Below are 115,343 nucleotides of genomic sequence, written 5' to 3' on the forward strand. Positions count from 1 at the left end.
CCCGGCCTGTTCCGCGTTCAACCGAGCGGAAAAGTGCGCATGAGCACCAAGTCGGAGCCGCATATCGGCATGGGCGTGCAGCATTACGGCTGGTTCACTTCGCCGCTGCGCCGCGCTGCCGACTACATCAACCAAAAACAGTTGATCAGTCTGATTGATAACGGCGCGCAACCGCTGTACCGCAACAACGACACCGATTTATTCGCCGCCCTGCGCGATTTCGATACTGCTTACAATGCCTACGCCGATTTCCAACGCCAAATGGAAAGCTATTGGAGCTTGGTTTACCTGAAACAGCAAGGCATCAAAGAGCTGACGGCCACATTGCTGAAAGAAGATTTGGTGCGCATCGACGGCCTGCCGTTGGTTGCCCGCGCAACGGGTATTCCGTTCGACACCCTGCCGAAAGCGCAAATACGTTTGTCGGTGGCGGAAGTGGATGCGGATAAGCAGTTTGTCGCACTGAATTATCTGAAAGCCGTTGCGCCTGTCGAAGCGGCAAGTGAATGACTGCGGAAAATCAGAAAGGCCGTCTGAAATTTTCAGACGGCCTTTTTATATTGCGCGGTACGGCGTTTCGGATAAACCGTTAAACGCCCTGTTTCAGGCTGGCTTCGATAAAGCCGTCCAAATCGCCGTCCATCACGGCTTTGATGTTGCCGACTTCGTAAGAAGTGCGCAAATCTTTGATGCGTGATTGGTCGAACACATACGAGCGGATTTGGTGGCCCCAACCCACATCGGATTTGCTGTCTTCGAGCGATTGTTTTTCTTCGTTGCGTTTGCGCATTTCCAATTCAAACAGCTTCGCTTTCAGCATGTTCATCGCTTCGTCGCGGTTGCGGTGCTGCGAACGGTCGTTTTGGCATTGCACCACGATGCCGGTGGGGTTGTGGGTAATCCGCACGGCCGAATCGGTTTTGTTGATGTGCTGGCCGCCCGCACCGGAGGCGCGGTAGGTGTCGATACGCAGGTCGGCGGGGTTGATTTCCACTTCAAAGCTGTCGTCCACTTCGGGGTAAACGAATACCGAGCAGAACGAGGTGTGGCGTTTGTTGTTGGAATCGAACGGCGAATAGCGAACCAAACGGTGGATGCCGGTTTCGGTGCGTAACAGGCCGTAGGCGTATTCGCCTTCGAGCTTGATGGTGGCGCGGTTGATGCCGGCGATGTCGCCTTCGTCTTCTTCCAGCACTTCGACTTTGAAGCCTTTGCGCTCGGCGTAACGCAGATACATGCGGTAGAGCATGCCCGCCCAGTCTTCCGCTTCGGTACCGCCCGCGCCGGCGGTGATGTCGATAAAGCAGTTGTTCACGTCGGCCGGCTGGTTAAACATACGTTTAAACTCCAGCTCGCCCATTTGTTTTTCGAGGTTGGCGATGTCTGCCTGTACGGCGGCAAAGCCTTCTTCGTCGTTTTCTTCCACCACCATTTCCAGCAGCTCGCGGTTGTCGTCGATGCCGGCGGCGATGTTGTCGAGCGTGAGCACGATGCCTTCGAGCACTTTGCGCTCTTTGCCGATTTCTTGGGCTTTTTTAGGGTCGTTCCACAAATCTGGGTCTTCGGAAAGGCCGACGACTTCTTCCAAACGGTCTTTTTTGCCGTCGTAGTCTAGATACACGCGGATTTCGCGGCTGCGGCTTTCCAAATCGGTGAGGGTATTGTTTAACTGATTGATTACTTCGGCTTCCATAATCTTCTTTTCATTAAAAATTTAGGCGCGTATTGTACTGTATCCGCTGATTTTTTGCCATGTTGAAGGCCGTCTGAAAATTTTCAGACGGCCTTCAAAACCAAGGTTTTCATTGGCAGAACCAAATACGGCAACGGGGCGGTTTACTTTTCTATTCCAATGCTTTCAAACGGTAAAGCAGATCCAAGGCCTCGCGCGGCGAGAGTTCGTCGGGGTTGACGGCTTTGAGTGCTTCTAATGCGGGATTAGGCGCGGATGCCGGTTCGGTTTCGTTTTCCTCCCATGCCGTATCTTCGTTTTCAGACGGCATCATATTGAAAATATCCATCTGCGGGCGGTTGGCGGCGGCTTGGGCTTCGAGTTCGTTCAAATGCTTGTGGGCGGACTTCAACGCGCGGGCGGGCAGGCCGGCGAGTTTGGCAACGGCGATACCGTAGCTTTTGCTGGCGGGGCCGGGTTCGATGTGGTGCAGGAACACGATGTCCTGCCCTTCTTCGAGTGCCGACAAGTGCATATTGACGGCGGTGGCATGGGCTTCGGGCAGGCGGGTCAGCTCGAAATAATGGGTGGCAAACAGGCTGAACGATTTGTTTTTCTGAATCAGATGCTCGGCGATGGCTTGCGCGAGGGCGAGGCCGTCGAAGGTGGAGGTGCCGCGGCCGACTTCGTCCATCAACACCAGCGATTGTTCGGTGGCGTGGTGCAGAATGTAGGCGGTTTCGCTCATTTCCACCATGAAGGTCGAGCGGTTGCCGGCCAAATCGTCGGACGCGCCAATGCGGGTGAAAATCCGGTCGATAGGGCCGATTTTGGCTGCGTCGGCAGGCACGAACGCGCCGGTGTGCGCCAGCAGCACAATCAAGGCCACTTGGCGCATATAGGTGGACTTACCGCCCATATTGGGGCCGGTGAGCAGCATCAGGCGGTGTTTGTGGTCGAGGGCGGTGTGGTTGGCGGTGAAGTGGCGCACTTGCTGTTCGACGACGGGATGGCGGCCGTTGTCGATTTCGATTAAGGGGTAATCGGCAAACTCGGGGCAAACGTAACCGCGCTCTTCGCTGTGCTTGGCGAAGGTGGACAGCACGTCCAGCGAGGCGGCGGCTTTAGCGGCTTTTTGAAGCTGCGGTAAGGCCGTCTGAAGTTCTTTGAGCAGGGTTTCGTAAAGCTGTTTTTCCAACGCCAGCGCCTGCTCTTGCGCGGTTAATACTTTGTCTTCAAAGGTTTTGAGTTCGGGCGTGATGAAACGCTCGGCGTTTTTCAGCGTTTGGCGGCGTTGGTAATCGGCCGGTGCTTGTTCGGCCTGCACTTTGGAAAGCTCGATATAAAAACCGTGCACGCGGTTGAACTCTACTTTTAAGGTAGATAAGCCGGTGCGCTCGCGTTCGCGGGCTTCGAGGGCGAGCAAAAATTCGTCGCCGTGGTTTTGGATATGGCGCAGTTCGTCCAATCCGGCGTGGAAACCTTCGTTAATCACGCCGCCGTCGCGCAGCCAAACCGAGGGTTCGGGCAGAATCGCGGCTTGCAGTTTTTCGGCAATCGGCAGGGTTTCGGGGAACACGTTTTGCAGGGTTTGCAGCAAACTGCTGCCGCCGGCGGGCAGTTCGGTTTCGGCCAAAACAAACAGGCTGTCGCGCAATGCGGCCAAATCGCGCGGGCGGGCGTTACCCACGGCGATGCGGGCGGCGATGCGTTCGATGTCGGCAATGTTTTTCAGACGGCCTTGCAGGTCTGCATAATGGTTTTGCAATTCCAACACCGCCTGCTGCCGCGCCTGAATATGGGTGCGGTTGCGCAACGGATGGTGCAGCCACAAAGCCAGCAGGCGGCTGCCCATGTGGGTGGCGCAGTCGTCGAGCACGGAAAACAGCGTCGGCGATTTTTTGCCGGTAAGCGTTTGGGTGATTTCCAGATTGCGACGGGTGGCGGCATCCATGCCGATATATTGGTTTTCGGTTTCGAGAGAAAGGCCGTCGAGATGCTGCGGCAAATGGTTTTGGGTGAGGCGGATATAGTTGAGCAGCGCGCCGGCGGCACCGATGGCGGCGGCATGGTCATCCAAATTCAAGCCGAAACCGAGCAAATCTTGGCAGCCGAAATAATCGGTGAGCAGCTTGGCGGCGGTATCGGCGGCAAACTGCCAATGGTTCAGCCGCGTGATATTGGCCGCCTGAAGCGGCGGTGCGTTTTTGCCGTCGGGCAGCAGAATTTCGGCGGCCTGCAAGCGTGCAAGCTCGTCGGGCAGTTTGTCGGCGGTGGTGAGTTTGACCTTGAATTCACCGCTTTGCAGCGATGCCCACGCCAAACCGATGTGCTTTTTGTCGGCACACACCGCCACGATGCGGTTGGTTTCTTTGTCTTCGAGAAACGCGCTGTCGGTGAGCGTGCCGGGGGTAACGATGCGCACCACTTTGCGCTCCACCGGCCCTTTGCCCGCGCCCACTTCGCCGGTTTGCTCGCAAATCGCCACGCTTTTGCCCATTTTCACCAGCCGCGCCAAATACTGCTCGGCGGCATGAAACGGCACGCCCGCCATCTTGATCGGCTCGCCGTTCATCTGCCCGCGCGTGGTCAGCGTGATGTCGAGCAGCTTGGCCGCCTCCACCGCGTCGTCGAGAAACAGCTCGTAAAAGTCGCCCATGCGGTAAAACACCAGCTTGTCGGTGTGGTGCGCTTTGATGTCGAGATATTGCTGCATCATCGGGGAAACGGCAGGTTTGGTCATTTCAGACGGCCTTGTGGTGTGAATCTTGAAGAGGCGTATTGTATCGCAAATAGACTTAAATTTTTGCTGCGGCGTTGGTGCGGGCGTGTTTGGTGAAGACAGGCTGTGTCTGCCCGTATCGTCCGAGAATGCACCATGGCGTTTTGCAAGCGGTTTCGGCAACAGAAGCGTAAACCCATGCCGGTATCGCCAAACCCTGCCGCATCTTTCCGAACATCAGGAAAGGGCTTTTATAAAAAAGGCCGTCTGAAATTCAGACGGCCTTTGTTGTGCGGCAGTATTGATCAGGCAAAAGGCAGCAGTTGTTCGTTGATTTCGGCACGGGATAAATTGTTGGCGTAATTGCTCAAGGTGGCCAAAGCAACGCCGAGTACGACTTCCAAAGCCTGCTGCTCGCTGTATCCGGCATCGAAGAATGCCTGCAGTTCGGCGTCGTCGACATTGCCTTTTTTGGCGATAACGGCTTGGGTAAACAGAGCCAGACGGTTTAATTTGGGGTCGGACAATGTTCGGGTGTTGCGCAAGGCTTCGATGGTTGCAGGGTCGAGCAGTTTCTTTTTGGTGCTCAAGGCGGTATGGCCGGCTTTGCAGAAACCGCATTCGTTCAGTACGGCAGCGGTAATCTGTACGACTTCGCGCTCGCCTGCGCTCAGGCTGGTGCCGGCGTTGAGTGCGCCGACTTCCTGATACATGGCCAAGGCGGCGGGGGCGTTGGCCAATACGCCGATTAAGTTGGGCAGAAAGCCGTTGTTTTTCAATGCGGTTTCTACGCGCGCTTTGGCGGCTTCGGGTGCGGATTCGACGCTGTGTACGGTCAAACGGGCCATGATGTTCCTTTGCTTTTATCGGATTGAAAAATTTATCTTAACAAGGCCGTCTGAAAGATTGAAATAACCATAAGTAATAAGATATCGGAAAAATGTTATATTTATATCGGATAAAACCGAACCGGTTTGGGAATATGGATTTCTGTTTCACCCGACTATTAACGATAAGGAGTCTGCTATGAATAAACAGTATTTCACCGCTTTGTGTGCCGCCGCTTTGATGAGTGCCGCCGCTTTGGCTTCGCCGCACCATCACAGCAAACTGTATACCTTGGAAGAACTGACCGTCCCCGTTGCAGCCGAAGGGGTGTCGGTTGACGATGATGTGGCCGCGCCGGTGGTGGCGTTGATGCCGTTTATCATCAAGAAGGAGCAGGAATTGAAGCTGACGCCGCAACAGATTGACGCCCTAACCGAATACCGCAAAGCCAATGCGCCAATCCGAATGGCTTTATTGAAAAATATCAGGACGTTGCGCGGCAATCTGCGCCGGGCGGTTTTGGAAAATGCACCGCAAAGCGAGCGTGATGCGTTGATGGATAAAATCGCACAAGCCGAGCTGATGCATATGCAGTCGAGAAACCGCTGCGCCGACATGGTCCGCAAAACGCTGACGCCGGCCCGGTTTGCGCAGTTGAAAGCCATGTATTTGCAGGATTTGAAAGACTGATACTTGCTGTATGGCGTTGAAAAAAACCGAGCCGTTTTCAAGCGGTTCGGTTTTTGTTTTCAGACGGCCTGTTGCGGCATATCGGATAGGCCGTCTGAATATTTGCGCTTGGTTTTATAAGCCCAATTCCCAAGCGTCGTTGTGTTTGCCCGAATAGCCGTTGCCGCGGTGTTCGTAGTGGGCGAAGATGTGTTCGATGATTTCGTCTTCATCGTCGATCAGTCGGATTAAGTCCATGTCTTCCGGAGAAATCAACCGATTGCCTAATAATTGTTCTTTGATCCATTCGAGCAACCCCTGCCAAAATGCCGTGCCGACCAGAATAATCGGTCGTTTCGGCGTTTTACCGGTTTGCACCAGCGTCAGGCTTTCAAACAGTTCGTCCAGAGTACCGAAGCCGCCGGGCATGACCACATAAGCCACCGCGTGTTTGACAAACATCACTTTGCGCGGAAAAAAATGCTGGAATTTAACCGACAAATCCTGATAAGGATTGGCTTTTTGTTCGTGCGGCAACACGATATTCAGGCCGACGGCAGGGCTTTTGCCGGCAAACGCGCCCTTGTTGGCCGCTTCCATAATGCCGGGGCCGCCGCCGGAAATCACCGAAAAGCCGGCATCGGAAAGTTTGCGCGACAGGCTTTCGGTAAACAGATATTCCGGATGGTCGGTCGGCGTGCGCGCGCTGCCGTAAATACTCACGGCAGGTTGGATGGCGCGGAGGTCTTCTCCGGCTTCGACAAATTCGGAGATGATTTTCAGCACATGATAGGATTCTTTGGCTTGGATTTCCTGACGCTGTTTATCGGTGAGCGCGGGAGTGGGCAGCTTGGTGTTTAAGGTCATAAGTAGGAACGTGTTGAAAATGGAAAAAGGTATTCTAACCCATCTGAGGCCGTCTGAAATCCGCTTCGAAACGGCAGGCGGAACGGAAAATCCGGCATCGGCAGTTTTTCAGACGGCCTGTGTTTGTCGAGGCCGTCTGAAAAATATGCCTGTCTGAACCGAAATTCAGACAGGCATGGGTTTTCGCATGAATTAAATTTCAGCTTATCGTTTGCGGCCGAAAATCAGCGACAACACGGCCAAAATCAAGAAGCCGACAAACAGGATTTTCGCAATGCTGGCCGCGCTGCCGGCAATGCCGCCGAAGCCGAATACACCGGCAATAATCGCGATAACGAAAAAGATAATAGAGTAGCGTAACATAGTTTTCTTTCCTTTTTTTCTTAATAAAATATAGATGTGTTTATGATGGCGGCAATAACTATCAAATTGGAATTTATTTAATAAACAGCGCCATACCGCTTACGTTAACATACTGCCTCTTATGCACCAATTACATAAATTAATAAATACAGCGGTTGTGTATATATTTTTACGGAGAATCAAATATTTGGATATGTTTTTGTAAATATTGTTTAAATCGGATTTTTAATTTTAGGATGAAAAGCTGATTTTTTTGATAAGCGTTTGTTTTTTAGCTGCTACGCAATTATATTGCTATAAAAATAATTAACAAATTGCTGTTTTTAGTAAAGAATTTATCAATTTTATATTTTAACAAACTGATTTAAATCATATTTATTTATATTTTTTGTTAAATTTAAAAAGATTTCCTTGAAAAAATGCGTGGTTTCCTTATCTGTTTGTTACGCACAATGCGTTATTTAAAAATCATTATTTTAATCACAAGAGATTTAATCACAAGAGAGAGGAATCCAAATGAACTGGGATCAAATCGAAGGTAAATGGGAACAATTTGTCGGCAAAGCCAAAGAAAAATGGGGCGAATTGACCGACGACGATTGGAAAGTTGCCGAAGGCAAACGCGACCAATTGGCTGGTAAAATCCAAGAGCGCTACGGCTACACCAAAGAGCAAGCCGAAAAAGAATTGGACGATTGGTTGAACGACAACTAATCCCTGCCTGATATTCAGCAAACCCAACCCGCTTTATGCGGGTTTTTGCGTTTTTATTCAGACGGCCTGATTAATTTTCCGCTTCGGGTAATTTATTGCCCCATATCCCTTATAATTCCACCATCTATCTATATTTTCAGACAGGCATCATCATGACCCAGCACACCCTTCTTCTTGTTGACGGCTCTTCCTACCTCTACCGTGCTTTTCACGCTATGGCACCGCTTACCGCGCCCGACGGCACGCCCACCGGCGCACTTTACGGCGTACTCAACATGCTGCGCCGCCTGCGTGCCGATTATGTGCACGACTATTGCGCGGTGGTATTCGATGCCAAGGGCGAAAACTTCCGCCACAAAATGTATCCCGACTACAAAGCCACGCGCCCGCCGATGCCCGGCGAGCTGCGACCGCAAGCCGAAATGCTGCCCGAGCTGGTGCGGCTGATGGGTTGGCCGGTGCTGATTGTGCCGGATGTGGAAGCCGACGACGTAATCGGCACGTTGGCCAAGCAAGGCGAGGCAGCAGGCTGGAACGTGGTGATTTCCACCGGCGATAAGGACATGGCGCAGCTGGTGTCGGAGCACGTTACCCTTGTCAACACCATGAGCAACGAAAAGCTCGATATCGAAGGCGTGAAAAACAAATTCGGCGTTTGCCCCGACCAAATCATTGATTATCTCACCTTAATTGGCGACAAGGTGGACAACGTACCCGGCGTGGACAAATGCGGCCCCAAAACCGCCGTGAAATGGCTGGACCAATACGGTACGCTGCAAAACGTGATGGACAATGCGTCTGAAATCAAAGGCAAAGTCGGCGAAAACCTGCAAGCCGCGCTGCCGCAACTGCCCCTGTCTTACCAACTCGTTACCATCAAAACCGATGTGGATTTGCACGGCGATCTTTCAGACGGCCTCGAAAGCCTGCGCCGCACCACGCCGAAATGGTCGCAACTGGCGGTGGAATTCAAACGCCTCAACTTCCGCACTTGGCTGAAAGAAGCCGAAGAGCGCATGCACGAAGGCAACGGCGATTTGTTCGGCGCGGCGCATATCGGCGAACAGGCTGCGCTTGCTGCCGAGAGGCCGTCTGAAAAGGAAATCGGCATCGCCCAAGCCCCTGAAATGCTGGATTATCAAGCCGTTACCAACGAAGCCCAGCTTACCGCCCTGCTGAGCAAATTGTCGCAAGCCGACACCATCGGCATCGACACCGAAACCACCAGCCTCAACCCGATGGAAGCACAGCTCGTCGGCATCAGCATCGCTTTCAAAGCAGGCGAAGCCGTGTATATCCCGCTCGGCCACACGCCCACCGCCGCGCCCGAACAGCTTGATTTGCAAGACGTATTAGGCCGTCTGAAACCCCATTTGGAGAATGCCTGTCTGAAAAAAATCGGCCAAAACCTCAAATACGACCAACACATTTTCGCCAACTACGGCATTGCCCTGAACGGCATTGCCGGCGATGCCATGCTCGCTTCCTACATTATCGAAAGCCACTTGGGGCACGGCCTCGACGAACTTTCCCAACGCTGGCTCGGCCTGCCCACCATCACCTACGAATCCCTGTGCGGCAAAGGTGCCAAGCAGATTTCGTTTGCCGATGTCGGCCTCGAACAAGCCACCGAATACGCCGCCCAAGATGCCGATTTCGCCCTGCGTATCGAAGGCCATCTGAAAGCACAAATGGACGAAAAACAGCTGGAAATGTATCAAAACATGGAGCTGCCCGTGGCCCAAGTGCTGTTTGAAATGGAGCGCAACGGCGTACTCATCGACAAAAACGAACTCGCCCAACAAAGCCACGAACTCGGCACCCAACTGCTGGCGCTCGAACAGCAGGCTTACGAAGCCGCAGGCCAGCCCTTTAACCTCAACTCGCCCAAACAACTGCAAGAAATCCTGTTCGACAAAATGGGCATTCCCACCAAAGGGCTGAAAAAAACCGCGTCCGGCGGCATTTCCACCAACGAAGCCGTGCTCGAACAACTCGCGCCCGACTACCCGCTGCCCAAAATCATTTTACAAAACCGCGGCCTAGCCAAACTCAAGTCCACCTATACCGACAAACTGCCCGAAATGATCAACCCGCACACCGGCCGCGTGCACACCACCTACGCCCAAGCCGTCGCCATCACCGGGCGGCTGGCCAGCAACAACCCCAACCTGCAAAACATCCCCATCCGCACCGAAGAAGGCCGCCGCGTGCGCCGCGCCTTTACCGCCCCCGCAGGCAGCGTGATTGTGTCCGCCGACTATTCCCAAATCGAACTGCGCATCATGGCGCATTTGAGCGGCGACAAAACCCTGATCGAAGCCTTTAAAAACGGCGAAGACATCCACCGCCGCACCGCCGCCGAAGTGTTCGGCGTCGCCCAAGAGAGCGTGAGCAGCGAACAGCGCCGCTACGCCAAAACCATCAACTTCGGCCTCATCTACGGCATGGGCCAATACGGCCTCGCCAAATCGCTGGGCATCGACAACCTTTCCGCCAAAAACTTCATCGACCGCTACTTCGCCCGCTACCCCGGCGTGGCCGACTACATGCATCGCACCAAAGAACAAGCCGCCGCCCAAGGCTACGTAGAAACCCTGTTCGGCCGCCGCCTCTACCTGCCCGACATCCACAACAAAAACGCCAACGCCCGCGCCGGAGCCGAACGCGCCGCCATCAACGCCCCCATGCAAGGCACCGCCTCCGACCTCATCAAACGCGCCATGATCGCCGTCCGCAACTGGCTCGTTTCAGACGGCCTCCAAAGCAAACTCATTATGCAAGTGCACGACGAACTGGTGCTGGAAGTGCCCGAATCGGAACTGGAATTAGTGAAAGCAAAACTGCCCGAGATTATGGCAGGCGTAGCAAATGGTATGCTGGGCGTGCCGCTGGTGGCCGAAGTGGGCGTGGGTGAGAATTGGGAAGAAGCGCATTGATTTGCCGTAGATACAAGGTCGGATTCTTGTATCCGACTTTTTGAGGGAGGCTGAAATGGTTTGTCGGATTTAAGAATCCGACCTACTTTTGCAGAAGAGTGTTATCAGAAGAGAAATGAAATGGAAGAATCTAATAAACCGGAAAACAAATTGCTTGATAGGTGGGTAGCGAACTTAAAACAAAAAATTTCGCATTTATATAAGCATTTACGCACCAGTAAAGACAATAGAGGACGGTTGATTTTTGAAGTTGCTTTATTAGAAGTACTCATTGTTTACTGGATTGTCCAGAAAGTTGATTTCCCGCCTACCCAAGGCCCTTGGAAGGAACTTTTAGGTAGTAATGGAATTTGGACATTTATCGTTCTGCTGATTTCTGCACCCATTGCTTTTTTGGTTTGGAAATTCCGCGATGAAAATACCGTTTACCAACTGGAAAACCAAAGAAAAGATGTCAACCTGAAAGAATTTCAGAAAATTGCCGAATGGGTCAGCGGCTTGCATTTGGTAGAGGATAAAATTGTCGAAAAGACTAAAAAGATAGAAAAACCAGCAGAGAATAATCCATCAGGGCAATGGGGAAATCAAGAGGAAGCAACGGATACAACTCTTGAAACCGAAACCAGTCGTGAATACGGTCAAGCAGGTCAATCTCGGCATATTCCGAGCCATAGCCGCCAAGACGGTGCAGTTAGTTTACAGATAGCGGCAATCAATATGCTGAAGCCGTTTTATTGCGGCGAGCATGGAGACGGCTTCCGTAAACCCGCACTCAACCTGCTGACTTCTGCATGGTTGGCTTTGTTTAAACAGGTGGAAGACGGTAAGGGAAATAATCAGAAGCCAGATCCTGAAAAGCTGAAAAACAGCCCTTTAGCCATTGCACTGACCGAAGTGTTGTTAGCAGATGGCGGTATACATCTGCGCCGTTATCCCGAAGTATTTCCCAATCTCTATTTACCCTATTTGAATTTGCATTTGTCTGGATTGGATAAGGAAGTGTTGAAGTTGCTTTCGGAAGATTTGAATTGCAGCAGAATCAATTTGAAATACGCTTATTTAAAAATGGCCGAGTTGAATGGGGCTAAGTTGAGCGGAGCTAAGCTGAATGGAACTAAGTTGAACGGAGCTAAGTTTAACGAAGCTAAGTTGACTGGAGCTGACTTGACTGGAGCTGACTTGAACGGGGCTAAGTTGAATGGGGCTGATTTGATCTCGGCTAACTTGAACGGTGCTAACTTGAACAAAGCTAAGTTGAACAATGCTACGTTGAATAACGCTAAGTTGAACAACGCTACGTTGAATAAAGCTAAGTTGAACAATGCTAAGTTGAACAATGCTAAGTTGAAGGGGGCTGCGTTGAAAGGGGCTGATTTGACTGGAGCTGAGTTGAAAAACGAAGCTGACTTGAACGGTGCTGATTTGAAAGGGGCTAAGTTGGCCGGTGCTAAGTTGGACGCTACTAAGTTGAACGGTACTAAGTTGGACGGGGCTAATTTTTATTTAGCCCAATTATTCAACATAAGAACTAACCATCATACCTCTTGGCGAGGAGCTCTATTCGATACAGACAATATTCAAGAAATTTGTACGTATCTTGACGATGAAAGCCTGAAATGGATTATTCAAGTACCCAAATTAGCAGCAGTCCCCAAGGCTAGAAGGACACTCTTCAAATTTGAAAGAAATGGATATCAGTATGTACATCAAATACCTAGATCATTAACTGTTGAAAAATTACAAGAGCTTAATCCTCAATGGATTATTTCACTTAAAGAGTGAAACTCTGCTTTCATTAAGTAAAGCAAGCCGTAACCTACATGTAGCAACACAGTTGCTACTAATGTATTGATCAAGCCTCGAGAAGCAAAAAGGCCGTCTGAAAATAAACCGCCCTTTAAACTTTGGGCAATTCATTTTCAGACGGCCTTACCATATCTCAATGATTTAAAACGCTATGGCCGATATCCGTTACAAACAGGCGAGACCTTTGCAAAACCCTACGCCAACAAACAGCCGGAACATTCTTCATCATGTTCCGGCTGTTTTTGCGTAAAAAGTAGACAAGCTACCCTTAAAGTCCCCTTAAAGTGCCTCATTATGAGGCACTGCCTGCCTGTTCAGGCAGCAACAGACACACCTATCCTGTTGGCCGCCTTCAACAGGTTCACACACATCGCCTTCAGGTGGCTTTGCGCCCTCACTTTGCCCAACCCAAAATAGGCTGCCCGGCCATAGCGGAATTTGCGGTGCAACGTACCAAAGCTTTGTTCCACCACATAGCGCACTTTCGCCAGCCGGCCGTTGCGGATTTTCTGCTCTTGACTTAACGGGCAGCCACGGTGTGCTTTTTGCATGATGCCGTCCCGCAGCTGACGTTCTATCAGATGTTGTCGGTTTTCCTGGCTGTCGTAGCCTTTATCGGCATAAACCGTCGTGTCTTGGGCTAAGTCTTCCAACAAAGGCAGCAGGTGTTTGCACTCATGAGCATTGGCCGGGGTGATGTGCAGTTTCTCGATATAGCCGTCCGCATCGGTGCGGGTGTGTTGTTTGTAGCCCAGATGGAAGCGGCTGTCTTTTTTGATCCACCTGGCATCCGGGTCTTTGCTGGGGGTGGTTTCGCCACAGACAAAGCCTTCGTCATCCACTTCTATGGCCTGACGCTGTTTGCCGCCGGCCGTCTGAATAATGGTGGCGTCAACGATGGCGGCGGATGCTTTCTCTACTTTTAAGCCCTTGTCAGTCAGTTGGCGGTTAATCAGATCCAGTAGTTCGGCCAAGGTGTTGTCTTGCGCCAGCCAGTTGCGGAAACGGCAGAGGGTGCTGTGGTCGGGAATGCAAAAGTCGTCAAAGCGGCAGAAGAGTTGGAAATCGATGCGGGTGATGAGGCTGTATTCGAGTTCGGGGTCGGAAAGGCTGTGCCATTGGCCGAGTAAAACGGCTTTGAACATGGACAGCAGGGGATAAGCTGGACGGCCGCGGTGGTCTCGAAGGTAACGGGTTCTTTGATGGTTGAGGTAATGCTCGATCGGTTGCCAATCAATCACCTGCTCCAGCTTCAGTAGAGGAAAGCGGTCGATGTGTTTGGCAATCATGGCTTGTGCGGTTTGCTGAAAGAAGGTGCTCATGAAAAATCCCCTAAATGTCTTGGGAGGGAATTTAGGGGATTGTGGGGAATTTTGCAAAGGTCTCGGCCTTTTTTGTTATTGGATAAATCAAGAAAGCTTTATGCGGAAAAAACAAGCGGTGGGCTTGCTATGGATTGCATAAATAAATATGTAGGAAAAAAAAGATTGGTATTTGGGTTTCAGTTTCAATAGACGAAAAAAATACCGCTTGAAGCGGTAGATTTATCTTTGTGGTTGCGGGGGCAGGATTCGAACCTACGACCTTCGGGTTATGAGCCCGACGAGCTACCATGCTGCTCCACCCCGCGTCAGAAGATGTGACTATACAGGCCGTCTGAAATCGTGTCAAGCGGTTTTGCAAAAATAATCGTATATATTTTTCATAGGCAAGATAATTATTCGGTATTTTATATTTTAAAAGCGCATCGGAATCGGCCCAAAGCCGGCTTGTATGCCGGTGTACACATTTTTTCAGACGGCCTTCTGTTATAATTACCGCCTTTGTTTTATTTGAGTTTTTACACACGCCATGCAGCAGCCCGACTTTACCCAAACGCTCTCCCGCGACCGCCATTTCCTGCAAAACGCCTTCAAAAACCCCAAACGCTTCGGCGGCATCGAAGCCGTGCAGAAAAAATACCAAAAATCGCACGACACGTTTTTAAAACGCCAAGCCGCGCTGCCCAAGCCGCAGTATGACGGCACGCTGCCGGTGCACGAGCGTTTGGACGACATCAAAACCGCCATTAAAAACAACCAAGTAACCATTATTTGCGGCGAAACCGGTTCGGGCAAAACCACCCAGCTTCCGAAAATCTGCTTGGAGCTCGGGCGCGGTGCGGCGGGCTTGATCGGACACACGCAGCCGCGGCGGTTGGCGGCGCGTTCGGTGGCGGAACGGATTGCCGAAGAATTGGGTAGCAACATCGGCCAAACCGTCGGCTACAAAGTGCGTTTCAACGACAACACCTCGCGCGATGCCTATGTGAAGCTGATGACCGACGGCATTCTGCTCGCCGAAACGCAAACCGACCGCTTCCTCACCGTCTACGACACGATTATTATCGACGAAGCGCACGAACGCAGCCTCAACATCGACTTTCTGCTCGGCTACCTGAAACAGCTTCTGCCGCGCCGCCCCGATTTGAAAGTCATCATCACCTCGGCCACCATTGATGCCGAGCGCTTTTCCAAACATTTCAACAACGCGCCGGTGCTGGAAGTGAGCGGTCGCACCTTCCCCGTCGACATTCTCTACCGCCCGCTGCATTCGCAAGACGAAGACGAAGCGGAAATCGAGTTGACCGACGCGATTGTCGATGCCGCCGACGAACTGGCGCGGCTGGGCGACGGCGATATTCTCGTCTTCCTGCCCGGCGAGCGCGAAATCCGCGAGGCCGCCGAAGCCCTGCGCAAATCGCCGCTGCGCCGTGATGACGAAATCCTGCCGCTGTTTGCCCGTTTGTCGAACGCCGAACAGCACAAAATTTTCCACCCGAGCGGCAGCAAACGGCGCATCGTGCTGGCGACCAACGTGGCCGAAACCTCGCTCACCGTGCCGGGCATCAAATATGTGATCGATACCGGCTTGGCACGGGTTAAACGCTATTCAGCGCGCGCCAAAGTGGAGCAGCTTCATGTAGAAAAAATCTCCCAAGCCGCCGCGCGTCAACGCTCCGGCCGCTGCGGCCGCGTATCCGCCGGCATAGCCGTGCGCCTGTACAGCGAAGAAGATTTCAACGAGCGCCCCGCCTTTACCGACCCCGAAATCATCCGCAGCAATCTGGCCGCAGTCATCCTGCGCATGGCCGCGTTGAAACTGGGCGATGTGGCGGAGTTTCCTTTCCTCGAAGCACCCGACCAGCGTTATATTAATGACGGGTTTCAGGTGTTGTTGGAATTGGGGGCGGTGGAGGAAGTGCCATCGGAAAACAGATAAGCAGTTTGAAAAAGCCGTCTGAAAAAATGAATTTCAGACGGCATAATTTATGATTTAGAGTCTGTTCAGTAATCCAAAATCTTTCTGCTGTTGCTCATTCGTGTCGTTATCAGGAAACAAGGTTGAAGCAAGATATGATTCTACTAATTTCACGATATATTTGACTTCATCTATTTTGGTTGTCATAAATCCGATCGGCAAAGTAACAGGATAGCCATTTAATTTGGCGTGATAACACACCGCTGTAAATTCATCTTCTAAAAACAAAATTTCGGTATTGCCATTCAAAAAACCTTCGCAAAATCCATACAGATTTTTTTCTGAAAGACCTTTAAGCTGGCGTTCCCATTCTTGTTTTTCACGATTATTACGTCCAGCAGGCAATGGCAAATACAAGCGAAAATCTAATTTATTTTTGGATTCATCCACTAACTTTTGGATTTTATCGTGGATTTTTCGCTGTTTTCCCCAATAAATATCGCTTGGTGCAAGCCAATAGCATTTTTTAGATTGTTTTTTATCTAACTTATTCAAAATCTGATTGATTTGCTTAAACATTGGCTCTTGATGATAAATCTGCCCCAAAAAATATAAACCATTTTTTTGTTCGTATTTTTGGTAATTTTCTAAAAACTCGGCAAAATCTAAACGTCCGCCAAACAGCATTCTTAACGTATCGTCATCGTCAAGCTCATTCATGCTTTTTCGTAATTCTTGTAAATTATCGCCGCGTTGAAATTGCTCGATTTTTGCTGTAATCGCTTGTTGAATATTATCCTGATGAATAATGGTCGGTACATCATGCCGTTCTTTCGCTTTGCCAGTTTCAGGCAGCAATTCAAATTGTTGCGTGAAACGAAAATAGAATGGCTCACCTTTGGTTTCAATCGTATCTACTTTATAGAGAGCAATATCTTTGTCATTTAAACTAATAATTTCATCTTCCATTAATTGACGAAAACGGCTTTGAAACACTTTTTGAGCAATGTCTTTTTGTTCAGACAGCACTTGAGCATCGATTTCTAATTCAATCGCTTGTTGCCAAGTTGTGTCGCAATCGGCTTTTTTCAGAAAATTATTATCTAATAACTCCATGCGGTATTCGCTGCCAAACTCTTTTAGTGTGGGAATTTGCGGTGAATCACCACTAAATAAACGCACTCCTTCGGCAGATAAAGCAATCAAGCCATCATCTTGCCAAGTAATCCATTTATTTTGTTCCAAATCCGCCAATGCCACTTCGGTTTCATGCTGGCTGAAACCGAAATATTGGGCGATTTGTGCAGGTTTGCAGGGGGTTAATTTCAATAATCGCAGCAAATATTCACGAATAAACGCCACACCTTTGTTGCTCATATAGGAGAAAACAATTCGTAAACGCGGCGCTTTGATCACAAAATCAATTTGATTGTAAGGTATTGATTGTTCAGTCATTTCTTTATTCCTTTGTTGGCAAGTGATTTGAATTGGTATTGCCCTGATTTGGCGTTTTTCTTAATGTAATTTAATACTTTGCTTAATGGCGTTTTGGCGTTTTTCGGATGTTCCCACACAGCCGCCGCTCCAACAATAATCAATTTATCCATCGCACGCGATAAGGCAACATTAATACGATTTGGCAAATACAAAAAGCCTGTGCTGCATTCTTTATCATGGCGAGAAAGCGACAAAATAATCACGCGATTTTCTTTACCTTGATAGCTATCCACACTGTCAATTTTGACCAAATCACGGAAATTGCTGTCCCATGTTTTTTGATTAAACATACTGCGAATGAGTTTTTTCTGTTCAGCGTACATACAAATCACACCAATGGCTTGCTCGTTTTTCGCCAAACATTTTTGGACGATTTCGCTTTCCATAAAGGTTTCATCGTTGGCCATATCATTTAACAAACCAATAATAGTATCGGCTTCTGCACGATTGGAAAAACTACTTTTATTGGCTTGATGATAGGAGTTAGGCAATTTGCTTGTGTCTAACCACGTTACGTTATTTTGGAAATATTCAGGCAGCCTGAAATAAATATTCGGCACATTTTCATCGGTTTTGCCATTTTCTAGAACGCCATCATAAAAACAAGCTGACACCAAGCTACCGATTGCAGGTGCCATACGGTATTGCGTTTTCAACGTGGCGCAAGTTTGTTTGCCGTATTTGGATTGGAATACTCGTTCAAAATCGCTGCCTAATGCTTGGTCTAATTCTTCGCCACGCACAGAAATGCCCAAACGGCGTGCCAACGCATTTTTATGTTCAGTAGAGTACAAAGGTGGTAATTGTTTGTGGTCGCCCACTAGCAAAATTCGCTTGCCTGATTGCATGGCGATTGCCAACTCACTAGAAATAGAACGAGCCGCTTCATCTACAATCACCCAATCATACAAATTCTCCGCAATACCAATGTGTGGCTGGCCAATCCCCACACACGTCCCCACAACCAACTGACGCGAACGCGCTAAAAATTCATCGTAATTGGTACGGTCGTTGGATAAGGCTTCCAGCATATTTCGCGTTAAACCAATCAATTTGCCTGCCTGAATACTTTCGGCGGGCTGAACATTGTGCTTGACATCTAATTCCTGAACCAATTTCGGCAAAATATCTTGAATAGCCAACATATTATCCACAATATTCAATGCTTTTGCCTGTTCACGAATCGCGCGTTCAATATCTTTACGCATGGCTTTTTCATCTTCATCAGCCGTTTCATCTGATGATGAATTATTGACAATTTTTTCATATCGGCGAATTTGTTTACCAATGCCAAATTGAATTTCAGCACGTTCCAGTAAATAACTTTCAGGCAGCCCCATTGCTCGCCCCATTTGGCGAATATTGTTAATTTTATTCACTTCTAATTGTCGGCGTTTTTGTCCAACCAAGTTAAACGAAAACACATCTTCCAACGTTTCAGAATCCGCCACTTCGCGGTTACTGAATCGCACAATATCCAACGACGTACCTAAACGCTGACAGTGTTTGCGAATACGCTCGGCAGCCGTATTGACCGCTTCATGTGATTGACTAACTAACAGAATATTATTTACTTTTTGCTTTTCAAATAAATAATGCACAAATGCAGCGATAAATTCTGTTTTACCCGTCCCGGGCGGACCTTGCAGCAACGACAACGGACCATGCGAAATCAAACGTTGAAAGGCTTGGCGTTGTGCATCATTCAAACTAATGGTCTTATTGTTATCATCTTGGCGGTCGTATAAGGCAAAATCTTCATCGCTTACAATGATTTTGTAATCGTGTGCGGGCTGTTCACAATCTTCATCAAAATATTGCACCAAATTTTTAATCACACTTTCATTATCCAAAATGCGTTGTAAGGCATTTTTACGGCGTTTGAACGATGCTTTGTTTTGCACACTTTGCAGATAAATGGGCGTGCCTTCCGTGATACGATTAGCGGCATTGCCCAATTTTTTAGATTTCAAATGCAATTCTTTTAAGTTGCTTTTGGCAATATCTACCGTGCCGTATTTAAATTCTTTGTCGGTTTTATCATCACGTCCAATCGCTTCAACAGTTTCATCTTTTTTAAATTGTTCGGTTGGGTCAATTTCGCCTTCGTAGGGAATATAAATTTCGTCATTTTCCGTTTTTTGCAAATCATCACTAGCGGAAATAGACGGTAAGGATTCTGTTTCCGTATTTAAAATGGCTTGCCATAAATCATGGATTCTTGGACGTTCTGAAATAATTTTAGGCTCTGTTGCCGTTTCTGAAATGGTTTGGCCATCAATAACTTTTATTGGCAAAATTTCATTTTCAGGCTGCCTGAAAATATGTTTGGCAATAAACTGCCCAATCAAATGGTTAAAAGATTCATGGTTGGCTAAATACTGATTTAATTCATTTAAATTGCTGCTTCTTCCAGAAACAATTTTTAAGCTAATGGGTAAACTTAATTCACTATTTTCTTTATCATTTCGACTAACGTAATTACGAGATATAGGAGCGATGCCATGCGTTAATTTTTTCTCATTGATTGAATAAAATAATTTGGCAATACCGCCCAAACCAATCAATTTAATCAACACATCGTCTTTTTTGCTTTTCTCAAATTGCACAAACAATTCGCCATTTTCAGGATAAATCGCGACATCATCAAACGAATCACGTCCGCCAATGTCAATCTCAATCATCGGCACACTTGGTTTCGGCGTTAAGGCAGTCTGAAAACGTGCAAGCGAAATAAAACCCGATTTTTTATCGCTGTTTTCCAATTGCACCACTTCGGCAATATCGGCAAACTTTTCAGACGGCATATTCCACGCCACACCCAACAATTCACACGCCATTTTCATCACGGCAAAATTGTCGCGTTGTTTTTCCGTTGCATTATCAAAAACTGGGGAATACTCCGTATTAAATAAAGTTTCGCCATTAGCGACAAAATCTAAAATATCCAATAAATATAATTGGCTATTTTCTTCATGAATGGCAATAAAAACATTTTCAGGTTTTAAATCTCCATGCGTAAAACCCAAACTGTGTAGATGTTCAATTGCATGCAATAATTGATTGATTAAAAATAATTTATGATTTTCGGTTAAGTTGTCCAATCGGGCGATTTCAGACCATGTTTGCCCATCAATAAATTCACTTACGGCAAACAAACTGCTTGATTTTCTAGCAATACCGAAATTATGAATTTTAGGCAAATAATCAGGGGAGATTTGTGTCAGTTTTGCCATATTTTCCAGCCAAACCAAAGCCACACGCGCAGCGTTGCTGTCTTGTTTCGGATCAGTTCCCAGCCATGCCTTAACTAGCATACCATTAGAGCGATAAACTTCTTTTTCGCTAGTTTCTACAATAAAATTATCATCTTCTCGATAAGCACGAGAATGGCTAATCTCTTGATAAAACTGTTCTAATTTGCCAAAATCAAACGCAAAATCCAATGATTGTTCAGGTTTCGCCTGATTAAACGCATCTAAAAACGTACCTGCATTTTTAAAAGGCGTATTTGACAATGCCGTACGCAAAATAGCTGCATACCACGTTGTTTCATTTGGCAAAGTTTTTGCCATTTTTTCCAAGCTGGCAGGGGAAATACGTTCTGCATTCATCAAATGCCACGCCAAAACCGCCAAAGAACGCACATCGTATTGATATGGCGTAGGTTTAATGTCGTCCGAGAATGGAAAAATGATTTTCGCCAAATCGCCCGATACTTCCAAAAGTTGACGAATATCGCCCACTGTTTGCTCGGACGAAAAATAAGCAGTCGCAAAACCCGACAAACTGATTTTATCGTCAGCCGACAACCAAATACTATGTTCGCCCAAATCACGGTGTGCAATGCCGATTTTGTGCAATTTGGTGAATTTATCCAATAAAATCTGCACCAAACCCAAACGCCGTTCTTCATTCAAGTTTTGGATACTGTGTCCGCCGACAAACTGATTAAACCGTTTTTGCTGCGGATACAATTCAAATAAGTCGATATGTTCAGCCGTAATTTTGCCCTTTTGCGGCATATTTTTGTAATTCAGACAGGCATTATACAAATCTGGATTATACGATTTGATGTGCTGCAAAACATCGTATTCACGACTAACCAAGCGGTAACGCCCGTCAGGCGTTTGTGCTTGCGGATTATCAATTCGGGTAAAATCCCAACGGCGAAGCAAAGCAATGTCTTGCTGCTTTTTATTTTCTGATTTGGCGAAAAATTCGCGGTAAATTCCTTTCGGATGTTGGAAATCGGGTTGGTCAAAGATTGATTCGGCAGAGTATCCGCCGTAACTAATGGTTCTAGGCTTGACTTTGTCCGTGCCAAAAATTTTATTATCAAAAATAGCAAAATCTTGATTTAAAGTCCTACTATTTGGGTGCGGACGAAATCGTTTATTAAACTGATGTTCATCTTTTAATGCCAAAAAATCTTTTAAACTCAATACATGTAGTTTTTCACTTTCGGGTAATTGACTCAAATCCGCATTACCTGTCATCACCACTAAAAATTCAACGTGTGGACGGTAGCCTTTATTCGTAAATTGATGTTTAAATTTTTCTAATTTTTTCTCTAGCAAAAATTTCTTATCCCGGGTTACTGAAACAGGAGAACGCCCACGGTCTTGATTGCCTAAAAACCATTTATCGTTTTGCGATGTAATTACCCCATTATTCCAATCTTTCAATTCCACAATCAAAACATTGCAATGCGTAACAATAACTAAATCAAACTCGCCTTCCTTTGAACCATCAACAAAACGAAAGCCCGAATAGCCCTGCCAAGGGAACATGGATTGCAAGCTTTTCAAGGCTTCAAATCCTTTTCCCTTAACTTTATTGTTGCTTGAAGCGGCCTGAAAGGCCTGCTTCATCTTTGCAATCGCTTCAACTTCATGAGCGATTAAGCCGCCCCCCCAATCTTGTACTTTCATAAGTTACCTCATAGTAAATATCAGTATATTTTATCAAATTAGTGCTGTACCACACCCATACAACGGCACATTCACCAACCAATCCTGTTCCCGATAATCCGCCATAGAAAACCGCACCGCCCGCTCGGGCTGAAACCGTTCCACATACACTTTCAAACTTTTGGCTTTCAAATTTTCTTCCGCTTTCACTTCAATAGGAATGACCGACTGCCCGCGTTGCAGCACAAAATCCACCTCCGCCGTGCCGCGTTCGGCTGCCCAATAAAACACGGGGTTTTCCTGCGTGGCAACCAGTTGTTGCAAGACATATTGCTCGGTTAATGCGCCTTTAAATTCAGTGAAAATACGGCTGCCTTCCAGCAAAACGCCGGCATCCAAATGGCTTTGTGCGGCGAGCAGGCCGACGTCCAAGCCATACAGCTTAAAAGCGTTGTCTTGATATACCGAAAGCGGCAGATATGGTTTTTTGATGCGAGGCACGCAATGCACCAAACCGCTGTCTTTGAGCCATTGCAGGGCAATTTCATAATCTTTGCTTCGTGCGCCTTTTTGTAGTTGCGAGTAGATAAATTTTTTGTTTTCTTTAGCAAGCTGCTCGGGAACAGACGACCAAATCGACCGCACTTTTTGCACGGTTTGCCCGTCTTTGATGTGTTTGGAAAAATCCTGTTCATACGCCAACAGCAAATTGCGCTGCACTTGGCGAACTGCATCGAAATTTTGTGTATCGATAAACGTCTGCACCGCTTCAGGCATGCCTCCGACAAAATAATATTGGCGCAGCAGGTCGATGTAGGCCGTTTTCATAGCGGCAATCAACGCCCAATCCTGCGTTTCCAGCAGTTGCCTCAAATCCTGTTTACCCAGCGCGGTGAGAAATTCCTGAAAATCCATCGGATAAATCGGCAGAAAATCCACCTTGCCCACAGGAAACGAAACTTGATGATGCAGCGACACGCCCAGCAGCGAGCCTGCCGCCACAATATAAAACTGCGGCGCGTTTTCGTAAAAATATTTGAGTGATGACAAGGCTTGCGGTACTTCTTGAATTTCGTCAAAAATCAATAGGGTATTTTCTGCCTGAATATCTACGCCGCTTTCAATTTTTAAGCCGAGTATCAGGCGGTTGATGTCGTAATCGCCTGCAAACAGCGTCTTCATGCGCGGGTTGTTGTCAAAATTGATGTAGGCAGTTTTGGCGAAATGCTGCTCACCAAAGTGCTTCATCGCCCACGTTTTGCCCACCTGTCTTGCCCCTTGAATAATCAATGGTTTGCGCTTAGGTTGGTTTTTCCATTTTTCTAGAGATTGGATAATATTGCGTTGCATGGGAAAGATCTCACAAAAGTTTGCTTGTTATTTTAGTTGGATTTTACATTTTTTCAAACGAAAAAATGTAATTTATATTCATTTTTTCAAATGAAAGTGAGTTTTCCTGTTTCAGCCTGCTTTTGTATGCGATAAAATGCCCTTCTCAAAATATTAAAGAACGCTTTCAGGAAACCAACGCGGTTTGTGTAGCGTTCCTAAACAAATAAAAAGCCATCATGCAAAACATCAAAAACAATCAATTGGAAAATACAAATAGGCCGTCTGAAAACGAGTTTCTGCAAAGCAAAAACCTTTCAGACGGCCTGAAATCCCTTTCCCCAAGCAAACCGCGCTACCGCCTAACCAAACTCGGCGAACAAATGGCACGCCTTCCCATCGACCCTAAAGTCGCCCGCATTCTGCTGTCGGCACAAAAGCACGACTGTATGGCGGAAATACTCGTTATCGTGTCCGCCCTGTCGATTCAAGACCCGCGCGAACGGCCGCTTGAAGCCCGCGAGGCTGCTCAAAAAGCGCACGAACGTTTTACCGATAAGCAGTCCGATTTCCTCGCCTACCTCAATATTTGGGACAGCTTCCAGCGCGAGCGCGACAAAGGTTTGTCTAACAAACAACTGGTGCAATGGTGCCGCCAATATTTCCTTTCCCACTTGCGTATGCGCGAGTGGCGCGAACTGCACCACCAGCTCGCCGACATTGCCGTGGAAATGGGCTTTACCACCAAAGAGCAGGCTTTCAGACGGCCTCCTGCACAAGAGCAGCTGAGGCCGTCTGAAAACGCCGGCGACCAAGATTTATCTGCCAAACTCAAACAAAAACAATTAGATAAAAAACAGCATCGCGCCCATATCCGCGCCACCAAAGAAGCGGGCTACGAACAAATCCACCGCGCCTTGCTGACCGGCCTGATTGCCAATGTCGGCATGAAATCGCCCGACGGCCACGACTACACCGGTGCGCGCGGCGCGCACTTTCATTTGTTCCCTGCCTCCGCCCTGTTCAAATCCAAACCCAAGTGGGTAATGGCCGCCGAACTCACCGAAACCACTCGCCTTTATGCCCGCGATGTCGCCGCCATCCAGCCCGAATGGATCGAGCAGGAAGCCCCGCATCTCGTGCGCTACCACTATTTCGAGCCTCATTGGGAGCAGAAACGCGGCGAAGTTGTCGCCAGCGAACGCGTTACCCTCTATGGGCTTACCGTACTGCCGCGCCGCCCAGTCGCCTACGGCAAAGTCGCCCCCGAAGAAGCCCGCGAAATCTTTATCCGCAGCGCACTGGTGACGCAGGAATGCAATCTTCAGACGGCCTTTTTTATTCACAACAAAAAACTGATTAAAGAAATCAGCGAGTTGGAACACAAATCGCGCAAGCAGGATGTGTTGGTGGACGAAGAAGCCTTGTTTGAGTTTTACAACCAGCGTTTACCGCAGTTTTATGAGCCGTCTGAAAAGGTAGGTCGGGCATCTCTGCCCGACAATACAGGCCTGTCTGAAAGTGCAGAAGCAGAAAACGTAGGTCGGATTCTCGAATCCGACAAAACCAAAACCGTAAGTCCCCAGCCCGACAACACCGCCCCCGTTTCAGACGGCCTTTCAGGTAGCCCCAAGCACACAGGCCGTCTGAAAAAACCATTGCCCCTTGCCGACATCCGCACCTTCCAAAGCTGGCTTAAAACCGTCGAGCACGACAACCCGCACCTGCTGTTCCTCACCCGCGAAGACCTCATGCAGCACGCCGCCGCGCACATCACCGAAGAGCAGTTTCCGCCCCATTGGAAAAACGCCGACGGCAAATTCAAACTCAGCTACCGCTTCGAGCCGCACCACCCGCTAGACGGCGTAACCCTCACCCTGCCGCTCACCGTGCTCAACCGCCTCCACGCCCCCGCCCTCGAATGGCTCGTGCCCGGCATGTTGCGCGAAAAACTACAACTGCTTATCAAAGCCCTGCCCAAACAAATCCGCCGCATCTGCGTGCCCGTGCCCGACTTCATCACACAATTTTTAGAAAGCAACCCCAACCGCCAAGAGCCGATCATCCCCCAGCTTGCCCGCTTTATCGCCAAAACCGCCGGCGACATGCGCCTGCTCGAGCAAATCGACCAAGACGAATGGAGCGCATTCAAACTGCCCGAGCACTGCTATTTCAACCTCCGCATCATCGACGACGGCGGCCAAGAGCTTGCTACTGGCCGCGATTTAGCCAAACTCCAACAAGAGCTAGGCCAAGCCGCCGCCGTAACCTTCCGCGACAACACCCAAGAATTCGAGCGCGACAACCTCACCAACTGGGACATCGGCACCCTGCCTGAAAGCATCAAATTCGCCCGCGGCAAACAACAGCTCACCGGCTACCTCGGCCTGCAAAAAGAAAAAAACGGCAGCATCGCCCTGCGCCTGTTCGACACCCCCGAGGCCGCCGAACAAGCCCACCGCCAAGGCGTGATCGCCCTCATGCAGCTCCAGCTCAAAGAGCATATGAAAGACCTGAACAAAGGCATACAAGGCTTCACCCAAGCCGCCATGCTGCTCAAACACATCAGTGCCGACACCCTGCGCGACGACCTCACCGCCGCCATCTGCGACCGCGCCTTTATCGGCGACGACGAGTTGCCCCGCAGCGAAAAAGCCTTCAAAGAACAAATCAAACGCGCCCGCAGCCGCCTGCCCGCCGTTAAAGAAGCCATGAGCCGCTACCTGCAAGACACCGCCGCCGCTTACGCCGAACTCAACGGCAAACTCGGCAAACACCCGCTCACCTACCTGCTGCGCGAACGCACCCAAACCCTGCTGTCTGCCGGATTCGCCGGCCGCACCCCCTGGAGCCAATGGCCGCGCCTACCTGTCTACCTCAAAGCCATGACCCTGCGCATGGAAAAATACAGCGCCAACCCCGCCCGCGATGCCGCACGCGAAGCCGATATTCAAGAGTTGGAACAGATGTGGCAAGACAAAGTGCAATCACTTTTGAAACAAAATCAACCCGTTTCAGACGGCCTCAAGATGTTTAAGTGGCAAATAGAAGAACTGCGCGTGTCGCTGTTTGCGCAGGAGTTGAAAACGCCGAGTCCGGTGTCGGTGAAGCGGTTGTTGAAGGAGTGGGATAGTTATAGAAATTTATGATTTTCAATACGATAAGAAAATTAGTTTGAATTTTAGTACAATAGTCAATAATCTAAACAGAGTAGCAATCAAATGAAACCAACCTTCCAAACCAAACTAGGTAATATTTACCATGCTGATTCATTAGACTATATGCAAGAATTACCTAATGATACAGTTAATCTCATTGTGACATCGCCACCTTTTGGCTTAGTAAGAAAAAAAGATTATGGTAATGCCGATGCGCACGAATATTTAGATTGGTTCAAACCATTTGCAGAACAATTTCATAGAATTTTAGCTGAAAATGGTTCCTTAGTAATTGATATTGGGGGAGCTTGGCTAGCTGGACAGCCTACACGCTCCTTATATCATTATGAATTATTAATCATGTTATGCAAGGAATTTGGATTCCATTTGGCCCAAGATTTTTTTTGGTGGAATCCAGCAAAACTACCTACGCCTGCAGAATGGGTCAATATCCGGAGAATTCGTGTAAAGGATGCGATCAATTGCGTCTGGTGGTTATCTAAAACGCCCTGGCCTAAAGCCAGTAATCGCAGAGTTTTAGTTCCATATAGTGATGCAATGAAAGGTTTATTAAGAAATGGCTATGATGCAAAATTACGACCAAGTGGTCACGATATCAGCGATAAATTTTCTGCCAATAACGGGGCTGCTATTCCACCTAATTTAATTGCTATTGCTAACACCGAAAGTAATTCGCCATACTTGAAAAAATGTAAGGAAAAAGGAATCAAGCCACACCCAGCAAGATTTCCAATAGACTTGCCTGAAATGTTTATTCGAATGTTAACTGATGAAGGAGACATGGTACTTGATCCTTTTGGTGGTTCATGCGTTACAGGAGAAGCCGCAGAGCGACTGAACCGTCAATGGGTTTGTGTTGAACTAGAAGAAAATTACATAGAAGGTGCAAAACTACGTTTCCCTGTTCATCATATACCCAAAAAAACAAGTAATTATACTATTTCTCACCCAGCTTCATTATGGGGTAGCGATATAGACTTGTTTTCAAATAAAGAACAATTACCATTAGACGGTGGAAAAAGCAGACGGTCAGGAACTAAATAGGATATTTTAGGAAATAATCATGGCTGCAATACGTCAATCACAAATGATAAATATCTTACTAGATGCTATTCAAGCATCAGGCGGTAGCGCAATATTTTTAGGAGGAAATAGTAAACCTTACAAATTTATCATTCAATTTCAAAATAATCGTTTTGAACTGTGGGTTTACATCTGGACAGTTACCCACGGAGGGGGGCAACGTTCGTCTAGGGAATTCAGAATTCAAATGACATCTGTTGATTCTCCTTTGGCAACTAATCCAAATGGATATACTGTTTTAATGGGGTACTCTCCTGAACTAAGCGTGTTCGCCGGATTTAGCCTTGAAAAACATAAAACATTTACTGCTGGATCGCCATCTATCCAGATTAATCTGAATGCACTTGATACAGGCTTACAAAATGGCTTTGGATTCTCCACCAAGGATAATAGTGAAATTGCAATTGGTATTCGTCCTGACCTATTTATTCAATATTGTTTGAATGCTAAAGCATTACATGAGACTGGTAATATAGAAATTCTTCCTATATTAGTTAATTCCATCGAGAATAATACAAATGAAGAAATTTCTACCGAAATAGAAAAGGAAATAGAGGCATTACCTTTAGAAAGAAAATTGATTGTGCAAAAGGTTCAGAAACTTTCGCGAGAATCTAAGTTTAGAAAAATTGTTATTTCTGCTTATGATAATAGATGTGCAATTTCTCGTATGCAGTTAAAACTATTAGACGCAGCTCATATCCTTCCAGTTGCGAGTAATATTAGTACTGACCATGTTACAAATGGCTTGGCTTTAAATCCAACCTTACATAGGGCTTACGATAATTCATTAATTTATATAGATGAAAATTTTGAAATGCAGATAAATCCAAATAGAAGGCAAGAACTGTATTATATTAACCAACTAGATGGGATTGACTATTTAGAACAATTTGTTGGCAGAGTTATTTATTTACCGCAAGATAAAAATCAACGCCCTAATATTAATAACATTATCCAAGCCAATATATATAGAAATATTCCTAAAAAATAGCTAGCGTAGTCTATATGCAATGATGATCCATCAACACGTATGTGTTGTTTGAATTCAAACAACTTTCTATGTACCTTGATACTCTACTGGTGAAACTACATTAGTTAAGTTCATGAAAATGCTATAGCCGTCTGAAAATTCTTACGATAAGGTTTTCAGACGGCCTTTCTTACATGGGCACTCGTTAGCTGTGAATGTAACAAGCTTATTTATTCTCTTCCAACACAATGGGTTCGAAATCAAAGGTGTACTCCATAATTTCACCGGTTGCGACGTGCCTGTGGGCTTGCGGTTCGATTTTTAGATATTTGACCATGAACATTTTGTTTTCTGTGGGTTTGGGAACGGGAGTGAGAACACTTGTGATGAAACGAATGTCCGGCAGGCTGAACAATAATGCTTCTACTTTTACTGTGCTGTTTTCTCCTGATTCGTTTGTATAGCCGGTATATAAGTTGGTAACCGGTGGGAGCAGGCATAGCCTGCGTGAAACTTAACACTCTATTGATGAATGCCGGCGATACGATAGTAGGATGGTTAATACATAGAAACAGTGAGGCCGTCTGAAAATTTGAAGGCCGGCGGTTAATGTGATTGAGGAAGCTAAGGTATATTTGATTTGTGAACATTTAAAAAAGCAAAAAAGCCAAGTTTGGAAACTTGGCTTTTTAAATTTGGTGGGTCGTGAAGGATTCGAACCTTCGACCAACGGATTAAAAGTCCGCTGCTCTACCGGCTGAGCTAACGACCCGATAAGATGTGAATTATAGTTAAGGTTTTTTTTGCTGTCAACGCTTTTTTGTAAAATTTTTTACGGGAACGGAATATCGGCGTTTGTGTCAAAATGAATGATGTTATACTCGGCGCGTCTGCGGTTGGAATAACGGCGGATTTGTTTGAAAGTTATGGAGAATATTAATGATGAAAAAATTTCTTTTTGCAGCCGTTGCGGTTGCAGGTTTGGCTGCTTGTTCTAATGAAGTGAAACAGGAAGCGAAAGAGGCGGCTCAGGCTGTGGCTTCTGATGTTCGTGATGCTAAGGCTGAAGCGGCTTCGGCTGTGTCTGCTGCGGTAGATGCAACCAAAGAGGCGACGCAAAATGCTGCGGATACTGCCAAAGAGAAGGTGGAAGCAGTGAAAGAGAATGCCGGTGATGCGGCTAAGGAAGCGGTGGACAATACCAAACAGGCGGCTCAGGCTGTGGCTGATTCTGCCAAAGAGGCGGTAAACGAGGCTTCTGATAAGGCTAAAGATGCTGTGGCTGCGGCTAAGGAAGCGGCTGAAAAGGCGAAAGACGCTGCAACCAAATAAGGCTCTGCTTGCTGCAGTTTGCCGAAATAACGGCTAAACGTATCGGCTGATTGGCCGGTTGCATGACAAACCGCACACGTGATGTGCGGTTTGTTTTGGGTTGCCCGTTTTGATTTCAGACGGCCTCGGATACAATATTGTGTTTGAGGCCGTCTGAAAATTTATGGCGGCAGTATTTTTATCGGATAAGCAAGCTGATGATTCAAAAGATATTTGACTGGTTCGAATCCTGTATCGACCCCTATCCCGATACGTTGCCGAAAACGCCCGAAAAAGGTTTGTGGCGTTTTTTGTGGAGCAGCATGGAAGGCATGCGCGGATGGATTGCGGTGTTGGCGTTGATGACGGTCGGCATCGGCATTATGGAAGCCTTGCTGTTTCAGTTTATGGGCAAAGTGGTCGACTGGCTGGGCCAATATACGCCGCAAACCTTGTGGGCGGAAAAGGGCTGGGCTTTGTCGGGCATGGCGGCGTTGATGGCGTTTGCCGTGTTGTGGCATTTCATTGCATCAAACGTGCGCCTGCAAACGCTGCAAGGCGTGTTTCCGATGCGTTTGCGTTGGAATTTCCACCGTCTGATGCTGGGGCAGAGCCTCGGGTTTTATCAGGACGAATTTGCCGGGCGGGTTTCGGCCAAAGTGATGCAAACGGCGCTGGCGGTGCGCGATACGGTAATGACGCTGGCCGATATGGTGGTGTATGTGCTGGTGTATTTCATCAGCTCGGGCGTGATTCTGGCAGCGTTTGACGGCTGGCTGCTGCTGCCGTTCGTGTGCTGGATTATCGCATTCGGTGCCGTGATGCGTGTGCTGATTCCCAAGCTGGCGCAAACGGCGAAGCGGCAGGCGGATGCGCGTTCGCTGATGACCGGCCGCATCACCGATGCCTATTCCAACATTACGACGGTCAAGCTGTTTTCGCACGGTGCGCGCGAGGCGGGCTATGCCAAGCAATCCATGCAGGAATTTATGGTAACGGTGCATGCGCAAATGCGTTTGGCCACCACTTTATATACTTGTAATTTTATTGTGAATACGTCGCTCACCTTGTCCACCGCCGCATTGGGCATTTGGCTGTGGCATCACGGGCAGGTCGGCGTCGGCGCGATTGCCACCGCCACTGCTATGGCTTTGCGCGTGAACGGTTTGTCGCAATACATCATGTGGGAATCCGCCCGCCTGTTTGAAAACATCGGCACGGTGAGCGACGGCATGGGTACGCTTTCCAAACCGCATACGATTGTCGATAAGCCCAATGCCCTGCCGCTGAAAGTGGCGCACGGCGACATCCGTTTCGAGCATGTCGATTTTTCTTACGAAGCAGGCAAACCCTTACTCAACGGCTTTAACCTGCACATCAAACCCGGCGAAAAAGTCGGCTTGATCGGGCGTTCCGGTGCCGGCAAGTCCACGATCGTGAATTTGTTGCTCAGATTTTATGAAGCGCAAAGCGGCAGCATTACCATCGACGGCCAAAACGTTACCGACATCACCCAAGAAAGCCTGCGCGCCCAAATCGGCTTGGTGACACAAGACACCAGCCTGCTGCACCGCTCCGTGCGCGACAACATCGTTTACGGCCGCCCCGATGCCACCGAAGAAGAAATGATGCAGGCCGCCCGCCGTGCCGAAGCCGCCGATTTCATTCCCAACCTTTCCGATGCCAAAGGCCGCAAAGGATACGATGCCCATGTGGGCGAGCGTGGGGTCAAACTTTCAGGCGGCCAGCGTCAGCGTATCGCCATCGCCCGCGTGATGCTGAAAGATGCGCCGATTCTGCTGCTCGACGAAGCCACCAGCGCGCTGGATTCCGAAGTGGAAGCGGCGATTCAGGAAAGTTTGGATAAGATGATGGAAAACAAAACCGTGATCGCCATCGCCCACCGTTTATCCACCATTGCCGCCATGGACAGGCTGATTGTGCTCGACAAAGGCCGTATCGTCGAAGAGGGCAGCCATGCCGAACTGCTGGAGAAAAACGGTTTGTATGCCAAACTGTGGGCGCACCAGAGCGGCGGGTTTTTGGCAGGACACGCAGAATAAGGCCGAGGCCGTCTGAAATTTCAGACGGCCTTTTATCGATAACCTATCCGTTTTGCATACGGAATAAGTTTACAATCAGCCTGATCTGCCTGATAAACCGCCTGCCTTGACAGTTTATTGCACTTTAACAGGCAAACCATTACGTCTGATAATTTATAATAAGCACCCGCACGGCATACGGCTGAATCGGCTGTTTTGTCGGAAAAATTGTGAACGGCAGGCCGCATTATCGGTCTGCTGAATAGTGTCTCATTAATCAGTAAACCCGAGGCCGTCTGAAAATTTCAGACGGCCTCACGGCAAATCCGCCTGCTTTCGGCTGTAGATGATCGGTAGCCGGTTGTACAGAGTCGGGTCGGTTTGCCGTATCTATCGTGAATCGGATATTTATGTCTATCAAAACTGTTTACCGTATTTCCGTATTGGCTGCCGCCGCGGCGGTATTGGCCGCTTGCGGCACGAAAAAACGCACGGCGCCGGTTGCGGTGCCGCCGGCTGCTTCCGTTCCCTCCGTTACGCCGGGCCAGCCCTTGCCTGCCGGCGTGCCTTCGCCGCTTGGTTACAGCCTGTCGCCCGGCGGAGGGGCAACTTATACCGTTGTCGCCCACCGTGATTTGCCGCAATGGCCGCAACAGCCGTTTGCCGACAGCCTGCGCTCGTTCAGATTGGGTTGCGCCAAGCTGCAAAACCGCGCCGAGTGGAGTAATGTCTGCCGGCAGGCCGCCCAAACGGTTGCCAACCATGCGGCGGCACAGCAGTTTTTCGAACAATATTTCACCGCTTGGAAAGTGAGCGGCAACGGCAAGGAAGCCGGAACGATTACCGGCTATTACGAACCGGTGCTGCACGGCGATACCAAGCCGACCGGTAAGGCGCGTTTTCCGGTTTACGGTGTGCCGCAGGATTTTGTATCGGTGGACTTGCCCGCCCATTTGCGCAACAGTAAAGCAGTGGTGCGCGTTCAGCCTTCGGGCCAGAACAAAGGCGTGATTCAGGCGGCGGGGGCTTATGCGGCCGACTTGTCTCAATTTCCCATCAGCGAGCGTACGAAAGCCTTGAAAGGCCGTTTTGAAAACGGGCGGTTCGTGCCGTATTTCACCCGCAACCAGATTAACGGCGGCGCGTTAAACAGCCGTGCGCCGATTTTGGGCTATGCCGATGATCCGGTCGAGCTGTTTTTCCTGCATATTCAAGGTTCGGGCCGTCTGAAAACGCCCGACGGCCGTTATGTGCGCTTGGGCTTTGCCGATAAAAACGAATATCCGTATGTGTCCATCGGCCGCTACATGGCCAATAAAGGCTATCTGCCGTTGGCACAGACCACCATGCAGGGCATTAAAGCCTATATGCAGCAAAATCCGCAAAAACTCGCCGAAGTGTTGGGGCAAAACCCGAGCTATGTGTTTTTCCGCGAGCTGCCGGGCAATGACGACGGCCCTATCGGCGCATTGGGTACGCCGTTGATGGGCGGCTATGCCGGAGCGGTTGACCGGCACTACATTACTTTGGGCGCGCCTTTGTTTGTGGCGACCACCCATCCCGTTACCAACCGCGCATTAAACCGCCTGATTATGGCGCAGGACACCGGCAGCGCGATTAAAGGCGCAGTGCGTGTGGATTATTTTTGGGGTTACGGCGACGAAGCCGGTGCGGTGGCCGGCAAACAGAAGCATCCGGGTTATGTGTGGCAGCTGCTGCCCAACGGCGTGATGCCGGAATACCGCCCGTAGGCAGATTGGGATACGAAGCGTGCCTGCACCATCAAAAGGCCGTCTGAATTTTCAGACGGCCTTTCGATGTTTGTCCGGCATACGGGTTTGATCGGGAAGCTGCTGTTTGGTTATGGATATTTTATGGGTTCGGTTTGTCGGTTAAACGGTATTGCCATGTAATAAGGCCGTCTGAAAATTCAGACGGCCTTTGTTAAAAAACACAGCTTAAATTAGGAAATCCGTTCGATTTTCGCGCCCACTTTGCCGAGTTTGGTTTCGATATGCTCGTAACCGCGGTCGAGGTGGTAGATGCGCTCGACGATGGTTTCGCCGTCGGCTACCAAGCCCGCCATCACCAAGCTGGCGGAAGCGCGCAGGTCGGTGGCCATCACGGTGGCGCCGGACAATCTTTCCACGCCTTTCACAATCGCGGTATTGCCTTCGGCGGTGATGTTCGCGCCCATACGGTTCAACTCGGGCACGTGCATGAAGCGGTTTTCAAAAATGGTTTCCACCACCTTGCCGGTACCTTCGGCAATGGCGTTCATCACCATAAACTGCGCCTGCATGTCGGTAGGGAAACCCGGGTGCGGCATGGTGCGGATATCGACGGCTTTGGGGCGTTGCTGCATGTCGATGGAAATCCAGTCGTCGCCCGCTTCGATAACGGCACCGGCTTCCACCAGTTTATCCAGCACCACTTCCATGGTTTTCGGTGCGGCGTTGCGCAGCACCACTTTGCCGCCGGTCATGGCGACGGCGCACAGGAAAGTGCCTGCTTCAATGCGGTCAGGCACGACGCTGTGTTCGCAGCCGTGCAATTCTTTCACGCCTTCGACGGTCATGGTCGGCGTGCCGATACCGCTGATTTTCGCGCCCATTTTGACCAAGCATTCGGCCAAATCCACCACTTCGGGCTCGATGGCACAGTTTTCCAAAATGGTGGTGCCTTCGGCCAAAGTGGCGGCCATCAGCAGGTTTTCGGTGCCGCCCACGGTAACCACATCCATCACCACGCGCGCGCCTTTCAGACGGCCTTTGGCTTTCACATAGCCGTGTTCGATGGTGATTTCCGCGCCCATCGCTTCCAAGCCTTTCAAGTGTTGGTCGACGGGGCGCGAACCGATGGCGCAGCCGCCGGGCAAACTCACTTGGGCTTCGCCGAAGCGCGCCAGCGTGGGGCCGAGCACCAAAATCGAAGCGCGCATGGTTTTGACCAATTCATACGGAGCAACGGTGTTGTTGACCGTGCCGCCGTTGATTTCAAATTCGTGCACATTGTCGGTCAGCACGCGCGCGCCCATGCCTTGCAGCAGTTTTTGGGTGGTTTTCACGTCGCGCAGCATGGGTACGTTTTTCAGGCGCAAAGTGCCTGCGGTAAGCAAGCCTGCGCACATCAGTGGCAGGGCGGCGTTTTTGGCGCCGGATACGGTGATTTCGCCGTTTAACGGGCCGTTGGCGGAGATTTTGAGTTTATCCACAATTGTTCTTTCGGTAATTCGGCACGGTATGGACAGTCGTTGTTAATATGTTCGGCCGTGCTTTAAATAAGAATAACAGGCGGGAATTATAATGGATTTCCGATACGTTGCGGATTGTGCAGTCCGTAAAATTACAACAAATTTTATAAGCGGAGGCCGTCTGAAAAACAGACGCTCCGATTCGGCGGTTAAGACGGCTGCCCAAGCGTATCGAAACGGATAACGGCGTTTTCATCAATCCATACCGGCCGACTGTCGCCCGTTTGCAGTGGTTGCGCGGCCATTTGCTGCCAATCGGCAATCCATTCCAGTTCGCCGTATTCGGGATGTTGCAGCGTGATTTGGCAGCTTTCGGGTAAATAGAGTACATGGCTGATGCGGCTCGGGCTGCCTGCCGGATGGTCGAAATGTATGGCGTGTTGCGGAATGTGGTAGCCGGCGCGGATGTTGGCCGCTCCGATCAGGCGTGCCGCTTCGGCGTTGGCCGGCGCCTGCATAATCTTTTGGGGCGTATCGCATTGGATAACGAGCCCGTTTTGCAGTAAAGCGATGTGGTCGGCCAGTAGAAAAGCTTCTTCGGGGTCGTGCGTAACCATGACGGCAGGAATGTTTTGACGGCGGATGTGTGCCAAAGTCTGCAATCTGAGTTGTTGGCGCAAACCGGTATCCAAGCTGGAAAAGGCTTCGTCCAACAGTAAAACCTGCGGCCGGATGACCAATGCCCGCGCCAACGCCACCCGTTGCTGCTCGCCGCCGGAGAGGGCGTGAACCTTCCGTCCGCTTTCGGCGGCCAAACCGACTTCGGCCAACACGGCTTCCGCCTGCTGTTTGGCTTCGCTTTCGGCCATTCCCTGCATTTTCAGGCCGAAAGCGACATTCTGCCAAACGTTTAAATGCGGCAGCAGCGCATAATCTTGAAACATAAAGGCAATCCTGCGGCGTTCGGGCGGAATGCCGTTTTGGTTTACTTGGTTGATCCACACTTCGCCGCTGTCGGGTCGGAGCAGTCCGGCAATGATGTTGAGCAGGGTGGATTTGCCGCTGCCCGACGCGCCCAAGACGGCCAGCAGTTTGCCGTTTTCCACTTGCAGGTTCACGTTTGCCGCTACGGTTTTCTCGCCGAAACGCTTGTATATCTGTTTCAATTCCAGCATATCTTTTCCTTTTTTCAGACGGCCTTTCTGTCCGACTCGCCGGCATCCGAACACACAAACACAGCCAATGCCATCAACATCAAGATTAAAGTGACCACCATCGCGCGGTCGTGGTTGTCGGCGCCTGCCGTACCCAAATAACGGTAAACCAACGTGGTGAGCGTTTGCCATTCGGGGCGCGACAAAAACAAGGTAGCCGCAAATTCACCGATACAGGTTGCCGCCGCCAACACGCTGCCGCGCCGTAAAGCAGGCAGCAGCAGAGGAACGGTAACATATCTGGCCGTCTGAAAAGGCGTTGCCCCCAAGCTGCGTGCCGCCGTCTGATAACGGGCAGGCATTTCGTCCCATGCGGTTAGAATGTCTTTGGTAATAAACGGATAAGCCAGCAGCGCGTAGGTTGCCACCAGCAGCGGCAGCGAAGCCGTCCATTGCGGATAAAGCAGCAGTACGCCGAACGCCACGCATACCGGCGACACCATAAACGGCAAAAACGTCAAACCGCGTACCCAAGCCGCCCGACGTGCCAGCCAGGCATGCATCACGCCGAGCAATACCGCCAGCAGCATGGCGGAAAAAGTAAACCGCAGCGTATTCCAAGCGGCAGCCAGCGTTTCCGCTTCCGCCAGCACTTGCCATGAATTGCCCGCGCCGAAAGCCTGCAACGCCACCGCCGTCAAAGGCAGCAGACAGCAAAACACCAATATGCCGAGCGCACCGCCCAGCAGCAGGCGTTCTCCGGCGGTTTGCGGTTTACGCAAAGGCAGCGGAGCCGTTTGCCTGCCGCTGGCCGTGCGTCGGCTCAACCACGCATACAGTCCGCCGGCAACAGCGGTAATCGCCAACACCAGCCAAACCAATACCGAAGCCTGTGCCATATCCAATTCATAGGCAATCAGCTGGTAAATTTCCACTTCGATGGTGCTGTAACGGCTTCCCCCCAGCAGCAAAGCCAAACCGAAGCCCGAAAAACAATACAGAAACACCAAACACATCCCGCCCGCCAGCCACGGCAGCAACGCCGGCCATTCGATATGGCAGAAACGCTGCCAAGCATTTGCCCCCAACGTTTGCGCCGCTTTCAGACGGCTTGCCGGTACATTGGAAAACCCCTGATAGGCCGCCCGCACCAACACAGGCAGATTAAAAAACACATTGCCGTAGAGCAGCAGGTACGGCGTATCCTGCCAGCCTGCCCACAGCAAACCGTGCGTGCCGAACAGCGCCAACACCCCCATACCCGCCACCAGCGTCGGCATCACAAACGGCAGCATCAACAGCCGCAACACCAACCTGCGTCCGGGAAAATCCAGCCTTGCCAACGCCCATGCCGTGGGAATGCCCAGCAATGCCGTTACCAAACAGGTAACCGCCGCCTGAATCACCGTCCAACCGATACGCCATTGGATATATTCGTCATAAATAATGTCCCACAGCATCGTGCCTTCATCATAAGCGGCCAGCGCAACCAGCGGCGCCACCACCATCAGTATCAGGAAGCCGAGCGGAATCAGGGCAATCGACAAAGTGGCAAACAAACGGCGGATATTCATGATAGGACGGTATAAATATAAATTAAGTGGTGGAAAATACGTTATTTTTCAGACGGCCTGCCGACCGTATGCCGAGTATACCAATTTCAGACGGCCTGCCGTTGTGAAAATCGCGATTTGAGATTATGGATATTGAATGAAGTTTAATTAAAGATTACAGACGGAGGCCGTCTGAAAATCGGGATATCCGCAGACATCAGGCTTGATCGGCTTTATATTGCAATTTGTGCGGCCGACGGATACCACGCGTTTGCCTGATAAATCCCTTATAATGCGGTTTTTAGCAATCGATACGGGTAAAGGCCGTCTGAAAAATATGACTCAAAATGCAAATAATCTGTGTTGGCTCGACATGGAAATGACGGGTTTGGACCCTGAAAAAGAGCGCATTATCGAAGTGGCGATGATTATTACCGACTCGGATTTGAACGTATTGGCGCAATCCGAAGTGTATGCCATTCACCAGAGCGATGAAGTTTTAAACGCCATGGACGAATGGAACACGGCAACGCACGGTCGGACGGGGCTGACCCGGCGCGTGCGCGATTCGGTTTATACCGAAGCCGATGTGGAGCAGAAATTGCTGGCATTTATGGCGCAATGGATTCCCGAACGCGCCACGCCGATGTGCGGCAATACCATTCATCAGGACAGACGTTTTATGGTGCGCTATATGCCGAAACTGGAAGCCTATTTCCATTACCGCAATCTGGACGTATCCACCTTAAAAGAATTGGCCAGACGCTGGCATCCGGTAGTGGCCAAAGGCGTGGTCAAGCGCGGTTCGCATCAGGCTTTGGACGATATTCTGGAAAGCATTGAAGAAATGCGCTATTACCGAGACAACTTTATCCGTTTGCCCGAAGCGGCCGGTTGATTGAATGGCATAAATACTGTCGGGCAGCAGCCGTTGTTTGTCTGTGCCGTCCGGGTAACGGGCGGTGCGGGGGAATAACGGTATTTTGTTTGTGTAAAATCTAACCAATGTAATGATATTGTATTAAACTATACCGCCCGATGCTTCGCCGAAAGGACAAAGCACAGGTATTCCGCCGATTGGCCGGAAACTTTACGGGCATAAAAAGATTCTGTTTTTTCAGACGGCCTCGAAGTGCAGGCCGAATCTGTATTTCGGCATAAGCAAACCCGACGGTATAACGAAGAAGAGTTTGCAGTTGCCTTATTTGTGGAAAATGTTAAATGGAACTCACACAAACAACAATTTGGCAGACTTTGCAGCAGCATCGGCAAGCAACGGCATCCGTCCGTATGCGCGACCAGTTTGCCGCAGAGCCGGACCGTTTCGAACGGATGCATGAATCCTTACACGGTATGCTGTTCGATTACAGTAAAAACCGTGTGAACGAAGAAATTTTAGACGCTTTATGTGCATTGGCCGAACAGGCCGGTGTCCGCGCTTATGCCGAGTCCATGCGCCGCGGCGATAAAATCAATGCCAGCGAGCGGAGGGCGGTGCTGCATACGGCGTTGCGCTTGCCGGAAGACGCCGAACCGGTTTATGTGGACGGGGAAAATGTGGTTGCGAAAGTCCATCAGGAACTAACACGCGCATTGGCGTTTGCCGAAAAACTGTTGTCGGGCGAATACCGTGGAGCAACGGGCGAAACCATTACCGATTTCGTCCATATCGGTATCGGCGGTTCGGATTTCGGCCCCAGAATGGTCATGCAGGCTTTGCAGCCTTACCACCGCAATATACGGGTGCATTTTGCCGCCAATGCCGATGATGCCGATATTGCACAGGTTTTGGCGAGAGTCCGCCCGGAAACAACCGTGTTTTGTATTGCCAGCAAATCCTTTACCACGCCGGAAACCTTGCTCAACGGTGCGACCGCCCGAAGTTGGTTTTTAAATCAAGGCATGACCGAAGCCGACATATTGAAGCATTTTGTCGCCGTGTCGAGCAATGTCGAATCGGCACGCAAATTCGGGATTGTGCCTGAAAACGTATTTGCCATGTTTGATTGGGTGGGCGGCCGTTATTCGGTTTGGTCGGCCATCGGCCTGCCGGTGATGGTTGCCGTGGGTGCGGCGCGTTTCCGCGAGCTGTTGCGCGGTGCGCACGCTATGGACCGGCATTTCTTTACCACTCCGTTCCGCCGCAATATTCCCGTTTTGCAGGCTTTATTGGGCATTTGGTACAACAATTTTTACGGCTCGGAAAGCCAAACCGTGGTTCCGTACAGCCATAACCTGCGCCGGCTTTCCGGCTATCTGCAGCAGCTCGATATGGAAAGCAACGGCAAGCGGACGACGGTTGACGGCGGGGTTGTCGATTACCATACCGGCGCGGTCGTGTTCGGCGAAGAAGGCGTTAACAGCCAGCATGCCTATTTCCAACTGCTGCATCAGGGAACGCGCTTGATTCCGGTTGATTTTATCGTACCGATGCGTACGGCTTACGGCTACGAACAACACAACCGGTTTACCGTTGCCAATGCTTTTGCCCAAGCGGAATCGTTGATGAAGGGTAAAACCCTGGCTGAAGCAGAAGCCGAATTGTCCGCACTTCCCGACGAAGAGAGGCATAAATTGGCGGTACAAAAAGTGTTTCCCGGCAATAAGCCCAGCAACATGATTTTGTTGGACGAATTGTCGCCGTTTAATCTGGGCATGCTGTTGGCGATGTACGAACACAAAATCTTTGTTCAAGGTGTGGTTTGGGGCATTAACTCATTCGACCAATGGGGCGTGGAATACGGCAAGGTGCTGGCCAAGGCCATTGAGCCGGAATTGTTGCAGGAGGGCAGTTTGCAGCATGACAACTCAACCAACGGTTTGATAGAGTTTTACCGCCGTTGCCGCTCCGAACCCGGTTTGACGGAAAAATAAGCAAGGATAGCGGGCAAGAGGCCGTCTGAAATTTCAGACGGCCTTAAACATATCGGGCTTTCAATATCGGCCTATCCTTTCCGATTGGCAGATTTGTATAACAGCGCTGACAGTAAGATGAGATAACAAACAAAAAATGCCAATTCTCCCACGCTTGTGGGTGACCGTTGTATCTCGTACATAAACCAAGCGAAACATACCGGAATCGCGGCAATGGACAGCCTCCTTTTATATCCCTTGAGTTTCTCAGGTCTATTGTTATGCAGCCAAATCAAAAGAATCGGAACGGTTATGGTAAACATCAGTGTTGCAGTATGTAACATCGCGACTACGTGGGGTTGGCGTGACAGACAGTGTAAATAAAGACCTTGCGAACATTTATTTTGTTCAGTCGCCGTAGGTCGGATTCTCGAATCCGACATCAATCATGCCGGTTGATTGTCTGTATAAAGAAAGAGGCCGTCTGAAAATTTTCAGACGGCCTCTTATCATTTCAAATGCCTTAAATGCGTTTTGCCAGTTCTTCGGCTTTGCCCACATACAGCGCGGGTGTTAAAGCCAGCAGCTGCTGTTTGGCATCGGCGGGGATGTCCAGCGATTCGACAAACACTTTCAGCACTTCGGGTGTGATGCCGTCTTTGCCGCGGGTGAGGTCTTTCAGTTTTTCATACGGATTGGCCACGCCGTAGCGACGCATCACGGTTTGAATCGGTTCGGCCAAGAGTTCCCAAGTGGCGTCCAAGTCGGCGGCTAAGGCGGCGGGGTTGGCTTCCAGTTTGTTCAGGCCGCGCAGGTGGGCGACCAAGCCCAGCACGGTGTAGCCTGCACCTACGCCCATGTTGCGCAGCACGGTGCTGTCGGTGAGGTCGCGCTGCCAGCGGGAAACGGGCAGTTTTTCCGAAAGGAAGCCCAACACGGCGTTGGCCATGCCCAAGTTGCCTTCGGAGTTTTCAAAGTCGATGGGGTTGACTTTGTGCGGCATGGTGGAGCTGCCTACTTCGCCTGCTTTGACTTTTTGTTTGAAGTAGCCGAGGGAGATGTAGCCCCATACGTCGCGGTTGAAGTCGATTAAGATGGTGTTGATGCGGCTGAGGGTTTGGAAGAACTCGGCCATATAGTCGTGCGGCTCGATTTGGATGGTGTAGGGGTTGAAGGTGAGACCCAATGCTTGCTCGACGAATGTTTGGCAGTGCGCTTCCCAATCCACATCGGGGTAGGCGACCATATGGGCGTTGTAGTTGCCGACCGCGCCGTTGATTTTGCCTAAGAATTCTTGTGCGGCAAGCTGTTTGATTTGGCGTTGCAGGCGGTAAACGACGTTGGCGATTTCTTTGCCCAAAGTGGAAGGTGTGGCGGGTTGGCCGTGGGTGCGGCTCATCATCGGCACGGCGGCCAAGTCGTGCGCCATTTCGGTGAGTTTGGCGGTGATTTCGGCCAGCTTCGGCAGCAACACGGCTTCGCGTGCTTCTTGCAGCATCAGGGCGTGGGAAAGGTTGTTGATGTCTTCGCTGGTGCAGGCGAAGTGGATGAATTCGCTGGCGGCGGCAACTTCGGGCACGCCTGAAAAACGCTCTTTCAGCCAGTATTCGATGGCTTTTACGTCGTGGTTTGTGGTGGCTTCGATGGCTTTCACGGCGGCAGCATCGCTTAATGAAAATTCGGCAATGACTTTGTCGATTTCAGCCACGGTGAAGCCGCTGAATGCGGGTACTTCGGTAATTTTCGGCTCGGCGGCCAAGGCTTTGAGCCAGTTCAGCTCAACTTTTACACGGGCTTTCATCAGGCCGTATTCGGAGAAAATCGGGCGCAGGGCTTCTACGGATTTGGCGTAGCGGCCGTCAAGCGGGGAAAGTGCAGCAATAGAATCGATCATTTGTGTTTCCTGTCTGATGGGGCGGGAAAAAGAAGCGGCAATAAGGCCGAAATTGTCGGCAATTATACATCAAAACACGTTGCCGGTTTCAGCCTGTTTGCGTATTCAGACGGCCTGTATTCAGGCCGGTTTAGGGGCGCGGTGCGTTGCGCGAGGCTTTCCAGGCGGCATCCAAACGTGCGCCTGCCGCCTGCAGGGCGCTGTTGTGCCGGGATTGTTCGGCGGTTTCGTTTTGCAGCTCGGTTTCCAAGCGCGAAATGTCGGCTTGGGCGGATTGCAGGCGGATTTTGGCCTGTTCCAGCTCGGCTTGCAGTGAGGCGATGCGTCTGCTGTTGTGGGTTTGGGCTTTCAGCGTATCGCGGTAGGCGGCTTGGGCGCTGAGCAGTTCGTCTTCGGGTGCAGAGGCAAAAGCGGAGGCTGCGGCGGCACAGAGGCAGAGGGCGGACAGTGTTTTCAGGAAGTCGGGTGTATTCATGGCGGTTGCTTTCCGTTGGCTGGTGTTTGGGGTGAAACCGTTGCGTTTAAATTTTCAGACGGCCTTATAGGCCGTCTGAAAAAACAGTCTGTTTAGAGTTTGCGCTTGCAGACGGTTTCGTATTGTTTGGCGGTAATCGAACCTAAGGTGATACTCATCGGGCGCAGGTTGACTGCGGTATAGCGTTCGTCGGTGAGGGTTGAGCCGTTGCTGTCGAGCAGTTTCAATGCGGTCAGGCGGTAGGTTTTGTTTTGGCAGTTGATTTCCCATTCGCCGACGGCGGTTTTGTATTTCGGCAGGTTGGTATAGCGCTCTTCATTGGGTTTTAAAACGGTTTTTTTGTCGCGGAAGGTAACGACATGGCCGTTTTTCTTGATGCTGTCCATGTCGATGGAGGCTTTGATGTTGCCGTTGGAGGTGGTGCCGATGTCTTTCCAGTTGCCGCTGACGGTCGGGCCGTTGGCGGCACAGGCTGCCAGTAATAAGGCGGCGGTAACGGCGGCGGTGCGGCGGAGAATGCGCACGGTATTCATCATAAAAGGATTCCTTTTTTCAGACGGCCTGTCGGACGGATGACGGGCGCACTGCGGTTAAAAACGCTAAAATACGGTTTTTCTATAATATACGGATTTTGTTTGATGACCAACCCGTCTGCACGACAGATTTTGCAAGGTGTGTTCGGCTACCCCGAATTTCGGGGACGGCAGGAAGAAATTGTCGAAACGCTGGCAGCCGGCCGCAGCCTCATGGTACTGATGCCGACGGGCGGCGGTAAATCTTTGTGCTACCAGATTCCCGCCTTGATGCGTGAAGGTGTGGCGGTGGTGGTATCGCCGCTGATTGCGCTGATGAACGATCAGGTGGCCAACCTGCATGCGGCGGGGATTCATGCGGCTTGCGTGCATAGCGGTACGTCGGGCGAAGAAGCGCGCAGTATTGCGGAGAGTATGGAAACAGGCCGTCTGAAATTATTGTATGTGGCGCCGGAGCGTTTGGTAACCGAGCGGTTTCTCCGTTTTCTCGACCAGCATACCGTCAACCTGTTTGCCATTGACGAGGCGCATTGCGTCAGCCAGTGGGGGCACGATTTCCGCCCCGAATACCGCCAGCTCGGTATGTTGGCGCAGCGTTATCCCCATGTGCCGCGTGTGGCGTTGACGGCAACGGCCGATGCGGCCACGCGGGCCGACATGAAGCATTATCTCGGTTTGGAAAATGCGGCGGAATTTGTGGCCAGTTTCGACCGTCCGAATATTTATTATCAGGTTATCGAGAAAAACAACGGCAAAAAGCAGCTGCTCGATTTCATTAAAAAGCAGGCGGCAGGGCAAAGCGGGATTGTATATTGTCTGAGCCGTAAAAAAGTGGAAGATGTGGCGGCGTTTTTGTGTGAAAACGGTTTGGACGCCATTCCTTATCATGCCGGTTTGGAAATGGACGTGCGCGAAGCCAACCAAAAGCGTTTCACCCGTGAGGACGGCGTGATTGTGGTGGCGACGGTGGCTTTCGGTATGGGTATCGACAAGCCCGATGTGCGCTTTGTCGCCCATTTGGATATGCCGCAGAGCGTGGAGCATTTTTATCAGGAATCTGGGCGCGCCGGGCGGGACGGTTTGCCGGCGGTCAGTTGGCTGTGTTACGGCTTGAACGATTGGGTGATTCTGCGCGAGCGTATCGAAACGGGCAACAGCAGCGCCGAGCAGAAACAGGTGGAATTGCAGAAACTCGATGCCATGCTGTCGGTGTGCGAAACCGCCGATTGCCGCCGCGTGTTGCTGCTCAAGCATTTCGGTGAGGAGTCCGAGCCGTGCGGCCATTGCGACAACTGCCTGCATCCGCCGACCCGTTTTGACGGCACGGTGCCGGTGCAGAAACTGTTGAGCTGTGTGTATCGCGTCGGGCAGCAGTTTGCCGCCGGTTATGTCATCAATGTTTTGCGCGGCAAAACCGACGATTGGATTATCGGCAACTGCCATCACGAACTGTCTACCTTCGGTATCGGCGACGGTTTGAGCGATAAAGAATGGCGTGGTGTCGTGCGGCAATGTATCAGCTTGGGCTATCTGACCGTTAATCCTGCCCATTACCAAGCTTTGCAGCTGACTGCTGCGGCCAAAGACGTATTGAAAGGACGGGCGCAGGTTTGGCTCAGACCTTTGAAACGCGACAAATCGGCCACACGCACGCCGCAGGAAGCATGGCTCCGTACCGAAAGGGAAGAGCGGATTTGGCAGGCGTTGCGCAGCTGGCGCAAACAGCGCGCCCAAGACGGCAATGTGCCGGCTTATGTGGTGTTCGGCGACAGAACGCTGCGGGCTTTGGTGGACAAACTGCCGCAAACGCAAGAAGATTTGCGCGATATTTACGGTATGGGCGAAGCGAAAATCAGTGAATACGGCGAAGAAGTGCTGGAAATCTGTGCCAGATTCGCTCATGCTTGAAGCAGGCCGGGGCGGTCGAAAAACAGGTTTGTATAATCAAACCCAAACAATCAAAATAATTATTAAAGGAGCACACAATGAACAAAATCCTACCCTTATTGTTATCTTTGGGGCTGGTGTCCGGTTTGGCACATGCGGATGCATCCGACATCAAAGCCCGTCAGCAATATATGAAAGAATGGGGCGGTTTGAGTAAGAAAATGGGCGCGATGGTGAAAAACGGCAGTGCCGCCGATTTTCCGGCCAAAGAATTTGCACGTTTGGCGGCGCAAATGGGTGAAACTGCCAAAGAGCCGTGGCAGCATTATGATGCCGGCAGCCGCGGTGCCGGTTCGGAAGCGAAAGCCGCCGTATGGGAAAAACCGCAGGAATTTGAAGCCGCCATCCGCCGTTTCACACAAGCCGTGGATAAGTTGCAGACGGCATCCAGAGGCGGCCGCTATGACGATGTAAAAGCCGCATTCGGTCAGGTCGGCCAAAGCTGCAAGGCTTGCCACGATAAGTTTAAAGAAGATTAAGTGTGTCGGTTAACGCTGTTGCCGGAGGATAAATCATGCCGCTTCAAATTCTGAAGCGGCATGATTATTTGGGAATCGGGTTTTTTAATTTGGCAAGGCGATTAAAAAAATTCAGACGGCCTCAAGCGTGTTTATCTGCGCAGTTTCCAACCTGATTTCAATATGGCCAAGACCGCTGCCGCCAACACGATGCCGAATCCGCCGACCACCGATAAAGACAGCCAGGGCGAAGCGTCGCCCGTACCGAAAAAGCCGTAGCGGAAGCCGTCGATCATATAAAACACGGGATTGAAATGGCTGACGATGCGCCAAAATTCAGGCAGGCTGTTGATGGAGTAAAACACGCCGGACAAAAAGGTGAGCGGTACGATCAGGAAGTTTTGAAACATGGCGAGATGATCGAATTTTTCCGCCACAATGCCGGCCAGCAGGCCGAGTATTCCCATAATCGCACAGCCCAGCAGGGCGAAAACGGCAACCCAAAGCAGATTGTGCGGCAGCGGCAGGCCGAACGGTGCGGTTACCGCGATTACGCCCGCGCCCACCAATAATCCGCGTGTAACGGCCGCGCCGACATAGGCGGAAAACATCGCGGTAGCCGATAAGGGCGGCAGCAGGATAAACACCAAATTGCCGGTAATGCGCGACTGAATCAGGCTGCTGGAAGCGTTGGCAAATGCGTTTTGCGTCATGCTCATCATGGCCAGGCCGGGAATCAGGAAGGCATTGTAAGGAACATCGGGCAACGCCTGTACATGGCGGCCGATGGCGTGCGAAAAAATCAGTTGGTAGAGCAGCGCAGTCAGCATCGGAGCGGCCAGCGTTTGCAGGCCGACTTTCCAGAAGCGCAAGACTTCTTTTTTGAATAAGGTATAAAAGCCAATCATCGGCGCGGTTTTCCTTAAGGTTGTCTGATTGAGGCCGTCTGAAAATTCAGACGGCCTTTTTATTTCATCAATTTGACGAAAACGTCTTCCAAATCGGTTTCGGGCAGGGCAAGGTGCTGAACGCCGATACCGGCGTATTTCACGGTTTGTAACACGAAAGCCAGTTGGTCGTAGTCGTCGAGACGGAGCAGATAGCGGCGGTTTTGTTCGGAAAGCAGCCATTGGCGCAGGTTTTCCGGCAAGTTGCCGTCCAACTGCAGCTCGATGCGCAGGCCTTGTTCTTCCTGCAGCAGGTTTTCGGTTTTATCCAAAGCCACCAGCCGCCCCTGTTTCATCATGGCAATCCGGCTGCACATGCTTTGCGCTTCTTCAAGATAGTGTGTGGTCAGAATGATGGTGTGGCCTTGCTTGTTCAGCGTTTGGATAAATGCCCACAAACTCTGCCGCAATTCCACATCCACGCCAGCCGTCGGCTCGTCCAATACAATCACGGGCGGACGGTGTACCAAAGCTTGCGCCACCATCACGCGCCGTTTCATGCCGCCGGACAGATTGCGGGTGTTGGTGTCGGCCTTATCGGCAAGGCCGAGATTATCGATAATTTCGTCTATCCATGCTTCATTGTTTTTCAGGCCGAAATAGCCCGATTGGAAGCGCAGCGTTTCGCGGACGGTAAAAAACGGATCAAATACCAGCTCCTGCGGCACCACGCCCAAGCTCATCCGTGCCGCATAAGCATCGCGTACGACATCGTGGTTCATAATCCGTATCTTGCCCGAAGTCAGACGGCTCAAGCCCGCCATCGCGGAAATCAGCGTGGTTTTGCCGGCGCCGTTAGGTCCGAGCAGCGCAAAAAACTCTCCCTGCGCCACTTCGAAACTCACGCCGTTTAAAGCGGTAAAACCGTTCGGATACGTTTTCACCGCATGTTCAATACACAAAGCAGCTTGCATAACATCTCTTTATTATGGGTTGTCAACAGGCTGTCTGAAATTTCAGACGGCCTTTCGAGCCCGCCATTATACCCCTTTATGATTTTCAGATGGCCTCCCGCACACAAAAGCCGTCTGAAAAACGCTATAATCAGCGGCAATATTCACTACTTTTCCGACACAAATCATGAAACCACGCAAAATCCTCGTTACCTCCGCCCTGCCGTATGCCAACGGCAGCATCCACTTAGGCCACATGGTCGAGCACATCCAAACCGACATCTGGGTGCGCTTCCAAAAAATGCGCGGCCACGAATGCCATTACTGCTGCGCCGACGACACCCACGGTACGCCCGTGATGCTGGCCGCCCAAAAACAAGGCATCAAACCCGAAGACATGATTGCCAAAGTGCGCGAAGAGCATTTGGCCGACTTCACCGGCTTCCACATCGGCTACGACAACTATTACAGCACCCATTCGCCTGAAAACAAACAGCTTTCCGAGCAAATCTACCTTGCACTCAAAGCCAACGGCAAAATCGAAAGCCGCGTCATCGAGCAGCTGTTCGACCCCGAAAAAAACATGTTCCTGCCCGACCGCTTCGTGAAAGGCGAATGCCCCAAATGCCACGCCAAAGACCAATACGGCGACAACTGCGAATCGTGCGGCACCACCTACTCGCCCACCGAGCTGATCAACCCCTATTCCGCCGTATCCGGCGCCACCCCCGTGCTGAAAGAATCCGAACACTTCTTCTTCAAACTGGGCGAGTGCGCCGACTACCTGAAAGAATGGACTTCAGGCAGCACCACGCTTTCAGACGGCCGCATCCAGGCGCACCTGCAACCCGAAGCCCTCAACAAAATGAACGAATGGCTGGGCGGCGGAGAAAACGGCGAAACCACCCTTTCCGATTGGGACATCAGCCGCGACGCACCTTATTTCGGCTTCGAAATCCCCGGCGCACCCGGCAAATATTTCTACGTTTGGCTCGACGCACCCGTCGGCTACATGGCCTCGTTCAAAAACCTGTGCGACCGCACCGGCCTGAATTACGACGAATATTTCCAAGCAGGCAGCCAAACCGAGATGTACCACTTCATCGGCAAAGACATTCTCTACTTCCACGCTCTGTTTTGGCCCGCCATGCTCAAATTCAGCGGCCACCGCGCCCCCACCGGCGTGTTCGCCCACGGCTTTTTAACCGTCGACGGCCAAAAAATGTCCAAATCGCGCGGCACCTTCATCACCGCCAAATCCTACCTCGACGGCGGCCTCAACCCCGAATGGATGCGCTACTACATCGCCGCCAAACTCAACAGCAAAATCGAAGACATCGACTTAAACCTGAACGACTTCATCGCCCGCGTCAACAGCGATTTGGTCGGCAAATACGTCAACATCGCCGCCCGCGCCGCAGGCTTTATCGCCAAACGCTTTGAAGGCCGTCTGAAAGACGTTTCAGGCAGTGAATTGGTACAAAAACTCGCCGCCGAGCGCGACAACATCGCCGCCGATTTCGAGCACCGCGAATACGCTAAAGCCCTGCGCGAAATCATGGCGCTGGCCGATGCCGTGAACGAATACGTCGATGCCAACAAACCGTGGGAATTGGCCAAACAAGAAGGCCAAGACGCGCGCCTGCACGAAGTATGCAGCGAGCTGATCAACGCCTTCAAAATCCTCAGCATCTACCTCGCGCCCGTGCTGCCCAAAGTCGCCGAACGTGCCGCCGCCTTTCTCAATCTCGACGGCCTGCGTTGGGCCGATGCCGCAACCGTGCTGCCCGAAGGCCACACCATCAACCAATACGAACATTTAATGCAACGAGTGGAGCAAAAACAAGTGGACGATTTAATCGAAGCCAACAAACAAAGCATTCAGACGGCCTCAGCCGAAGCCGCCCCCGCCGAAACCAACCAATACGCGCCCGTCGCCGAACAAGCGAGCTTCGACGACTTCATGAAAATCGACATGCGCGTTGCCAAAGTGCTGAACTGCGAAGCCGTTGAAGGCAGCACCAAACTGCTCAAATTCGACCTCGACTTCGGCTTTGAACAACGCATCATCTTCTCAGGCATCGCCGCCAGCTACCCCAACCCCGCCGAACTCAACGGCCGCATGGTCATCGCCGTTGCCAACTTCGCCCCGCGCAAAATGGCCAAATTCGGCGTATCAGAAGGCATGATCCTTTCCGCCGCCACGGCAGACGGCAAACTGAAGCTGCTGGACGTGGATGCAGGCACTCAGCCGGGGGATAAGGTGGGTTGATTTCTCCGATTTAAGCAATATCAATAAAGAAAGGCCGTCTGAAATTTCAGACGGCCTTTTTTGTTTTGGCGGTCATGTTTTGCAGAAGATATATGGTTTATCTGCTGCACCCTCCGGTTTAATAGCGGTAGGCCGCCAGCTTGCGTTTGATTTCCGGCAAGGCTTTCAGGGCGGCTTGTTCGCCCAGTTTGATGGCTTGGTTTTTTTGGTCGAAACCGCCGACTGCGCCGAGATGCTGTACTTGCGGGGTAATTACGACGTTGGCTTTTTTCAATTCTTGCCGCAAGGCTGTTTGGCTCATGATGTTCAGGCTTTGGTCGAGATAGGAGAAGAATCCGGACTCGGTCAGCTTGGACGGACGGGCGGAAATGTCGACGGCGATAACGAAGTTGGCGCCTTGGTTGCGGGCGGCGGTAACGGGGACGGGGGCGGAGAGGCCGCCGTCAACGTATTTTTGGCCGCTGATTACGGCGGGTTGGAAGATGTTGGGAATGCTGACGGAGGCGCGAACCGCTTGTCCGACGTTGCCGCGGTTGAAGGCAATCGCATCGCCGGTGCCGAAACGGGTGGCAACGGCAGCGAATTTGCGCGGGAAGGATTGGATGGTTTTATTGTTGACTTTGCGGTTGATGAAGTCTTGCAGTTTTTGGCCTTTGATGAAGCCGCTGGTGGACAGGGTGAGGTCGACCAAGCTGCTTTTTTCTAAAATTTCGGCTTCCAATTCCAGGCGGTCGGGCGACATGCCGCTGGCGTACAGGCTGCCGACAATCGAGCCTGCGCTGGTGCCGGTAACGACTTTGACGGGGATGTTGTGTTGTTCCAAAACTTTAATCACGCCGATGTGGGCGAAGCCTTTGGAAGCGCCGCCGCCTAAGGCCAAGCCGATGGTGGCGTGCGGTTTGGGGGCGGGTTTGGGAATGGAGGTGTGTACGGGCGGGGTGGTGGTGTCACAGGCGGCAATGCCGATGACGGCAGCGAGAACAAGGGCTGCGCGTTTTAAATAGAGGAAATTCATATTTTCAGACGGCCTTTGTGTGAGTAAAAACATTTTACCGGCTGGTTGCGGTATAACAGATGGGAAACGGAAAAACAGTATTGTACAAAACTATCAGGCCGTCTGAAAACTGTATTTTTCAGACGGCCTGATAAAATCGGCTTGTTATTCAGGCAGATGGTCGGCGAGAAAAGCCAAAGCAAAGGCAACGGCCTGTTCGCGTATTTTGTCTCGGCCGCCTTCAAACAGGGCGGTGCGCGCCCAAATACGCTGTTTACTTGCCAATCCGAACCATACTGTGCCGACGGGCTTGTCGTCGCTGCCGCCGGTGGGGCCGGCAATGCCGGAAATGCTGAGCGAGTAGTCGGCTTTGGCGGCCAGCAGTGCGCCCAAAGCCATTTCGCGCACGGTTTCTTCGCTGACGGCGCCGTAGTGGTCGAGCGTTTGCGCCTGTACGCCGAGCAGCTGTTGTTTGGCTTCGTTGCTGTACGTAACAAAGCCTGTGTCAAACCAGGCGGAGCTGCCGGGCAGTTGGGTCAGCTTGGCAGCCAACATGCCGCCGGTGCAGGATTCGGCGCAGGTAACGGTTTGTTTGTGTGCGTGCAGACGGGAAGTGACGGCTTCCAAAATATCCATAGTCGGTCTTTCTGAAGAAACGGTCAAACCGATGGTTTAAGCCCGATATCGGTTTGGCCGGATGAGAAACAGGCCGTCTGAAATTTCAGACGGCCTTAGGCTTATTTTTTGGCTTTAAAGCCGAGCAGGTGTTGCTGCGTGGCCAGCCATGCTCCGGCGATGCCGAGTGCGGCCACCACCAGCAATACGGCGGCGATTTCCCAAATATGGAAGAAACGCCATTCGATATTCAGGCCGTAGGGCGTGAAGATTCTTTGTACCAGCGGTTGCGATACCCGAATCAGCCAGGCGCACAGACCGAGGCTGACAATCACCGACAATACGCTCTGCCATGCGGCTTGATACAGGAACGGGCGGCGGATAAACGAAGCCGGTGCGCCCAAGAGCTTGGTAATCTCGATTTCTTCTTTGCGGCTGAGGATTTGCAGGCGTATGGTGTTGTGCGCCACCAAAACGAAAGCCACGCTCAGGGTAACGGCCAGAAACCAGAAAATGCGGTGCAGAAAATCGTTCATTTGATACAGCGTCTGCATCCATTCGGTATCGAGTTTGGCCGATTCGACCATGGGCAATTCGCTCAAGTCTTTTTGCAGTGCCTGCATGGCTTCCGGCGGCGTTTCGGGCTGGGGGGTAACGATGAATACGTCGGGCAGCGGGTTTTCTTCGAGCATGGATACCAGATTTTGGCCGCCCATACTTTCCTGCAGCTCGGTCAGGCCTTGCTGCTTGCCGATAAATTCGCTTTTTTCGATGCGTTTGTCTTGTTGCAGCAGCGTTTTGACTGCTTCGCCGTCAACTTCGTCGGCGCCCGGTTCCATATAAACGGTAATTTGCGGCGATTCGTTGAGCTTGCCCAATACGGCTTGCCCGCTTTGTACGCCCAAATACAGGGTGAGCGGCAAGGTCATGGCGATGGCCAGCATCAGCAGAATCAGCAGCGTGCCGAAAGGCTGTTTCAACAATTGGCGCGCGGCGTTGCGTGCGGATTCCCAGTGCAGAGATAAATAGTGGTTCATGATGTAAACCTGCCTCCCTGCAAACGCAGAATACGGTGGCCGTAATCGGCCATCAGGGTTTCGTCGTGTGCGGCCACAATCACGGTGGTGCCGGCTTCGTGGAAGGTTTTGAACAACTCCATAATGTCCAAAGCATAGGCGCGGTCGAGATTGGCCGAAGGTTCGTCGGCAATCAGCAGGCTGGGCTGGTGGACAACGGCACGGGCGATGCACAGGCGTTGCTGTTCGCCGCCGGACAGGGTGACCGGATCGGCGGTTTCGCGTCCGCCCAAGCCGACTTTTTCAATGGCGATGCGGGCGCGTTTGTCGGCTTGTTTGGCGTCGTAGCCGATAATCCGCAGCGGCAGTAAAACATTTTCCAAGACGCTTCTGTCGTACAGGATTTTGTGGTCTTGGAACACGATGCCGATGTGTTGGCGCATAAAGCCGATCTGGTTGTCGTTGAGGCTGCCGATGTCTTGGTTGTTCATCCAAACTTTGCCTTCGGTCGGTTTGGTGATGCCTGCAATCAGTTTGAGAATGGTGGATTTGCCTGCGCCGGAATGTCCGGCCACAAAAATCATCTCGCCTTTGTTGATGGTGAAACTCACGTTTTTCAGCGCCTGAAAGCCGCCGGGATAGGTTTTGGAAACTTGTTCGAAACGAATCATAAAAACTTGCTCGCTGGTTATTTTCAGACGGCCTGTCTGTTTAAGCACAGAGGCCGTCTGAATAAGGATAACTTTGATTATACCGAATAATTCCTGTTTCTGTCGGCTGATAATCCTTTATAATGCGGTTGGTTTGCCGCTGCTGAAGCCGCTGCAAAAACAGATCAAACAGTTTTCAGACGGCCTGTTCGAGGTCGTCTGAAAAAATGAAAACGAAGGAACACGCCATGTTAAGCCCCGAACAAGTTAAAGCCATGATCGAAGCCGTTTTGCCCTGCCAATATTTGGAAGTGGAAGGCGACGGCCATCACTTTTTCGCCGTGATCGTATCCGAAGCCTTTGAAGGCAAAGCACGTTTGGCGCGCCACCGTTTGGTGAAAGACGGTTTGGCCGAGAAGCTGGCAAGCAATGAATTGCACGCTTTATCGATTTCCACCGCCGCCACGCCTGCGGAATGGGCAGCCAAGCAGCAGGGTTAATCTTTTGGCAGTTAAAATAGGGAAGTTGAAGTATCAAAGGCCGTCTGAAAATTCAGACGGCCTTGTTTATTGGGTTTGTTGAAATCAGCTGCCCTGACCGTCGTCGATCAGCGCATCCACAAACGCACGCGCGTCAAACGGGCGCAAGTCGTCGATGCTCTCGCCCACACCGATATAGCGTACCGGAATCGGGCGGCTGGAAGCGAGTGCAGCCAGAATGCCGCCTTTGGCCGTACCGTCGAGCTTGGTCACGATCAGGCCGGTCAGGCCGAGTGCGTCGTCAAACGCCACCACTTGGTTGACGGCGTTTTGGCCGATATTGGCATCCAGCACCACGATGATTTCATGCGGCGCGTCGGGCATGGATTTTTGCAGCACGCGCTTTACTTTTTTGATTTCTTCCATCAAATGCAGCTGGGTCGGCAGGCGGCCTGCGGTGTCGGCCAGCACGATGTCTATACCGCGCGCTTTGGCGGCTTCTACGGCATCGAAGCAGACGGCGGCGGAGTCGCCCGTGCTTTGCGAAATCACGGTAACGCCGTTGCGCGCGCCCCATTCCTGCAACTGCTCGCGTGCAGCGGCGCGGAAGGTATCGCCTGCGGCCAACAATACCGACTTGCCTTGCGATTGGAAATATTTGGCCAGTTTGCCGATGGAAGTGGTTTTGCCCGCGCCGTTGATGCCGGCCAGCATAATCACAAACGGCTGGCCGTTATCAGGAATCACCAGCGGCTGTTCAAGCGGTTTGATTAAATCGTAAATCGCATCTTTCAACGCGCCGCGCAGCTCGTTGCCGTCTTTCAAACCGCGCAGCGATACGCGTTTGCGTACGTCTTTCATCAGATAATCGGTGGCTTCCATGCCCATATCACTGGTAATCAGCACGGTTTCCAATTCTTCATACAGGTCTTCGTCGATTTGGCCGCCGCCGAATACGCCGGCCAGCGATTTGGCCATATGGTCGCGCGATTTGGTCAGACCTTGTTTCAAACGTGCAGCCCAGCCGAGTTTGGCCGGTTCGGGTTTGGGTTCTTCCTTCACGGCGGGAACGGCAGGTACGGAAGCGGTGTCGGAAGTATGATCTTCTTCAACGGCAGCTTCGGCTTGCGGTTCGTTTTCGGTTTCATTGGGCATGGCAGCCGTTGCAGCGGGGATTTCGGCAGCGGTTTCGGGAGTGGCGACGGGCTGTTGAACGGCCGGGGAAGCCGGTTCAGATATAGCGTCGGCAATGGGGTTTGGCTCGGACTTTTTTGGCGCGGCGCTTTCCGCCGGTTCGGTTTCCGGCTGCGGCTCTGCTGCGGTTTCTACGGCCGACGGTGCGGCTTCCGGTGTGATTTCTTCCGGCGTTTCTTGTTTTTTCTTGCGTTTAAAGAAGCTGAACATAAGGATTCCCTTGTGGTTAACCGAAAATGGCGGCGGTGCGGACAGAATTCCGCCGACTGGCGGGGGTTATGTTTTCCGCATGGTTTGTGGGCGGTTAATTGTAGCGTATTTTCAGCGTTTTCCCGATATTTTTGCGTAAGGTGCGGCAAAGTGTGTGCCGGAACGGCAGGAGGCCGTCTGAAAATTCTGCGTCTTGTTTATGAAATTGATAGAAGCTATCATTTGTTTGTGCTTAATTTTTGATTAAAGGCTTTTTATGTTATGCCGTTTGGTTTTACCTTTGTTGTTGGCCTGTGCTTTTCCTGTGTGCGCGGAAACGGTATCGCGCACGCTGCCCAATGGTTTGAAAGTGGTGGTGAAGGAAGACAGACGCGCGCCGGTGGCGGTTTCGCAGATTTGGTACAAGGTGGGCAGCGTGGACGAGCAGCCCGGAAAAACAGGCTTGAGCCATGCTTTGGAACACATGATGTTTAAGGGTACGGCGGCGGTGCCGTCGGGCGAGTTCAGCCGTCTGATTTCGGCTTGGGGCGGGCAGTTAAACGCTTATACCAACCGCAACGAAACGGTTTATTACGAAAACATTGCGGCGGCGAATCTGCCGAAAGTGCTGGAGCTGGAAGCCGACCGTATGCAGAACCTGAACTTCAGCGATGCGGAATTTTTAAATGAAATGAATGTGATCCGCGAAGAACGCCGCCAGCGTACCGACGACAGCGCAGGCGGAAAGTTGTGGGAACATGTGTTTATCAACACGTTTGAAAATCCGGCTTTGAGAGCACCGGTTATCGGTTATATGGCGGATTTGGACAAGCTGAAAGCCGATGATTTGCGCGAATGGTACCGGCAATGGTATGCGCCGAACAATGCGGTTTTGGTGGTGGTGGGCGATGTGGACGCGCAGGAAACCGTGAAAAAGGCGGAGGCTTTGTTCGGCCGGATTGCTGCGAAACCTTTACCGAACCGCAATAATCTGGCCGAACGGCAGCAGCGGCAGGCCGTCGTTGCGTCAACCGATTCGGCAGTAACGCGCCAGCCTTTGTCGGCTTTGTCGTTCCGCGTTCCCGGCTTGAATCCCGAGCGTTTGGACGAGCGTATGCCTTATGCGTTGAGCGTGTTGGCATCGGTGTTGGGCGGACATTCTTCCAGCCGTTTTGACGCGGGCTTGGTGCGCGGGCGCAAAGTGGCGTTGAGTGCGGGTGCGGTTTACGACATGATGAGCCGCGAGCTGCCTCTGTTTCATATTTTCGTGATGCCGTCTGAAGGAAAAACAGTCGAAGAAGTGCTGGCGTTGGTTCGTGCGGAGATTGCCGACATTGCGGCCAACGGGATTTCCCAAGCGGAATTGCAGCGTGTGCGCAACCGTATCACGGCTGAAAAAGTTTATGCCCAAGATTCGATGACCGAGCAGGCTTCGGTTATCGGGCGTTTGGAAACGCACGGTTTCCGTTATCAGGACGAAGACGAAATCCGGCGCAGGCTGTTGGCGGTAAGCGCGGAAGAAGTACGCGCGGCGGCGGCATTGCTGACGGCAGACCGTTCCAGCCAAGTTACGGTTTATCCTGCCAAGGCGGCAGCGAAATAAAGAGGGTTGAGGCCGTCTGAAAATTCAGACGGCCTCACGGCAACACAATAGAAAGTAGATTATGTTTGCAAAAAAACTATTATGGGCGGCTTTGCTGATGCCGGTGGCGGCGCAGGCTTCCATCGACATCCAGCGTTGGACGACGGCGGAAGGAACGCAGATTCTGCTGGTGGAGCGGCATGAAAATCCGATTGTGGACATGCGTATCAGCTTTAAAGGTGCGGGCAGCGTGTTTAATCCTGCCGGCAAAGGCGAATTGGCGGAGTTTGCCGCCGCGCTGCTGTTGTCGGGAACGGAAAAATTGGACGAAGAAGCGTTTCACGCGCGAAGTAACGATTTGGCCGTCGATATCGGCAGCAGCAGCGGCGAAGAAACGGCGGCGTTGACATTCCGCAGCTTGAGCCGCAGCGAAAACCTGTTGCCGACTTTGGATTTGGTCAATCAGGCGCTGGTGTCGCCCCGTTTCGATACGGCGGTGTTCGAGCGTAACCGCAGCCAAAGCATCACGGCGTTGCAGCAAAGCGAACGCAAGCCCGGATTTGTGGCCGACCGCGCGTTAACGCGTTTGATGTATCCCGATCACCCTTACGGCAACGGTGCCAATGTCAGCGTGGAAAGTTTGGGTAAGATGAGTCTGGACGATATCCGCGCGTTTTACCGCAGCCGTTACGGCAAACAAAATGCGGTTGTGGCCATTGTCGGCGATGTGGACAGGCAGCAGGCGGAAAAAATGGCGGCCAAAGCATTGGATAAACTGCCGCAAAAACCGCAGCACGGTCATGCCGTTGCGCCTGTGCCCGAACAAAAAGCACGGCATCAAGCCATACCGTTTCCGGGCGAACAGGCGCAGATTGTGATGGGTATGCCGCTGATCAAACGACATGATCCCGATTATTATGCTCTGGTTGCCGGTAATTATGTGTTGGGCGGCGGCGGTTTCGACAGCAGGCTGATGAAGGTCTTGCGCGACCGGCACGGCTATACTTACGGTGCGTACAGCCGTTTGTCGCCAATGACCGAGGCCGGCGGATTGGGTATCGCCTTTTCCACCAAAAAAGCCAACGCCGCGCCTGCATTGGCGGCTGCAAAAAAAGTATTGGCCGGATTTATTGCCGAAGGGCCGACCGAAGCTGAATTGAAGCAGGCAAAAGACAATATCATCGGCAGTTTTCCGCTGCGGTTCGACAGCAATGCCAAGCTGCTCAATTACTTGAGTCTGATCGGCGTACACAATTTGCCGTCCGATTATTTGGAGGCTTATCCGAAAGCCATCGAAGCATTGACGGCGGAGCAGGTAAAAGAGGTGTGGCAGCGCAGGGTCAATCCCAATAAGCTGCATACCGTGATTGTGGGCGGTAAAGCCAAAGGCAAGGCCGAATAAACCCTTGAGGCCGTCTGAAAAAATGTACGGTTTTTTCAGACGGCCTTTCCGATATTTCATCATTAAGGATTGCAATATGACAGCAGCAGAATTGCAGGATTTTCTCCACCGCAATATTCCGGCTTCCGCTTCTTTGAAGCTCGCAGTAACCGAAAGCAGCCCTCAGCGCGTGGCCCTGCTGGCACCGTTGGCAGCAAACTGCAACCACCACCATACTGTTTTCGGCGGCAGCATCGCGCTGCTGGCCACTCTGTGCGCTTGGTCGCTGGTTCATCTGAATTATCCCGAATACAACGGAAAAATCGTGATTCAAGACGGGCAGACCCGTTATCTCAAACCTGCCAAGGGCGATTTGACGGCGGTATCCGAAGCGCACAATCCGCAAGATTGGGAAGATTGCGGCCAAATGCTGGCCGAGCGGGGTAAAGGCAAAATCAATGTGGCCTGTACTTTATGGAGTGAAGGAATATTGGTTGCGGAGTTTACCGGTCGCTATGTTGTTTTATTGTAATGTCTGACAAATAGAATGCTTGGATAAGAAAATCAATAAATTGTATGTAAAATCCGATATTTTTCATTGAAATGCGCTGATGGGATTATAAATCTCATTAAGTTATTCAAGTTTTGGAGGCAAGCTGTATCGTTTTTTTCGATACGGCTTGTTCTTTTTCATATATTTAAAAGCTATAATTCCGCCCGAAAAAATCGGTTGGTAAAGGCGGGTAATGAAAAAAGATATTTTCTGGGTGGCAATCTATACGTTATTGTTGTTGGTAAGCGAAATGGCTTACCGTTTTGTTTTTAATGTGCCGGAATTGTCCCGGCCTTGGGAAGCGGCGGCAATTATTGCTGTTTTTTTGGTGCTGTTTTATTGTGCAAAATACCGGCTGACGCGTTTCTTTATCGCTTTATTTTTCGGCTTGAGTACGGTGGTCAATAATGTGCATTATGCCGTTTATGAGAGCTGGATAAACAGTACCAATTATCTGTTGGCGGTTACCGAGATAACTGAAGTTGCCGGTGCCGGAATGGCTATGTTGGATAAGGTTGTGCCGGTGGTTTTGTGGGGTGTGGCGGAGACGTTGCTGTTTATCTCCATCGGCAGGTTCAGAAGAAAAACAGGCATTTGGGCAGACGGCGTGTTTGCTGTTTTCTTTATCTATATGTTTATCCGTGCTTTTACCACCAGCAACGACATTGGTTTGACGCCTAGAACCAATTACAGCAGGCTGAAATCGAATGCGTTTGCGTTCAGTTCGTTTATCGGCAGAACGCTGCCTTATGAATTGTTGGAATTGAGCGACTTGTCGAACTATTCGCATCCTACGCCGCAAGTGGTGTCTGCACCTAAGTTTAAAAACATTATTTTTATCGTGGGCGAGAGTTTCAGCGCAAAGCATGTTCATCACTTCGGTTATCCGCGCGAATCAACGCCGTTTTTAGATTCGTTTGCCCAAAATTATCCCGATGCGGTTTTAAAACCCGCTTATGCGGCAGGATTGGGTACGGCGATTTCGCTTCCGGCGCTATTTAATGCCGTGCCTTATCCCAACGGGTTGACACATATTGTCAAAGGGGATACCAATTTATTCAAACTGGCGCAACAACAAGGCTTTAAAACGTCTTTCCATTCTTCCCAGCCGGAATGGGAAATGGAAATCTTGGGACTGATGGGCAAAAAATGGATTGATGAAGTGACTTTTCCCACCCAAGCGGGAATGTCGGTCAGAGAGGCCATGAACGACCATAAAGTGTTGCCGTATCTGTATCAAAGTCCGTTGCGGCAGGGGCAGAACTTTATCGTGCTGCATCAGCGCGGTTCGCATGTGCCTTACGGTAAGTATTTGGAATCGAAGCAGTTTGGCGGCAATACGCCGTTAGACAATTATGACAGTACGATTTGGGATACCGATTTATATATCCGCAAAGTGTTTGAATTTTTATCGAAACAGAAAACCGACGATTGGCTGCTGATTTATACGTCTGATCACGGTCAGAACGTAACCGACGAAGTTTACAATCAAGGTACGGCTGCCGAAGGTTCGTATTCCGTTCCCTTGATGATTTATACGCCGAATCGGACTTTGCAGCAGCAGATGAGCCGGCAGTTTGAACAATGTAAAACGATGTTTCACCAACAGCTCTCGACTCTGCTGATTTCGGTGATGGGATACGGTATGCCGGTGTCGGATTGCCGATCGGGCGTAGTTAATGCCAATCTTTTGACGGGCAATTCCGGCTATCTGCAAGTGGAAAACGGTGAAGTGAAATTCGTTTATCCAAACGGAAAACAGTAAATGGTTTTTGAATGAATAAAGGCCGTCTGAATTTTCAGACGGCCTTTTTGTTTTGGCGGGTAAGTAAGGCGCGGATTTGATTTTTATCCGGTGTTTTGCCGTCTGGCATTGCAGTTTGAATTTGTCGTGTGCTATTTCAAACTGTTTGATTTTCTATATATTTCTTATTAAATATAAATAAAAACAATTTGCATTAATATTAAAATGATTATATAAAGTGGAAAATATCTGAAGATTGATTTCATTATGTTTGTTGCGTTTCTGATTATGCTGCGCGAAGGTATCGAAGCGGCGTTGATTGTCGGCATTATTGCCGGCTTCCTCAGACAGTCGGGGCATAGCCAATTGATGCCGAAAGTGTGGACGGGTGTGGTTTTGGCGGCTTTGCTCTGCTTGGCCTTGGGTGTGGGATTGAATGCGGTAACCGGTGAAATTCCACAAAAGCAGCAAGAGTTGGTTGTCGGCGTGATCGGTTTGGTTGCTGCCGCCATGATTACTTTTATGGTGTTTTGGATGAAAACCGCAGCGGTATCGGTGAAGCGTCAGGTAAAGGCATCGGTTCAGACGGCCTTGAATAAAGGGCGCGGTCAGGGTTGGGCTCTGGTCGGTATGGCATTTTTGGCAGTAGCCAGAGAAGGTTTGGAAAGTGTGTTTTTCCTGTTGGCGGTATTCGGTCAAAGCCCGACGGCGGCCATGCCGGTCGGTGCGGTTTTGGGGTTGTTGTGTGCGGTGGTAATCGGTGTGTTGGTGTATCAGGGCGGTATGCGTTTGAACTTGGAAAAATTTTTCTGTTGGACGGGTGTGTTTTTAATTTTTGTTGCGGCGGGGCTGTTGGCGGGTTCGCTGCGCGCGCTGCATGAGGCAGGGGTGTGGAATTTGATGCAGGAAGTGGTGTTTGATACTTCGTCGGTGTTGCATGAGGACAGCCCGTTGGGCGTGCTGCTCGGTGGTTTCTTCGGTTATACCGACCATCCTACCCGGGGAGAAGTATGGGTATGGCTGCTTTATTGCATTCCTGCTTTGATTTGGTTTTTGAGAGGAAACCGGCTTGCTTCGGCGAGTTGAAATATTTAAGGAAGATGAGGGTAAAAATGAAAAAATTGAATGTTATGAGCGTGTCTGTATTGTTGGCTTTGGGTTTGAGCGCGTGCCAACCGCCTGAAGCCGAAAAAACCGCCGCTCCGGCTTCGGGGGCTGCTGTGCCTGCAAGTAATGCGGACGGTTCGGTGAACATTGCGGTAAACGATTCTGCCTGCGACCCGATGGAATTGACCGTGCCCAGCGGCCAAAATGTGTTCAATATCAAAAACAACAGCGGCCGCAAGCTGGAATGGGAAATTCTGAAAGGCGTGATGGTGGTGGACGAGCGCGAAAATATCGCACCGGGCTTGTCGGACAAAATGACGGTTACGCTGCTGCCGGGCGAGTATGAAATGACCTGCGGCCTGCTGACCAATCCGCGCGGTAAGTTGGTGGTAACCGACAGCGGTTTCAAAGTAACCGAAGACCAAGCCAATTTGGATAAATTGGCTCAGCCGCTGGCGGATTATAAAGTGTATGTTCAGGCCGAAGCCAAAGAGTTGGCAGCCAAGACAGAAGAATTTGTTGCGGCGGTGAAAGCGGCGGATATTGAAAAGGCGAAATCGCTGTTTGCTTCTACCCGTGTCCACTATGAAAGAATTGAGCCTATTGCCGAGCTGTTCAACGAATTGGACCCTGCCATCGACGCGCGTGAAGACGATTTTAAAGACGGCCCTAAAGATGCGGCATTTACCGGTTTCCACCGTATCGAATATGCGTTGTGGATTGAGAAAGACGTGTCCGGCGTTCAGGAAGTGGCCGATAAGCTGCTGGCAGATGTGAATGCGCTGCAGAAAGAAATCGATGTATTGTCGTTCCCGCCGAATAAAGTCGTGGGCGGTGCTGCGGTGTTGGTTGAAGAAGTGGCCGGCAGCAAAATCAGCGGAGAGGAAGACCGTTACAGCCGCACGGATTTGAGCGACTTCCAAGCCAATATCGACGGTGCGCAGAAGATTGTCGATCTGTTCCGTCCGATGATTGCCGAGCGCAATCAGGCTTTATTGGAAAAAATCGATTCCGACTTCAAAGATGTGAACACGATTTTGGAAAAATATAAAACTGCAGACGGCTTCCTGCCTTATGACAAGCTGACCGAGGAAGACCGTAAAATGCTGCAAGCGCCGATTAATGCTTTGGCTGAAGAATTGGCGCAGCTGCGCGGCACATTGGGCTTGAGCTAAGCCCGGATTTTCAGACGGCCTTTCGGAAACGGAGGCCGTCTGAAATTTATTGAAGCCGATAAAAAGGCCGGTTGATGCAGATTTATCCTGCACTGCGGCTGCAAACTGATTTGGACGGTATCCAATAATTTTGGAAGCCGGTAATTGTGGAAAACAGGGATTGCCTTTTCCGTATCGTGAAGTTGTAAGGCGACTCCGAATGGCACAGCCATCAAGCCGGCGATAAAGTCGTGATGGTGTCGGACGGGACGGTGTTTATTGATTTCGGGCAGCAGGCCTATGCCGTTACCTTAAATCGGGGCGGGTTTTAGTCGTGCACAAAGACGTTGTGCACAGACCGCGTTCGGAATATGAATGTGCCATTGTCTTAATTGAAACGGCCAACGAGGCCGTCTGAAAAAATCAACATGGAACAAAGGTTATGGAACAAGAAAAATTTCCCCAACAACCTGAAAAGCGGACACTATTGAAAACCATTGCAGCCGCCGGTGCCGCCGGCGTGGCTGCTGCTTCCGGCGGTTTTGCTTGGGGCAGAAAAGCCGGCAGAAGCGAAGAGGCTGCCGAACAATTGCAGCACTCGGCGCAAAGCTATGATTGCTACGGCAAACATCAGGCCGGCATTACCACGCCGCATCAGCAGTTCGGCATTATGGCCGCGTTTGACGTATCGGCCAAAAACATTAAAGAGTTGGAAAACCTGTTCCGCATTATTACCGACCGCATCGTGTTTCTAACCCAAGGCGGCGAACTTCAGGACGGTGATGCCAAATTGCCGCCTGCAGGCAGCGGTATTCTCGGCAAGGTCATCAGGCCGGACGGTTTGACCGTGACGGTCAGCGTCGGTGCCAGCCTGTTTGACCAACGTTTCGGCTTGGCCGCCAAAAAGCCCAAACATCTTCAAGAAATGCGCGATTTTCCGAACGATAAATTGCAGGCGGAATGGTGTGACGGCGACATCAGCATACAATTTTGCGCATTTACTCCGGAAACTTGTCAAAACGCGTTGCGCGACATCATCAAACATACTTCCAGATTGGCCGTGCCGCGCTGGTGTTTGGACGGCTTCCTGCCCAAAACCGAGCCGGGTGCGGCACCGCGCAACTTATTGGGATTTAGAGACGGTTCCGCCAATCCCGATGTGAGCAATCCCCAAACTGCCGATGCGGTATTGTGGACGGGTGTTGCGGAAAACAGTTTGGACGAACCGGCTTGGGCGACAAACGGCACATATCAGGCCGTGCGCATTATCAGGCACTTTGTCGAATTTTGGGACAGAACGCCGCTGCAGGAGCAGGAAGCGATTTTCGGGCGTGAGAAATACAGCGGTGCGCCTTTGGGCGGCAAAAGCGAACATGAAACGCCCGATTACGGCAAAGACCCGGAAGGAAAAGTGGTTCCGGCAGACAGCCATATCCGTATAGCCAATCCGCAAACGGCTGAATTTAAGAAAAAGCATTTGCTGTTCCGCCGGCCGTTTAATTATTCGCGCGGTTTGGCCAAATCCGGCCAGCTTGATGTCGGTTTGCTGTTTATCTGTTACCAAGCCAATCTTTCAGACGGCTTTATTTTCGTGCAAAACCTGCTCAATCTCGAGCCTTTGGAAGAATATATCAGCCCTTTCGGCGGCGGCTTTTTCTTTACTTTGCCGGGTGTTGAACAAGGCGGTTTTTTGGGACAAAGCCTGATTTTGGGGTAGGAAAACAACACAGGCCGTCTGAAAATCAAGCTGATAACGGCATGAATCAACGGAATGCCGAAAGGATAATGTAGAATGCAGCGGAGCTGTTTGGCTGAATAAACCGATTAATTAAAGGGATAAATAATGCATTACTCAAAATTATTATTGGCAGGTGCGGCGGTATTGATGGCAGCGGGTTGCGCCACCGAAACCTCGCGCAGTGTCGAAGTAGTCAAAGTGGCTTCTTATAACACCCAATATCACGGCGTACGCGCTCCGATTTCCGTAGGCAGTTTCGACAACCGTTCAAGCTTCCAAAAAGGCGTGTTCTCAGACGGCGAAGACCGTTTGGGCAGTCAAGCGAAAACCATTCTGGTTACCCATTTGCAGCAGACCAACCGCTTCAACGTGCTTAACCGCACGCAGTTGAGCGCATTGAAACAGGAGGCCGGTATCAGCGGTCGTGCACAAAACCTGAAAGGCGCGGAATATGTAATTACCGGTGACGTAACCGAATTCGGCCGCAAAGATGTGGGCGACCATCAGCTGTTCGGTCTTTTGGGGCGCGGCAAGTCGCAAATTGCTTACGCCAAGGTTGCCTTGAATGTCGTAAACGTGCGTACCTCCGAAATTGTGTATTCAGTGCAAGGCGCGGGCGAATACTCGCTGTCTAACCGCGAAATCATCGGCTTCGGCGGCACGGCAGGCTATGATGCCACGTTGAACGGTAAAGTATTGGACTTGGCGATTCGCGAAGCGGTAAACAATTTGGTCAACGGCATCGAGAGCGGTGCATGGACACCTGTCCGCTAATACAGAGGCCGTCTGAGAAATGAAGACCAAAGTTTTAAATATTGCATTAACCGCCACTTGTGCCATTGGTTTGAGTGCCTGCGGCTCCGGCCCGAAAAGCCTGTATTACTGGGGCGATTATACGGAAAACGTATATGAGCGCCTAAAAGACAACGGCAAGCCGGTCGGCGAGCAGATCGACAAAATGGAAAAATATTTCCAAAAAGCAAGCAACAACCAGCAAAGTGCCGCCCCGGGCGCACATGCCCATATGGGTTTGTTGCTGATTGATGCCGGTCAAAACCAACAGGCATTGGCGCAATTTGAAAAAGAGAAGCAGCTGTTTCCGGAATCCGGATCATTTATGGATTTTCTTTTGAAAAATGCAAAAGGAGAAAAGTAAATGGGAAACAAATGGTTGAAGATGATTCCGATTGCAGCGGCTCTGTTTTTGTCCGCTTGCGCCGTAACTCCGCCCAAACCGTATGATTACAGTGCCTTTAAAGAAAGCAATCCCAAGTCTATTTTGGTTTTGCCTCCTTTAAACGAGTCGCCGGAAGTCAAAGCAACGGCGGGTATGGCAGCTTCGTCCATCGCGCCGTTGGCGGAGTCGGGTTACTATGTGTATCCGCCTGCAGTGGTTGCCGAGACGTTTAAACAAAACGGTTTAACCCATCCTGCTGAAATCCATGAAGTCAAATTAGACAAACTTCATGAGATTTTCGGAGCGGATGCGGTGATGTATATCACCATTAAAAATTATGGTACGACTTACCAAGTAATTCAAAGTGATACCCGTGTGACGGCACAAGCCAAGCTGGTGGATGCCAAGACAGGAAAAGAAATCTGGTCTGGCTCCGCAACCGCTTCTTCCGTAGAAAACGAGGGTAATAACGGCTTGTTGGTTATGCTGGTGAAAGCCGTAGTTGATCAGGTCGTGGGTACGTTAAGCGACCGCGGTTTCGATATCGCACAAATTACCGGTGCACGTTTGCTGTCTGCCGGCGCGCGTGACGGTATTTTATATGGTCCGCGTTCGTCCCATTATCAAACCCAACCGGGTAAGTTTAAGTAAACAGCTTTAATGTGCAGGAGGCCATCTGAAATTTTCAGACGGCCTTTTTATATCAAAAATACGCAGTCTTGTTTGATAGCCGTTATCAACGTATGAAGGGCAGCTTTCGGAGAGCGGTTGGAGAAACTCTCGGAAGCAATGGCGGAAGAATTAAGAATAGTTAATTCTATTTAATTAAATTTAAATAAGCTAAAAAACACATTGTGATTTTCAAACGGCAAAAAATGCCCGATTCTTACATCGTCAAATTAATGTAATGATAATCGTTATCAAAAAATCTTTGAATTTATTAGGGTTTTTTCAGAAAAAATCACCGCCCCAACTTTCAAACAGCCTCGAAATTGGATACAATAAGAAAGCATTTACCAGCATTTTATGTTAACAATTTAGGTATAAACCCATGTTGGCTAATTACTTTCCCGTACTCGTTTTTATCCTCGTCGGCTTGATAGCCGGTGTGGTGTTCCTGACTCTGGGCAATATTTTAGGTCCGAAACGCCACTATGCGGAAAAAGACGCACCGTTTGAATGCGGTTTCGAAGCTTTCGAAAACGCACGCATGAAGTTTGATGTGCGTTATTACTTGGTTGCGATTTTATTTATCCTTTTCGATTTGGAAATCGCTTTTATGTTTCCATGGGCGGTTGTGTTCAAAGAATTGGGCGCATTCGGCTTTTGGTCGATGTTCGTGTTTATCGTGATTCTGACGATAGGCTTTATTTATGAATGGAAAAAAGGCGCTTTAGAATGGGAATAGAAGGCGTTTTAAGCAAAGGTTTCGTGACCACCAGCGCCGATACCGTGCTTAACTATATGCGTACCGGTTCGTTGTGGCCGGTTACTTTCGGTTTGGCATGCTGTGCAGTGGAGATGATGCATGCCGGTATGGCACGTTATGACCTGGACCGTTTCGGTATTATTTTCCGTCCGTCTCCCCGTCAATCCGACTTGATGATTGTAGCCGGAACCTTGTGTAACAAAATGGCTCCGGCTTTGCGTCGTGTTTATGACCAAATGGCTGAGCCGCGTTGGGTATTGTCTATGGGTTCGTGTGCCAATGGCGGCGGTTATTACCACTACTCTTATTCGGTAGTGCGCGGTTGTGACCGTATTGTGCCGGTAGACGTGTATGTTCCCGGTTGTCCGCCGACAGCCGAAGCACTGATTTACGGTTTGATTCAGTTGCAGCAGAAGATCAAACGTACTTCGACAATTGCACGGGACTAGGAGGGTGTGATGGCTGATGTGAAAACATTGCAGGAAATTGCCATTCGTGTATTAGGCGATAAGGCATCCCAAGTTTTGCTGGCTTTTGGCGAAGTAACGGTGGAGTGCGCAGCAAAAGATTATTTGGACGTCATGACTACATTGCGTGATCATGAAGAGCTGAATTTTGAGCTGCTGGTTGATTTGTGTGGTGTGGATTACAGTACTTATAAGAACCAGCCTTGGGAAGGTAAGCGGTTTGCGGTTGTGAGTCAGCTGTTGTCTGTGGCCAATAACCAGCGCGTCCGCGTGCGTGTATGGGTGGATGACGATGATTTTCCGCTGGTGGAATCAGTGGTTCACATTTATAACAGTGCGGATTGGTATGAACGGGAAGCGTTCGACCTGTTCGGTATTATGTTTAACAACCACCCCGATTTGCGCCGTATTTTAACGGATTACGGTTTTGTCGGACATCCGTTCCGTAAAGACTTCCCGATTTCCGGTTATGTGGAGATGCGCTACGACGAAGCCGAGAAGCGGGTGGTTTACCAACCTGTAACAATTGAACCGCGTGAGATTACGCCGCGTATCGTCCGCGAGGAGAACTACGGTGGCTAATAAATTAAGAAATTATACGATTAACTTCGGTCCGCAACACCCTGCTGCGCACGGTGTATTACGTATGGTGCTTGAGCTGGATGGTGAAACAATTGTCCGCGCCGATCCGCATATCGGTTTATTGCACCGCGGTACTGAAAAATTGGCTGAAACCCGCACCTATTTACAGGCATTGCCGTATATGGACCGTTTGGATTATGTATCCATGATGGTTAATGAACAGGCTTATTGTCTGGCAATCGAAAAGCTGTTGGGCATTGATATTCCAGTGCGAGCAAAATATATCCGCACTATGTTTGCGGAAGTAACACGTATTTTGAATCATTTGATGGGCGTGGGTGCGCATGCGTTGGATATCGGTGCGATGACTGCTATTTTGTATGCATTCCGTGACCGTGAAGAGCTGATGGATTTGTATGAAGCTGTTTCCGGTGCACGTATGCATGCTGCGTATTTCCGCCCGGGCGGCGTTTATCGCGATTTGCCTGATTTTATGCCTAAATATGAATCGAGCAAATTCCGTAACGCTAAAGTGTTGAAAGAGCTGAATCAAGGCCGAGAAGGCAGTATGCTTGATTTCATCGATCATTTCTGTGAGCGTTTCCCTAAACGCATCGATGAGTTGGAGACTCTATTGACCGATAACCGTATTTGGAAACAGCGTACGGTGGGTATCGGTGTTGTTTCTCCCGAGCGAGCCATGCAAAAAGGTTTTACCGGCGTTATGTTACGCGGTTCCGGTGTGGAGTGGGATATCCGCAAGAAACAGCCATATGAAATCTATGACAAATTGGATTTCGATATTCCGGTGGGTGTAAATGGCGACTGTTATGATCGCTATTTGTGCCGTGTTAATGAAATGCGTCAATCTGTTCGTATTATGAAGCAATGTGCAGACTGGTTGCGCGCAAACCCGGGTCCTGTAATTGTAGAAAACCATAAGGTTGCTCCGCCCAAGCGTACTGATATGAAAATCGGTATGGAAGATTTGATCCATCACTTCAAATTGTTTACTGAGGGTATGCACGTTCCGGAGGGTGAAACCTATACTGCCGTTGAACATCCGAAAGGCGAGTTTGGTATTTATATGATTTCAGACGGCGCCAATAAACCTTACCGTCTGAAAATCCGAGCTCCCGGTTTTGCACACCTGCAAGGTATAGATGAAATGTCGCGAGGCCATATGTTGGCTGACGTGGTGGCAATCATCGGTACACAAGACATCGTATTCGGGGAGGTAGACCGATAATGTTATCCGCTGAATCTTTAAAACAAATTGATGTTGAATTGGCGAAATATCCTGCTGATCAACGTCGTTCTGCCATCATGGGCGCATTGCGAATCGCACAGACCGAGTTGCGTTATTTGAAACCGGAAGTTATTGAGTTTGTTGCAGATTATATCGGTATTGCACCCGCTGCAGCTTACGAAGTGGCCACTTTCTACAACATGTATGATTTGCATCCTGTTGGTAAATATAAATTAACCGTGTGCACCAACCTGCCTTGTGCTTTAAGAGGTGGTGTCAATGCGGCCGAATATCTGAAGCAGAAGTTGGGTATCGGTTTTGGAGAGACAACTTCAGACGGCCTTTATACGCTTATGGAAGGCGAGTGTATGGGGGCTTGCGGAGATGCTCCGGTGATGTTGGTAAACAACCATAAAATGTGCAGCTTTATGACTGAAGATGCAATTGAGAAAAAACTGGCGGAGTTGAAATAATGGCAATTTATCAATCCGGCGTAATTTTTGATCAAGTAGATACTACTTCTCCAGATTGCTGGACTTTGGAGTCGTATAAGGCTCGCGGTGGTTATCAGGCTTTACGTAAAATTCTGACAGAAAATCTTTCCCAAGATGATGTGATTTCCGAAGTGAAAGCGTCAGGTTTGCGTGGTCGGGGCGGTGCCGGTTTCCCTACAGGCTTGAAGTGGAGCTTTATGCCGCGTTCTTTCCCCGGTGCCAAATATGTTGTTTGCAATACCGATGAAGGCGAGCCCGGTACGTTTAAAGACCGCGATATTATCAATTTCAATCCTCATGCTTTGATTGAGGGCATGATCATCGCAGGTTACGCAATGGGCGCTGAGGCAGGATATAACTATATCCATGGCGAAATCTTTGAAGGCTATCAACGTTTTGAGCAAGCATTGGCAGAAGCGCGTGAAGCGGGTTTCTTAGGTAAAAACATTATGGGCACAGACTTCTCTTTTGAGCTGTTTGCCCATCATGGTTACGGTGCTTATATCTGCGGTGAAGAAACTGCATTGTTGGAATCTCTGGAAGGCAAAAAAGGACAGCCACGTTTTAAACCGCCTTTCCCGGCTTCATTCGGGTTATATGGTAAGCCTACGACGATTAACAATACTGAAACCTTTGCTTCTGTTCCGTTTATTATTCGTGACGGCGGTAAGACTTTTGCCGACATCGGTATTGAAAATGCGGGAGGTACCAAACTGTTTTCTATTTCCGGTCATGTGGAGCGCCCTGGTAATTATGAAGTTCCTTTGGGGACGCCATTCGCCAAGTTGTTGGAAATGGCGGGCGGTATGCGTAACGGTAAAAAATTAAAAGCGGTTATTCCGGGAGGTTCATCTGCGCCTGTATTGCCGGGTGATGTGATGATGACTTTAAACATGGATTACGACTCTATTGCTAAAGCAGGGTCCATGTTGGGTTCAGGTGCAATTATCGTTATGGATGAAGATGTGTGCATGGTAAAAGCTTTGGAAAGACTGAGCTATTTCTACCATGAAGAATCTTGTGGTCAATGTACACCTTGCCGTGAAGGTACAGGTTGGCTGTATCGTGTCGTACACCGTATTGCTGAAGGTAAAGGCCGTCCTGAAGATTTGGAGTTGTTGGATTCCGTGGGTAACAACATGGCCGGTCGTACGATTTGCGCCTTGGCTGATGCTGCTGTTTTCCCTGTCCGCAGCTTTACCAAGCATTTTCGTGCCGAGTTTGAATACTATATCGAACACGGTAAGCCGATGAAAGAACACCGTTGGTGCTAAATGTACCTATGTGTCATTAGGATAGAACTATGTTACAAATTGAAATTGACGGTAAACAGGTTTCGGTAGAGCAGGGTGCGACTGTAATGGAAGCAGCGCATAAGCTCGGCACATATATTCCGCATTTCTGCTACCATAAAAAACTGTCCATTGCGGCCAACTGCCGTATGTGTTTGGTAGAAGTGGAAAAGGCACCGAAGCCGTTACCTGCATGTGCCACGCCGGTTACAGACGGTATGGTTGTCCATACACATTCTGCAAAAGCCAAACAGGCCCAAGAAGGTGTAATGGAATTTTTATTGATCAACCACCCGTTGGATTGCCCGATTTGCGACCAAGGTGGTGAGTGTCAATTGCAAGACTTGGCGGTCGGTTACGGTAAATCTTCCAGTCGCTATCAAGAAGAAAAACGCTCTGTAGTCGGTAAAGACATGGGTCCGTTGGTTTCGGCTGAAGAAATGAGCCGCTGTATCCACTGTACCCGTTGCGTACGCTTTACCGAAGAAATTGCCGGCTTGCAGGAAATCGCTATGGCAAACCGTGGCGAATTCTCCGAAATCATGCCGTTTATCGGTAAGGCGGTAGAAACCGAATTATCGGGTAACGTGATTGATTTATGTCCGGTAGGCGCATTAACCAGCAAGCCTTTCCGCTACGATGCCCGTTCTTGGGAATTGAGCCGCCGTAAAACCATTTCTGCACATGATGCTTTGGGCAGCAATTTGATCGTACAAACCAAAGACCATACTGTGCGTCGTGTATTGCCGTTGGAAAACGAAGCCATCAATGAGTGCTGGATTTCCGACCGTGACCGTTTTGCATATGAAGGTTTGTATGAAGGCCGTCTGAAAAATCCTAAGATTAAGCACGATGGCAAATGGCATGATGTCGATTGGCAAACAGCTCTAGAATATGTTCGCAAGACTTTGGACTGCATCGCCAAAGAAGACGGAAAAGACCAAATCGGCATTTGGGCTAATCCGATGAATACCGTTGAAGAGTTATATTTGACTAAAAAATTGGCTCAAGGCTTAGGTATCAAGCATGTTGATACACGTTTGATGCAACAAGACGATCGTCTTTCAGACGGCCTAAAAGGTGCTCAATGGTTAGGTCAAAGCATTGAAGAGCTGGGTGCTTGTGAAGCGGTTTTGGTTGTTGGTGCCAATTTACGTAAAGAACAACCTCTGTTGACCGCCCGTCTGCGTCGTGCGGCAAAAGGAGGTATGGCTTTAGGTATTATTGCCAGCAGTAAAGAAGAGCTGCATATGCCTTTGCTGTCACAACAAACAGTTCATCCCAATAGTTGGGCTGTCCGTTTAAATGAAATGGTTAATGAACAAGCAGACGAAAACAGTATTGCAGGCCGTCTGAAAAATGCAGAGAAGTCAGCCATTGTTTTGGGTGCGGAAGTTCAAAACCATCCAGAATACGCTGCTATTTACGCAGCTGCACAGGCTTTGGCGGACTCAACGGGAGCTGTGTTGGGTATATTGCCACAGGCTGCGAATAGTGTAGGTGCTTCAGTGTTGAAATTAAATATAGGCAATACTGTTCGTGAAATGGTTGAGCAGCCTAAAAAAGCAGTTTTACTGTTAAATGTAGAGCCTGAAATTGATGTGGCTGAAGGCGGTAAAGCAGTTGCTGCTTTGAAGCAAGCTCAAACGGTTATGGCGTTTACGCCTTATACCAGCGATACCTTGTTGGAAGTGTGTGATTTGCTGTTGCCAATTGCCCCGTTTACGGAAACTTCAGGCAGTTTTATCAACATGGAAGGCCGTTTGCAGTCATTCCACGGTGTAGTAAAAGGCTTGGCAGATTCGCGCCCGCTATGGAAAGTATTGCGTGTTTTGGGCAATGTGTTTGATTTGAACGGTTTTGAGTATGAAACCAGCGAGCAAGTGTTGAAAGAGGCTGTGAACCGAGACACGCTGGCGCCTGAATTGAATAACCGTGCCAGTTGGAGTGGTTCTGTTGTTCAGACGGCTTCAGAGTTAGTACGTGTAGGTGGTGTCGGTATCTATCACACTGATGCAATCGTACGCCGTTCTGCTCCGTTACAAGCAACCAGCCATGCTGCTGTACCTGTGGCGCGTGTCAATCCGTCTACTTTGGCATCATTGGGCTTGCAGTCCGGTGAAGCTGCCGTAGCAATGCAGAGCGGTACTCAAGTAAGTGTGAATGTAGAAGCAGATGTCAATTTGCCGGAAAACGTGGTGTATCTACCGCTGCATACTGAAAATGCCGCTTTAGGTGCGTTGATGAACACTATTAAATTGGCGAGAGGTTAATCATGCAAGAATGGTTCCAAGCCTTGTTGGGCGCTGAAATCGGATTGGTTGTATCGGTTTTGGTCAAAATCGTGATTATCTTGATCCCGCTGATTTTAACGGTAGCTTATTTAACGTATTTTGAACGTAAAGTCATCGGCTATATGCAATTGCGCGTAGGCCCGAATGTAACCGGTCCTTTTGGTTTGATTCAGCCGTTTGCCGACGTATTTAAATTATTGTTTAAAGAAGTTACCCGTCCGAGCGCTTCGAATAAGGCATTGTTCTATATCGGTCCGATGTTGTCGTTGGCGCCTGCATTTGCGGCATGGGCGGTGATTCCTTTCAGTGAAGATTGGTTGCTGACCAATGTTAATGCAGCCCTGTTGTATATTTTGTTGATTACTTCTCTGTCTGTTTATGGCGTAATCATTGCAGGTTGGGCATCTAACTCTAAGTATTCGTTTTTAGGTGCTATGCGTTCTTCTGCACAAACCATTTCTTATGAAATTGCTATGAGTGCCGCTTTAGTATGCGTGGTAATGGTGTCCGGAAGTTTGAATTTCGGTGACATCGTGGCGTCGCAAAGTAAAGGTATTGCAGGAGGATCGATTTTCTCATGGAACTGGTTTGCATTATTCCCGGTGTTCATTGTTTATTTGATTTCTGCAGTAGCGGAAACGAACCGTGCGCCGTTTGACGTGGCTGAAGGTGAATCCGAGATTGTTGCAGGTTTCCATGTGGAATATTCGGGCTTTGCTTTTGCCTTGTTCTTCTTGGCCGAATACATTTTCATGATCTTAATTGCTGCATTGACATCATTAATGTTCTTGGGTGGTTGGTTATCTCCTTTCCCTCAAAGTTGGGGGTTAGTTGGTACGCCAAGTGCTGTTTGGATGTTTATTAAGATGGCGATGGTTTTATATGGTTACTTATGGATTCGAGCTACTTTCCCGCGTTATCGTTATGACCAGATTATGCGCTTAGGTTGGAAAGTGTTGATTCCTATTGGCTTTATTGCCATCGTTGTAGTCGGATTGTGGATGATTTCGCCCTTATCGTTGTGGAAATAAGGGAGGAGAGTTGAATTATGGCTAATTTTGTAAAAATCTTTTTGTTGGGCGAACTGGTAAAAGGTATGGGGCTGACCCTGAAAAACTTCTTCGCCCGCAAAGAAACCATTTATTTCCCTGAAGAAAAAACGCCGCAGTCCGTACGTTTTCGTGGCTTACATGCCCAACGTCGTTATCCGAACGGTGAAGAGCGCTGCATCGCGTGTAAATTGTGCGAAGCAGTTTGTCCTGCAATGGCGATTAATATTGAGTCTGAAGAGCGGGAAGACGGCACTCGCCGAACTACCCGTTATGATATTGACTTAACTAAGTGTATTTTCTGCGGGTTCTGTGAGGAGGCTTGTCCGGTAGATGCGATTGTGGAAACCCACATCTTTGAATACCACGGAGAGAAACGTGGGGATTTACACTATACCAAGCCGATGTTGCTGGCTATTGGCGATCGTTACGAAGACGAAATTGCCAAACGCAAAGCAGCCGACGCACCTTATCGTTAAAGGAGCAGGATCATGACATTTTCTGTAATTCTGTTCTATATCTTGGCTGCGATCGTTTTGTATGGTGCATTGAGAACCGTAACAGCTAAAAATCCTGTTCATGCCGCGTTGCATCTGGTATTGACGTTTTCTATGAGCGCAATGATTTGGATGCTGATGCAGGCCGAATTCTTGGGCCTGACTTTGGTAATCGTGTATGTCGGTGCTGTGATGGTGCTGTTCTTGTTTGTCGTAATGATGTTGAATATTGACATTGAAGAAATGCGTGCCGGTTTTTGGCGTCATGCGCCAGTTGCAGGAGTTGTTGGTATTTTGATGGCTGTAGCCTTAATACTGATTTTGATTAATCCTCAAACAAATTTGGCTGCCTTTGGCGAAATGCAAACTGTTCCTGCAGATTATGACAATGTGCGTGATCTGGGGCGCCAAATTTATACTACTTATCTGTTACCGTTTGAATTGGCTGCTGTTTTGTTGGTATTGGGTATGGTTGCCGCCATTGCTTTGGTGCATCGAAAAACCAATAATCCGAAATACATTAATCCTGCAGACCAAGTTAAAGTTAACGCTAACGAAGGCCGTATCCGTATGGTGAAAATGGAAGCAGTAAGGCCGTCTGAAAATACAGATGAGGAAAGCAGTCAAGAAGAGGAGGGTAAAGCATGATTACCTTGACGCATTATTTGGTATTGGCTGCTCTTTTATTCGGCATTAGTGCAATGGGCATTTTTATGAACCGTAAAAATGTGTTGGTTCTGTTGATGTCTATCGAATTGATGTTGCTGGCAGTCAATTTCAATTTCATTGCTTTTTCGCAATATTTGGGTGATACCGCCGGTCAGATTTTCGTTTTCTTTGTTTTGACTGTAGCTGCGGCTGAATCTGCTATCGGCTTGGCTATTATGGTATTGGTGTTCCGCAACCGTAATACGATTAACGTTGCTGACTTGAACAAACTGAAAGGTTAATCGGAGAAATCATGAGTGATATGACTTTATATCTGGCGATTGCCTTGGTTCCCTTGTTGGGTTCGGTATTAGCCGGTTTGTTTGGCAATAAAATCGGTCGTGCCGGTGCGCACACGGTAACGATTTTAGGCGTTGCTGTTTCTGCAGTGCTGTCTGCTTATGTTCTGTATGGCTTTATTAATGGAACACGCACTAAATTTGACGAAAATGTATACACATGGTTAACCATGGGTGGTTTGGAGTTTTCTGTAGGATTTTTAGTAGATACCCTGACCGCTATGATGATGGTTGTTGTAACCAGCGTATCTTTGATGGTGCATATTTATACTATTGGCTATATGCATGATGAGAAGGTTGGTTACCAACGTTTCTTTAGCTACATCTCATTGTTTACCTTCTCTATGTTGATGCTGGTAATGAGTAATAACTTTGTCCAACTGTTTTTCGGCTGGGAAGCAGTAGGTTTAGTTTCATACTTATTGATCGGTTTCTACTTTAAGCGTGAAAGTGCTATTTTTGCTAACTTGAAAGCATTTTTAGTTAACCGCGTTGGTGACTTCGGATTCTTATTGGGCATTGGTTTGGTGCTGGCATACTTCGGTGGCAGCTTGCGCTATGCAGATGTATTCGCTTATTTACCGAATGTGCAAAATGCAACTATCCAATTATTTCCAGGTGTTGAATGGTCTTTGATGACGGTAACATGTTTGTTATTGTTTGTCGGCGCAATGGGTAAGTCTGCTCAATTCCCCTTGCATGTTTGGCTGCCGGATTCTATGGAGGGTCCGACTCCAATTTCAGCATTGATTCATGCTGCAACCATGGTGACTGCCGGTCTGTTTATGGTTTCACGTATGTCGCCGATGTATGAGCTTTCTACGACTGCGCTGAGTGTGATTATGGTCATTGGTGCCATTACAGCCTTGTTTATGGGTTTCTTAGGTACCATTCAAAATGATATTAAGCGTGTGGTTGCTTACTCTACCTTATCTCAATTGGGCTATATGACCGTTGCTTTGGGTGTTTCTGCTTACTCTATCGCAATGTTCCATGTGATGACCCATGCTTTCTTCAAAGCATTGTTGTTCTTGGCGGCAGGTAGTGCAATTATCGGTATGCATCATGATCAAGATATGCGTCATATGGGTAATCTGAAAAAATATATGCCCATTACTTGGATCACGATGTTGATTGGTAACTTGTCATTGATTGGCACGCCTTTCTTTGCTGGTTTCTATTCAAAAGACTCCATCATTGAAGCAGCTCATGCCAGCACTTTACCGGGTAGCGGTTTTGCCTACTTTGCTGTATTGGCCAGTGTGTTTGTGACTGCTTTCTACGCTTTCCGTCAATACTTTATGGTATTCCACGGTAAAGAAAAATGGCGTGACCTACCTGAACATCATGATGATCATCATGGTGACGAACATCATCATGGTTTAGGTAAAAATGACAATCCTCACGAAAGCCCATGGGTTGTGACTTTACCTTTGATTTTGTTGGCGATTCCGTCGGTAATTATCGGTTATATTGCTATTGAACCGATGTTGTATGGCGACTTCTTTAAAGATGTGATTTACGTCGATCATGAAGCACATCCGACTATGGCCATTTTGAAAGAAGCATTCCATGGTCCATTGGCAATGGTGTCGCATAGCTTGCATACACCGGTATTGTATTTGGCTATTGCTGGCGTGGTTGCTGCCTGGTTCCTATATGTGAAAGCCCCTCATTTGCCTGCTAAGATTGCAGCTGCGTTCAGCCCGATTTATAAACTGTTGGATAACAAATACTTCTTGGATGTGATTTATTTCAATGTATTTGCCAAAGGTAGCCGTGCATTGGGTACTTTCTTCTGGAAAGTTGGCGATACAGCGATTATTGATAATGGTATTGTTAACGGTTCTGCGAAATTAGTAGGAGCAATTGCTGCACAAGTCCGCAAAATGCAGACCGGCTTTATCTATACTTATGCGGCCGCAATGGTATTCGGCGTATTGGTATTAGTCGGAATGACGTTCTGGCGCTTGTTTGCCGGTTAATGTGGGAATTCAATCTTAAGAATGTCAGGTTATGAATATGTTAGATAACTTACTGAGTTTGGCTATTTGGGTGCCGATAGTAGCAGGTGTGCTGGTGTTGGCAACAGGTTCGGATAACCGTGCCGGACTTGCCCGAGTATTGGCCTTTATTGGTGCACTGGCCGGTTTTTTGGTAACGTTGCCATTATTTGCGCAATTTGACCGTTTGAACGGCGGTTACCAATTTACCGAGTTCCATAGTTGGATTCCTGCGCTGAATATTAATTATGCTTTAGGTGTGGACGGTATTTCCGTATTATTCGTCATCCTTAATGCTTTTATTACCTTGATGGTGGTGTTAGCAGGTTGGGAAGTCATCCAAAAGCGTCCGGCACAATATATGGCATCATTTTTGATGATGTCCGGTTTAATCAATGGTGCGTTTGCTGCTCAAGATGCCATCTTGTTTTATGTGTTTTTTGAGGGCATGTTGATTCCGCTGTATTTGATTATCGGTATGTGGGGCGGACCGCGTCGCGTCTATGCCTCTGTGAAGCTGTTTCTGTATACCTTGTTGGGCTCCCTATTGATGTTGGTTGCCATGGTATATCTGTCTTATCAGGCGGGCGGCAGTTTCTCGATTGTTGATTTCCAAAATCTGAAACAGATTCCGATGGGTATCCAGCAATTGCTTTTTATTGCATTCTTCTTATCGTTTGCCGTAAAAGTACCGATGTTCCCCGTGCATACGTGGTTGCCTGATGCGCACGTTGAGGCTCCGACAGGCGGTTCTATGGTATTGGCTGCCATTACCCTGAAGATTGGTGCGTATGGTTTCTTGCGTTTCATTTTGCCGATTTTGCCCGATGCGTCGCGTTATTTTGCGCCCGTCATTATTGTGTTGTCGCTGATTGCAGTTATTTACATCGGCATGGTGGCTTTGGTTCAAACCGATATGAAAAAACTGGTTGCTTATTCTTCAATCAGCCATATGGGTTTTGTCACTTTGGGTATGTTCCTGTTTGCAGGTAATTATCTGAATGATTGGGCTTTGAAAGGTGCGATTGTTCAAATGATTTCGCACGGTTTTGTGTCTGCTGCCATGTTTATGTGTATCGGTGTGATGTATGACCGTTTGCACAGCCGCAATATTGCTGATTATGGCGGTGTAGTAAATGTTATGCCGAAGTTTGCAGCATTTATGATGCTTTTCGGTATGGCTAATGCCGGTCTGCCGGCCACCTCCGGTTTCGTGGGTGAGTTTATGGTGATCATGGGCGCAGTAGAAGTGAATTTCTGGGTAGGTGCTTTAGCTGCGTTAACGTTGATTTATGGTGCTTCATATACTTTGTGGATGTATAAACGCGTTATTTTTGGCGACATTACCAATCCTGAAGTGAAAGAAATGAAAGACATCAATTGTCGTGAATTTGCTATCTTGGCTATCTTGGCTGTTGCGGTGTTGGGTATGGGTTTATATCCGCAGGCCTTTATTGAAGTTGTGCACCAAGCTGCCAATGATCTGATTGCCCAAGTTGCACAAAGCAAGATTTGAGGTGTGTGAATGAACTGGACTGATTTGAATTTAATCCCTGCCATGCCTGAAATCGTTTTGCTTTCGGCATTGTGTATCGTATTGTTGGTTGATTTGTGGTTAAGTGATGAAAACCGTTACATTACCCACTTTTTGAGTTTGCTTTCTTTAGCTGCGGTAGCGGTAACTCAGTGGGCAGTTTGGTCGCCTAATAGCGTTACTGCGTTTAACGGTATGTATATTGCAGACGGCATGTCTCAATTGGCCAAAATGGTCATGTATGTCTCCATGTTTGCAATGTTTGTGTACAGTAAACCTTACAATCAGGCTCGGAACATATTTAAAGGCGAGTTTTACACTTTATCCTTGTTTGCTTTAATCGGTATGAGTGTGATGGTAAGTGCCGGTCATTTCCTGACGGCTTATATCGGTTTGGAGCTGCTGTCTTTGTCTCTGTATGCCATGATTGCGCTGCGTCGTGATTCGGCAGAGGCTGCAGAAGCGGCATTGAAGTATTTCGTGTTGGGCGCATTGGCATCGGGTTTGCTGTTGTACGGTATCTCTATGGTTTATGGCGCTACCGGTTCGTTGGAGTTTGCCCAGGTATTGGCTTACGCTTTTGATGGACAGGCCAACAGCTGGTTGTTGAAACTGGGCTTGGTATTCATTGTGGTTGCTGTGGCCTTTAAATTGGGTGCTGTTCCTTTCCATATGTGGGTGCCTGACGTATACCAAGGTGCACCGACTTCGGTTGCTGCATTTGTGGGTAGTGCGCCGAAGATTGCAGCCGTTGTATTTACTTTCCGCATTTTGGTAACCGGTTTGGGTACTACTATGACCGATTGGAGTCAAATGCTGGCTATTTTGGCGGTGGTATCTCTGATTGTCGGTAACTTGGCTGCCATTATGCAGACCAACATCAAACGTATGTTGGCTTATTCGACTGTATCGCATATGGGCTTTATCCTGTTGGCGTTTATGGCCGGTGCCATCGGTTTCAGTGCAGGTCTGTATTATGCTATTGCCTATGTGGTTATGAGCATGGTGGGCTTCGGTGTATTGATGTTGTTGTCGGATGAAAATTCCGAATGTGAAGACATCAAAGATTTAGCAGGCTTGAACCAACGTAATGCCTGGTATGCGTTCCTGATGCTGTTGGCTATGTTCTCTATGGCCGGTATTCCGCCGTTGATGGGCTTCTATGCGAAGTTTGTTGTGATCAAAGCACTGTTGTCTCAAGGCTATATTTGGTTGTCGGTATTTGCCGTTGTGATGTCGTTAATCGGTGCTTTCTACTACCTGCGTGTTGTGAAAGTGATGTATTTCGATACGGCGGAACAAGAGCGCGCTATCGGCAGCAATGTTGGGGTCAAGGTATTTTTGTCTGTGAATGCCGCGCTGTTGCTGATTTGGGGTGTATTACCTCAAAGCGTGATGGACTGGTGTTTGAAAGCTTTGGAAAACACATTGTAAGTTTGGTGTAAGATGAAACGGCAGCCCACAAGGGTTGCCGTTTTTGTTAATATATCGCGGATAAATTTGATTGTTTTGTGCATATTGTTTTGAAGCGGCTGCTTGATTTATTTTCAGACGGCCTGATTCCGCTAGGCTTTACTTTGTATTTAGTTTTGGCCTTGTTCGGTAAACAAACAGTATGTTTAACCGTAACGGAAAGTGTGGGTATGACCGGGTCTATGTACAGTTTGCTGGTGTTGGCGTTGATTTTTGCCAATGCTCCATTTTTAACCCAGCGTTTGTTTGGCGTGGCCAAGTTGGCAAATAAGCATTTCGGGCATCATTTGCTGGAGTTGTTTGCAGGCTTCGGCATAATGGCATTGCTGGCTTATCTGCTTGAGTCTCGAGCAGGGGCGGTTCACAGCCAGGATTGGGAATTTTATGTAACCGTTGCTTGTCTGTATCTGATTTTTGCGTTTCCCGCTTTTGTTTGGCGGTACTTTTGGCATAGTAAGCATCAGCAGTGAGGCCGTCTGAACGGAATAAGTTATGCATATTGAAAATCTCTCGCAAGCGGATTTATTGGTGGTCAAAGTCGGTTCCAGTTTGGTGACAGCCGAAGGCAAAGGCATTGATCAGGCAGCGTTGAATAATTGGGCGGGACAGATTGCCCGTTTGAAGGCTGCCGGAACGCAGATTATCTTTGTTTCCAGCGGAGCGATTGCCGAAGGCATCAAGCGCTTGGGTTGGCCGAAACGGCCGACGGCTTTGAACGAGTTGCAGGCAGCGGCAGCGGTGGGGCAAATGGGTATTGCCCAGGCTTATGAAGCAGCATTCAGGCCACACAATATTCATACGGCGCAGATTTTGCTTACCCATGAAGATTTGAGCAACCGTACCCGGTATCTGAATGCGCGCAGTACGTTGCGCACCTTGCTGGATAAAGGCATTGTGCCGATTATCAATGAAAACGACACGGTAACCACCGATGAAATCAAGTTGGGTGACAATGATACTTTAGGTGCGTTGGTTACCAATTTGGTTGAGGCAGATGCGTTGGTTATCTTAACCGATCAAAAAGGACTGTATGATAGCGATCCGCGTAAAAATCCGCAGGCGCAGCTGATTTCCACTATTGCCGCCGAACATCCCGAGCTGGAAAAAATGGCGGGCGGAGCCGGCAGCAGTGTCGGGACGGGCGGTATGTATACCAAAGTATTGGCAGCCAAGCGGGCGGCGTTAAGCGGCGCGGCAACGGTGGTGGCCAGCGGTAGGGAGCCGGATGTTTTGGTGCGCTTGAAGCAGGGAGAGAGCATCGGTACGCTGTTTACCAGTGAGCACAGCCGTATCAATGCACGCAAACAGTGGCTGCTCGGTCATGTTCAGTTATGCGGCAGCTTGGTGGTGGATCAGGGGGCGGAGCAGGCTTTATTGGCCGGAAAGGCGAGCTTGTTGCCGGTCGGCTGTGTGTGCGTAGACGGCTTTTTCCATCGTGGCGAATTGGTCGCGGTCGTGAACGGAGAAGGCAAAGAAATTGCACGCGGTTTAAGTAATTACAGCAGTGCCGAAACTGCGAAAATCCTCCAAACTCCGTCTGAGCGGATTGCTGAAAAACTCGGTTATATGAATGAAGACGAACTGATTCACCGTGATAACATGGCATTGCATTGGTAGTCGGCAGTATACGCAAAGGCCGTCTGAAAATTTCAGACGGCCTTTGCAATGAATTTGATATAAAGATATCGGATTGCCGTCGGAGCGGAATTGCGGTTTTTATTCCGCAGATAAGCATGAAAAATCCATTTCCACCGTTATATCGGCTATAATCTGTACGCATACAGGTAGAACAGACAGTCGCCGCGTATTGCGTAAGGCATACGGGGAGGAAAGTCCGGGCTCCGCAGAGCAGAATGCCGGCTAACGGCCGGGCGCAGTAATGCGACGGAAAGTGGAACAGAAAGCAATACCGCCGATGGCTGCTTTAGCAGCACAGGTAAGGGTGAAAAGGTGCGGTAAGAGCGCACCGTGCACTTGGTAACAAGGCGCAGCAGGCTAAACCCCATTCGGAGCAAGACCAAACAGAACGCATTGACGCTGCTCGCCGAGCGTTCGGGTAGGTTGCTGGAGCGTATCAGCAATGGTACGCCTAGAAGAATGACTGTCCGACGACAGAACCCGGCTTACCGTTTTGCCTGTATGCACCGAATAGCTGTAAAGGCCGTCTGAAAATTTCAGACGGCCTTTGTTTATGGTGTGATGATGGTAACACTGTTGCCATAGGTCATGGTTGGCAATGGAGAGCAATGATCGAAATTTCAGACGGCCTCATGGCGAAACAGTCGGGAAAACCGTTAATACAAACAGGATTCTGTAAATGGTATGGGGGCGACAACGAAATGTTCAGACGGCCCGGCATATGCTTCCGATAGGTTTTATTTAATGAAGAGCATGTATTTTGCCGCTCCCCCAGTTGGTTCGGAATTTGCTAAAATCAGGCATCTTTTTTGCAAAGCCGATTTATGCTGACCTACACGCCGCCTCATGCACGAAACCTTCCGAAAACCCACGAACATCCGTGGCTGTTGCTGCTGTTGGTGTTTGCTTGGCTGTGGCCGGGCGTGTTTTCGCACGATTTGTGGAATCCTTCCGAGCCGCTGGTGTTTACGGCGGTGTCTTCTTTTTCGGAAGGCGGCAGCGTATGGTTGCCGACGGCCTTGGGACAGCCGGTTTTTGATGTTTCGCCGGTGTATGTGGCGGCGGCTTCGCTGTTTCGGTTTTTATTATCGCCTTGGGCGGCGGACGTGTATTCGGCGACACGCTTTGCCAGCGTATTTTTTACCGTCATCGGGCTGACTTGCTGCGGTATGGCCGGTTACCGTTTTTTGGGCAGACACCAAGGCCGCAGCGTGGTATTGATTTTAATCGGTTGTGCCGGTTTGCTGACGATGTCGCATTTTTTGAGCGGTATGTCGGTGGTGTTTGCCGCTTTGTCGATGTGTCTGTACGGCTTTGCGCTGGTGCAGACGCGTGTGATTATGGCTTCGCTGCTGTTGGGCGGCGGTTGGGCTTTGTTGTCGGTATCGGCCGGATTTGCTTTGCCCTTGGGGCTGATGTTGATGTCGCTGGCATTGGTGTTGAACCGGCAATGGCGGTTTAAACGCTACTACATCACTTTAGTCGGCGCGTCGGCTTTCGGTTTGCCGCTGATGGCGGTGTATCCGTTTGCGTTATGGAAAACAGATGCAGGCACATTCGGATTGTGGCTGTCTCATCATGCGCTGGGGGTATTTGGCGGTGTGTCGGATTTTCAGACGGCCTTTTCGTTGCCTTATTATCTGAAAAATCTGCTGTGGTTTGCCTTCCCGGCCTGGCCGTTGGCGGTTTGGACGGCAAGCCGTATCAAATTGCAGCATGAGCGTTGGGGTGTGCTGGCTTTGTTTTGGTTGGCGGCGGTATTGCTGTTGACTGCGTTGCTGCCGGTTAATTATCAGGAGCATTTGATTTGGCTGTTGCCGCCGCTGGCTTTGCTCGGTGCGGCGCAGCTGGACGGCTTGCGGCGCGGTGCCGCGGCGTTTCTCAATTGGTTCGGGATTATGGCGTTCGGTCTGCTGGCGCTGTTTTTGTGGCTGGGCTTTTTTGCGATGAACTACGGTTGGCCCGCCAAGTTGGCGGAGCGTTCGCAGTATTTCAGTCCGTTCTACGAGCCGGATATCAATATTATGCCGATGTTGGTGGCGGTGCTGTTTACGCCGGTGTGGCTGTGGGCGATTACGCGCAAACACATCAAAGGGCGGCAGGCTGTAACCAATTGGGCGGCCGGGGTGACGCTGGTGTGGGCGTTGTTGATGACGCTGTTTCTGCCGTGGCTGGATGCGGCCAAAAGCCATGCGCCGGTGGTGAAACAAATGGAACAAACGATGCCGTCTGAAATCCGTGATGCGGTGTCTGCAGGTTCGGCGTGTATCAGCGTCGATAAAAATGCGGCGGTGGCGCGTATGGTTTGGGCGCAATACGGCAGTTTGGCCTTGAAGGTCGGCGACGACAGCTGTGCTTACCGTTTGGTTCAGCAGCCGAAATCCGCGCCGGCGCCGCAAGGTTGGGAAGCAGTTTGGCAGGGCGCGCGCCCGAGAAATAAAATCGAAGGCTTTGCTTTATTGAAGAGGCCGTCTGAAAAATGACAACAGATAGGTGTGAATGATGAGTGAACAGAATAATCTGTATAATGTCGACAGCAGTGAAATCGATAAATTCAGCCAACTGGCGCATAAATGGTGGGATGAAACCGGCGAATTTAAGCCTTTGCACGAAATCAACCCGTTGCGTTTGGGCTATATCGACCAATGGGGTAAGTTGGCCGGAAAACAGGTGCTGGATGTCGGCTGCGGCGGCGGTATTCTTTCCGAAAGTATGGCGAAACTGGGTGCGGAACAGGTAACCGGTATCGATATGGCGGAAAAATCGTTGAAGATCGCCAAGCTGCATGCTCTGGATCAAGGTGTGGAAAACATTGCCTACCGTTGCATACGTGTGGAAGATTTGGCTGCGGAGCAGCCGGGCAGCTTTGATGTGGTTACCTGCATGGAAATGATGGAGCATGTGCCTGACCCTGCCGCTATTGTGGCGGCGTGTGCGAAGCTGGTGAAGCCCGACGGTATGGTGTTTTTTTCAACTATCAACCGCAATCCCAAGTCTTACCTGCATGCGATTATCGGGGCGGAATATTTGTTGAAACTGGTTCCCGCCGGTACGCACGACTGGCAGAAGTTCATCACGCCCGCCGAGTTGGCGCGGATGTGCCGCCAAGCAGGTTTGGATATTGTCGATACCAAAGGTTTGGATTACAACGTGCTGACCAAAACCTACAAGCTCGGCAACAATGTTGATGTGAATTATATGGTGGCATGCAGGCCGTCTGCCGTGTAAACGGTTCGGCCTGATTTGATGTTTGAGTAATCAATCGGATGTAAACACGGCTTATGCCGTATGAAAGGGATTTATGTCTTCTAAAAACCCAACGCTGCTCGGCGGTGCGATGATTATTGCCGGAACAGTGGTCGGTGCCGGTATGTTTGCCAACCCTACGGCGACTTCCGGGATTTGGTTTACCGGTTCTTTGCTGGTTTTGCTGTATACCTGGTTTTCCATGCTTTCCAGCGGCTTGATGTTGTTGGAAGTGAACACGCATTATCCGCACGGTGCGAGCTTCGATACGATGGTTAAAGACCTGCTCGGGCAGGGTTGGAACGTTGTAAACGGCGTGGCAGTGGCGTTTGTTTTGTACCTGCTGACTTATGCCTATATTTTTGTCGGCGGCGATTTGACTGCGCAAGGTTTGGGTAAATTGGCCGGTAGCGAAATCGGTTTGCCGGTTGGGCAGCTGGTGTTTTTTGCCGTATTGGCATTGTGCGTATGGGCGTCGACTTGGCTGGTGGACAGGCTGACAACCCTGTTGATCGGCGGCATGGTGATTGCCTTTTTCTGGGCAACGGGCGGCCTGATCGGCAGCGTGCAGTTGCCGGTTTTGTTTGATACCCAAGCGCCGGCAGGCACGCAATACGGGATCTACCTTGCCGCCGCTTTGCCGGTTTGTCTGGCTTCGTTCGGTTTTCACGGCAACGTATCCAGCCTGCTGAAGTATTTTCACGGCGATGCCAAGAAAGTGGCGCGTTCTTTGTGGTTCGGCACCTTGATTGCTTTGGTGATTTATGTGTTGTGGCAATTGGCGATTCAGGGCAATCTGCCGCGCAATGAATTTGCACCGGTGATTGAAGCGGGCGGACAGGTTTCCGTGTTGATTCAAACCCTGTCCCAATTTGTGCCGACCGGCAATATGGAGTGGATTTTGTCGTTTTTTGCCTATTTGGCGATTGCCACTTCGTTTTTGGGGGTAACGCTGGGTTTGTTCGACTATTTGGCAGACTTGTTCAAATGGGACGATTCGGCCGCCGGCCGCACCAAAACCGCCACTTTAACCTTCTTGCCGCCGCTGGTGTGCTGCTTGCTGTTCCCGACCGGTTTCGTTACCGTAATCGGTTATGTCGGCTTGGCTGCGACTGTGTGGACGGCATTGATTCCGGCGATGTTGCTGTATAAATCGCGCAGGAAATTTCCGCAAAATCAAAGTTACCGCGTGTATGCCGGCATGGGTTTGATTGTGTGGGTATTTGCATTCGGCGTGATCAATATTGCCGCACAAGTATTAAGCCAATTGGAAATTGTGCCGGTATTCAAAGGCTGATTAAAATTGAAAATAAAGAGGCCGTCTGAAATTTCAGACGGCCTCTTGCTGTTTGGAACCAATAAGCGGATGAAACAGATAAAGCCCGGTTAACCAATCCGCTTAAACGGCGGCAGGCAGGCGAGCATTTGGCGGCCGTAGTTTTGGGTTTTGACGCGGTTGTCGAGTATGGTTACACGGCCGTAGTCCTGCTCGGTGCGGATCAGCCGCCCGACGGCCTGCACGAGTTTGATGCTGGCTTCGGGCACGGTGATTTCGATAAACGGATTGCCGCCGCGCTGTTCGATCCAGCGGTTTTGGGTTTTTTCAATGGGGTTGTCGGGCATGGAAAACGGCAGTTTGGCGATGATGACCTGTACGCAGGCTTCACCGGGCAGGTCGAGACCTTCGGCGAAGCTGTCCAAACCGAAAATGATGCTGGCGCGGCCGTCTGAAATGGCTTGGTAGTGTTTTTGCAGCAGCACGGCTTTGGGCAATTCGCCTTGCACGAGCAAAAGCGGCAGGTAGTCTTCGGGCAGGCGCAGGGCGACATCCTGCATTTGTTTGCGCGAGGAAAACAGCACCAGCGTGCCGATGGCTTCGGCGGGCGAAATCAGCTTGGGCAGCCATTCGACGATGGCGGCGGTGTGCGCGGCGGGGTCTTTGGGGCTGGCGTGTACGGGCGGGATATACAATTCGCCCTGCGCGTTGAAATCAAACGGGCTTTGCAGGGCGAGCGTGGTGGTTTCGGGCAGCCATTGCAGGCCGGTTTGGCGCAGAATCAGGTTGAAGCTGCCGAGCGATTGCAGGGTGGCGGAAGTGAGCACGGCACCGGCGGCGCGCCGCCACAGGTTGTTGGCCAGATACGATGCGCTGCTGATGGGGCTGGCGTGGAAAAAGTAGTCGTTTTTGTCGTCGAGGCGGCGGGTTATCCATTTGGCCAGCGGTTCTTCGCCTTCGGCGGACACGGTGGAAAGCAAATCCCATGTGGCGGTGATTTGTTCGATGCGGGCGCGGAATACGCCGAATTCGGTGCTCAGGCGGTCGATTTGGGCGCTGTTTTGGTCTTTGTCGCGGCGGGCGGCAGACAGGGCATCGTTCAAGCTGTTGACATGTTTATACAGGCTGCGGGCGGCGATGGCGGTGTTGGACACGGCCAATTCGAGCGCTTCGGGGATTTTGCCGTCTTGCCACAGCCACACGGATTCGTTGTTTTCAGACGGCCTCAATTCAGGCTCTTCGGATAAGTGGAACTGCCATTCGTGCAGGCTTTCGAGCAGCGCGGCGGCGGCTTCGTCGGCAAGGTTCGCCAGCTCTGCTTTGTCGGTTAAGGTAGCGATTTTGGCGATAACGGCAGGCAGTTTTTCCAACGCCCACACCGCTTGGTTCCACGAATGCTCGGCGGCAAACTGGCTCAGGGCTTTTTTGGGCAGGTGGTGCGCTTCGTCGATGCAGTAGAAGCTGTTTTCGGGGGCGGGCAAAATCACGCCGCCGCCCATGCTGATGTCGACCATCAGCAAGTCGTGGTTGGCCACAACGACATCAACGGTTTCCAGCGTGTCGCGGGCGAGATAAAACGGGCATTCGGGGCGGTTGGGGCAGGCGGCTTTGAGGCAGCCGTAGTTGTCGTTGTTTACCTTCATCCAAACGGTGTCGTCGATTTTTTCCGGCCAAGTGTCGCGGTCGCCGTTGAAGCGGCGGGCGGCGAATTCGTCGGTGATGTCGCGCAGCAGCTTCAATTCTTCGGGCTTGGGTTTGCTGTCCCACAGCACGGCGGGGGCTTCGAAGCCGAGCAGGTTTTGCTGGGCGTTGCTTTGGGTGAGCTGGTAGAGTTTGTAGGGGCAGAGATAGCGTCCGCGCCCTTTGGCAAGCGCGAAGGTTAATTCCAAGCCGCTTTGTTCCACCAAAAACGGCAAATCGCGGTCAACCAACTGCTCTTGCAGGGCAACGGTGGCGCTGCTCACAATCAGCCGCTTGCCGCGCGTTTGCGCCATGATGCCGCCTGCCAGAAGGTAAGCCAAACTTTTGCCCACGCCGGTCGGCCCTTCGATCACAACTATGCTCTCGCCTTCGCGTTTGGGCGCTTCTTCGCCTTCGGCACGGGTTTGCGTGCGCGAAAAGGCGTTGGCAATGGCCGCAATCATCTCCCGCTGCGCGGCACGCGGGCGGAAGTTGGGCAGGTTTTTGCCGATGTTTTGGTAATGGTCGCGGATGGCGTTTTTTTCTAAATCGGTGAGCATTGAGGCCGTCTGAAAAGCGCTGGAAATGCACGTTATTTTAGCAGTTTTGTTGGAGGCCGTCTGAAAACTAAACAGGCCGTCTGAATTTCAGACGGCCTGTCGTTTTAATGATGATAAGGATTACAGTTGGCCTTCTTTGCGTTGGCGGCCGTAATCGGCGGCTGCGGTAAACAGCACGTCGGTAGAGGAGTTTAAAGCGGTTTCGGCGGAATCCTGAACCACGCCGATGATAAAGCCGACGGCCACTACCTGCATGGCGATATCGTTGGAAATGCCGAACAGGCTGCAAGCAAGGGGAATCAGCAGCAGAGAGCCGCCTGCCACGCCGGAAGCGCCGGCCGCGCTCAAGGTGGCGATCAGGCTCAGCAGAATGGCGGTGGCAAAATCAACCTGAATGCCTTGCGTATAGGCGGCTGCCATTGCCAGAATGGTGATGGTGATGGCTGCGCCGCCCATGTTGATGGTTGCGCCCAGCGGAATCGAGATGGAGTAGGTGTCTTCATGCAGGTTCAGTTTTTTCGCCAAAGCCATGTTCACAGGGATATTGGCGGCGGAGCTGCGGGTGAAGAATGCGGTAATGCCGCTTTCGCGCAGGCAGGTAAACACCAAAGGATAAGGATTGCGGCGGATTTTCCACCATACGATCAGCGGATTCACTACCAAAGCGATAAACAGCATACAGCCCACCAATACCAAAAGCAGTCTGCCGTAGCCGATTAATGCGCCGAAGCCGGTTTCGGCGATGGTTGACGCGACCAAACCGAAAATACCCAGCGGCGCGAAACGGATTACCCATTTCACTACTTGCGAAACGGCCGCGGCCAAATCGGCAACGATGGCTCGGGTATTGTCAGACGCTTGGCGCAGGGCGAAGCCCAGAATCAGACCCCAAGCCAAAATGCCGATGTAGTTGGCATTGGCAATTGCGTTCACCGGGTTGGCAACCAGATTCATCAGCAGGGTTTTCATCACTTGGGTAATGCCGGAAGGCGGCGTCGTGCCGACATCATCGGCATTCACCAACACGATTTCGGTCGGAAAAGCAAAGCTGAAAACCACAGCGGCCAGCGCGGCGGAGAATGTGCCGATTGCATAGAGCACGATAATCGGCTTGATGTGCGCCTCACTGCCTTTTTGGTGTTGTGCAACCGCCGACATCACCAAAATAAACACCAATACCGGTGCAACCGCCTTTAACGCGCCGACAAACAGCGTGCCGAGCAAACCGGCGGCCAAGCCTGCGGCCGGCGAGATCCATGCAATCAAAATACCTAAAATCAAACCGATAAAAATTTGTTTTACCAAGCTGACGCGGTTGACCGCATCAACGACAGGGTTTCCACTTGCCATCACAAGTCCTTTAAATAATGTTAAGAAACAGCAGTATTTTAAAATAAAAGCCTTAAAATGGTAAGCTTGCGTTGAAAACGGCATGAAAAATCATGATTTTGGATTTTGTTGAAGAAATATTTTTTATTTTCAATCAAATAGTAATATTTTTCATTTTATCGCCAATAATCCGCAAGATAATGCCCTTAGTAAAATGAAATGCCTACATTTTTACATTAAAGAGAACAATCTGCTGATATTGCAAACTGCATAAAGTCATACGGGAGGCCGTCTGAAATTTTGGGTTTCAGACGGCCTAATCCATTACAATACAGCCTGTTTCATTTTTTCAGACGGCCTCTTCTATGTTTCCCGAGCAATCCGCCCCTTCCTTGCTGCAAGGCTTAAACTCCGAACAACTTTCCGCCGTAACTTGGCCGCCGCAATCCGCCCTCGTGCTTGCCGGAGCGGGCAGCGGCAAAACCCGCGTACTCACCACCCGCATCGCATGGCTGCTGCAAAGCGGCCAAGCAAGCGTGCACAGCATTATGGCCGTTACCTTTACCAACAAAGCCGCCAAAGAAATGCAAACCCGCTTAAGCGCAATGCTGCCCGTTAACGTGCGCGCCATGTGGCTCGGCACCTTTCACGGCCTCTGCCACCGCTTCCTGCGCCTGCACCACAAAAACGCAGGGCTGCCTTCTGCCTTTCAGATTCTCGACAGCGCCGACCAGCTCGCCTTAATCAAACGCCTGCTCAAACAGCTCAACATCGCCGAAGAAATCATCGCCCCGCGCACCTTGCAAGGCTTTATCAACGCCCAAAAAGAAAGCGGCCTGCGCGCCTCATCCCTGCAAGCCCCCGATCCGCACACACAGCGCATGATCGAGTGTTATGCCGAATACGACAAAGCGTGCAACCGCGAAGGCGTGGTCGATTTTGCCGAACTGATGCTGCGAAGTTACGAAATCCTGCAAGCCAACGAAATCCTGCGCCGCCATTACCAAAACCGCTTCAACCACATTTTGGTAGACGAATTCCAAGACACCAACAAACTGCAATACGCATGGCTGAAGCTCATCGCCGGCGAACACGCCGCCGTATTTGCCGTGGGCGACGACGACCAATCCATCTACCGCTTCCGCGGCGCACACGTCGGCAACATGACCGCCCTCATGCACGAGTTTCACATCGACGCACCCATCAAACTCGAGCAGAACTACCGTTCAGACGGCAACATCCTCACCGCCGCCAACGCCGTGATAGAAAACAACGCCGAACGCCTCGGCAAAAACCTGCGCACCGATGCCGCCGCCGGCGACAAAATCCGCTTTTACTCCGCCCCCATCGATTCCGACGAAGCCCAATTCATCGTAGACGAAGCCAAATCCCTGCAACGCGAAGGCCGCACACTCGACCAAATGGCCGTGCTCTACCGCAGCAACGCCCAATCGCGCATCATCGAACAAGCCCTGTTCCGCGCCGGCATCCCCTACAAAATCTACGGCGGCCTGCGCTTCTACGAACGGCAGGAAATCAAACACGCACTCGCCTACCTGCGCCTCTCCGTCAACCCCGACGACGACAACGCCCTTTTGCGCGTTATCAACATGCCCCCGCGCGGCATCGGCACCCGCACCATCGAAAACATCCAAGCCGCAGCCGCCGAACAAGGCATCTCCCTATGGCAGGCCGCCTGCGGCATGGGCGCAAAAGCCACCAAAGTCGCCGCCTTCGTTCGCCTGATAGAAAACCTCCAAGCCCAAGCCCCCAACGTATCCCTGCAAGAAATGATGCTCGGCATCACCCGCGACAGCGGCCTCGTCGAATACTACCAAACCCAAAAAGGCGACCATCAAGACCGCCTCGACAACCTCGACGAACTCGTCAACGCCGCCGTCGCCTTCAGGCCGTCTGAAAGCAACTTCGAAATCCTCCCCGAAAACGCCGCCGAAAACCCGCTCTTCCCCATCCTCGCCTTCTTAAGCAACGCCGCCCTCGAATCCGGCGAAAACCAAGCCGGCGAAGGCGAAGAAGCCCTGCAAATGATGACCGTACACGCCGCCAAAGGGCTGGAGTTCGACACCGTATTCCTCACCGGCATGGAAGAAGGCCTCTTCCCCAGCGAATACAGCCTCGCCGAACGCGGCGGCCTCGAAGAAGAACGCCGCCTCATGTACGTTGCCATCACCCGCGCCAAAAAACGCCTCTACATCAGCATGTCCCAACAACGCCTGCTGCACGGCCAAACCCACTTCGGCATCGTCTCCCGCTTCGTCGAAGAAATCCCCGAAGAAGTGCTGCACCGCCTCTCGCCCCCGCCCAAACGCTTCAACAGCTTTACCGACGTGCCCAAAACCAAAAACCGCACAGCCGTCGAACACTACGACCTGCCGCAAGAATACGCAGGCTTCCGCATCGGCCAAAACGTGCGCCACGCCAAATTCGGCACCGGAGTCATCATCGATGCCGTCAACAAAGGCGAATCCGCACGGCTTACCGTGAATTTCGGGAAAGAAGGGATTAAAGAACTGGATACCAAGTTTGCCAAGCTCGAGGCCGTCTGAAAGAGATGTAGGCTGTTGGGAAGTTTGATGCGCTGTTTTCAGACGGCCTCAGATACGAATGATGTAGGTCGGATTCTTGAATCCGACATTGTGGGGCGTTGTGGCAAGTTTGGGCAGATTGTCGGATACGAGTATCCGACCTACAATCATTATTTTGATTTGGTAGTAAAGAGTAAGATAACAAACAACAAAAGGGAATTGAAATGGAAGAGAAATTAACACCGGAAGAAATACAGAAAATTCTTGAAGAACACAAGCGATGGCTTGATAGTGGAAGAAAAGAGGGAAAGCGTGCAAACCTTGAAGGAGCAATCCTTAAAGGAGCAATCCTTAAAGGAGCAATCCTTAAAGGAGCAATCCTTAAAGGAGCAATCCTTGAAGGAGCAATCCTTGAAGGAGCAATCCTTGAAGGAGCAATCCTTATAGGGGCAGACCTTAGAAGAGCAGACCTTAGAAGAGCAGTCCTTAGAGGAGTAGACCTTTGGGGAGCACTCCTTTGGGGAGCACTCCTTTGGGGAGCAGACCTTAGAGGAGCAGACCTTAGAGGAGCAGACCTTAGAGGAGCAGACCTTAGAGGAGCAGACCTTAGAGGAGCAGACCTTAGAGGAGCATTCCTTGAAGGAGCACTCCTTGAAGGAGCACTCCTTGAAGGATCAATAGGTATAAATAGAAATATCGATAAAGCTGTCGAGTTAAAACAAAATGTACAGGAGTATGAGCAACAAATTCAAAAGTTAAAAAATGAGTTGGAAATAGCAAAAGAATCGGTTGGTAATAATGAATCTGTTGGTAATAATGAAGAGCAAATAGAGGAATTAAATAACAAACTAAAAGCAGTGGAATCAAGCAAACAGCAAACCGAAGAGAAATTACAGAAGTTAAAAGAACAAAATGAACAATTAAAAACGGAATTGAGTGGCCGAATTAACGATGCCAAAAAATCGTTGGAGGGAGCATTAAAAAATACAGATGATAAAATTCGAAGTAACTTTTTTTGGGCTAGATGTCTTGGAATTATCGGGATCTTGATTTTCATTATTGTTGTTTCGGTTTTGATTGCGATTCCAATTTATATATGGTGCAAAAAAACGCTTCCTGTTCCTGCTCCTGAAAATAGTTGGCATATGATTTTCTATACTTTTCCTGTAGTTGCTATCATTCTGATTGCTACTACTTTATTGCGCCATCAAAAAGTCTTGCTTAGTGAGGTCCGCTCTTTTTCTATGATGAAGCACCAAATTGAACTATATAGCGGCTTACTTGAAGCCTCACAACACGCAGCTGCAAGTATGGGTGATACTCAAAAAGCCAATGAATATGTGCAGGAAACCTTTACCCAAATCCGCAACCGCTTGCTGTCGGAGCAGATACGGCAAGATCATCATCATCAGCCGTTAGATAGTAAGGAAGAAGACGTGGGTTCGGATAAGATCATCAATCTGTTGGATAAAATTACCAATTTGGCCAATAAAAAGCCGTCTTAAAAACTTAACTGGGTCGGGCATTTTTGCCCGATTTTTTATCGGCATAAACTTTCAATAGACGCTGCCGGCAAGCGTTTTCTTACATATCGGGGCGGTTGGATTGCGGGGTTGTTGATAAAGCACAAGGTTCGGGCATTTGGGCTTGATGCGGGGCAAGCCGGTTTGTACACTTGTTGCGGTAAACAATAAGGTCCGGCCGGGTTGCTCCGCCGGATGATGAAAAAAGATAAGGAAAACCGATTATGAAAATGTTTAATAAGCTGGTGTTGGCCGGTGCGGCTTCTGCGGCTTTGTCTTCTTGTGCGGCGATTAAGGATGCGATTGATTCGATTCCGGATACGCCGCAGCCGAACGGGGCTTACCGTTCGGTCGTGGTGCCGGATTTGGCCGGCGACGGTTTCGGCAATGTGGAATTGCGGATTTACGGTAAAAACCATGTGCGCGGCGAGTCGGTGGATATCGGTACGCTGATTCAGAATACGGTTACCAACGAGCCTTACCGGCTGCTGGCCGATAGGGAAGAGAAGGGTGTGAAAAGCCGTTTTAAAGAAGAGGGTGTGGCGCGGATTTATAAAAACCATTATTCGGCGGTGTTGGCTGCCCATGCGGAAAAGCAGACGCATAATCATGTTGTGAACCGTGTCGATCAAACCAAAGTTTTGGCGGTTCAGGGTTTGGCAACGCGTACGGAAGATATGGCTAAGTTTAAAGGTACTTACCTTTACGACGGCGTGGCGTTTACCGGCAAGGATAAAGAGGGCAGGTTGAGTTATTCTGTGGACTTTGATAACCGCACGGGTAACGGTGTGGTGCGTTGGACGGGCAGCAATGAGGAGTTGAAACTGCACGCCGGCAGCTTGACCCAATTCGCGCCTGACGATGCGTTTCAGGCGCAATGGGGGGTTCAAGGTGCGGCGGTTCAGGACGGCAATCCCGGTCTTTACCGGGTGGGGCTGTTCGGGCCTAAAGCCGATGAAATTGCAGGCAGTGCGCAGGTCGGTGTCGGCGGCAACATCCGGCATATCGGTTTGGGCGGCAGAAAGATTCCTTTTTTGAAGAAAGACAAATAAGGCCGTTTGGTTTATATATAAAGACAAGGTTGAGGCCGTCTGAATGTTCAGACGGCCTTTTTATATGGTTTGACGGAAAGGGGAAAATGTTTATCGAAGCGGCGGTATTTTCAGACGGCCTTATCCTTTATAATCGCTCTGCGGATTGGCATTGGAAACGGAATAGCTGAATTATGTGGGAAACGATCAACCATTATCTTTACAACGGCCCGGTTAAAGGGGAAATTATCGAGTCGGTTTTGATGATTGCCGGCGTGTTGCTGTTTCGCGGCATTTTGCTGCAAACGCAGTTCCGCAGCCATCCGGAAATGGAAATCGAAACCAAACGGCGTTGGGTGGTGGTGAGCCGCAATGTTACGCTGATTGTGGTTTTGTTCGGGTTGGCGGTGATTTGGGCGGCGCAGATTCAGACTTTGGCTTTGTCGATGTTTGCGGTGGCGGCGGCGATTGTGCTGGCGACCAAAGAGCTGATTATGTGTTTGTCGGGCAGCTTGCTGCGGGCCACGACCAAACAGTATTCGGTGGGCGACTATATCGAAGTCGGCGGCCTGCGCGGCCGGGTGGTGGACATCAATCTGCTCAATACTTTGATGATGCAGATCGGCCCGAATCCGCTGGTGGGGCAGTTGAGCGGTAAAACCGTATCGTTTCCCAACAGTCTGCTGCTGAGCTATTCGGTGCAGCGCGACAATATTTTGGGCGTTTATGTGATTCATACGTTTGATATTCCGGTGCCGATTCATTTGGATTCGGATGCGATTGTCGTGCCGTTGCAGGCTTTATTGGATAAATTGTGTACGCCTTATGTCGATGCGATTTCGCACGAGCTGGCGGAAATCCAAACGCAGAAACTGTTTATCACGCCGGCGGCGCAGCCGCGGGTGAGCCGCGTGCCGAAAGACGACAAGCTCTACAATATTATCGTGCGCTTTGCCGCGCCGGTATCGAAGCGTTTGGAAATCCAGCAGGCGGTGATGGACGAATTTTTGCGCGTGCAATACCGCTTGCTGAACGAAAAATAAATTATGGCAAAGGCCGTCTGAAAGAAAATCAATGTTCAGACGGCCTTTAATATCAAATAGTATGGCACTATATAAACAGTCGATAAAACACATCATTATTATTTTTCAGACGGCCTCACCCCATTCAGGCCGTCTGAAAACATCCAAAGGAAAACCATGAGCAACGTATTACTGAACCTCGCCGACGAACCCCGTTTCGACCGCATCCAAACCGCCGATATCCGCCCCGCGATGGAAACCGCCATGAGCGAAGCACGCGCCCAAATCGCCGCCGTCAAAGCCCAAAGCGACATCACCTGGAACAACACCGTCGAGCAGCTTACCGACATTACCGAACGCGTCGGCCGCATTTGGGGCGTGGTAGCGCACCTGAATTCGGTGGTCGACACGCCCGAACTGCGTGCCGTTTATAACGAATTGATGCCCGAAGTAACCGTATTCTTTACCGAAATCGGCCAAGACATCGAGCTGTACGAACGCTTCAAAGCAATTAAAAACTCGCCCGAATTCGCCAAACTCGATGCCGCCCAACAAACCAAACTCAACCACGACCTGCGCGACTTCGTATTAAGCGGTGCCGAATTGCCGCCCGAACAGCAGGCCGAATTTGCCGCACTGCAAACCGAAGGCGCACAGCTCGGCGCGCAGTTCTCGCAAAACGTGCTCGATGCCACCGATGCCTTCGCGCTTTATTTCGATAACGACAGCGAACTCTCCGGCCTGCCCGAAGACGCAATGGCCATGTTTGCCGCCGCAGCCCAAGCCGAAGGCAAAGAAGGCTACAAAATCGGCCTGCAAATGCCGCACTACATCGCCGTGATGCAGTATGCCGACAACCGCGAATTGCGCGAAAACATCTACCGCGCCTACGTTACCCGCGCCAGCGAATTGAGCGACGAAGGCAAGTTCGACAACACCGCCAACATCGGCCGCCGCTTGGAAATCGCCTTGCAGGAAGCCAAACTGCTGGGCTTCGCCAACTTCGCCGAACTTTCGCTCGCCACCAAAATGGCCGAAACCCCGCAGCAAGTGCTGGATTTCCTGCACGACTTGGCCCGCCGCGCCAAACCGTTCGCCGAAAAAGACTTGGCCGAAGTGCAGGCGTTCGCGCGCGAAACCTTGGGCATTGCCGACCCGCAATCGTGGGATCTGACCTACGCCAGCGAAAAACTGCGCCAAGCCAAATACGCTTTCAGCGAAACCGAAGTGAAAAAATACTTCCCCGTCAGCAAAGTGCTGGCCGGCCTGTTTGCCCAAGTCAACCGTTTGTACGGCGTGAACTTCATTGAAAAAACCGTACCCGTGTGGCACCCCGACGTGCGCTATTTCGAATTGGAAAAAGGCGGCTCGATCATCGGCGGCGTGTATCTCGACCTGTTTGCCCGCGAAGGCAAACGCGGCGGCGCTTGGATGAACGACTACCGCGGCCGCCGCCGTTTCATCTCCGGCAACCGCATCGGCCAAACCCAAACGCCGGTGGCTTACTTGGTGTGCAACTTCACCCCGCCCGTAAACGGCAAAGAATCGCGCCTCAGCCACGACGAAATCATCACCCTCTACCACGAAACCGGCCACGGCCTGCACCACCTGCTCACGCAAGTCGACGAATTGGGCGTATCCGGCATCAACGGCGTGGAGTGGGACGCAGTCGAACTGCCGAGCCAGTTTATGGAAAACTTTGCGTGGGAATACGACGTGCTGGCGGAAATGTCGTCGCACGAAGACAACGGTGCCGCCCTGCCGCGCGAATTATTCGACAAAATGGTGGCAGCGAAAAACTTCCAACGCGGCATGTTCCTCGTGCGCCAAATGGAATTCGCCCTGTTCGACATGTTGATTTACAGTGAAAGCGACGCAGGCCGTCTGAAAAACTGGGCGCAGGTGTTGGAAAACGTGCGTAAAGAAGTAGCCGTTATCCAGCCGCCTGCCTACAACCGCTTTGCCAACAGCTTCAGCCATATCTTTGCGGGCGGCTATTCGGCAGGCTATTACAGCTACGCATGGGCGGAAGTGCTGTCGGCCGATGCCTACGCCGCCTTTGAAGAAAGCGACGACATCAAAGCCACCGGCAAACGCTTTTGGATGGAAATCCTCGCCGTCGGCGGTTCGCGCAGCGCAATGGAATCGTTCAAAGCCTTCCGCGGCCGCGAACCGCAAATCGATGCCTTACTGCGCCACAGCGGGTTTGATGTGGAAGCTGCTTGATTCATCTGGCTTGTTTTAAAGTTTAAGGCCGTCTGAAAACACATTTTCAGACGGCCTTATTTGCCGAAATGGTTTAACATCAATCGGCCTTGTTTGAACAAACAAAGCGATTCCCTAACTAAATGATAAATAAAAAGGAGAACACGATGAAATTCGTTCCTTATCTCTATTTCGACGGAGATTGTGCGGAAGCGATTGAGTTTTATGCCAGGCTTTTTAATGCGGAAATCACCGACCGCTATACATACAACGATATGCCGCCTGAACCTGATATGCCGTCGTTATCCGAAGCGGACAAGCAGAAAATCATGCATGCCCAGCTGACAATCGGTTCGCAAACCCTGATGGCCTCCGACATAGTTTCCGCATTATGCAACTCGGGAGCCGGCTATCGGAAACCGCAAGGCATACAAATCAATATCAGCTTAGATACCCCTGCCGAAGGGCAACGTATTTTCAATGCCTTGGCGGAAGGCGGTACCGTCGAAATGCCGTTTGAAGCAACCTTCTTTTCCCAAGGCTTCGGTGTGGTTACCGACCGTTTCGGCATTCCTTGGGCGGTAGACAGCGGTGAACCCGGGCACAATCAGTAAATGATTGCCGTATGCTGTTTCAGACGAACCGCATACCAAGCGGAGACCTTGCAAAATGTTGCTGAGAGATCTCATGAATACGGGGTGTTTTGCCAAGGTCTTTGTTTGCAGCCGGAGTGTGGATTGCAGTGGATAAAGCCGTTTATGAGTGGGATTCGATTGTTCCCTTACGCGGTGCATTGCATTTTCAGACGGCCTGAATAAGTTTTGCAAAGGCCGTTATCTGTATTAATATCTTGAAATCTATCGCAGATTCATCAATCGGCAAGAATATTTCCCGCTGCCGCGTCTGTTTGTGTGAGCACCCGAAACCTTCGGAAACCCCTGCCGTTTCCCTCCGAAAGCCCAAAATACTGATGTCTTTTTTAAAACCGCTCCTGTTTACCGTCTTACTCGCCACCAGTTCGTTTGCCGCGGCCTGCCAGCCCGACAAACCCGTCAAACTCGGCGCGCTCGACTGGGAAAGCGGACAATTCACCACCGCCGTCTTAAACACCATCTTGCGCGACGGCTACGGCTGCGCCACCGAAAGCGTGCCCGGCACCACCACCGCGCTGGAAACCGCGCTGGCGCAAAACGACATTCAGATTATTGCCGAACAATGGGTCGGCCGTTCGCCGGTGATGCAGAAAGCCGTCGACGAAAAGAAAGCCGCCGTTATCGGCGATACGCTAAAAGGCGGGGCGCAGCAGGGCTGGTATGTGCCTGATTATGTGAAACAGGCACACCCCGATTTAAAGAGCATGGCCGACCTGCCCCGCTTCAAAGATTTGTTCCCCGATCCCGAATCGCCGCAAAAAGCGCGTTTCCTCAACTGCCCTACGGGTTGGACGTGTGAAACTTTCAACACCCGCCTGCTCGACACCACCGGCCTCAACGCGCATTTCAACAACGTCCGCCCCGGCACCGGCGCGGCTTTGGATGCGGCGGTTTCTTCCGCTTACGAGCAGAAAAAACCGATCTTGTTTTACTACTGGCAGCCCACCGGCCTGATGGCGAAATACCGCTTCGAGCCGCTGGACTTCCCCGCCCACGATGCCGCCTGCTGGGAAACCCTGCTGCAAGCCGACAGCAGCAATCAATGCGTATCGGGCTTTCCCGTGTCCAAACTCGCCGTCGCCGTATCCACTCCGTTTCAGACGGCCCACCCCGAACTGGCCGCCATGATCGAACGGCTGCAATTCGAGCCGGATATGCTCAACCGCGCCATTTTGGAAATGTCGGAAAACAAACGCAGCGGCGAAGCGCAGGCCAAGCTGTTTTTGCAGCAGCACCCCGAAGTGTGGCGGCAATGGGTTTCCGAAGAAGCGGCAGGCCGTCTGAAAACCAAACTCGATATTCGATCCGCAAGCAATAACGGCATTTTCCGCGTTTGGTCGGTTTCAGACGGCCTCAACCGTTCGCTCAAACAAACCGTGCAAAACCACGGCGACAAGCTGCGTAAAGCCAGCGATGTAACGCTCGGTTTGCTGCTGCCGCTGGAGCGCCTGCTGCAAGCCCTGCCCGCGTGGTTGGTGTTGCTGCTCACCGGTGTAGTGGGCTGGCATGCCACGCGCAAATGGTGGTTCGCCGCCTTGTGCATCGGCGGTTTCTACGTAATCGGTTCGTTCGGCCTGTGGGCGGCGCTGATGCAGACGCTCGCGCTGCTGGCCGCTTCGGTATTGCTCACCGTGATCATCGGCATTCCCGTCGGCATCTTCACCGCCTACCGCCCGCGCCTCTACAAGCTGCTCTCACCCGTGCTCGACGTGATGCAGACCATGCCGAGCTTTGTATATCTGATTCCCGTGCTGATGCTGTTCGGCATCGGCAAAGTGCCGGCGCTGTTCGCCACCGTAGTCTATGCCCTAGCCCCGCTTATCCGCCTTACCGCCCTCGGCATCCGCCAAGTCAGCCCGCAAATGATTGAAGCCGCCATCGCGTTCGGCAGCAACCGCTGGCAATTGCTGAAATGGGTGCTGCTGCCGCAAGCCAAACCCAGCATCATGGCAGGCGTGAACCAAGCCGTGATGATGTCGCTCGGCATGGTGGTGCTGGCCTCCATGATCGGCGCGCGCGGGCTGGGCGAATACGTATTGCAAGCGGTGCAGACGCTCAACATCGGTCAAGGCGTGGAAGCCGGTGCCGCCATCGTAATTCTGGCCATCATTATCGACCGCATCACGCAGGCTTACGGTTGCGGCGAAAAACACAATAAATCATAGCGGTAACGCTTTTCTCGCGGCTGGTTTGTGATGTGTTGCGATTGATTCCGCTGTTTTTGAGTTCAGCCTACACGATGAGGCCGTCTGAAAAATATGCTGTTTATCGATATATTTTCAGACGGCCTTTTGGAGATAACAAAGGCCGTCTGAAAATTTTTTGCATGTATAGAATTTCCTGTTAATTTTGTTTTGAAAATTCCGCCCCTGAACCGGCCCTGCTGATGTTCAGGGGCGTTTTGCTGCTTTTTAAACGCAAACAGGCCGGTGTCGGACAATTTTGCTTGCCTGTAAAAAAGAAAAATGCCAAACTGGATTAAAAATATTAAACATATGCTTAATATGTTTTAAATATTGGTATTTTTAATACATAAATAAAATAATAAAGGTATTTCGTTTTAAAAGGGTCTTGGATTTTCAGACGGCCTCAAGCGGAATACCGGTCGAAGCATTGGAGGAGCAGTATGGAACAACACGCCCACGGCTATTTGGCCAGAGAAGCCGACGAACACGGCTTTATCCATTATCCTGACGAAGAAAACCGGATTTGGCACGATTTGATTGTGCGCCAACAGGCCGCCTTGCCCGGCCGCGCCTGCCAAGAATATTTGGACGGCCTGAACAAACTGAATCTGCCGCAAGACCGTATTCCGCAATTGGGCGATATCGATGCGGTATTGCAGCAAACCACCGGCTGGCGCACCGCCGCCGTGCCCGCTTTGATTTCGTTCGGCCGTTTTTTCGGGCTGCTGGCGGATAAGGCGTTTCCCGTTGCCACCTTTATCCGCCGCCGCGAAGATTTCGACTATATCCAAGAACCGGACATTTTCCACGAAATTGCCGGACATTGTCCGCTGCTGACCCATCCTGCGTTTGCCGCATTCAATGAAACTTACGGCAAGCTGGGTTTGGGTGCCGATAAAACCGAACGCGTGTTTTTGGCGCGTTTATATTGGTTTACCATCGAATTCGGTTTGGTCGGCGCCCGGCCGCAAGAGCGCAGGATTTACGGCGGCGGCATTCTCAGTTCGCCTGCCGAAACCGAATATGCCTTAAGCGGCCGCCCCGAATACCGTGAGTTTAAAATCGGAGACGTATTGCGCACACCTTACCGTATCGACCGTATCCAGCCGATTTATTATGTGATCGACAGCGTGGATACCCTGTTTGACATCGCCCAAACCGACATCATGTCGGAAGTGCGCGACGCCATGCGGAAAGGCTTGTTCGAGCCGCATCCGAGCCTGGCCGACTGATTCCCGAATTGTTCAGACGGCCTGATGCCGTATCAAACAAAAGGCCGTCTGAAATATACGCAAACCACACGAAGGAGAGAAGAATGAACGATTTAGCCAAACAGCAATGCGAAGCCTGCCGTGCCGACGCGCCGAAAGTGAGCGATGAAGAACTGGCGGAATTGATCTGGATGATTCCCGAATGGCAGCCGGTGGTGATTGACGGCGTATTGCAGTTGAAACGCGAATACACATTCAAAAACTTCAAGCAGGCGATGGCATTCAGCAACCGCTTGGCGGATTTGGCCGAAGCCGAAGGCCATCATCCCGGCATTTTTACCGAATGGGGCAAAGTTACCGTAACTTGGTGGTCGCACAGCATTAAAGGTCTGCACCGCAATGATTTTATTATGGCGGCAAAAACCGACGAGTTGTCGGCTGCCGAATAAACCGGCCGTGAAGACAAACAGGCCGTCTGAAATTTTCAGACGGCCTGTTTGATTTTTTATCGATAAAGCGTTTGGTCGGCAGGAGCTTCGGTAATGGACAATCTTGCCCTTGACCTTTACCTTGCAGAAAAGGCCGTCTGAAAAAACATCTGCGTTTTCAGACGGCCTCAAAGCGCATCAACTGTAAATCTCGGCACCTTTCTTCATAAACTCAATCGCTTTTTCTTCCATGCCTTTTTGCGCGGCGGCGTAGTCGCGCACTTCCTGCGTGATTTTCATCGAGCAGAATTTGGGGCCGCACATCGAGCAGAAGTGGGCGATTTTCGCGCCTTCCGCCGGCAGGGTTTGGTCGTGGTAGCTTTCGGCGCGTTCGGGGTCGAGGCCGAGGCGGAACTGGTCGCGCCAGCGGAATTCAAAACGGGCTTTCGATAAGGCGTTATCGCGCAACTGTGCGCCCGGCCAGCCTTTGGCCAAGTCGGCGGCGTGGGCGGCCAGTTTGTAGGTGATAATGCCGGTGCGCACGTCTTCTTTGTCGGGCAGGCCCAAATGCTCTTTCGGAGTCACATAACACAGCATGGCTGTGCCGTACCAGCCGATATTGGCCGCGCCGATGCCCGAAGTGATGTGGTCGTAGCCGGGCGCAATATCGGTAACCAACGGGCCGAGCGTGTAGAACGGCGCTTCAAAGCAGTGTTGCAGCTCTTCGGTCATGTTTTGTTTCACACGTTGCAGCGGCACATGGCCGGGGCCTTCAATCATCACTTGCACGTCGTGCTTCCATGCTTTGGCGGTCAGCTCGCCCAGCGTGTGCAACTCGCCGAACTGCGCAGCATCGTTGGAATCGGCAATGCAGCCGGGGCGCAGGCCGTCGCCGAGGCTGAACGACACGTCGTAAGCCTTCATGATTTCGCAGATTTCGTCGAAATGGGTGTAGAGGAAGTTTTCCTGATGATGCGCCAAACACCATTTCGCCATAATCGAACCGCCGCGCGACACGATGCCGGTGATGCGGTCGGCAGTCAGCGGCACATAACGCAGCAGCACCCCCGCATGGATGGTGAAATAATCCACGCCTTGCTCGGCCTGCTCGATTAAGGTGTCGCGGAACAAATCCCACGTCAGGTCTTCGGCCACGCCGCCCACTTTTTCCAATGCCTGATAAATCGGCACGGTGCCGATGGGCACGGGCGCGTTGCGGATAATCCATTCGCGCGTTTCGTGAATATGCGCGCCGGTGGACAAATCCATAATCGTGTCGGCACCCCAGCGCAGCGACCACACCATTTTTTCCACTTCTTCGGTAAGCGAAGAAGTAACGGCGGAGTTGCCCAAGTTGCCGTTGATTTTCACGCGGAAATTGCGGCCGATAATCATCGGTTCCAACTCGGGGTGGTTGATGTTGGCAGGAATAATCGCGCGGCCTGCGGCCACTTCGCTGCGCACAAATTCGGGCGTGATTTGGTCGGGATGGGTGGGCAGGTTCGCACCGAACGATTCGCCCGCGTGCTGCTTGATGATTTTGGCGTAACGCGGGTCGCGCCAGATTTCTTCCATTTTCATGCGCTCGCGCAGGGCGACAAACTCCATCTCCGGCGTGATGATGCCTTGCCGCGCATAGTGCATTTGGGTCACGTTTTTGCCCGCTTTGGCACGGCGCGGTTGAGTGATTTGGTTGAAACGCAGATGGGCGGTTTTCGGATCGTGGGCACGTTCAAGGCCGTATTCGCTCGACAAACCGGCCAAGCGTTCGGTATCGCCGCGCTCTTCTATCCACGCGCTGCGGATATGCGGCAGCCCTTGTTTGAGGTCGATATGAGCGGAAGGATCGCCATACACGCCGCTGGTATCGTACACCGGAATCGGCGGGTTCGGTTCGCGGCCTTTGTCGGTAACGGTGTCGTCTTGGGCGATTTCGCGCAGCGGCACGCGGATGTCGGCACGGCTGCCTTGCAGATAAACTTTGGTGGAATTCGGGTATTTGAAGCGGATGCCGATGTCTTGGCTCAACTCGTCAAGCTGGGCGGCCTCTCGGCCGGTGGTTTTCAATACCATAAAAAACGCTCCTGTTTTCTCGTTCGCAAAAAGAGAAACAGGAGCGCGGTATCTGCTTTTCAGACGGCCTGCCGATAAAGTTTGAGGCCGTCTGAAAAAAATCGGTTACGCTGAAAACTCCCCACGCAAGTATTATCTTGTTCGGGTATAAAGGGTAACTCTCAGCCGCGCCTTGATCTATTGCCTATCAGTTGCAGCACCCCTGTTTCTTTGGGGCGATTAAAGCACAGTTGATTGAATATGTAAACGGGAAATCGGGATATGGCCGGCAGGATAAGCGGCGGTATATCTGTTTTGTTTATTATGAATAAAATCAGGCCGTCTGAAATTTTCAGACGGCCTGATTCTGAATTGCTGAAAGTTAGCGCGATTCGGTGCGGCGCAGCGGTTGGTAAGCGCCGTTATCCGTTTGCTTTTCGGTATTCGGATAAATAAATTTAACGCGGCTGTCTTCTTTAACGGTGGGTTTTACGCCTGAATATTGCACTTCTTGAAGGCCGATAATCGTGCCTGAATCGTTGTTGTGATCCCACTTCGGCATGGGCGAACCGCTTTCGGCGGCAGCAAAAGCAGAGGCTAATACCAACAGCGGGCTGAAAGAAAATACGGTTTTATTCATGATTGTTATCCTTTGATTATTGAGTTTGTGAAACGTACCCGGCCTTGAAAGGCTGTTTGGATAGGCAGTAGTTTATTTATTTTATTTTGGTTGATAAATATTAATTTTATTGATTTATTGTTTCTTAATTAGAAATATTGAAAAGATTTTGCCCGGATAAAAAGGCCGTCTGAAAATGCTGAAAGAAGCGTGGCGAGAGAGATAAGCTCAAAAAATTAGGAAGGTGAAAAAAGTATTTTTGAGCAGCGGCAGCTTTATTCATTTTTGAATATTCTGTGGTTACTTTGATGATATTTTCATTGTTTTTAGGGTTTTATTTGATGTTTTTGTGAAATCGAAATTTTATTGTTTTTTGAAAATAAATATAAAAACTTTTTCAAAGCATTGTGCATTGTTGACAAAAATTAAATATTCCTTTAATTTTTTCGCTATATCCGAGCTTAATAAATGAATAAATAAGGAGGGGTTTATGCTGAACAAAAAGTATACATTGATGGCAGCGGCTTTTGCTGCGGCGTTTTCATTGAGCGCGTGCGGTAAAAACGAGCGGGAAGCCGGCGCAGCAACCAAGCCTGAATGTATTGCGCCTGCCAAACCGGGCGGCGGTTTTGATTTGACGTGCAAATTGGCGCAAAGCGGTTTGAAAGAAACCGGCCAGATTGACAAGCCTATCCGCGTAACCTATATGCCGGGCGGTGTGGGTGCGGTGGCGTACAATAAAATCGTGGCCAACGATCCGGCGAATTACGATGCGATCGTTGCGTTTTCTACCGGCTCGCTGCTGAATTTGGCGCAAGGCAAGTTCGGCCAATATACCGAGAAAGATGTACGCTGGTTGGCGGCGGTAGGTACGGATTACGGCATGGTGGCGGTGAACGCCGATTCGCCGATGAAGACTTTGCAGGATTTGGTGGAAGCGTTGCGTAAAGACCCGAAAGCAGTCAGCTTCGGTGCGGGCGGCAGCGTGGGCGGTCAGGACTGGTTGCAAACGGCGATGGTGGCCAAAGCGGCCGGTATCGATCCTAAAAATATGACGTATGTGGCTTTGGAAGGCGGCGGTGAGGCGGTAACGGCGGTATTGGGCAACCATATCAGCGTAGTCAGCGCAGGTATCGCCGAAATGGGGCCGCATATCGAGTCGGGTAAGGTGCGTGTATTGGCGGTATTTGCGCCTGAGCGTCTGCAAGGTAAGCTGAAAGACATTCCGACTGCCAAAGAGCAGGGTTATAACGTGGAATGGCCGGTTATCCGTGGCTATTATATGGGCCCGCAGGTTGCCGACGAGTCTTACCAATGGTGGAAAGCGCGCTTTGATGCGATGCTGAAAGATCCGAAGTTTGACGAGTTGCGCGCCCAACGTGATTTGCTGCCGTTTGCTTTGACCGGCGACGAATTGACCGAATACATCAATAAAACCACGGAAGAGATGCGTATTTTGTCCAAAGAGTTTGATTTGGTTAAATAAGGCCGTCTGAATTTCAGACGGCATCTGCCAGGCCGGCAAGTGATTGCCGGCTTTGTTTCGCATGAAGGTTTGTTATTCGAATGATAATTGCCTCTGTATGCGATAGATAGGCAACCGCTTGGAGAAAATAATGAAACTTGAACGATGGTTTTCGGCAGTGCTGCTGTTGGCGGCGTTGTTTCTTCTTTATTTGGCGTGGGGCTATACCGCGCCGATCAGTTACGACCCTTTGGGGCCGCGCCCTTATCCTTTGCTGATTTTGTCTTTATTGGCCTTGTGTTGCCTGTTTTTGGCGGTTCGCCCGAAACAGGAATGGATTGATCTCGGTTATACGCCGCCTTTGTTGAAAAAGTTGGGTTTGTGTCTGCTGGTGTTGTTGGCTTATGCGGTGTTGTTTGAGCTGCTGGGCTTTCCGCTGGCTACGGCGTTGATGGCGTTTGCCGTCGGCCGCTTTTTCGGAGGCAGTACCAAAGCCTGCCTGATTTCGGGCGTGGCTTTGGGTGCCGGTTTGTATATTCTGTTTGACCGTTTGCTGGACGTACCGCTGCCGGTCGGTTTTTTCGGATAAGGGGCGTTTAGATGGAAACATTGAATTATCTGTTTGCCGGTTTTGAGGTGGCATTGCTGCCGAAAAACCTGCTGTTGGCCTTAATCGGGGCATTTTTGGGTACGATTGTCGGCATGCTGCCGGGCTTGGGGCCGATTAACGGCGTGGCCATTCTGCTGCCGTTTGCTTATGCGCTGGGTTTGCCGCCCGAGTCGGCGTTGATTCTTTTGGCTGCCGTGTATTTGGGTTGTGAATACGGCGGCCGGATTTCGGCGATTCTGATTAATGTGCCGGGTGATGCGGCGGCGATTATGTCTACGTTGGACGGTTATCCGCTGGCGAAACAGGGCAAGGCCGGTATTGCTTTGTCTTTGTCGGCAGCCAGCTCGTTTACGGGCAGTATGATTGCTACTATCGGCGTGGTGCTGTTTGCGCCTTTGTTGGCAAACTGGGCGATTGCGTTCGGCCCAGCGGAATATTTCGTGTTGATGGTGTTTGCGATTACCTGCCTGAGCGGGCTGGTCGGCGATCAGCCTGTGAAGACGGCGGTTGCGGCTTTAATCGGTTTGGCTTTGGCTACGGTGGGTGTGGACGCGGTAACGGGTGTGTACCGTTTTACTTTTGATTCGGTCAATCTTTCAGACGGCATTCAATTTACCACGATTGTGATCGGTTTCTTCAGTATCAGCGAAATTCTGATTATGTTGGAACATACCGAAAAAGGCCAAAAGGCTTTGGAGCAGGGTAAACGGGCGTTGTTTAACGCCAAAGAGTTTCTGTTCAGTTTCGGTGCGATGGTGCGCAGCGGTATCGTCGGCTTTTTTGTCGGCATTCTGCCGGGCGCGGGTGCGACGATTGCCAGTGCGATGACTTATACCAATGAGAAAAAGCTGGCCGGTAAAAACGGCAAGTTCGGCGAAGGCGATTTGCGCGGTATTGCGGCACCTGAAGCGGCAAACAATGCTTCTGCCTGCGGTTCGTTTATTCCGATGCTGACTTTGGGCGTGCCGGGTTCGGGTACGACGGCGGTGATGATGGGCGCGTTGACTCTGTACAATATTACGCCCGGCCCGCAATTGTTCAGCGAACAGCCGGATATTGTGTGGGGCTTGATTGCTTCACTGTTTATCGGTAATGTGATTTTGCTGATATTGAATATTCCGCTGGTCGGCTTTTTTGCCAAATTGCTGAATGTGCCGAATTATATTTTGATTCCTGCGATTGCCGCGGTGAGTTTTGTCGGCGTGTATGCGATTCACAGTACGACATTCGATTTGGTGCTGATGGTGGCTTTGGGTATTCTGGGTTATCTGCTGCGTAAGCTGCATTTCCCGTTGTCGGCATTGATTTTGGGCTATGTGTTGGGCGAGTTGATGGAATCCAGCCTGCGCCGCGCCTTGTCGATTTCGCAAGGAGATGTGGGTATTCTGTTTCAAGGTTCGATTACCAAAGCCTTGTGGGTGTTGGCAGGATTGATGGTATTGCTGCCGTTGTTCCGTTGGATCCGCAAGCGTAAACAGCCGGTATAAAGAATACAGCCACTTGATTCAAGTGGCTGTTTTTTCAGACGGCCTCTTAAGTTTGCATCAGCCGTATGCCGGATAAAAAGGTGGAAAACATGAAAATTCGATGGGCAGACTATATGCTCGGGCTGGCTGCCGTATCGGTCGGTGCTTTGGGCGCAGAATGGCTGGGCTGGCCGATACCGTGGCTGCTCGGACCTTTGCTGGTGAGCGCCGGATTAAGCGTCTGCGGTGTCGGAATACGGGCTTTACCCTTCGGCAGGCAGGCCGGGCTGACGGTCATCGGGATGTCGCTGGGGCTGTATTTTACTCCGCCGATGATTGCGTTGTTGTGGGATCACGCTTTGTGGATGCTCGGCGGCATGGTGTTTGCTGTTTTACTCGGTGTGATCGGCACATATAGCGTTTACCGCTTTGCCCGCGTGGATTTGAAAACGGCTTGGTTTGCTTCCGCAGTGGGCGGCGCAAGCGAGATGGCTTATCTGGCCGGGCAATACGGTGCACGGGTTGATAAAGTGGTGGCCGCCCATTCTTTGCGCGTGTTGATGATTGTAACGATTGTGCCGTTTTTTTATCAATTTATGGGCTATCACGGTTTGGACGACAGCGTGCTGCAAATCAACCGCACGGTAAATTGGGGCGGCCTGTTGTTGCTGATTCTTTGCTGCATTGCCGTCGGATGGCTGTTTTTATGGCAGAACTGGTCTAATCCGTGGACATTCGGCCCGTTGACTGCGGCCATGTTGCTCACGGCGGCAGAAATACATTTATCCGCCGTTCCCGAAGTGCTGTCCCATGCCGGGCAACTGTTGATCGGTTGGGCGCTCGGTACCAAATTCGGCCCCGACTTTTTCCGCAGCGCCCCCAGATTGTTGGCCGTAACGGCGGTGGTTGTGATTATCGGTTTGGGCTTGACGGCTTTGTTCAGCTACGGTTTGAGCTTGGTAACGGACATCCCTTTTCCGACTTTGGGTTTGGGTTTGGCACCGGGCGGCGTGGCGGAAATGACGGTAACGGCAAAAGTATTGCATTTGGGTGTTCCCGTCGTTACCGCTTTTCATGTTTGCCGTATGATTGCCGTTGTCGGTACGGCAGGTTGGTTTAGCCGTTTAATCGAACGCAAATGGCCTGAACAGCGTTAAAGGCATCGGGATTTTTCATGTCGATTGGCTTGAGACAGGCGGAAATTTCTAAGGTGTTTAATATCTGCAAATTTGAATTTACCGCTGTTTGAAAAAATAAGGCCGTCTGAAAAATTAAGGCCGTCTGAAAATTAAAAGCCGTCTGAAATTTCAGACGGCTTTTGAGGTTCCAATACGGTCATTATTCAGGATCGTTTTTGCTGCGGCGGGAGAATTGAATGCCCAGCTGTTTCAGTTTGCGGTAAAGGTGGGTTCGTTCCAGCCCCACTTTTTGCGCCACGCGACTCATGTTTTGGCCTTCTTGGGCAATATGGTATTCAAAATAGCGGCGTTCCAGCTCTTCACGCAATTCGCGCAGAGGCATATTGAAATTGAAGCCGCCGACCATTTCCGAAGACGGGCCGGGATTGAGTTGGCCTAAGGCGATGTTGACCGCGTGATCGGACACTTCGTCGTTTTCGGCGGTTAAGGTCAGGTTTTTGATAACGCTGTGCAGCTGATCCAGATTGCCCGGCCAATCGTATTGGCGAAGAATATTCAGAGCGGCAGTGCTGAATTTTACCATCGGTATTTTTTGCGTTTCCGCCAGCTCTGTCAGAATTTGGTTAACCAAAAATACGATATCGTCAGGCTGGCTGCGCAACGGCGGAATATTGACGGTTAGGCCGGAAATGATGTCCAAGAGTTTGCTGTCTTGGGCCGGATTTTCGGCAAGTTCGGCGGTTGTGCGGCTGCTGGCGCAGATAATGCGTGTGTTGTAGCGGTCGGCCTTGCTCAGCAGAAAAGAGATGCCTTGTTGGATGTTTTTGCTGTATTGGGAAATGTCGTCCAGATAAAGCACGCCGCCGCTGGCTTTTTGCAGCAGTTCGAGCGGGGTGTCGACAATGTATTCGGTTTTGCCCGGTTCGACCCAAGGTGTGCCGTTTTTTTGGAAGTAGCGGGCAACCAGCTTGAACGGCGAGCCGGTTTCGCCTACCAGTAAAACGGGTTTGTTTTGCTTGGCGGCGGCTTCTAATGTGCGGTTGAGTTCTTGAATGACGGGGCTGTTGCCCAGTTTGTCCAGCGATAAGCCTGAAGCGGCCTGCATTTCGCTGTATTTTAAGGCGCGCTCGACCGTGCTCAACAGTTTTTGCAGGGCAATGGGTTTTTCTAAGAAGTCTAAAGCACCGATTTTGGTGGCTTCCACTGCGGTGTCGATACTGGCGTGACCGCTCATCATGACAACGGGCATATTGAGTTGTCCGTTTTTCGCCCATTCTTTCAATAGGGTAATGCCGTCGCAATCGGGCATCCAGATGTCCAGCAAAACCATGGAGGGACGGGTTTGATGGCGCAGCTGCCGGGCTTCTTCGGCGTTTTCGGCCAGCGTTACCGTATAACCTTCGTCTTGAAGGATTTCCGATAATAAATCGCGTATGCCGATTTCATCATCTACAATTAAAATATCACTGCTTCGCATAAGTTTCTACCAATCCGGGCAAGACGATTTTCACGCATGCGCCACCTTCCGGGAGGTTGCTCAGGCTGATGCGGCCGCCATGCTCTTCAATAATTTTTTTCACTACGGGCAAACCCAAGCCGGTTCCTGTCGGCTTGTCGGTTACATAAGGCTCGAATGCGTTATGAAGCATTTCTTTGCTGAAGCTTTTTCCGTTATTGCTTACGGTTAGTGTAATTTGTTGTTCATTATTTTGTTGAGTACGGACTTGAACGTGTGGTGATACTGTATCAGCGGCAGCTTCGGCTGCATTTTTAAAAATATTGTGTAATACCTGACGCATGGACACGGTATCTGCTGCCACAAATATAGGTATATTACTCAAATCGGCTGTAAATGTACACTTGCCGCCTTCATATAAGAGCAAAACTTCTTCTACCAATTGGTTTAGGTCTTGCCTTTCCAGCCGCAGTGAGGGCGAGCGTGCATAGTTTCGGAACGCTTCGACCATTTCTTTTAATGCGGCCACCTGTTTGACGATGGTGTCTGTTGAGCGGATAAGGATTTGAGCGTCTTGTCCGTCCAATTTTCCATGCAATTTCCATGCCAGTCTCTCTGCGGACAATTGAATCGGCGTCAGCGGATTGCGGATTTCGTGAGCAAGCCGCTTGGCCACTTCGCCCCAAGCGGCTTCTTTTTGCGCGCGTACCAGGGCGGTAATGTCGTCAAATACGATGACGATGCCGTTGCCGCTGTCTTCGGGAAGAGGCGTGGCTTTGGCAAGCAGGATTTTGGATTCGTCCGGTGCAGTGTAGGGAATCTGTATGGGCGTATTGCTGTCGGCGGTATCGATGATGGCAGCCAGAGTTTCGGATAATACGGCTTGTTGGGGCGATTGTTTGGACCAGTCGTGCCAGCTGCTGCCGAGCATGTGTGTTAAAGAAGTTCCGAGGATGTTTTCCGCGCTTTGGTTGTAGGTTTTCAGACGGCATTCTTCGTCTATGGTGATAACGCCGGTGGTTAAGCTTTCCAATACGCATTCCAGATAATGACGGGCGGCTTCTTGTTGGAGCCGGTTGCGTTCGCTGGCGGTTTTGGCAATGGCAAGCTGTTCGGTCATGTGGTTAAAGAGTTGGGTGAGACGGCCGAATTCGTCGTTGCGGAAAATCGGGCGGCGTTGGCTGAAGTCGCCTTGGGCCACCGCGCGTGCGCCTTCTGCTAGCGAGAGTACGGGTTCGACAAAGCGTCGGGCGAAATACAGGGCAGTCGTTAATGCCAGCATAATAGCCAGTAATGTGGCAATTAATAATGTGACTAAGAAGAAAGTTTGCAGGCCTTGTTTGGTGTAGGCCAGTTCGGCGTATTTGGCGCGCGCGGCTTCAATCAGCAATGCGTCTTGCGCCACATTTTCGGGAATAGGCTGGCGGAAAAACAGGGCGTGGTTTTTGTGTGTGCCGGTATTTAAAACCAGCCAGCCTTGTGCATACAGCGTATTGTTGATGTTGGTAATTTCTCTGGCTGAACCGGATTCTGCCAAGAGCTCCAGTGTTTCTGGATCGGGTCTGGGATCGCTGAGCCGGTTTGGATTGTATGCCGTATAAATGGTTTGATTGTTGAGATTGTAAATGGCGGCTTGGCTGAATTCGCGTGCCGTTTGCGATTGCGCCAACGCTTGGTTGATGCTGCTGCCTTGTCGGGCGGCTTGGATTAAGGCTGTCTGAATCGGTTCGGCCTTGCGCATGCTGTTATCCAAAGCGAGATTCAGGGCGGATTTGCTTAAATTCAGGCTGCGTTCCAAAGCTTCGCTGGTGTCGTTGCCGAACCATGAGTTGATGCTGTTTGAAATAAATTGTGCGGAAACGCCGAAAAGAAACAGGCCGGGCAGAATGGCTACGACGGTAAACATGCCGGCCAGCCGTCGGGCGATTTGCGATCCGAACAGTCCGTGTTTTTTATCGCGCATCAGCAGCCAGACGTATCGCAGTAAAACGGCAGACAAAATGCCGATAAATACGGCGCTGACGGCGATAATCCACCAGAAGTAATCTCCCAGATTACTGTTTTTCATGGTGGCTTCGGTAAGCGAATATAGGGAAATGACGGCAAGTAGGGCGGCGAGGGGCAGGAAGTAGCGCATGGGTTACTCCCGGATAACCGTCAAAGGTTTCCAACCTGAATCCAATTGCCAGTTTTTTGAAGTCAGGGCGTTGATTTGAAAGGGTTTGGGTAGTTGCGCCGTGCTGAGTGTCAAGCGTATTTCCGCTTTGGTTTCCGCAGCAGACACTTTATTTAAGGTGCCGGTGTTTAATACGTGCCAGTTGGCAATGGAGCCGACGGCTTTAAGTGCGGATTCCAAGCTGTTGTATTCGGTTGAGAAAGTGCCTACGCTGACGCGGTAGCGGCTGGTCAACGGATGGTAAGAAAGTTTGTAGGCCACGGCATGGCTGTTGCCGATCACTTGTCCGATTTTGAATTTGTAGGCGGCTAAGGTTGGTGACGAAAGTTGGAAGCTCAGTGAAAAATGCAGGGGAACGCCTTGAATCAAAACGTGTTTGAGCTGGTCTGGCAGTTCCGTTTGAAAGCGGCTGCTGATGGCAAGCTGGCCTTTGGGGGTGATTTGGGCTTTTGCGCGGGTTATGTTGATGCCTTCTGCGGCCGCCTGAAAAGAGACGGCCAGCAGAATGGGCAGCAACAGCAGTTTAATGCTTTTGTATAAGCGCGTAATAAAAGCCATCTTGGT

At 50.5% G+C, this 115,343-nt stretch carries 92 protein-coding genes, 2 tRNA genes, 1 other RNA gene and 1 riboswitch (2 of these 96 only partly in view); of the genes, 63 read left to right on the top strand and 32 right to left on the bottom strand.

The features are described from left to right. Positions 1-510: the 3' end of a ribonuclease catalytic domain-containing protein gene (locus EL309_RS05925; RefSeq protein ID WP_004284532.1), read on the top strand. Its footprint begins 1,362 nt before the window's first position; the window shows 510 of its 1,872 coding nt (coding positions 1,363-1,872); its start codon lies off the left edge, out of view; it ends in the stop codon at positions 508-510. A gap of 79 nt (positions 511-589) precedes the next feature. Here the strand turns inward: EL309_RS05925 and prfB are convergent, their stop codons facing one another. From prfB to EL309_RS05940, 3 genes are all read right to left on the bottom strand, one after another. Next, complete coding sequence (prfB, locus tag EL309_RS05930) at positions 590-1,693, bottom strand: peptide chain release factor 2 (RefSeq protein ID WP_004284533.1); 1,104 nt, start codon at positions 1,691-1,693, stop codon at positions 590-592. Between the two features lie 151 nt (positions 1,694-1,844). After that, entirely contained in the window at positions 1,845-4,415 is a 2,571-nt protein-coding gene (mutS, locus tag EL309_RS05935; RefSeq protein ID WP_004284534.1) for a DNA mismatch repair protein MutS, read from the bottom strand. A 284-nt stretch (positions 4,416-4,699) separates the two neighbouring features. Continuing rightward, positions 4,700-5,242: a carboxymuconolactone decarboxylase family protein gene (locus EL309_RS05940; protein WP_004284536.1), complete on the bottom strand. Its 543-nt coding sequence runs from the start codon at positions 5,240-5,242 to the stop codon at positions 4,700-4,702. A gap of 178 nt (positions 5,243-5,420) precedes the next feature. On the opposite strand from EL309_RS05940, the gene EL309_RS05945 reads away from it, so the two are divergent. Continuing rightward, complete coding sequence (locus EL309_RS05945; protein ID WP_004284537.1) at positions 5,421-5,912, top strand: hypothetical protein; 492 nt, start codon at positions 5,421-5,423, stop codon at positions 5,910-5,912. Positions 5,913-6,026: 114 nt separating this feature from the next. Here EL309_RS05945 and EL309_RS05950 read toward each other — a convergent pair whose 3' ends face one another. Next, entirely contained in the window at positions 6,027-6,758 is a 732-nt protein-coding gene (locus EL309_RS05950) for an LOG family protein (RefSeq protein ID WP_004284539.1), read from the bottom strand. A gap of 19 nt (positions 6,759-6,777) precedes the next feature. Between EL309_RS05950 and EL309_RS10690 the strand changes: the two genes are divergently transcribed. Beyond that, complete coding sequence (locus EL309_RS10690; protein WP_164717520.1) at positions 6,778-6,915, top strand: hypothetical protein; 138 nt, start codon at positions 6,778-6,780, stop codon at positions 6,913-6,915. 47 nt (positions 6,916-6,962) lie between these two features. Here EL309_RS10690 and EL309_RS05955 read toward each other — a convergent pair whose 3' ends face one another. After that, positions 6,963-7,121 carry a DUF1328 domain-containing protein gene (locus EL309_RS05955; RefSeq protein ID WP_004284541.1) on the bottom strand — a complete coding sequence of 53 codons (159 nt, stop codon included), beginning with the start codon at positions 7,119-7,121 and terminating at the stop codon, positions 6,963-6,965. 516 nt (positions 7,122-7,637) lie between these two features. On the opposite strand from EL309_RS05955, the gene EL309_RS05960 reads away from it, so the two are divergent. From EL309_RS05960 to EL309_RS05970, 3 genes are all read left to right on the top strand, one after another. Then, the gene (locus tag EL309_RS05960) at positions 7,638-7,835 is read left to right on the top strand and encodes a CsbD family protein (protein WP_004284542.1); all 198 of its coding nucleotides are present in this window, start codon (positions 7,638-7,640) and stop codon (positions 7,833-7,835) included. A 152-nt stretch (positions 7,836-7,987) separates the two neighbouring features. Continuing rightward, positions 7,988-10,774, top strand: coding sequence for a DNA polymerase I (gene polA, locus EL309_RS05965; RefSeq protein ID WP_081463203.1), 2,787 nt, complete (start codon positions 7,988-7,990; stop codon positions 10,772-10,774). 120 nt (positions 10,775-10,894) lie between these two features. Further along, positions 10,895-12,556 carry a pentapeptide repeat-containing protein gene (locus EL309_RS05970; RefSeq protein WP_050793680.1) on the top strand — a complete coding sequence of 554 codons (1,662 nt, stop codon included), beginning with the start codon at positions 10,895-10,897 and terminating at the stop codon, positions 12,554-12,556. Positions 12,557-12,894: 338 nt separating this feature from the next. Here EL309_RS05970 and EL309_RS05975 read toward each other — a convergent pair whose 3' ends face one another. Next, on the bottom strand, positions 12,895-13,902 hold the full coding sequence (locus tag EL309_RS05975; protein ID WP_126382090.1) for an IS5 family transposase: 1,008 nt from the start codon (positions 13,900-13,902) through the stop codon (positions 12,895-12,897). Here EL309_RS05975 and EL309_RS10695 point away from each other — a divergent pair. Beyond that, a complete protein-coding gene (locus EL309_RS10695; protein ID WP_164717529.1) occupies positions 13,901-14,044 on the top strand; it encodes a hypothetical protein in 144 nt (47 codons plus the stop codon). The genes EL309_RS05975 and EL309_RS10695 overlap by 2 nt on opposite strands. An 89-nt stretch (positions 14,045-14,133) precedes the next feature. Here the strand turns inward: EL309_RS10695 and EL309_RS05985 are convergent. Next, positions 14,134-14,210 (bottom strand) — tRNA-Met (locus tag EL309_RS05985). Positions 14,211-14,431: 221 nt separating this feature from the next. Between EL309_RS05985 and hrpA the strand changes: the two genes are divergently transcribed. Next, on the top strand, positions 14,432-15,841 hold the full coding sequence (gene hrpA / locus EL309_RS05990) for an ATP-dependent RNA helicase HrpA (RefSeq protein ID WP_004285210.1): 1,410 nt from the start codon (positions 14,432-14,434) through the stop codon (positions 15,839-15,841). A gap of 54 nt (positions 15,842-15,895) precedes the next feature. On the opposite strand, the gene EL309_RS05995 is transcribed toward hrpA, so the two are convergent. Genes EL309_RS05995 through EL309_RS06005 form a run of 3 tightly spaced genes read right to left on the bottom strand, consistent with a single transcriptional unit; the run spans position 15,896 to position 23,580 of the window. Then, positions 15,896-17,275, bottom strand: coding sequence for a hypothetical protein (locus tag EL309_RS05995; RefSeq protein WP_004285209.1), 1,380 nt, complete (start codon positions 17,273-17,275; stop codon positions 15,896-15,898). Continuing rightward, the gene (locus EL309_RS06000) at positions 17,272-22,251 is read right to left on the bottom strand and encodes an AAA domain-containing protein (protein ID WP_004285208.1); all 4,980 of its coding nucleotides are present in this window, start codon (positions 22,249-22,251) and stop codon (positions 17,272-17,274) included. Before EL309_RS06000 ends, EL309_RS05995 begins: the two co-directional genes overlap by 4 nt. Positions 22,252-22,284: 33 nt before the next feature. Continuing rightward, positions 22,285-23,580 (bottom strand): ATP-binding protein, encoded by a 1,296-nt coding sequence (locus tag EL309_RS06005; RefSeq protein ID WP_004285207.1) that lies wholly within the window; start codon positions 23,578-23,580, stop codon positions 22,285-22,287. 218 nt (positions 23,581-23,798) lie between these two features. Here EL309_RS06005 and EL309_RS06010 point away from each other — a divergent pair, with 218 nt between their 5' ends. The 3 genes from EL309_RS06010 (at position 23,799) to EL309_RS06020 (ending at position 28,815) form a co-directional block, all read left to right on the top strand. Further along, the gene (locus tag EL309_RS06010) at positions 23,799-26,708 is read left to right on the top strand and encodes a DUF3418 domain-containing protein (protein WP_004285206.1); all 2,910 of its coding nucleotides are present in this window, start codon (positions 23,799-23,801) and stop codon (positions 26,706-26,708) included. A gap of 72 nt (positions 26,709-26,780) precedes the next feature. After that, positions 26,781-27,782: a DNA-methyltransferase gene (locus EL309_RS06015; RefSeq protein ID WP_004285205.1), complete on the top strand. Its 1,002-nt coding sequence runs from the start codon at positions 26,781-26,783 to the stop codon at positions 27,780-27,782. Between the two features lie 19 nt (positions 27,783-27,801). Continuing rightward, positions 27,802-28,815: an HNH endonuclease gene (locus tag EL309_RS06020; protein WP_004285204.1), complete on the top strand. Its 1,014-nt coding sequence runs from the start codon at positions 27,802-27,804 to the stop codon at positions 28,813-28,815. Positions 28,816-29,490: 675 nt separating this feature from the next. Here EL309_RS06020 and EL309_RS06025 read toward each other — a convergent pair. Then, positions 29,491-29,566: transfer RNA gene (locus tag EL309_RS06025), tRNA-Lys, on the bottom strand. A 167-nt stretch (positions 29,567-29,733) separates the two neighbouring features. Between EL309_RS06025 and EL309_RS06030 the strand changes: the two genes are divergently transcribed. The 3 genes from EL309_RS06030 to mltA all read left to right on the top strand — a co-directional run bounded on the left by EL309_RS06030 (position 29,734) and on the right by mltA (position 33,898). After that, the gene (locus tag EL309_RS06030) at positions 29,734-30,126 is read left to right on the top strand and encodes an Ag473 family lipoprotein (RefSeq protein WP_004285201.1); all 393 of its coding nucleotides are present in this window, start codon (positions 29,734-29,736) and stop codon (positions 30,124-30,126) included. 197 nt (positions 30,127-30,323) lie between these two features. Beyond that, positions 30,324-32,168 carry an ABC transporter ATP-binding protein gene (locus EL309_RS06035; RefSeq protein ID WP_004285200.1) on the top strand — a complete coding sequence of 615 codons (1,845 nt, stop codon included), beginning with the start codon at positions 30,324-30,326 and terminating at the stop codon, positions 32,166-32,168. 389 nt (positions 32,169-32,557) lie between these two features. Beyond that, on the top strand, positions 32,558-33,898 hold the full coding sequence (mltA, locus tag EL309_RS06040; RefSeq protein ID WP_004285199.1) for a murein transglycosylase A: 1,341 nt from the start codon (positions 32,558-32,560) through the stop codon (positions 33,896-33,898). A 212-nt stretch (positions 33,899-34,110) separates the two neighbouring features. Here the strand turns inward: mltA and murA are convergent, their stop codons facing one another. The 3 genes from murA to EL309_RS06055 all read right to left on the bottom strand — a co-directional run bounded on the left by murA (position 34,111) and on the right by EL309_RS06055 (position 38,068). Continuing rightward, the gene (gene murA / locus EL309_RS06045) at positions 34,111-35,361 is read right to left on the bottom strand and encodes a UDP-N-acetylglucosamine 1-carboxyvinyltransferase (RefSeq protein WP_004285198.1); all 1,251 of its coding nucleotides are present in this window, start codon (positions 35,359-35,361) and stop codon (positions 34,111-34,113) included. 188 nt (positions 35,362-35,549) lie between these two features. Continuing rightward, positions 35,550-36,515 carry an ABC transporter ATP-binding protein gene (locus EL309_RS06050; protein ID WP_172795952.1) on the bottom strand — a complete coding sequence of 322 codons (966 nt, stop codon included), beginning with the start codon at positions 36,513-36,515 and terminating at the stop codon, positions 35,550-35,552. Positions 36,516-36,529: 14 nt separating this feature from the next. Beyond that, positions 36,530-38,068, bottom strand: coding sequence for an ABC transporter permease (locus EL309_RS06055; RefSeq protein WP_004285196.1), 1,539 nt, complete (start codon positions 38,066-38,068; stop codon positions 36,530-36,532). A 316-nt stretch (positions 38,069-38,384) separates the two neighbouring features. Between EL309_RS06055 and orn the strand changes: the two genes are divergently transcribed. Continuing rightward, complete coding sequence (gene orn / locus EL309_RS06060) at positions 38,385-38,945, top strand: oligoribonuclease (protein ID WP_036494578.1); 561 nt, start codon at positions 38,385-38,387, stop codon at positions 38,943-38,945. A 323-nt stretch (positions 38,946-39,268) separates the two neighbouring features. Next, positions 39,269-40,921: a glucose-6-phosphate isomerase gene (gene pgi, locus EL309_RS06065; protein WP_004285193.1), complete on the top strand. Its 1,653-nt coding sequence runs from the start codon at positions 39,269-39,271 to the stop codon at positions 40,919-40,921. A gap of 502 nt (positions 40,922-41,423) precedes the next feature. Here pgi and purB read toward each other — a convergent pair. The 3 genes from purB to EL309_RS06080 form a co-directional block, all read right to left on the bottom strand. Beyond that, the gene (gene purB, locus EL309_RS06070) at positions 41,424-42,794 is read right to left on the bottom strand and encodes an adenylosuccinate lyase (RefSeq protein WP_004285192.1); all 1,371 of its coding nucleotides are present in this window, start codon (positions 42,792-42,794) and stop codon (positions 41,424-41,426) included. Positions 42,795-42,924: 130 nt separating this feature from the next. Continuing rightward, entirely contained in the window at positions 42,925-43,269 is a 345-nt protein-coding gene (locus EL309_RS06075) for a hypothetical protein (protein ID WP_004285191.1), read from the bottom strand. 92 nt (positions 43,270-43,361) lie between these two features. After that, positions 43,362-43,805 carry a surface-adhesin E family protein gene (locus tag EL309_RS06080; RefSeq protein ID WP_004285190.1) on the bottom strand — a complete coding sequence of 148 codons (444 nt, stop codon included), beginning with the start codon at positions 43,803-43,805 and terminating at the stop codon, positions 43,362-43,364. Positions 43,806-43,907: 102 nt separating this feature from the next. Between EL309_RS06080 and recQ the strand changes: the two genes are divergently transcribed. Both recQ and EL309_RS06090 read left to right on the top strand, forming a co-directional pair. Further along, the gene (gene recQ, locus EL309_RS06085) at positions 43,908-45,710 is read left to right on the top strand and encodes a DNA helicase RecQ (protein WP_004285189.1); all 1,803 of its coding nucleotides are present in this window, start codon (positions 43,908-43,910) and stop codon (positions 45,708-45,710) included. A 77-nt stretch (positions 45,711-45,787) separates the two neighbouring features. Next, complete coding sequence (locus EL309_RS06090; RefSeq protein WP_004285188.1) at positions 45,788-46,228, top strand: c-type cytochrome; 441 nt, start codon at positions 45,788-45,790, stop codon at positions 46,226-46,228. A 131-nt stretch (positions 46,229-46,359) separates the two neighbouring features. On the opposite strand, the gene EL309_RS06095 is transcribed toward EL309_RS06090, so the two are convergent. Then, complete coding sequence (locus EL309_RS06095; protein WP_004285187.1) at positions 46,360-47,115, bottom strand: ABC transporter permease; 756 nt, start codon at positions 47,113-47,115, stop codon at positions 46,360-46,362. Between the two features lie 59 nt (positions 47,116-47,174). Beyond that, entirely contained in the window at positions 47,175-48,068 is an 894-nt protein-coding gene (locus EL309_RS06100) for an ABC transporter ATP-binding protein (RefSeq protein ID WP_004285186.1), read from the bottom strand. Positions 48,069-48,234: 166 nt separating this feature from the next. Here EL309_RS06100 and metG point away from each other — a divergent pair, with 166 nt between their 5' ends. After that, positions 48,235-50,319, top strand: a complete 2,085-nt coding sequence (metG, locus tag EL309_RS06105) for a methionine--tRNA ligase (RefSeq protein ID WP_004285752.1) — start codon at positions 48,235-48,237, stop codon at positions 50,317-50,319. A gap of 118 nt (positions 50,320-50,437) precedes the next feature. On the opposite strand, the gene EL309_RS06110 is transcribed toward metG, so the two are convergent. The 4 genes from EL309_RS06110 to ftsE all read right to left on the bottom strand — a co-directional run bounded on the left by EL309_RS06110 (position 50,438) and on the right by ftsE (position 53,615). Then, a complete protein-coding gene (locus tag EL309_RS06110; RefSeq protein ID WP_004285183.1) occupies positions 50,438-51,334 on the bottom strand; it encodes a patatin-like phospholipase family protein in 897 nt (298 codons plus the stop codon). Positions 51,335-51,478: 144 nt separating this feature from the next. Continuing rightward, positions 51,479-51,949: a nicotinamide-nucleotide amidase gene (pncC, locus tag EL309_RS06115; RefSeq protein ID WP_004285182.1), complete on the bottom strand. Its 471-nt coding sequence runs from the start codon at positions 51,947-51,949 to the stop codon at positions 51,479-51,481. Between the two features lie 101 nt (positions 51,950-52,050). Next, positions 52,051-52,965 carry a permease-like cell division protein FtsX gene (gene ftsX, locus EL309_RS06120; RefSeq protein WP_004285181.1) on the bottom strand — a complete coding sequence of 305 codons (915 nt, stop codon included), beginning with the start codon at positions 52,963-52,965 and terminating at the stop codon, positions 52,051-52,053. Continuing rightward, positions 52,962-53,615: a cell division ATP-binding protein FtsE gene (ftsE, locus tag EL309_RS06125; RefSeq protein ID WP_036494579.1), complete on the bottom strand. Its 654-nt coding sequence runs from the start codon at positions 53,613-53,615 to the stop codon at positions 52,962-52,964. The genes ftsX and ftsE overlap by 4 nt, the downstream gene beginning before the upstream one ends. A 227-nt stretch (positions 53,616-53,842) precedes the next feature. Between ftsE and EL309_RS06130 the strand changes: the two genes are divergently transcribed. Further along, positions 53,843-54,094: a BolA family protein gene (locus EL309_RS06130; protein WP_004285757.1), complete on the top strand. Its 252-nt coding sequence runs from the start codon at positions 53,843-53,845 to the stop codon at positions 54,092-54,094. Between the two features lie 84 nt (positions 54,095-54,178). On the opposite strand, the gene ftsY is transcribed toward EL309_RS06130, so the two are convergent. Next, complete coding sequence (gene ftsY, locus EL309_RS06135) at positions 54,179-55,477, bottom strand: signal recognition particle-docking protein FtsY (RefSeq protein ID WP_004285177.1); 1,299 nt, start codon at positions 55,475-55,477, stop codon at positions 54,179-54,181. Between the two features lie 256 nt (positions 55,478-55,733). Here ftsY and EL309_RS06140 point away from each other — a divergent pair, with 256 nt between their 5' ends. The 30 genes from EL309_RS06140 to EL309_RS06285 all read left to right on the top strand — a co-directional run bounded on the left by EL309_RS06140 (position 55,734) and on the right by EL309_RS06285 (position 87,443). Beyond that, positions 55,734-57,059, top strand: a complete 1,326-nt coding sequence (locus tag EL309_RS06140) for a M16 family metallopeptidase (protein WP_004285175.1) — start codon at positions 55,734-55,736, stop codon at positions 57,057-57,059. 61 nt (positions 57,060-57,120) lie between these two features. Further along, positions 57,121-58,440 (top strand): M16 family metallopeptidase, encoded by a 1,320-nt coding sequence (locus EL309_RS06145; RefSeq protein WP_004285174.1) that lies wholly within the window; start codon positions 57,121-57,123, stop codon positions 58,438-58,440. Between the two features lie 76 nt (positions 58,441-58,516). Beyond that, positions 58,517-58,951 (top strand): YiiD C-terminal domain-containing protein, encoded by a 435-nt coding sequence (locus EL309_RS06150; RefSeq protein ID WP_004285173.1) that lies wholly within the window; start codon positions 58,517-58,519, stop codon positions 58,949-58,951. Positions 58,952-59,165: 214 nt separating this feature from the next. Next, positions 59,166-60,737, top strand: coding sequence for a phosphoethanolamine transferase (locus EL309_RS06155; RefSeq protein WP_004285172.1), 1,572 nt, complete (start codon positions 59,166-59,168; stop codon positions 60,735-60,737). A gap of 246 nt (positions 60,738-60,983) precedes the next feature. After that, on the top strand, positions 60,984-61,802 hold the full coding sequence (efeU, locus tag EL309_RS06160) for an iron uptake transporter permease EfeU (protein ID WP_004285171.1): 819 nt from the start codon (positions 60,984-60,986) through the stop codon (positions 61,800-61,802). Positions 61,803-61,828: 26 nt separating this feature from the next. Further along, on the top strand, positions 61,829-62,998 hold the full coding sequence (gene efeO, locus EL309_RS06165; protein ID WP_004285170.1) for an iron uptake system protein EfeO: 1,170 nt from the start codon (positions 61,829-61,831) through the stop codon (positions 62,996-62,998). 421 nt (positions 62,999-63,419) lie between these two features. Then, a complete protein-coding gene (gene efeB / locus EL309_RS06170; protein WP_004285169.1) occupies positions 63,420-64,694 on the top strand; it encodes an iron uptake transporter deferrochelatase/peroxidase subunit in 1,275 nt (424 codons plus the stop codon). A 126-nt stretch (positions 64,695-64,820) separates the two neighbouring features. Next, a complete protein-coding gene (locus EL309_RS06175; protein WP_004285168.1) occupies positions 64,821-65,489 on the top strand; it encodes a CsgG/HfaB family protein in 669 nt (222 codons plus the stop codon). A gap of 19 nt (positions 65,490-65,508) precedes the next feature. Then, positions 65,509-65,871: a DUF4810 domain-containing protein gene (locus EL309_RS06180; RefSeq protein ID WP_004285167.1), complete on the top strand. Its 363-nt coding sequence runs from the start codon at positions 65,509-65,511 to the stop codon at positions 65,869-65,871. Next, complete coding sequence (locus tag EL309_RS06185) at positions 65,872-66,543, top strand: DUF799 domain-containing protein (RefSeq protein ID WP_004285166.1); 672 nt, start codon at positions 65,872-65,874, stop codon at positions 66,541-66,543. It begins immediately after the preceding gene. A gap of 400 nt (positions 66,544-66,943) precedes the next feature. Continuing rightward, positions 66,944-67,300 (top strand): NADH-quinone oxidoreductase subunit A, encoded by a 357-nt coding sequence (locus EL309_RS06190; protein WP_004285165.1) that lies wholly within the window; start codon positions 66,944-66,946, stop codon positions 67,298-67,300. Then, positions 67,291-67,770: a NuoB/complex I 20 kDa subunit family protein gene (locus tag EL309_RS06195; protein ID WP_004285164.1), complete on the top strand. Its 480-nt coding sequence runs from the start codon at positions 67,291-67,293 to the stop codon at positions 67,768-67,770. Before EL309_RS06190 ends, EL309_RS06195 begins: the two co-directional genes overlap by 10 nt. A gap of 9 nt (positions 67,771-67,779) precedes the next feature. Beyond that, the gene (locus EL309_RS06200; protein WP_004285163.1) at positions 67,780-68,370 is read left to right on the top strand and encodes an NADH-quinone oxidoreductase subunit C; all 591 of its coding nucleotides are present in this window, start codon (positions 67,780-67,782) and stop codon (positions 68,368-68,370) included. After that, on the top strand, positions 68,363-69,619 hold the full coding sequence (nuoD, locus tag EL309_RS06205) for an NADH dehydrogenase (quinone) subunit D (protein WP_004285162.1): 1,257 nt from the start codon (positions 68,363-68,365) through the stop codon (positions 69,617-69,619). The genes EL309_RS06200 and nuoD overlap by 8 nt, the downstream gene beginning before the upstream one ends. Next, on the top strand, positions 69,619-70,092 hold the full coding sequence (gene nuoE, locus EL309_RS06210; protein WP_004285161.1) for an NADH-quinone oxidoreductase subunit NuoE: 474 nt from the start codon (positions 69,619-69,621) through the stop codon (positions 70,090-70,092). Before nuoD ends, nuoE begins: the two co-directional genes overlap by 1 nt. Continuing rightward, the gene (nuoF, locus tag EL309_RS06215) at positions 70,092-71,387 is read left to right on the top strand and encodes an NADH-quinone oxidoreductase subunit NuoF (protein WP_004285160.1); all 1,296 of its coding nucleotides are present in this window, start codon (positions 70,092-70,094) and stop codon (positions 71,385-71,387) included. The genes nuoE and nuoF overlap by 1 nt, the downstream gene beginning before the upstream one ends. 29 nt (positions 71,388-71,416) lie before the next feature. After that, positions 71,417-73,678 carry an NADH-quinone oxidoreductase subunit NuoG gene (gene nuoG, locus EL309_RS06220; RefSeq protein WP_004285159.1) on the top strand — a complete coding sequence of 754 codons (2,262 nt, stop codon included), beginning with the start codon at positions 71,417-71,419 and terminating at the stop codon, positions 73,676-73,678. A gap of 2 nt (positions 73,679-73,680) precedes the next feature. Beyond that, entirely contained in the window at positions 73,681-74,730 is a 1,050-nt protein-coding gene (gene nuoH / locus EL309_RS06225; RefSeq protein WP_004285158.1) for an NADH-quinone oxidoreductase subunit NuoH, read from the top strand. Positions 74,731-74,747: 17 nt separating this feature from the next. Then, complete coding sequence (gene nuoI / locus EL309_RS06230) at positions 74,748-75,227, top strand: NADH-quinone oxidoreductase subunit NuoI (RefSeq protein ID WP_004285157.1); 480 nt, start codon at positions 74,748-74,750, stop codon at positions 75,225-75,227. Between the two features lie 12 nt (positions 75,228-75,239). Further along, positions 75,240-75,893: an NADH-quinone oxidoreductase subunit J gene (locus tag EL309_RS06235; protein ID WP_004285156.1), complete on the top strand. Its 654-nt coding sequence runs from the start codon at positions 75,240-75,242 to the stop codon at positions 75,891-75,893. Beyond that, complete coding sequence (nuoK, locus tag EL309_RS06240; protein WP_004285155.1) at positions 75,890-76,195, top strand: NADH-quinone oxidoreductase subunit NuoK; 306 nt, start codon at positions 75,890-75,892, stop codon at positions 76,193-76,195. The genes EL309_RS06235 and nuoK overlap by 4 nt, the downstream gene beginning before the upstream one ends. Before the next feature lie 11 nt (positions 76,196-76,206). Continuing rightward, a complete protein-coding gene (gene nuoL / locus EL309_RS06245) occupies positions 76,207-78,237 on the top strand; it encodes an NADH-quinone oxidoreductase subunit L (protein WP_004285154.1) in 2,031 nt (676 codons plus the stop codon). Between the two features lie 37 nt (positions 78,238-78,274). Further along, on the top strand, positions 78,275-79,771 hold the full coding sequence (locus EL309_RS06250) for an NADH-quinone oxidoreductase subunit M (RefSeq protein ID WP_036494580.1): 1,497 nt from the start codon (positions 78,275-78,277) through the stop codon (positions 79,769-79,771). A gap of 9 nt (positions 79,772-79,780) precedes the next feature. Beyond that, entirely contained in the window at positions 79,781-81,223 is a 1,443-nt protein-coding gene (gene nuoN, locus EL309_RS06255; protein WP_004285152.1) for an NADH-quinone oxidoreductase subunit NuoN, read from the top strand. Between the two features lie 209 nt (positions 81,224-81,432). After that, positions 81,433-81,732, top strand: a complete 300-nt coding sequence (locus tag EL309_RS06260) for a DUF2818 family protein (RefSeq protein ID WP_036494584.1) — start codon at positions 81,433-81,435, stop codon at positions 81,730-81,732. Positions 81,733-81,754: 22 nt separating this feature from the next. Then, positions 81,755-82,879 (top strand): glutamate 5-kinase, encoded by a 1,125-nt coding sequence (gene proB / locus EL309_RS06265; RefSeq protein WP_004285150.1) that lies wholly within the window; start codon positions 81,755-81,757, stop codon positions 82,877-82,879. A gap of 164 nt (positions 82,880-83,043) precedes the next feature. Then, an RNA gene (gene rnpB / locus EL309_RS06270) (RNase P RNA component class A) lies at positions 83,044-83,404 on the top strand. Positions 83,405-83,724: 320 nt separating this feature from the next. Beyond that, positions 83,725-85,383 carry an ArnT family glycosyltransferase gene (locus EL309_RS06275; protein ID WP_004285148.1) on the top strand — a complete coding sequence of 553 codons (1,659 nt, stop codon included), beginning with the start codon at positions 83,725-83,727 and terminating at the stop codon, positions 85,381-85,383. A 16-nt stretch (positions 85,384-85,399) separates the two neighbouring features. After that, positions 85,400-86,128 (top strand): bifunctional 2-polyprenyl-6-hydroxyphenol methylase/3-demethylubiquinol 3-O-methyltransferase UbiG, encoded by a 729-nt coding sequence (gene ubiG, locus EL309_RS06280; protein WP_004285147.1) that lies wholly within the window; start codon positions 85,400-85,402, stop codon positions 86,126-86,128. A gap of 73 nt (positions 86,129-86,201) precedes the next feature. After that, positions 86,202-87,443, top strand: coding sequence for an aromatic amino acid transporter (locus EL309_RS06285; protein ID WP_004285146.1), 1,242 nt, complete (start codon positions 86,202-86,204; stop codon positions 87,441-87,443). 89 nt (positions 87,444-87,532) lie between these two features. Here EL309_RS06285 and dinG read toward each other — a convergent pair whose 3' ends face one another. Both dinG and sstT read right to left on the bottom strand, forming a co-directional pair. Next, on the bottom strand, positions 87,533-89,662 hold the full coding sequence (dinG, locus tag EL309_RS06290; protein WP_004285145.1) for an ATP-dependent DNA helicase DinG: 2,130 nt from the start codon (positions 89,660-89,662) through the stop codon (positions 87,533-87,535). A gap of 120 nt (positions 89,663-89,782) precedes the next feature. Continuing rightward, a complete protein-coding gene (sstT, locus tag EL309_RS06295; protein ID WP_004285771.1) occupies positions 89,783-91,012 on the bottom strand; it encodes a serine/threonine transporter SstT in 1,230 nt (409 codons plus the stop codon). A 344-nt stretch (positions 91,013-91,356) separates the two neighbouring features. Between sstT and EL309_RS06300 the strand changes: the two genes are divergently transcribed. The 9 genes from EL309_RS06300 to EL309_RS06340 all read left to right on the top strand — a co-directional run bounded on the left by EL309_RS06300 (position 91,357) and on the right by EL309_RS06340 (position 103,817). Continuing rightward, a complete protein-coding gene (locus tag EL309_RS06300) occupies positions 91,357-93,558 on the top strand; it encodes a UvrD-helicase domain-containing protein (RefSeq protein ID WP_004285143.1) in 2,202 nt (733 codons plus the stop codon). A 203-nt stretch (positions 93,559-93,761) separates the two neighbouring features. Further along, positions 93,762-95,042: a pentapeptide repeat-containing protein gene (locus EL309_RS06305; protein WP_050793690.1), complete on the top strand. Its 1,281-nt coding sequence runs from the start codon at positions 93,762-93,764 to the stop codon at positions 95,040-95,042. A gap of 242 nt (positions 95,043-95,284) precedes the next feature. Then, positions 95,285-96,112 carry a factor H binding protein domain-containing protein gene (locus tag EL309_RS06310; RefSeq protein WP_004285139.1) on the top strand — a complete coding sequence of 276 codons (828 nt, stop codon included), beginning with the start codon at positions 95,285-95,287 and terminating at the stop codon, positions 96,110-96,112. A gap of 173 nt (positions 96,113-96,285) precedes the next feature. Further along, on the top strand, positions 96,286-97,134 hold the full coding sequence (locus EL309_RS06315) for a mechanosensitive ion channel family protein (protein ID WP_004285138.1): 849 nt from the start codon (positions 96,286-96,288) through the stop codon (positions 97,132-97,134). Between the two features lie 156 nt (positions 97,135-97,290). Further along, positions 97,291-99,339, top strand: coding sequence for a M3 family metallopeptidase (locus EL309_RS06320; protein ID WP_004285137.1), 2,049 nt, complete (start codon positions 97,291-97,293; stop codon positions 99,337-99,339). Between the two features lie 146 nt (positions 99,340-99,485). Next, entirely contained in the window at positions 99,486-99,932 is a 447-nt protein-coding gene (locus tag EL309_RS06325) for a VOC family protein (protein ID WP_004285136.1), read from the top strand. A 356-nt stretch (positions 99,933-100,288) separates the two neighbouring features. Further along, complete coding sequence (locus EL309_RS06330; protein WP_004285135.1) at positions 100,289-102,136, top strand: glycine betaine ABC transporter substrate-binding protein; 1,848 nt, start codon at positions 100,289-100,291, stop codon at positions 102,134-102,136. 410 nt (positions 102,137-102,546) lie between these two features. Beyond that, positions 102,547-103,389: a phenylalanine 4-monooxygenase gene (phhA, locus tag EL309_RS06335; RefSeq protein WP_267894481.1), complete on the top strand. Its 843-nt coding sequence runs from the start codon at positions 102,547-102,549 to the stop codon at positions 103,387-103,389. Between the two features lie 83 nt (positions 103,390-103,472). Beyond that, complete coding sequence (locus EL309_RS06340) at positions 103,473-103,817, top strand: 4a-hydroxytetrahydrobiopterin dehydratase (RefSeq protein ID WP_004285132.1); 345 nt, start codon at positions 103,473-103,475, stop codon at positions 103,815-103,817. Positions 103,818-103,994: 177 nt separating this feature from the next. Here the strand turns inward: EL309_RS06340 and thiC are convergent, their stop codons facing one another. Continuing rightward, positions 103,995-105,869, bottom strand: coding sequence for a phosphomethylpyrimidine synthase ThiC (thiC, locus tag EL309_RS06345; protein WP_004285131.1), 1,875 nt, complete (start codon positions 105,867-105,869; stop codon positions 103,995-103,997). Between the two features lie 101 nt (positions 105,870-105,970). Beyond that, positions 105,971-106,083: riboswitch (TPP riboswitch) on the bottom strand. Positions 106,084-106,230: 147 nt separating this feature from the next. Beyond that, complete coding sequence (locus EL309_RS06350; protein WP_004285130.1) at positions 106,231-106,488, bottom strand: hypothetical protein; 258 nt, start codon at positions 106,486-106,488, stop codon at positions 106,231-106,233. 469 nt (positions 106,489-106,957) lie between these two features. On the opposite strand from EL309_RS06350, the gene EL309_RS06355 reads away from it, so the two are divergent. From EL309_RS06355 to EL309_RS06370, 4 genes are all read left to right on the top strand, one after another. After that, positions 106,958-107,953, top strand: coding sequence for a tripartite tricarboxylate transporter substrate binding protein (locus tag EL309_RS06355; protein WP_004285128.1), 996 nt, complete (start codon positions 106,958-106,960; stop codon positions 107,951-107,953). A 130-nt stretch (positions 107,954-108,083) separates the two neighbouring features. Continuing rightward, entirely contained in the window at positions 108,084-108,521 is a 438-nt protein-coding gene (locus EL309_RS06360; RefSeq protein WP_004285127.1) for a tripartite tricarboxylate transporter TctB family protein, read from the top strand. 11 nt (positions 108,522-108,532) lie between these two features. Continuing rightward, positions 108,533-110,029 carry a tripartite tricarboxylate transporter permease gene (locus EL309_RS06365; RefSeq protein ID WP_004285126.1) on the top strand — a complete coding sequence of 499 codons (1,497 nt, stop codon included), beginning with the start codon at positions 108,533-108,535 and terminating at the stop codon, positions 110,027-110,029. 89 nt (positions 110,030-110,118) lie between these two features. Next, positions 110,119-111,165, top strand: a complete 1,047-nt coding sequence (locus EL309_RS06370; RefSeq protein WP_040670120.1) for an AbrB family transcriptional regulator — start codon at positions 110,119-110,121, stop codon at positions 111,163-111,165. Between the two features lie 181 nt (positions 111,166-111,346). On the opposite strand, the gene EL309_RS06375 is transcribed toward EL309_RS06370, so the two are convergent. The 4 genes in view from EL309_RS06375 to rsmB are tightly spaced (at most 3 nt apart) and all read right to left on the bottom strand, a layout consistent with a single transcriptional unit that may run on beyond the window. Next, positions 111,347-112,624 (bottom strand): sigma-54-dependent transcriptional regulator, encoded by a 1,278-nt coding sequence (locus EL309_RS06375; RefSeq protein ID WP_004285124.1) that lies wholly within the window; start codon positions 112,622-112,624, stop codon positions 111,347-111,349. Continuing rightward, a complete protein-coding gene (locus EL309_RS06380) occupies positions 112,611-114,740 on the bottom strand; it encodes a sensor histidine kinase (RefSeq protein WP_036494564.1) in 2,130 nt (709 codons plus the stop codon). The genes EL309_RS06375 and EL309_RS06380 overlap by 14 nt, the downstream gene beginning before the upstream one ends. Before the next feature lie 3 nt (positions 114,741-114,743). Next, on the bottom strand, positions 114,744-115,337 hold the full coding sequence (locus tag EL309_RS06385; protein WP_004285783.1) for a DUF4390 domain-containing protein: 594 nt from the start codon (positions 115,335-115,337) through the stop codon (positions 114,744-114,746). Beyond that, positions 115,303-115,343, bottom strand: the final stretch of a protein-coding gene (gene rsmB / locus EL309_RS06390; protein WP_004285120.1) for a 16S rRNA (cytosine(967)-C(5))-methyltransferase RsmB. Its footprint extends 1,219 nt past the window's final position; 41 of the gene's 1,260 nt are visible here — the last part of the coding sequence; the start codon falls outside the window, past its right edge; the stop codon is at positions 115,303-115,305. The genes EL309_RS06385 and rsmB overlap by 35 nt, the downstream gene beginning before the upstream one ends.

It is taken from the genome of Neisseria weaveri (assembly GCF_900638685.1).
In the GTDB taxonomy this organism is placed as follows: domain Bacteria; phylum Pseudomonadota; class Gammaproteobacteria; order Burkholderiales; family Neisseriaceae; genus Neisseria; species Neisseria weaveri.

Bases quoted from the DNA above. Each gene is read 5' to 3' on its own strand.
- prfB (WP_004284533.1), bottom strand. From the start codon at position 1,693: ATGGAAGCCGAAGTAATCAATCAGTTAAACAATACCCTCACCGATTTG.
- mutS (WP_004284534.1), bottom strand. From the start codon at position 4,415: ATGACCAAACCTGCCGTTTCCCCGATGATGCAGCAATATCTCGACATC.
- EL309_RS05940 (WP_004284536.1), bottom strand. From the start codon at position 5,242: ATGGCCCGTTTGACCGTACACAGCGTCGAATCCGCACCCGAAGCCGCC.
- EL309_RS05945 (WP_004284537.1), top strand. From the start codon at position 5,421: ATGAATAAACAGTATTTCACCGCTTTGTGTGCCGCCGCTTTGATGAGT.
- EL309_RS05950 (WP_004284539.1), bottom strand. From the start codon at position 6,758: ATGACCTTAAACACCAAGCTGCCCACTCCCGCGCTCACCGATAAACAG.
- EL309_RS10690 (WP_164717520.1), top strand. From the start codon at position 6,778: ATGGAAAAAGGTATTCTAACCCATCTGAGGCCGTCTGAAATCCGCTTC.
- EL309_RS05955 (WP_004284541.1), bottom strand. From the start codon at position 7,121: ATGTTACGCTACTCTATTATCTTTTTCGTTATCGCGATTATTGCCGGT.
- EL309_RS05960 (WP_004284542.1), top strand. From the start codon at position 7,638: ATGAACTGGGATCAAATCGAAGGTAAATGGGAACAATTTGTCGGCAAA.
- polA (WP_081463203.1), top strand. From the start codon at position 7,988: ATGACCCAGCACACCCTTCTTCTTGTTGACGGCTCTTCCTACCTCTAC.
- EL309_RS05970 (WP_050793680.1), top strand. From the start codon at position 10,895: ATGGAAGAATCTAATAAACCGGAAAACAAATTGCTTGATAGGTGGGTA.
- EL309_RS10695 (WP_164717529.1), top strand. From the start codon at position 13,901: ATGAAAAATCCCCTAAATGTCTTGGGAGGGAATTTAGGGGATTGTGGG.
- EL309_RS05975 (WP_126382090.1), bottom strand. From the start codon at position 13,902: ATGAGCACCTTCTTTCAGCAAACCGCACAAGCCATGATTGCCAAACAC.
- hrpA (WP_004285210.1), top strand. From the start codon at position 14,432: ATGCAGCAGCCCGACTTTACCCAAACGCTCTCCCGCGACCGCCATTTC.
- EL309_RS05995 (WP_004285209.1), bottom strand. From the start codon at position 17,275: ATGACTGAACAATCAATACCTTACAATCAAATTGATTTTGTGATCAAA.
- EL309_RS06000 (WP_004285208.1), bottom strand. From the start codon at position 22,251: ATGAAAGTACAAGATTGGGGGGGCGGCTTAATCGCTCATGAAGTTGAA.
- EL309_RS06005 (WP_004285207.1), bottom strand. From the start codon at position 23,580: ATGCAACGCAATATTATCCAATCTCTAGAAAAATGGAAAAACCAACCT.
- EL309_RS06010 (WP_004285206.1), top strand. From the start codon at position 23,799: ATGCAAAACATCAAAAACAATCAATTGGAAAATACAAATAGGCCGTCT.
- EL309_RS06015 (WP_004285205.1), top strand. From the start codon at position 26,781: ATGAAACCAACCTTCCAAACCAAACTAGGTAATATTTACCATGCTGAT.
- EL309_RS06020 (WP_004285204.1), top strand. From the start codon at position 27,802: ATGGCTGCAATACGTCAATCACAAATGATAAATATCTTACTAGATGCT.
- EL309_RS06030 (WP_004285201.1), top strand. From the start codon at position 29,734: ATGATGAAAAAATTTCTTTTTGCAGCCGTTGCGGTTGCAGGTTTGGCT.
- EL309_RS06035 (WP_004285200.1), top strand. From the start codon at position 30,324: ATGATTCAAAAGATATTTGACTGGTTCGAATCCTGTATCGACCCCTAT.
- mltA (WP_004285199.1), top strand. From the start codon at position 32,558: ATGTCTATCAAAACTGTTTACCGTATTTCCGTATTGGCTGCCGCCGCG.
- EL309_RS06050 (WP_172795952.1), bottom strand. From the start codon at position 36,515: ATGCTGGAATTGAAACAGATATACAAGCGTTTCGGCGAGAAAACCGTA.
- EL309_RS06055 (WP_004285196.1), bottom strand. From the start codon at position 38,068: ATGAATATCCGCCGTTTGTTTGCCACTTTGTCGATTGCCCTGATTCCG.
- orn (WP_036494578.1), top strand. From the start codon at position 38,385: ATGACTCAAAATGCAAATAATCTGTGTTGGCTCGACATGGAAATGACG.
- pgi (WP_004285193.1), top strand. From the start codon at position 39,269: ATGGAACTCACACAAACAACAATTTGGCAGACTTTGCAGCAGCATCGG.
- purB (WP_004285192.1), bottom strand. From the start codon at position 42,794: ATGATCGATTCTATTGCTGCACTTTCCCCGCTTGACGGCCGCTACGCC.
- EL309_RS06075 (WP_004285191.1), bottom strand. From the start codon at position 43,269: ATGAATACACCCGACTTCCTGAAAACACTGTCCGCCCTCTGCCTCTGT.
- EL309_RS06080 (WP_004285190.1), bottom strand. From the start codon at position 43,805: ATGATGAATACCGTGCGCATTCTCCGCCGCACCGCCGCCGTTACCGCC.
- recQ (WP_004285189.1), top strand. From the start codon at position 43,908: ATGACCAACCCGTCTGCACGACAGATTTTGCAAGGTGTGTTCGGCTAC.
- EL309_RS06090 (WP_004285188.1), top strand. From the start codon at position 45,788: ATGAACAAAATCCTACCCTTATTGTTATCTTTGGGGCTGGTGTCCGGT.
- EL309_RS06095 (WP_004285187.1), bottom strand. From the start codon at position 47,115: ATGATTGGCTTTTATACCTTATTCAAAAAAGAAGTCTTGCGCTTCTGG.
- EL309_RS06100 (WP_004285186.1), bottom strand. From the start codon at position 48,068: ATGCAAGCTGCTTTGTGTATTGAACATGCGGTGAAAACGTATCCGAAC.
- metG (WP_004285752.1), top strand. From the start codon at position 48,235: ATGAAACCACGCAAAATCCTCGTTACCTCCGCCCTGCCGTATGCCAAC.
- EL309_RS06110 (WP_004285183.1), bottom strand. From the start codon at position 51,334: ATGAATTTCCTCTATTTAAAACGCGCAGCCCTTGTTCTCGCTGCCGTC.
- pncC (WP_004285182.1), bottom strand. From the start codon at position 51,949: ATGGATATTTTGGAAGCCGTCACTTCCCGTCTGCACGCACACAAACAA.
- ftsX (WP_004285181.1), bottom strand. From the start codon at position 52,965: ATGAACCACTATTTATCTCTGCACTGGGAATCCGCACGCAACGCCGCG.
- ftsE (WP_036494579.1), bottom strand. From the start codon at position 53,615: ATGATTCGTTTCGAACAAGTTTCCAAAACCTATCCCGGCGGCTTTCAG.
- EL309_RS06130 (WP_004285757.1), top strand. From the start codon at position 53,843: ATGTTAAGCCCCGAACAAGTTAAAGCCATGATCGAAGCCGTTTTGCCC.
- ftsY (WP_004285177.1), bottom strand. From the start codon at position 55,477: ATGTTCAGCTTCTTTAAACGCAAGAAAAAACAAGAAACGCCGGAAGAA.
- EL309_RS06140 (WP_004285175.1), top strand. From the start codon at position 55,734: ATGTTATGCCGTTTGGTTTTACCTTTGTTGTTGGCCTGTGCTTTTCCT.
- EL309_RS06145 (WP_004285174.1), top strand. From the start codon at position 57,121: ATGTTTGCAAAAAAACTATTATGGGCGGCTTTGCTGATGCCGGTGGCG.
- EL309_RS06150 (WP_004285173.1), top strand. From the start codon at position 58,517: ATGACAGCAGCAGAATTGCAGGATTTTCTCCACCGCAATATTCCGGCT.
- EL309_RS06155 (WP_004285172.1), top strand. From the start codon at position 59,166: ATGAAAAAAGATATTTTCTGGGTGGCAATCTATACGTTATTGTTGTTG.
- efeU (WP_004285171.1), top strand. From the start codon at position 60,984: ATGTTTGTTGCGTTTCTGATTATGCTGCGCGAAGGTATCGAAGCGGCG.
- efeO (WP_004285170.1), top strand. From the start codon at position 61,829: ATGAAAAAATTGAATGTTATGAGCGTGTCTGTATTGTTGGCTTTGGGT.
- efeB (WP_004285169.1), top strand. From the start codon at position 63,420: ATGGAACAAGAAAAATTTCCCCAACAACCTGAAAAGCGGACACTATTG.
- EL309_RS06175 (WP_004285168.1), top strand. From the start codon at position 64,821: ATGCATTACTCAAAATTATTATTGGCAGGTGCGGCGGTATTGATGGCA.
- EL309_RS06180 (WP_004285167.1), top strand. From the start codon at position 65,509: ATGAAGACCAAAGTTTTAAATATTGCATTAACCGCCACTTGTGCCATT.
- EL309_RS06185 (WP_004285166.1), top strand. From the start codon at position 65,872: ATGGGAAACAAATGGTTGAAGATGATTCCGATTGCAGCGGCTCTGTTT.
- EL309_RS06190 (WP_004285165.1), top strand. From the start codon at position 66,944: ATGTTGGCTAATTACTTTCCCGTACTCGTTTTTATCCTCGTCGGCTTG.
- EL309_RS06195 (WP_004285164.1), top strand. From the start codon at position 67,291: ATGGGAATAGAAGGCGTTTTAAGCAAAGGTTTCGTGACCACCAGCGCC.
- EL309_RS06200 (WP_004285163.1), top strand. From the start codon at position 67,780: ATGGCTGATGTGAAAACATTGCAGGAAATTGCCATTCGTGTATTAGGC.
- nuoE (WP_004285161.1), top strand. From the start codon at position 69,619: ATGTTATCCGCTGAATCTTTAAAACAAATTGATGTTGAATTGGCGAAA.
- nuoF (WP_004285160.1), top strand. From the start codon at position 70,092: ATGGCAATTTATCAATCCGGCGTAATTTTTGATCAAGTAGATACTACT.
- nuoG (WP_004285159.1), top strand. From the start codon at position 71,417: ATGTTACAAATTGAAATTGACGGTAAACAGGTTTCGGTAGAGCAGGGT.
- nuoH (WP_004285158.1), top strand. From the start codon at position 73,681: ATGCAAGAATGGTTCCAAGCCTTGTTGGGCGCTGAAATCGGATTGGTT.
- nuoI (WP_004285157.1), top strand. From the start codon at position 74,748: ATGGCTAATTTTGTAAAAATCTTTTTGTTGGGCGAACTGGTAAAAGGT.
- EL309_RS06235 (WP_004285156.1), top strand. From the start codon at position 75,240: ATGACATTTTCTGTAATTCTGTTCTATATCTTGGCTGCGATCGTTTTG.
- nuoK (WP_004285155.1), top strand. From the start codon at position 75,890: ATGATTACCTTGACGCATTATTTGGTATTGGCTGCTCTTTTATTCGGC.
- nuoL (WP_004285154.1), top strand. From the start codon at position 76,207: ATGAGTGATATGACTTTATATCTGGCGATTGCCTTGGTTCCCTTGTTG.
- EL309_RS06250 (WP_036494580.1), top strand. From the start codon at position 78,275: ATGTTAGATAACTTACTGAGTTTGGCTATTTGGGTGCCGATAGTAGCA.
- nuoN (WP_004285152.1), top strand. From the start codon at position 79,781: ATGAACTGGACTGATTTGAATTTAATCCCTGCCATGCCTGAAATCGTT.
- EL309_RS06260 (WP_036494584.1), top strand. From the start codon at position 81,433: ATGACCGGGTCTATGTACAGTTTGCTGGTGTTGGCGTTGATTTTTGCC.
- proB (WP_004285150.1), top strand. From the start codon at position 81,755: ATGCATATTGAAAATCTCTCGCAAGCGGATTTATTGGTGGTCAAAGTC.
- EL309_RS06275 (WP_004285148.1), top strand. From the start codon at position 83,725: ATGCTGACCTACACGCCGCCTCATGCACGAAACCTTCCGAAAACCCAC.
- ubiG (WP_004285147.1), top strand. From the start codon at position 85,400: ATGATGAGTGAACAGAATAATCTGTATAATGTCGACAGCAGTGAAATC.
- EL309_RS06285 (WP_004285146.1), top strand. From the start codon at position 86,202: ATGTCTTCTAAAAACCCAACGCTGCTCGGCGGTGCGATGATTATTGCC.
- dinG (WP_004285145.1), bottom strand. From the start codon at position 89,662: ATGCTCACCGATTTAGAAAAAAACGCCATCCGCGACCATTACCAAAAC.
- sstT (WP_004285771.1), bottom strand. From the start codon at position 91,012: ATGGCAAGTGGAAACCCTGTCGTTGATGCGGTCAACCGCGTCAGCTTG.
- EL309_RS06300 (WP_004285143.1), top strand. From the start codon at position 91,357: ATGTTTCCCGAGCAATCCGCCCCTTCCTTGCTGCAAGGCTTAAACTCC.
- EL309_RS06305 (WP_050793690.1), top strand. From the start codon at position 93,762: ATGGAAGAGAAATTAACACCGGAAGAAATACAGAAAATTCTTGAAGAA.
- EL309_RS06310 (WP_004285139.1), top strand. From the start codon at position 95,285: ATGAAAATGTTTAATAAGCTGGTGTTGGCCGGTGCGGCTTCTGCGGCT.
- EL309_RS06315 (WP_004285138.1), top strand. From the start codon at position 96,286: ATGTGGGAAACGATCAACCATTATCTTTACAACGGCCCGGTTAAAGGG.
- EL309_RS06320 (WP_004285137.1), top strand. From the start codon at position 97,291: ATGAGCAACGTATTACTGAACCTCGCCGACGAACCCCGTTTCGACCGC.
- EL309_RS06325 (WP_004285136.1), top strand. From the start codon at position 99,486: ATGAAATTCGTTCCTTATCTCTATTTCGACGGAGATTGTGCGGAAGCG.
- EL309_RS06330 (WP_004285135.1), top strand. From the start codon at position 100,289: ATGTCTTTTTTAAAACCGCTCCTGTTTACCGTCTTACTCGCCACCAGT.
- EL309_RS06340 (WP_004285132.1), top strand. From the start codon at position 103,473: ATGAACGATTTAGCCAAACAGCAATGCGAAGCCTGCCGTGCCGACGCG.
- thiC (WP_004285131.1), bottom strand. From the start codon at position 105,869: ATGGTATTGAAAACCACCGGCCGAGAGGCCGCCCAGCTTGACGAGTTG.
- EL309_RS06350 (WP_004285130.1), bottom strand. From the start codon at position 106,488: ATGAATAAAACCGTATTTTCTTTCAGCCCGCTGTTGGTATTAGCCTCT.
- EL309_RS06355 (WP_004285128.1), top strand. From the start codon at position 106,958: ATGCTGAACAAAAAGTATACATTGATGGCAGCGGCTTTTGCTGCGGCG.
- EL309_RS06360 (WP_004285127.1), top strand. From the start codon at position 108,084: ATGAAACTTGAACGATGGTTTTCGGCAGTGCTGCTGTTGGCGGCGTTG.
- EL309_RS06365 (WP_004285126.1), top strand. From the start codon at position 108,533: ATGGAAACATTGAATTATCTGTTTGCCGGTTTTGAGGTGGCATTGCTG.
- EL309_RS06370 (WP_040670120.1), top strand. From the start codon at position 110,119: ATGAAAATTCGATGGGCAGACTATATGCTCGGGCTGGCTGCCGTATCG.
- EL309_RS06375 (WP_004285124.1), bottom strand. From the start codon at position 112,624: ATGCGAAGCAGTGATATTTTAATTGTAGATGATGAAATCGGCATACGC.
- EL309_RS06380 (WP_036494564.1), bottom strand. From the start codon at position 114,740: ATGCGCTACTTCCTGCCCCTCGCCGCCCTACTTGCCGTCATTTCCCTA.
- EL309_RS06385 (WP_004285783.1), bottom strand. From the start codon at position 115,337: ATGGCTTTTATTACGCGCTTATACAAAAGCATTAAACTGCTGTTGCTG.